General features: G+C 36.6%; 86 protein-coding genes, 1 tRNA gene and 4 pseudogenes. 38 read left to right on the plus strand and 53 right to left on the minus strand.

What is annotated here, in order from left to right; genetic code table 11:
• Nucleotides 1-222: 222 nt before the first annotated feature.
• Nucleotides 223-2,331 (plus strand): aminodeoxychorismate synthase, encoded by a 2,109-nt coding sequence (pabB, locus tag IGQ45_04505; protein MBF2056489.1) that lies wholly within the window; start codon nt 223-225, stop codon nt 2,329-2,331.
• 113 nt (nt 2,332-2,444) lie between these two features.
• On the opposite strand, the gene IGQ45_04510 is transcribed toward pabB, so the two are convergent.
• Entirely contained in the window at nt 2,445-2,993 is a 549-nt protein-coding gene (locus IGQ45_04510; GenBank protein ID MBF2056490.1) for a spore maturation protein, read from the minus strand.
• A 403-nt stretch (nt 2,994-3,396) separates the two neighbouring features.
• Between IGQ45_04510 and IGQ45_04515 the strand changes: the two genes are divergently transcribed.
• The 3 genes from IGQ45_04515 to IGQ45_04525 all read left to right on the plus strand — a co-directional run bounded on the left by IGQ45_04515 (nt 3,397) and on the right by IGQ45_04525 (nt 6,041).
• A complete protein-coding gene (locus IGQ45_04515; GenBank protein ID MBF2056491.1) occupies nt 3,397-4,419 on the plus strand; it encodes a 30S ribosomal protein S1 in 1,023 nt (340 codons plus the stop codon).
• Nucleotides 4,420-4,592: 173 nt separating this feature from the next.
• Entirely contained in the window at nt 4,593-5,213 is a 621-nt protein-coding gene (locus IGQ45_04520; GenBank protein ID MBF2056492.1) for an alpha/beta hydrolase, read from the plus strand.
• 420 nt (nt 5,214-5,633) lie between these two features.
• Nucleotides 5,634-6,041, plus strand: a complete 408-nt coding sequence (locus tag IGQ45_04525; GenBank protein ID MBF2056493.1) for a DUF4278 domain-containing protein — start codon at nt 5,634-5,636, stop codon at nt 6,039-6,041.
• Here the strand turns inward: IGQ45_04525 and IGQ45_04530 are convergent.
• The 4 genes and pseudogenes from IGQ45_04530 to IGQ45_04545 all read right to left on the minus strand — a co-directional run bounded on the left by IGQ45_04530 (nt 6,038) and on the right by IGQ45_04545 (nt 8,518).
• Nucleotides 6,038-6,640: a GerMN domain-containing protein gene (locus tag IGQ45_04530; protein ID MBF2056494.1), complete on the minus strand. Its 603-nt coding sequence runs from the start codon at nt 6,638-6,640 to the stop codon at nt 6,038-6,040. The two genes, IGQ45_04525 and IGQ45_04530, sit on opposite strands and share 4 nt — an antisense overlap.
• A gap of 38 nt (nt 6,641-6,678) precedes the next feature.
• Nucleotides 6,679-7,452 carry a DUF2993 domain-containing protein gene (locus tag IGQ45_04535; protein MBF2056495.1) on the minus strand — a complete coding sequence of 258 codons (774 nt, stop codon included), beginning with the start codon at nt 7,450-7,452 and terminating at the stop codon, nt 6,679-6,681.
• 269 nt (nt 7,453-7,721) lie between these two features.
• Nucleotides 7,722-7,904: pseudogene (locus IGQ45_04540) on the minus strand (hypothetical protein).
• 1 nt (nt 7,905) lies between these two features.
• Nucleotides 7,906-8,518, minus strand: a pseudogene (locus IGQ45_04545) (PIN domain-containing protein).
• Nucleotides 8,519-8,574: 56 nt separating this feature from the next.
• Between IGQ45_04545 and IGQ45_04550 the strand changes: the two are divergent.
• Nucleotides 8,575-10,581 carry an NAD(P)H-quinone oxidoreductase subunit 5 gene (locus tag IGQ45_04550; protein MBF2056496.1) on the plus strand — a complete coding sequence of 669 codons (2,007 nt, stop codon included), beginning with the start codon at nt 8,575-8,577 and terminating at the stop codon, nt 10,579-10,581.
• 279 nt (nt 10,582-10,860) lie between these two features.
• On the opposite strand, the gene IGQ45_04555 is transcribed toward IGQ45_04550, so the two are convergent.
• Together IGQ45_04555 and IGQ45_04560 are read right to left on the minus strand one after the other, a co-directional pair.
• The gene (locus IGQ45_04555; protein ID MBF2056497.1) at nt 10,861-11,289 is read right to left on the minus strand and encodes a PIN domain-containing protein; all 429 of its coding nucleotides are present in this window, start codon (nt 11,287-11,289) and stop codon (nt 10,861-10,863) included.
• Nucleotides 11,286-11,525: a hypothetical protein gene (locus IGQ45_04560; protein MBF2056498.1), complete on the minus strand. Its 240-nt coding sequence runs from the start codon at nt 11,523-11,525 to the stop codon at nt 11,286-11,288. Before IGQ45_04560 ends, IGQ45_04555 begins: the two co-directional genes overlap by 4 nt.
• A 75-nt stretch (nt 11,526-11,600) precedes the next feature.
• Between IGQ45_04560 and IGQ45_04565 the strand changes: the two genes are divergently transcribed.
• The gene (locus tag IGQ45_04565; protein MBF2056499.1) at nt 11,601-11,798 is read left to right on the plus strand and encodes a hypothetical protein; all 198 of its coding nucleotides are present in this window, start codon (nt 11,601-11,603) and stop codon (nt 11,796-11,798) included.
• 24 nt (nt 11,799-11,822) lie between these two features.
• Here the strand turns inward: IGQ45_04565 and IGQ45_04570 are convergent, their stop codons facing one another.
• The 3 genes from IGQ45_04570 to IGQ45_04580 form a co-directional block, all read right to left on the minus strand.
• A complete protein-coding gene (locus IGQ45_04570; GenBank protein ID MBF2056500.1) occupies nt 11,823-12,278 on the minus strand; it encodes a peroxiredoxin in 456 nt (151 codons plus the stop codon).
• A 41-nt stretch (nt 12,279-12,319) separates the two neighbouring features.
• On the minus strand, nt 12,320-13,561 hold the full coding sequence (locus IGQ45_04575; protein ID MBF2056501.1) for an FGGY-family carbohydrate kinase: 1,242 nt from the start codon (nt 13,559-13,561) through the stop codon (nt 12,320-12,322).
• A 353-nt stretch (nt 13,562-13,914) separates the two neighbouring features.
• Nucleotides 13,915-14,613, minus strand: a complete 699-nt coding sequence (locus IGQ45_04580; protein MBF2056502.1) for a magnesium protoporphyrin IX methyltransferase — start codon at nt 14,611-14,613, stop codon at nt 13,915-13,917.
• A 289-nt stretch (nt 14,614-14,902) separates the two neighbouring features.
• On the opposite strand from IGQ45_04580, the gene msrB reads away from it, so the two are divergent.
• Together msrB and IGQ45_04590 are read left to right on the plus strand one after the other, a co-directional pair.
• Nucleotides 14,903-15,304, plus strand: coding sequence for a peptide-methionine (R)-S-oxide reductase MsrB (msrB, locus tag IGQ45_04585; GenBank protein MBF2056503.1), 402 nt, complete (start codon nt 14,903-14,905; stop codon nt 15,302-15,304).
• Nucleotides 15,305-15,611: 307 nt separating this feature from the next.
• Nucleotides 15,612-15,806: a hypothetical protein gene (locus IGQ45_04590; protein ID MBF2056504.1), complete on the plus strand. Its 195-nt coding sequence runs from the start codon at nt 15,612-15,614 to the stop codon at nt 15,804-15,806.
• A 225-nt stretch (nt 15,807-16,031) separates the two neighbouring features.
• Here IGQ45_04590 and ftsH read toward each other — a convergent pair whose 3' ends face one another.
• The 4 genes from ftsH to IGQ45_04610 all read right to left on the minus strand — a co-directional run bounded on the left by ftsH (nt 16,032) and on the right by IGQ45_04610 (nt 20,032).
• Entirely contained in the window at nt 16,032-17,879 is a 1,848-nt protein-coding gene (gene ftsH / locus IGQ45_04595) for an ATP-dependent zinc metalloprotease FtsH (GenBank protein MBF2056505.1), read from the minus strand.
• A gap of 86 nt (nt 17,880-17,965) precedes the next feature.
• A complete protein-coding gene (gene mdh, locus IGQ45_04600) occupies nt 17,966-18,925 on the minus strand; it encodes a malate dehydrogenase (protein ID MBF2056506.1) in 960 nt (319 codons plus the stop codon).
• Nucleotides 18,926-18,988: 63 nt separating this feature from the next.
• Nucleotides 18,989-19,210 carry an NAD(P)H-quinone oxidoreductase subunit O gene (locus IGQ45_04605; protein ID MBF2056507.1) on the minus strand — a complete coding sequence of 74 codons (222 nt, stop codon included), beginning with the start codon at nt 19,208-19,210 and terminating at the stop codon, nt 18,989-18,991.
• A gap of 186 nt (nt 19,211-19,396) precedes the next feature.
• Complete coding sequence (locus IGQ45_04610; GenBank protein ID MBF2056508.1) at nt 19,397-20,032, minus strand: peroxiredoxin; 636 nt, start codon at nt 20,030-20,032, stop codon at nt 19,397-19,399.
• Nucleotides 20,033-20,261: 229 nt separating this feature from the next.
• On the opposite strand from IGQ45_04610, the gene psbU reads away from it, so the two are divergent.
• The gene (gene psbU, locus IGQ45_04615; GenBank protein MBF2056509.1) at nt 20,262-20,690 is read left to right on the plus strand and encodes a photosystem II complex extrinsic protein PsbU; all 429 of its coding nucleotides are present in this window, start codon (nt 20,262-20,264) and stop codon (nt 20,688-20,690) included.
• Between the two features lie 254 nt (nt 20,691-20,944).
• Here psbU and pstB read toward each other — a convergent pair whose 3' ends face one another.
• The 4 genes from pstB to pstS all read right to left on the minus strand — a co-directional run bounded on the left by pstB (nt 20,945) and on the right by pstS (nt 25,029).
• Nucleotides 20,945-21,763: a phosphate ABC transporter ATP-binding protein gene (pstB, locus tag IGQ45_04620; protein MBF2056510.1), complete on the minus strand. Its 819-nt coding sequence runs from the start codon at nt 21,761-21,763 to the stop codon at nt 20,945-20,947.
• 41 nt (nt 21,764-21,804) lie between these two features.
• On the minus strand, nt 21,805-22,692 hold the full coding sequence (gene pstA, locus IGQ45_04625) for a phosphate ABC transporter permease PstA (GenBank protein ID MBF2056511.1): 888 nt from the start codon (nt 22,690-22,692) through the stop codon (nt 21,805-21,807).
• 24 nt (nt 22,693-22,716) lie between these two features.
• On the minus strand, nt 22,717-23,679 hold the full coding sequence (pstC, locus tag IGQ45_04630) for a phosphate ABC transporter permease subunit PstC (GenBank protein MBF2056512.1): 963 nt from the start codon (nt 23,677-23,679) through the stop codon (nt 22,717-22,719).
• Between the two features lie 195 nt (nt 23,680-23,874).
• Nucleotides 23,875-25,029 carry a phosphate ABC transporter substrate-binding protein PstS gene (gene pstS, locus IGQ45_04635; GenBank protein ID MBF2056513.1) on the minus strand — a complete coding sequence of 385 codons (1,155 nt, stop codon included), beginning with the start codon at nt 25,027-25,029 and terminating at the stop codon, nt 23,875-23,877.
• A gap of 329 nt (nt 25,030-25,358) precedes the next feature.
• On the opposite strand from pstS, the gene IGQ45_04640 reads away from it, so the two are divergent.
• Together IGQ45_04640 and IGQ45_04645 are read left to right on the plus strand one after the other, a co-directional pair.
• Nucleotides 25,359-26,225, plus strand: a complete 867-nt coding sequence (locus tag IGQ45_04640) for a hypothetical protein (protein ID MBF2056514.1) — start codon at nt 25,359-25,361, stop codon at nt 26,223-26,225.
• 353 nt (nt 26,226-26,578) lie between these two features.
• Nucleotides 26,579-27,307, plus strand: a complete 729-nt coding sequence (locus IGQ45_04645) for a US12 family protein (protein ID MBF2056515.1) — start codon at nt 26,579-26,581, stop codon at nt 27,305-27,307.
• Between the two features lie 71 nt (nt 27,308-27,378).
• On the opposite strand, the gene IGQ45_04650 is transcribed toward IGQ45_04645, so the two are convergent.
• Complete coding sequence (locus tag IGQ45_04650) at nt 27,379-27,990, minus strand: bifunctional 4-hydroxy-2-oxoglutarate aldolase/2-dehydro-3-deoxy-phosphogluconate aldolase (protein MBF2056516.1); 612 nt, start codon at nt 27,988-27,990, stop codon at nt 27,379-27,381.
• A gap of 590 nt (nt 27,991-28,580) precedes the next feature.
• On the opposite strand from IGQ45_04650, the gene IGQ45_04655 reads away from it, so the two are divergent.
• Entirely contained in the window at nt 28,581-29,177 is a 597-nt protein-coding gene (locus IGQ45_04655) for a chromophore lyase CpcT/CpeT (GenBank protein MBF2056517.1), read from the plus strand.
• A gap of 277 nt (nt 29,178-29,454) precedes the next feature.
• Here IGQ45_04655 and IGQ45_04660 read toward each other — a convergent pair whose 3' ends face one another.
• Nucleotides 29,455-30,603, minus strand: a complete 1,149-nt coding sequence (locus tag IGQ45_04660; GenBank protein ID MBF2056518.1) for an aminotransferase class V-fold PLP-dependent enzyme — start codon at nt 30,601-30,603, stop codon at nt 29,455-29,457.
• A gap of 227 nt (nt 30,604-30,830) precedes the next feature.
• Between IGQ45_04660 and IGQ45_04665 the strand changes: the two genes are divergently transcribed.
• From IGQ45_04665 to IGQ45_04685, 5 genes and pseudogenes are all read left to right on the plus strand, one after another.
• Complete coding sequence (locus tag IGQ45_04665; protein ID MBF2056519.1) at nt 30,831-31,073, plus strand: DUF2281 domain-containing protein; 243 nt, start codon at nt 30,831-30,833, stop codon at nt 31,071-31,073.
• A pseudogene (locus tag IGQ45_04670) lies at nt 31,070-31,456 on the plus strand (type II toxin-antitoxin system VapC family toxin). The gene IGQ45_04665 and the pseudogene IGQ45_04670 overlap by 4 nt, the downstream one beginning before the upstream one ends.
• A 204-nt stretch (nt 31,457-31,660) precedes the next feature.
• Nucleotides 31,661-32,158, plus strand: a complete 498-nt coding sequence (locus IGQ45_04675; protein MBF2056520.1) for a CGLD27 family protein — start codon at nt 31,661-31,663, stop codon at nt 32,156-32,158.
• Nucleotides 32,159-32,308: 150 nt separating this feature from the next.
• Nucleotides 32,309-33,190: a fatty acid desaturase gene (locus IGQ45_04680; GenBank protein ID MBF2056521.1), complete on the plus strand. Its 882-nt coding sequence runs from the start codon at nt 32,309-32,311 to the stop codon at nt 33,188-33,190.
• Between the two features lie 65 nt (nt 33,191-33,255).
• On the plus strand, nt 33,256-34,533 hold the full coding sequence (locus tag IGQ45_04685) for an ABC transporter substrate-binding protein (protein ID MBF2056522.1): 1,278 nt from the start codon (nt 33,256-33,258) through the stop codon (nt 34,531-34,533).
• A 166-nt stretch (nt 34,534-34,699) separates the two neighbouring features.
• Here IGQ45_04685 and IGQ45_04690 read toward each other — a convergent pair whose 3' ends face one another.
• The 3 genes from IGQ45_04690 to IGQ45_04700 are packed head-to-tail and all read right to left on the minus strand — an operon-like array spanning nt 34,700 to nt 35,820.
• Nucleotides 34,700-35,035: a nucleotidyltransferase domain-containing protein gene (locus tag IGQ45_04690; GenBank protein ID MBF2056523.1), complete on the minus strand. Its 336-nt coding sequence runs from the start codon at nt 35,033-35,035 to the stop codon at nt 34,700-34,702.
• 36 nt (nt 35,036-35,071) lie between these two features.
• Nucleotides 35,072-35,413: a XisI protein gene (locus IGQ45_04695; GenBank protein MBF2056524.1), complete on the minus strand. Its 342-nt coding sequence runs from the start codon at nt 35,411-35,413 to the stop codon at nt 35,072-35,074.
• Nucleotides 35,383-35,820 carry a XisH family protein gene (locus tag IGQ45_04700; GenBank protein MBF2056525.1) on the minus strand — a complete coding sequence of 146 codons (438 nt, stop codon included), beginning with the start codon at nt 35,818-35,820 and terminating at the stop codon, nt 35,383-35,385. The genes IGQ45_04695 and IGQ45_04700 overlap by 31 nt, the downstream gene beginning before the upstream one ends.
• Before the next feature lie 141 nt (nt 35,821-35,961).
• Between IGQ45_04700 and IGQ45_04705 the strand changes: the two genes are divergently transcribed.
• From IGQ45_04705 to IGQ45_04715, 3 genes are read left to right on the plus strand one after another with little or no spacing between them, the layout of a single operon-like run.
• Nucleotides 35,962-36,087: a photosystem II protein Y gene (locus IGQ45_04705; GenBank protein MBF2056526.1), complete on the plus strand. Its 126-nt coding sequence runs from the start codon at nt 35,962-35,964 to the stop codon at nt 36,085-36,087.
• Between the two features lie 40 nt (nt 36,088-36,127).
• Nucleotides 36,128-37,507, plus strand: coding sequence for a tRNA uridine-5-carboxymethylaminomethyl(34) synthesis GTPase MnmE (gene mnmE / locus IGQ45_04710; GenBank protein ID MBF2056527.1), 1,380 nt, complete (start codon nt 36,128-36,130; stop codon nt 37,505-37,507).
• Between the two features lie 57 nt (nt 37,508-37,564).
• A complete protein-coding gene (locus IGQ45_04715) occupies nt 37,565-38,191 on the plus strand; it encodes a phosphoribosylglycinamide formyltransferase (protein ID MBF2056528.1) in 627 nt (208 codons plus the stop codon).
• On the opposite strand, the gene IGQ45_04720 is transcribed toward IGQ45_04715, so the two are convergent.
• Nucleotides 38,148-38,339, minus strand: coding sequence for a hypothetical protein (locus IGQ45_04720; protein MBF2056529.1), 192 nt, complete (start codon nt 38,337-38,339; stop codon nt 38,148-38,150). The two genes, IGQ45_04715 and IGQ45_04720, sit on opposite strands and share 44 nt — an antisense overlap.
• A 237-nt stretch (nt 38,340-38,576) precedes the next feature.
• Between IGQ45_04720 and IGQ45_04725 the strand changes: the two genes are divergently transcribed.
• The 4 genes from IGQ45_04725 to IGQ45_04740 all read left to right on the plus strand — a co-directional run bounded on the left by IGQ45_04725 (nt 38,577) and on the right by IGQ45_04740 (nt 45,535).
• Nucleotides 38,577-40,094: a serine/threonine protein kinase gene (locus IGQ45_04725; GenBank protein MBF2056530.1), complete on the plus strand. Its 1,518-nt coding sequence runs from the start codon at nt 38,577-38,579 to the stop codon at nt 40,092-40,094.
• A 269-nt stretch (nt 40,095-40,363) separates the two neighbouring features.
• The gene (locus IGQ45_04730) at nt 40,364-41,470 is read left to right on the plus strand and encodes a response regulator (GenBank protein ID MBF2056531.1); all 1,107 of its coding nucleotides are present in this window, start codon (nt 40,364-40,366) and stop codon (nt 41,468-41,470) included.
• Nucleotides 41,471-41,706: 236 nt separating this feature from the next.
• Complete coding sequence (locus IGQ45_04735) at nt 41,707-43,668, plus strand: GAF domain-containing protein (GenBank protein ID MBF2056532.1); 1,962 nt, start codon at nt 41,707-41,709, stop codon at nt 43,666-43,668.
• 112 nt (nt 43,669-43,780) lie between these two features.
• Nucleotides 43,781-45,535, plus strand: a complete 1,755-nt coding sequence (locus tag IGQ45_04740) for an RtcB family protein (GenBank protein ID MBF2056533.1) — start codon at nt 43,781-43,783, stop codon at nt 45,533-45,535.
• 204 nt (nt 45,536-45,739) lie between these two features.
• Here the strand turns inward: IGQ45_04740 and dndE are convergent, their stop codons facing one another.
• Complete coding sequence (dndE, locus tag IGQ45_04745; GenBank protein ID MBF2056534.1) at nt 45,740-46,114, minus strand: DNA sulfur modification protein DndE; 375 nt, start codon at nt 46,112-46,114, stop codon at nt 45,740-45,742.
• Nucleotides 46,115-46,264: 150 nt separating this feature from the next.
• Nucleotides 46,265-47,191 carry an SGNH/GDSL hydrolase family protein gene (locus IGQ45_04750; protein ID MBF2056535.1) on the minus strand — a complete coding sequence of 309 codons (927 nt, stop codon included), beginning with the start codon at nt 47,189-47,191 and terminating at the stop codon, nt 46,265-46,267.
• A 182-nt stretch (nt 47,192-47,373) separates the two neighbouring features.
• On the opposite strand from IGQ45_04750, the gene IGQ45_04755 reads away from it, so the two are divergent.
• Nucleotides 47,374-48,105 (plus strand): DUF3153 domain-containing protein, encoded by a 732-nt coding sequence (locus IGQ45_04755; GenBank protein ID MBF2056536.1) that lies wholly within the window; start codon nt 47,374-47,376, stop codon nt 48,103-48,105.
• A gap of 149 nt (nt 48,106-48,254) precedes the next feature.
• On the opposite strand, the gene IGQ45_04760 is transcribed toward IGQ45_04755, so the two are convergent.
• Nucleotides 48,255-48,653, minus strand: a complete 399-nt coding sequence (locus IGQ45_04760) for a hypothetical protein (protein ID MBF2056537.1) — start codon at nt 48,651-48,653, stop codon at nt 48,255-48,257.
• A gap of 154 nt (nt 48,654-48,807) precedes the next feature.
• Here IGQ45_04760 and IGQ45_04765 point away from each other — a divergent pair, with 154 nt between their 5' ends.
• The gene (locus IGQ45_04765; GenBank protein ID MBF2056538.1) at nt 48,808-49,917 is read left to right on the plus strand and encodes a tetratricopeptide repeat protein; all 1,110 of its coding nucleotides are present in this window, start codon (nt 48,808-48,810) and stop codon (nt 49,915-49,917) included.
• Nucleotides 49,918-49,933: 16 nt separating this feature from the next.
• Here the strand turns inward: IGQ45_04765 and IGQ45_04770 are convergent, their stop codons facing one another.
• From IGQ45_04770 to ffh, 3 genes are all read right to left on the minus strand, one after another.
• Nucleotides 49,934-50,500, minus strand: a complete 567-nt coding sequence (locus IGQ45_04770) for a hypothetical protein (protein ID MBF2056539.1) — start codon at nt 50,498-50,500, stop codon at nt 49,934-49,936.
• Between the two features lie 64 nt (nt 50,501-50,564).
• Nucleotides 50,565-51,200: a class I SAM-dependent methyltransferase gene (locus IGQ45_04775; GenBank protein MBF2056540.1), complete on the minus strand. Its 636-nt coding sequence runs from the start codon at nt 51,198-51,200 to the stop codon at nt 50,565-50,567.
• A gap of 60 nt (nt 51,201-51,260) precedes the next feature.
• Nucleotides 51,261-52,703 carry a signal recognition particle protein gene (ffh, locus tag IGQ45_04780; protein ID MBF2056541.1) on the minus strand — a complete coding sequence of 481 codons (1,443 nt, stop codon included), beginning with the start codon at nt 52,701-52,703 and terminating at the stop codon, nt 51,261-51,263.
• A 167-nt stretch (nt 52,704-52,870) separates the two neighbouring features.
• Here ffh and IGQ45_04785 point away from each other — a divergent pair, with 167 nt between their 5' ends.
• Nucleotides 52,871-53,128 (plus strand): hypothetical protein, encoded by a 258-nt coding sequence (locus tag IGQ45_04785; protein ID MBF2056542.1) that lies wholly within the window; start codon nt 52,871-52,873, stop codon nt 53,126-53,128.
• A gap of 18 nt (nt 53,129-53,146) precedes the next feature.
• Here IGQ45_04785 and IGQ45_04790 read toward each other — a convergent pair whose 3' ends face one another.
• Together IGQ45_04790 and IGQ45_04795 are read right to left on the minus strand one after the other, a co-directional pair.
• Nucleotides 53,147-53,569, minus strand: a complete 423-nt coding sequence (locus tag IGQ45_04790; protein ID MBF2056543.1) for a putative toxin-antitoxin system toxin component, PIN family — start codon at nt 53,567-53,569, stop codon at nt 53,147-53,149.
• Nucleotides 53,562-53,810 (minus strand): type II toxin-antitoxin system Phd/YefM family antitoxin, encoded by a 249-nt coding sequence (locus tag IGQ45_04795; GenBank protein ID MBF2056544.1) that lies wholly within the window; start codon nt 53,808-53,810, stop codon nt 53,562-53,564. Before IGQ45_04795 ends, IGQ45_04790 begins: the two co-directional genes overlap by 8 nt.
• 156 nt (nt 53,811-53,966) lie before the next feature.
• Between IGQ45_04795 and ubiE the strand changes: the two genes are divergently transcribed.
• Entirely contained in the window at nt 53,967-54,668 is a 702-nt protein-coding gene (gene ubiE / locus IGQ45_04800) for a bifunctional demethylmenaquinone methyltransferase/2-methoxy-6-polyprenyl-1,4-benzoquinol methylase UbiE (GenBank protein ID MBF2056545.1), read from the plus strand.
• An 88-nt stretch (nt 54,669-54,756) separates the two neighbouring features.
• Nucleotides 54,757-55,995, plus strand: coding sequence for a DUF445 domain-containing protein (locus tag IGQ45_04805; GenBank protein MBF2056546.1), 1,239 nt, complete (start codon nt 54,757-54,759; stop codon nt 55,993-55,995).
• 108 nt (nt 55,996-56,103) lie between these two features.
• Here the strand turns inward: IGQ45_04805 and IGQ45_04810 are convergent, their stop codons facing one another.
• The 3 genes from IGQ45_04810 to IGQ45_04820 all read right to left on the minus strand — a co-directional run bounded on the left by IGQ45_04810 (nt 56,104) and on the right by IGQ45_04820 (nt 59,509).
• The gene (locus IGQ45_04810; protein ID MBF2056547.1) at nt 56,104-57,192 is read right to left on the minus strand and encodes an undecaprenyl/decaprenyl-phosphate alpha-N-acetylglucosaminyl 1-phosphate transferase; all 1,089 of its coding nucleotides are present in this window, start codon (nt 57,190-57,192) and stop codon (nt 56,104-56,106) included.
• 161 nt (nt 57,193-57,353) lie between these two features.
• Nucleotides 57,354-57,785, minus strand: a complete 432-nt coding sequence (locus IGQ45_04815; GenBank protein ID MBF2056548.1) for a molybdenum cofactor biosynthesis protein MoaE — start codon at nt 57,783-57,785, stop codon at nt 57,354-57,356.
• A gap of 239 nt (nt 57,786-58,024) precedes the next feature.
• Complete coding sequence (locus tag IGQ45_04820; protein MBF2056549.1) at nt 58,025-59,509, minus strand: glutamate synthase subunit beta; 1,485 nt, start codon at nt 59,507-59,509, stop codon at nt 58,025-58,027.
• 444 nt (nt 59,510-59,953) lie between these two features.
• Here IGQ45_04820 and IGQ45_04825 point away from each other — a divergent pair, with 444 nt between their 5' ends.
• The 4 genes from IGQ45_04825 to ribD all read left to right on the plus strand — a co-directional run bounded on the left by IGQ45_04825 (nt 59,954) and on the right by ribD (nt 62,651).
• A complete protein-coding gene (locus IGQ45_04825; GenBank protein MBF2056550.1) occupies nt 59,954-60,187 on the plus strand; it encodes a DUF2281 domain-containing protein in 234 nt (77 codons plus the stop codon).
• Complete coding sequence (locus IGQ45_04830) at nt 60,177-60,542, plus strand: type II toxin-antitoxin system RelE/ParE family toxin (GenBank protein MBF2056551.1); 366 nt, start codon at nt 60,177-60,179, stop codon at nt 60,540-60,542. Before IGQ45_04825 ends, IGQ45_04830 begins: the two co-directional genes overlap by 11 nt.
• A gap of 114 nt (nt 60,543-60,656) precedes the next feature.
• Nucleotides 60,657-61,442: a peptidylprolyl isomerase gene (locus IGQ45_04835; protein MBF2056552.1), complete on the plus strand. Its 786-nt coding sequence runs from the start codon at nt 60,657-60,659 to the stop codon at nt 61,440-61,442.
• Nucleotides 61,443-61,583: 141 nt separating this feature from the next.
• Nucleotides 61,584-62,651: a bifunctional diaminohydroxyphosphoribosylaminopyrimidine deaminase/5-amino-6-(5-phosphoribosylamino)uracil reductase RibD gene (ribD, locus tag IGQ45_04840; protein ID MBF2056553.1), complete on the plus strand. Its 1,068-nt coding sequence runs from the start codon at nt 61,584-61,586 to the stop codon at nt 62,649-62,651.
• 405 nt (nt 62,652-63,056) lie between these two features.
• On the opposite strand, the gene clpB is transcribed toward ribD, so the two are convergent.
• Together clpB and IGQ45_04850 are read right to left on the minus strand one after the other, a co-directional pair.
• The gene (clpB, locus tag IGQ45_04845; protein ID MBF2056554.1) at nt 63,057-65,654 is read right to left on the minus strand and encodes an ATP-dependent chaperone ClpB; all 2,598 of its coding nucleotides are present in this window, start codon (nt 65,652-65,654) and stop codon (nt 63,057-63,059) included.
• 200 nt (nt 65,655-65,854) lie between these two features.
• Complete coding sequence (locus tag IGQ45_04850) at nt 65,855-67,333, minus strand: CPBP family intramembrane metalloprotease (GenBank protein ID MBF2056555.1); 1,479 nt, start codon at nt 67,331-67,333, stop codon at nt 65,855-65,857.
• A gap of 379 nt (nt 67,334-67,712) precedes the next feature.
• Between IGQ45_04850 and IGQ45_04855 the strand changes: the two genes are divergently transcribed.
• Together IGQ45_04855 and IGQ45_04860 are read left to right on the plus strand one after the other, a co-directional pair.
• Nucleotides 67,713-67,985: a hypothetical protein gene (locus tag IGQ45_04855; GenBank protein MBF2056556.1), complete on the plus strand. Its 273-nt coding sequence runs from the start codon at nt 67,713-67,715 to the stop codon at nt 67,983-67,985.
• A 143-nt stretch (nt 67,986-68,128) separates the two neighbouring features.
• The gene (locus tag IGQ45_04860) at nt 68,129-69,133 is read left to right on the plus strand and encodes an aldo/keto reductase (protein MBF2056557.1); all 1,005 of its coding nucleotides are present in this window, start codon (nt 68,129-68,131) and stop codon (nt 69,131-69,133) included.
• Nucleotides 69,134-69,393: 260 nt separating this feature from the next.
• Here IGQ45_04860 and IGQ45_04865 read toward each other — a convergent pair whose 3' ends face one another.
• The 10 genes and pseudogenes from IGQ45_04865 to acnB all read right to left on the minus strand — a co-directional run bounded on the left by IGQ45_04865 (nt 69,394) and on the right by acnB (nt 79,941).
• Complete coding sequence (locus IGQ45_04865; GenBank protein ID MBF2056558.1) at nt 69,394-69,651, minus strand: chlororespiratory reduction protein 7; 258 nt, start codon at nt 69,649-69,651, stop codon at nt 69,394-69,396.
• A gap of 197 nt (nt 69,652-69,848) precedes the next feature.
• A complete protein-coding gene (locus IGQ45_04870; GenBank protein MBF2056559.1) occupies nt 69,849-71,036 on the minus strand; it encodes a homocysteine biosynthesis protein in 1,188 nt (395 codons plus the stop codon).
• A 232-nt stretch (nt 71,037-71,268) separates the two neighbouring features.
• Nucleotides 71,269-71,541 carry a hypothetical protein gene (locus IGQ45_04875; GenBank protein ID MBF2056560.1) on the minus strand — a complete coding sequence of 91 codons (273 nt, stop codon included), beginning with the start codon at nt 71,539-71,541 and terminating at the stop codon, nt 71,269-71,271.
• A 148-nt stretch (nt 71,542-71,689) separates the two neighbouring features.
• The gene (locus tag IGQ45_04880) at nt 71,690-72,190 is read right to left on the minus strand and encodes a YchJ family protein (GenBank protein MBF2056561.1); all 501 of its coding nucleotides are present in this window, start codon (nt 72,188-72,190) and stop codon (nt 71,690-71,692) included.
• 248 nt (nt 72,191-72,438) lie between these two features.
• Nucleotides 72,439-72,806, minus strand: a pseudogene (locus IGQ45_04885) (type II toxin-antitoxin system VapC family toxin).
• A 3-nt stretch (nt 72,807-72,809) separates the two neighbouring features.
• Nucleotides 72,810-73,070 carry a hypothetical protein gene (locus tag IGQ45_04890; protein ID MBF2056562.1) on the minus strand — a complete coding sequence of 87 codons (261 nt, stop codon included), beginning with the start codon at nt 73,068-73,070 and terminating at the stop codon, nt 72,810-72,812.
• 172 nt (nt 73,071-73,242) lie between these two features.
• A complete protein-coding gene (locus IGQ45_04895) occupies nt 73,243-74,115 on the minus strand; it encodes a Bpu10I family restriction endonuclease (GenBank protein MBF2056563.1) in 873 nt (290 codons plus the stop codon).
• An 18-nt stretch (nt 74,116-74,133) separates the two neighbouring features.
• Nucleotides 74,134-75,327 carry a DNA cytosine methyltransferase gene (locus tag IGQ45_04900; GenBank protein MBF2056564.1) on the minus strand — a complete coding sequence of 398 codons (1,194 nt, stop codon included), beginning with the start codon at nt 75,325-75,327 and terminating at the stop codon, nt 74,134-74,136.
• 61 nt (nt 75,328-75,388) lie between these two features.
• The gene (locus IGQ45_04905) at nt 75,389-77,017 is read right to left on the minus strand and encodes an ATP-binding protein (protein ID MBF2056565.1); all 1,629 of its coding nucleotides are present in this window, start codon (nt 77,015-77,017) and stop codon (nt 75,389-75,391) included.
• Between the two features lie 311 nt (nt 77,018-77,328).
• Entirely contained in the window at nt 77,329-79,941 is a 2,613-nt protein-coding gene (gene acnB, locus IGQ45_04910) for a bifunctional aconitate hydratase 2/2-methylisocitrate dehydratase (protein ID MBF2056566.1), read from the minus strand.
• A 266-nt stretch (nt 79,942-80,207) separates the two neighbouring features.
• On the opposite strand from acnB, the gene IGQ45_04915 reads away from it, so the two are divergent.
• Both IGQ45_04915 and IGQ45_04920 read left to right on the plus strand, forming a co-directional pair.
• The gene (locus tag IGQ45_04915; GenBank protein ID MBF2056567.1) at nt 80,208-80,543 is read left to right on the plus strand and encodes a transposase; all 336 of its coding nucleotides are present in this window, start codon (nt 80,208-80,210) and stop codon (nt 80,541-80,543) included.
• A gap of 138 nt (nt 80,544-80,681) precedes the next feature.
• Nucleotides 80,682-81,581, plus strand: coding sequence for an FkbM family methyltransferase (locus IGQ45_04920; protein MBF2056568.1), 900 nt, complete (start codon nt 80,682-80,684; stop codon nt 81,579-81,581).
• Nucleotides 81,582-81,781: 200 nt separating this feature from the next.
• Here the strand turns inward: IGQ45_04920 and pcrA are convergent, their stop codons facing one another.
• The 6 genes from pcrA to IGQ45_04950 all read right to left on the minus strand — a co-directional run bounded on the left by pcrA (nt 81,782) and on the right by IGQ45_04950 (nt 89,993).
• Entirely contained in the window at nt 81,782-84,106 is a 2,325-nt protein-coding gene (gene pcrA, locus IGQ45_04925; protein MBF2056569.1) for a DNA helicase PcrA, read from the minus strand.
• 322 nt (nt 84,107-84,428) lie between these two features.
• Complete coding sequence (locus IGQ45_04930; protein MBF2056570.1) at nt 84,429-85,619, minus strand: glycosyltransferase family 4 protein; 1,191 nt, start codon at nt 85,617-85,619, stop codon at nt 84,429-84,431.
• Between the two features lie 148 nt (nt 85,620-85,767).
• On the minus strand, nt 85,768-86,868 hold the full coding sequence (locus IGQ45_04935) for a trypsin-like peptidase domain-containing protein (GenBank protein ID MBF2056571.1): 1,101 nt from the start codon (nt 86,866-86,868) through the stop codon (nt 85,768-85,770).
• A gap of 55 nt (nt 86,869-86,923) precedes the next feature.
• Nucleotides 86,924-86,997: transfer RNA gene (locus IGQ45_04940), tRNA-Arg, on the minus strand.
• 157 nt (nt 86,998-87,154) lie between these two features.
• Nucleotides 87,155-87,832, minus strand: coding sequence for a hypothetical protein (locus tag IGQ45_04945; protein MBF2056572.1), 678 nt, complete (start codon nt 87,830-87,832; stop codon nt 87,155-87,157).
• 514 nt (nt 87,833-88,346) lie between these two features.
• Nucleotides 88,347-89,993 carry an NAD(P)H-quinone oxidoreductase subunit 4 gene (locus IGQ45_04950; protein ID MBF2056573.1) on the minus strand — a complete coding sequence of 549 codons (1,647 nt, stop codon included), beginning with the start codon at nt 89,991-89,993 and terminating at the stop codon, nt 88,347-88,349.
• Nucleotides 89,994-90,195: 202 nt separating this feature from the next.
• On the opposite strand from IGQ45_04950, the gene IGQ45_04955 reads away from it, so the two are divergent.
• Complete coding sequence (locus tag IGQ45_04955) at nt 90,196-91,290, plus strand: alanine--glyoxylate aminotransferase family protein (protein ID MBF2056574.1); 1,095 nt, start codon at nt 90,196-90,198, stop codon at nt 91,288-91,290.
• Nucleotides 91,291-91,598 lie beyond the last annotated feature (308 nt).

The following is a 91,598-nucleotide window of genomic DNA, read 5'->3' on the forward strand; positions in this document are numbered from 1 at the left end:
AAGTTTATGAGAGATTGTCACTTATTTTAAAAAGGTCATCGCCTTTAATATTACAATTGTTTCAACCTATCAGAAAATTGCATATCATCCCGCAATAATGCAACGCCAAGCTCAAATACTGCAGTTAACTTCACAATTTATTATACTATAAATATGAGCATTTAAAAATATTTTTAAATGTATTTTGATTGAATCATTTTATTAAACTTAGACAGCAAAATAATGAATAGCCTAATAATTGATAACTACGATTCTTTTACTTATAATATCTATCAATTATTAGCTCAAGTCAATAATCAACTTCCCACTATTATCACTAATAACCAATGGTCTTGGGAAGAAATAAGAGCAAAAAATTTTCAACAAATTATTATTTCTCCCGGTCCGGGAAATCCTGAAAGAATAGAAGATTTTGGAGTATGTAGGGAAATTTTAATTAATAGTAATATTCCCATTTTAGGCATATGTTTAGGTCATCAAGGTATTGGTTACTATAACCAAGCGCCCGTCACCCTAGCACCTCAACCTATGCACGGCAGAATGAGTAAAATATACCATCATAACCATGATTTATTTAAAGATATTCCCTCTGGCTTTTCTGTTGTGCGTTATCATTCTTTAATCATCGAAAAAGTTAGCCCACAATTAGAATGTATTGCCACCACAAAAGATAAGTTAATTATGGCAATTGCTCATAAAAATAAACCTTTTTGGGGAGTACAATTTCACCCCGAATCTATTTGTTCTCAGTATGGCTATCAGCTACTAAAAAACTTTCAAAATTTAACTAAAAATTTTTGGGAAAAACAACTATCAATTAATTTATCTGATTTCAAGAAAAAACAACCATCAATTAATCTCCCCCATTTCAAGGAGGAAATAAAAGGGGTTAAATCTCGCCAATTACATCAACTTTATACTAAAAAATTAGATATTTGGCAAGATACAGAAATAGTTTTTAAAGAAATCTATGGTAATTCAGAATATAGTTTTTGGCTTGATAGTAGTATGGTAGCCAAAGGCTTATCTCGTTTTTCTTTCATGGGAGATTCTCAAGGAGAAAATAGCTTCACTCTTGACTATAATGTCAATGATAATCAACTAAAAATTATCAAAAATAAAATAATTCAAAATATCAATGAAAATATTTTTACTTATTTAAAAGAGTATTTAACTAATAATTATGTTCATAATAATTCTGATTTGCCTTTTAATTTTAATACTGGTTTTGTTGGCTATTTCGGCTACGAATTAAAATCTCTTTGTGGTTATGACAATATTCATCAATCAAAATTACCCGATAGCTTTTTAATTAAAAGTGATCGTTTAATTGCCTTTGATCACCAAGAACAAAAAACTTATCTCCTTTACTATGGCAAAAAAAGTAAAGAAAATTTAGCCAATCAATGGTTTAATGAAATTATTTTAAAATTAGAGAATATATCTAAAAAAAATAATTATTTTAAGATTAAGAATAAATTAGTAAATGAAAATAAAACAGGATTTACTAGAAATAAAGAACATTATTTAAAAGACATAAAAATTTGCTTTGAAAAAATAAAACAAGGAGAAAGTTATGAAATATGTTTAACCAATCAAATTAATTTACCTCCTATGGAAAATACTTTTAAATATTATCAAATTTTAAGAAGACAAAATCCAGCGCCCTTCAGCGCCTACTTAAAGTTAGGAGATATGACCATAATTTCTTCATCTCCAGAGCGTTTTTTACAATTAGATCAAAACAAATGGCTTGAATCAAAACCGATTAAAGGTACCACAAAAAGAAGTCAAAATAAGCAAGAAGATCAACAATTAAAAAAGCAATTAACACTCAGCGAAAAAGAAAGAGCAGAAAACTTAATGATTGTGGATTTACTGCGCAATGATTTAGGTAAAATATGTGAAATTGGTACAGTTTCAGTGCCAAAATTAATGGCTATTGAAAGTTATGAAACATTACATCAAATGGTTTCTACTGTCAAGGGTAAATTAAACGATGATTTGGGTAGTATTGATGCTATTTTAGCCACTTTTCCCGGTGGATCTATGACGGGCGCCCCAAAAAAAAGAACCCTTGAAATTATCGACCAACTAGAAACCGAAGCACGAGGTATTTACTCTGGCAGTATCGGGTTTTTGGGTCTTAATGGTACGCTTGATCTTAATATTGTAATTCGTACGGCAGTGATTACTCCCGAAAAAACTACCATTGGGGTGGGGGGCGCTATTACTGCTTTATCAGATGATATAGCTGAGTGGGAGGAGATTAAGTTGAAGGGGAGGGCGCTACTTCAAGCCTATTTTACGGCTATACTAAATGATAGTTAATAACGTTTCAAATCAGAGAATATTGAGTTTTTTTAACCCAATAATCCATCATTAATTATGTGTTGTTTTCTAACCGTGCGGTGTAGGACTAAGATATTGTAATAAATAACTACTTAGCCAAAAAAGAAACGACAGATATAAACAGCGCTAAAAATACCCACCACATCAGCGATTAATCCAGCTAACAGCGCGTGCCGCACTTTTTTGACACCTACTGAACCAAAATACACCGCTAACACATAAAATGTAGTCTCCGTTGAGCCATACATGGTAGCTGCTATTTTCCCGATTAAAGAATCAGCGCCCTGGGTCTCGATAATATCACTCAGTAGCCCAAATGAGCCACCCCCCGAAAGAGGGCGCATGATAGCTAAAAGTATATTTTCAGGGGGAAAACCAATAAATCCCAACACAGGAGATAAAATAGTCAGCATGACATCCAATGCACCACTAGCACGAAACATCCCAATAGCCACTAAAATTGCTACAAGATAGGGAATAATCATAATGGCAATGTTAAAACCCTCCTTTGCACCATCAGTAAAAACTTCATAGACTTTAACTTTTTTAAAAACAAGGGCATAAAAAGGAATCCCCATTAAAAGCAAAGGAATAATATATTTAGCTGTGGTATTAAAAATGTCAGTTATTGATTCAACCATAGATAATGAATTATGAATTATGAATTATGAATTATGAATTATGAATTATTATCTCCTCTGCCTCCCCTGCTTCCCTTTCCTCTCCAAATTTTAACGGTTAAATAGCAAATTCAGTATAATATGGTTTAGAATAATAATTTGACCCTTTTTTGATGCTATCCTAGATAGTCGTGGTCAAGGTTTAAAGGATTAAAGCCTTGAAAGACTAAATCTAATACTAATAGCCCTCGCTTTTAGTGTGGATTTTGTTGGTATTTTTGTCAACCAATCAGAGAAAAAATCAATCCTAAATTAATCTCTATGTTTATTTTTCTGGACGCTTGTAATTTTAATTATAGGTTTTTAGGAAATATTTGTAATTATCACCTTAGTAAGTAATTTGAAAACTTTTGTAAATATGCCTATGGTCAGTCAAACAGAAACCGTTAAAAATGATGTTGGTTTTACCCATGAAGATTTTGCTGCCCTTCTGGATGAGTATGACTATCATTTTAGTCCGGGAGATGTGGTAGCCGGTACTGTTTTTAGTATGGAACAGAGAGGCGCTTTAATTGATATTGGCGCAAAAACTGCCGCTTATATTCCCGTGCAAGAATTATCTATCAATCGTGTAGATAATCCTGATGAGGTTTTACAACCGAATGAAACCAGAGAATTTTTCATTCTCACCGATGAAAATGAAGATGGACAGTTAACTTTATCTATTCGTCGCATTGAATATATGCGCGCTTGGGAGCGAGTTCGTCAATTACAACAAGAAGACGCTACGGTTTATTCTAATGTTTTTGCTACTAACCGAGGAGGCGCGCTGGTTAGAGTAGAAGGCTTGAGAGGTTTTATCCCCGGTTCTCACATTAGTGCCAAGGATGCTAAAGAAGATTTACTCGGTCAAGATTTACCGTTAAAATTTTTAGAAGTGGATGAAGAACGCAATCGCCTCGTTTTAAGTCACCGACGGGCGCTGGTTGAACGTAAGATGAATGGTTTAGAAGTGGCTCAAGTGGTGATTGGTTCTGTGCGTGGTATCAAGCCTTACGGTGCGTTTATTGACATCGGCGGTGTTAGCGGTTTGCTACACATTTCCGAAATTTCTCATGATCATATCGATACTCCCCACAGTGTCTTTAATGTTAATGATGAACTCAAAGTAATGATCATTGATTTAGATGCAGAAAGAGGACGTATTTCCCTTTCTACGAAGCAATTAGAACCCGAACCGGGAGATATGCTCAAAAATCGTGATTTAGTGTTTGAAAAGGCTGAAGAAATGGCGGAAAAATATCGTCAAAAACTTTTGGCTGGAGATGAAGCACCGGCGGAAAATGAAATGGAAATTCCTACGGCGACAGATGAGGTAACAGAAGAAGTTGTTAATCAAACGGAAGATGTTACTACCGAAGAATTAGTGGCTAGTAGTGATGAATAATTTTAGATAATTTAGTTTTCGGTTTTATTATTTTAACCCATCTAAATCTCCCCTTGAGAAGGGGAGACTTTTTTTGGCAATTTAGGTATTAGAAACTCTTCACTTAACATCTTCCTGCTTCCTTTTACGATAAGATAAACTTCACCACAAAGATCAGATCGCCATTTCATAAAATGACCTTAGAAATTATTACTCAAACTCCCCTCAGAGGAGAAGAAACAAATTTTATTTTTGTACTTTTACACGGCTGGGGCGCTAATCATCATGATTTAACTTCATTACCTCCTTTACTGGATTTACCCGGCTGTGAATATATCTTTCCTAATGCGCCCTTCCCCCATTATCAAGTGCCAAAAGGTAGGGCTTGGTACGCTTTAGAAAATAATAATCAAGGTATCGAAGAAAGTGTTTCGACTTTTTATCATTGGTTATTAACCCTTGAAGATAGAACAAATATACCATTAACTAGAACTATTGTGGGCGGTTTTTCTCAGGGGGGCGCTATGAGTTTGGATGTTGGTTTACAATTACCTGTAGCTGGGGTATGTAGTCTCAGTGGTTATCTTCATTTTGAGCCTAAAAGTGACCGCAATCCTTTTCCCCCTACTCTTATGTGTCATGGTACGAATGATCCTGTTGTTCCCATTGCTTCGGCTAGGGATGCCCAGCAAAAGTTAACGGCAGTGGGGGTTGAAGTGCAGTATCAGGAGTACAATATGGCTCATGAAATTATCCCTTCCGAAATTAATTTGCTTCGTGATTTTGTTTTAAATATCGTTGGAGGTCAAAGTTAAAGGCGCAAAGGTTAAAAAAGGGAAAAGTTGAAAGGGCAAGGGGCAAAGGTTTTGAGTACAATAAAATCTTAAAAAAGTGCCAAAAATAGCCTTTTTTCTCTAAAAATACTGTATTTTTGCCATCCCAATCAAAAATTATTAATTCTAAATTCGACATTCTAAATTCGACATTCTAAATTCGACATTCCCCTCACCAAAATACTCTTTCATCAAGTTCTACTAAAATTGTAACGATTGATACAGAAAGTAGAAAAACTTAGAAAAAAGTGATAAATTAAAAATAAGGACAAAGCCAGTTACGTTGCAAAGGTGAAATAGATAGCAAAGACTGGGAACTTTTTGATTTTAAGTAAGAAAAAGTCAAAAATAGTCTCTTAAATAGCAATTAAATTAATTTACGATTCCCTAAAGGTGAAAATTATGAAAATGTCTTATCGAGGAAATAGTTACCAACCTAGCGCTACATCATTGATGGAAGTAAGAGAAGGGGATATTATTGGTAAATATAGGGGGTGTGAAGTGCGCACTTTCCTTCCCCGTCACATACCCCAACTACAGCCGAAAATCTATCTACAATATCGAGGTATTGCTTATAGTAGTAATCCTAATGCACAACCTTATTTCGTTGCTCATAATTCTTCCACAGAGAATAAAAGTGAGTCTCTAGCTATAGTTACCAGTCACGAAACTCAAGAAAATTTAGCTCAAGTTCATTTGGCTAATTTACGCCGTAATTTAGAGCGTCGCATGGCAGTGGCACAGAGTCAGGAAAATTATTCTTTGTTAGGAATGTTGAAAAAAGAGTGTGAGGCTCTCAAAACTGCTTAATTTTGGGGAAAACTGAGGGAATATAACTCTCTGGTGATGGGTTGATCTACTAATAAACCTTCACCACCTAGGGTTTCTAGGGGTTTCCCTTCTACACTTAACCAAAGTAAGCTATCGGGATTATCACTGGTGGCAGTATAAACTATTTGACCTAAACGAGCAATCATGGAGGCACTACCGCCACCTTCAGTAAATTCTGCTGATAAGTCTAGGTAAATTCCTTCTTCTCTGATTTCTAATGATAGTAGTTCTGTATTATCAGGAATAGCGGTGCTAAATTGTGTATCAGGGTTGTTTAATAAACGGTGGAGGGCGCCCTTCACCAATTCCTCTTCATTGTCAGTAAAGGGCAATTTTTGAGGTAAGCTAACCATTGCCAAGTCATCATCAAGCAAGTAAATACCAACTTCCTTTGTTTCTTCCCCTTGAGGAATATCCGGTGTAACAATAGTTTTTTTGTCATCAGGATTTTGATTAACTTGCTTTTCTAGGGAATTGTAAGCAAACCAAGCCGTTACCGTGCCAAGGGCTAAAATAGCCGTAGCACCGATAATAATAGTTTTAGGAGTGGCAAAACGCTTTTGGTTTTGATCTGACATAATCTTTTTAGAAACCTCTGATGATTCAACTATTAATTTTAACGTTTTGGGATATTGATTAAGCTAACAACGGTTAAATTATTTTCCTTAACCTCAAATTGTAGCAATCGGGCGACAATACCGCTATTTTCCAATCTTTTCAAGTCCAACTGTTGATTAAAATTATCCACGAAACCTTGTAGCAGTGGTGGAGATAAAGGTTGCCCATTAAAAGTACCTTTTGGCTCAATTATCCTTAGTTTATGCCCTTGTTGCACTTCTAAGGCAAATTCTAAACTAATATTTAACACCTCTCCCGGCGCCCCTCGTGATTCAGCTTCCGTATTAATGATAATTTTACCATTTTGAAATTCAAAACGAGTTTGATCTAAATCAATATCAAAGGGGATATTAGTGGGGATTCTCTCAGCGATAATACTTTTAACATTGGGAGATTGTAAAAAACCGTTAAAATCAGCTTCAGTAACTACTGTGCGAATCCCTAAATTAATCGGACTTTGGACGATTTCTCGCCAATTTTCGGCATTTAAAGAGCGAATACGCTTAAAATCAAACTTTAATGAGTCACTTTCTAACTCAAACACTTCTAAACGTAGATTTTCTCTTAATACCCAGCCTCTGGTGGCTATTTTTACCCCGTCAATTTTTCCCTTAACGAAATTATGAGTTGGTACATTTTCGACTCTCACTTGGATTTCTTCCACAGCGTGGGAATTTTTGATGATGGCATTGGTGAAGGTTTTATCCACCACTAAACCAATGGGGGAAAGCAAGGAGTTGAATATTGTTAGTAAAGTGATTAAAAATTCCATAATTTGATTTTATAATTATTTCAATTAAGATTGAAACAAATTGAAAAAATTTGTAGGGCAATGCACCGCCCACCACTTGACACTTTGCGACCACTTTTATTACTTTTAAACAAAGTTTCTCATTGTTAATTTAAAACAACTGTATCTCTCGCAAAGGCGCGAAGGTGCAAAGGTAATTAATTTGTATCTAAGTTTACTGGTAAAGATGAGTAAGAGGCAATAGTTGTGTAATCAGGGTTTGATGATTGATCATTTTTTTTGTCTAATTCTTGTTTTTGCTTGACAAAATTACGAAAATCATCAACGGTTAATTTATCCATGTGTTGATCTCTTTCTTCTGTATAATTGCCATAACATACTTCTAATTGCTGTAAAAATTTTAATGTTCCTGCTACTCCTAAAGCATTAATCAGTGCAGAATAACCTTGTTTTTTTATATCAGTTAATTTCATTTTATTCTCCTTCTATTTGCAAGATATTCCTTAACCAAATCACAGGATTATCAACTTTTATTTTTAATATCTTTTGATAATTTTGAGCTTTATTTAAAAGTCGCTTATCCGTTGTTAAAAATATATCAACTTTTCCTGCTTCTGCAAAAGCTAAATGTAATGCATCATGATATTTAAAGTTTAATCGCATTAATTCTTGCACCCTGAAATCAATTTCTTCATTTGATGAAAGATAAATTTGGGTCTTCACTAGATAGTATGCTGCCGAGACTGTAAGCCTTACTCTCTCGTTCTCAAAATGCAATTTGCATACCAAGTAATGAAGAGCCATAAATTTTTGCTATTTTTAAAATATCATTAATTCTTTGTCGCTTGAATGAGTCAGAATGTTGACTCACTTCAAATTCAATTATGTCACTATTACTTAATTTCCATCTTTGATTTTCACAATTTTGAATAATCTCCGTTATTGCTTCTGCCTCAAGTCGTACCATAGTTTGTTGTAAGTCGTCTAAAGGGCGATTTAAACAACAAACATCAAGATAAATTAAATATTTTTTATTTAATTTAATACCTATAGCAATTAAAACATTTTTCCAGCGCCCGATGATCATTAACAGTGATCCTGTGTAACAATAATAGCGTTATTAGTAGATCGCCAAAATTTTGCATGGAAAGTTTAAAATTATACGAATATGCTTGGTTAATACCAACTTTACCCCTCCTCTCAGCGATGGTAGTTGGTATCGGTTTAATTTCTTTTAACCAAGCCACCAACAAGTTAAGACAAGTTAACTCTATCTTTATTATCTCAGTTTTAGGAATTTGTCTAGCGCACTCCGCCGCGCTATTTTGGAGTCAGTGGACGGGCGCTGAACCTTATACTATGATGATTGAATGGGCAAAAGCTGGAGATTTTTCCCTCAGTATGGGTTATACCATCGACCATCTTAGCTCATTAATGTTAGTTATCGTTACCACCGTTGCTCTATTGGTGATGATCTATACTGATGGCTATATGGCGCATGATGACGGTTACGTGCGCTTTTATGCTTACCTCAGTATCTTTAGCGCCTCCATGCTTGGCTTAGTAGTCAGCCCTAACTTAGTACAAGTGTATATCTTTTGGGAATTGGTGGGGATGTGTTCCTATTTACTGATCGGCTTTTGGTACGATCGCACCGCCGCCGCCAATGCCTGTCAAAAAGCCTTCGTTACGAATAGGGTAGGAGATTTTGGCTTATTGTTAGGGATGTTAGGATTATATTGGGCAACAGGGAGTTTTGACTTCGGTATCATGGGTGAAAAACTTCATGAATTGGTCATTTCTGGACAGTTAGCAGGGTGGTTAGCTGCTTTACTAGCGATTTTGGTCTTTCTAGGTCCTGTGGCTAAATCCGCTCAATTCCCCCTTCATGTGTGGCTACCAGATGCCATGGAAGGTCCTACTCCTATTTCTGCGTTAATTCATGCGGCTACCATGGTAGCGGCTGGAGTTTTTTTAGTAGCGAGAATGTATCCTGTATTTGAGCCTATTCCTGTGGCAATGGATTTAATTGCTTGGGTGGGATGTTTTACGGCGTTGTTGGGCGCTACCATTGCTTTAACCCAAAATGATATTAAAAAAGGTTTAGCTTACTCCACCATTTCTCAGTTAGGTTACATGGTGATGGCGATGGGAATTGGTGCTTATAGTGCCGGTTTATTCCATTTAATGACCCATGCTTATTTTAAGGCAATGTTGTTCCTTTGTTCTGGTTCTGTGATTCATGGTATGGAAGAAGTGGTAGGGCATGAACCAGTTTTGGCACAAGATATGCGTTTAATGGGTAGTCTGCGCAAATATATGCCCATTACTTCTAGTTGTTTTTTAATCGGCACTTTAGCTATTTGTGGGATTCCTCCTTTTGCTGGTTTTTGGTCAAAGGATGAAATTTTAGGTTTAGCTTTTGAAGCCAATCCTGTTTTATGGTTAATCGGTTGGTTAACGGCTGGTTTGACTGCTTTTTATATGTTTAGAATGTATTTTATGACTTTTGAAGGGGATTTTCGTGGCAAGGATCATGAAATTCAAGAGCAGTTATTACAAAGTGCTAATATTACCCCTAGTGGTGAATCTCATCATGGTGATAAACCCCACGAATCACCTTTAACTATGACTTTCCCTCTCATGATGTTGGCGATTCCTTCTATGTTTATCGGTTTGTTAGGTTTACCTTGGCAAAATCGTTTTGAGGAATTTATCGCTTCCCCTAATGAGGAAGTGATGGAAGTAGCGCATCATTTTGATTTAACGGAATTTCTCGTTATGGGTGGTAATTCTGTTGGTATTGCGTTAATTGGTATTACCCTTGCTTCTTTGATGTATCGCACTAAACAAATTAATCCTCAAGCCATCGCTGAAAAATTCCCTACTCTTTATCAATTTTCCCTCAATAAGTGGTATTTTGACGAATTTTATGACCGTGTTTTCGTGAAAGGTAGTCGCCGTTTGGCGCGCGCCATCATGGAAGTAGATTATAAAGTGGTGGATGGCGCTGTTAATTTGACGGGTTTATTTACTATCGTCAGTGGCGAAGGTTTGAAGTATCTGGAAAATGGGAGGGCGCAGTTTTACGCCTTAATCGTTTTTGGTGCTGTGTTAGGGTTTGTGGTAGCTTTTAGCGTTATTGGCTAATTACTCTCATTATTAGCGTTTGTTTTCAGTATATCGGGCTTCTAGCCCGAATCTAATAGAATTATTAATTTGTAGGGTGGGTAATGCCCACCATTTAATATTTACATAACCGAGCGCCCTCCACCATAACCCAGCGCCCTAATAACTAATATCAAGTCCGCTTGATCGCTTACAAATCAATTAAAAACAATCTTAGTTCAATTTATTGAACGAGATACCATTGGTTCCGTGTAATTCATTACACAGTGGGTAAATTACGAAGATATAATCTATTTGTAACTAATTATCCGAACTTGATATAAATGACATTAATAATTGTTTAGGTGTCAAAATAGTGATGGTGGTATTTAGTGGATAATCCGTCGGATTACGAGTAACGATAGCATCTAAATTATTTGAGAGTGCAGTATGATACTGTACATCATCCTCAAAATCTTTGTAATGTTTTAACAAGGCTTGTTTGATAATTCCTTCATCTACGGCACTAATTTGGCAAATAGTTAGTAATTGTTGTAGAAAAATTAGTGTCCATTCCTTTCCTCTGGGTTTTTTCAGAATGTAAAATATATCTGTAAAAGTTGTAGCACTAACATAAGCCTCTAATTTTTTTTGTTCTATCAAGCTAAAAACAACATCCGCATCATCATAAAATGGCTGACGTATTAAAGCATAATCAATAATAATATTAGTATCTATTTGAATTTTCACAGGTTATATTTTTCTTTGAAGTAGTCTGCTTTAGCTTTATCAATGTCAAAACTTTCCGCAACAGGTTTAACTTGTTGTAATAGGCTTTGAAAAGTTTTAGTACGATATTTGATATTGCTTTGTGTCTCTTGTGCTATGGTTTGACTTAGTTTGATTTGTTCTAATGTGGGTAATTTTCTGACAAGACTTAATATATCCTCAAAAGTAAGCTCAGATTCCGTTATTTTCGATTTCATACTATTTAATTATTTGATGACTAATTATATTTTATATCAAGTTCGGATAATCACTTATAAAACAAAGTCTGTATTTTGAGTCTTCAGCAGATATTTAATTGTAACTGTTTAAGCGAACCTGATATTACTTCTATCTTCACCATAACCAGCGCCCTCCATCCCATCACAAAAACCTCTTACTTTTTACTTTTTACTTCTTACTTGGCGTTGAATTTTTATGGGATGATTTATAATGAAGGAAAAAGTTTTATGACAGGAGCTGGGTTACTTTAGCTAACCCAACCTACACATTCAAGGCTAAATTGATTGAATGGTTTCAATAGCCTCATTTACATGAGCTTTAAAATCTAACATGGAATCAAAAATATGTCTAACAATACCTTCTTTATCAATAACATAAGTAACTCTGCCGGGTAAGATAAATAAAGTTGCTGGTACACCAAATAATGTCCTCACTTTATCCCCCTCATCACTGAGTAGAATAAAGGGTAAATTATATTTTTGGGCGAACTTTTGATGAGACTCCACAGAATCGCCACTAATGCCGATAACTTCAGCCCCAGCGCCCTTAAACACTTCATAACTATCACGAAAAGCACAAGATTCCGCCGTGCAACCGGGAGTATCATCTTTAGGATAAAAATACACTACCACACTTTTTTGACCCTTAAAATCGCTCAAACTAACTTTTTCTCCTTGGGTGGATGTCAATGTAAAGTTGGGGGCGCTGTCGCCTACTTTTAAACTTGCCATAATTAATTAAACTTATTTATTTTTAACATTACTTTACAATTTTACCTGCCTAGAGCCAATAGCGCCCCCCCATAAGCAGATTCCGTTTGATGTGCCGTCATGATTGGTAACTTTAACTTACCTTGACGAATAGTTGTCCAAACCGCATTTTTTGCACCTCCTCCAGCCGTATAAACTTGAGTCACAGGAGTAGCGCCCATAGTTTCTAATAATTGATAACCTCGATTTTCAATGTCAGCAATCCCCTCCAATAAACCTTGTAAAAATAGGACTTTATTATCTGGTTTAGGTGTTAATTTTGGCTCTAAATTAACATCATTAATGGGGAAACGTTCCCCTTTTTTCAACAGTGGATAATAATTAAAGTTAGTAAATTGAGAAGGATTTATTTGCAAACTTAATTCCTGTAATTCTTGATCAGAAAAATAATATTTTAATACTGCCCCTCCACTATTAGAAGCGCCCCCCACCAACCACAAATCACCAAAGCGATGACTATAAATCCCTGAAGGAAAATGATCTATTTTTGTAGTGCTTAAAAGTTTAATAACCAAAGTTGAACCAAGGGAAGTTACTCCTATTCCAGCTTGACTAGCTCCACTGGCAATAAAAGCACCAATACTATCAGTTGTACCAGTTTTAACCACACATTGAGGATTAATTTGATAATTCTTAGCAATATTTGGGCTAATTAAATCTACTACTTCTCCCGGTGATTTTACTTGGGGAAATAAATCAAAAAAAGGTAAATTTTGTAACCAATTAGGATAGATTAAATTTTCCACATCATAACCTAACTTTAAGATATTATGATAATCACTGATACCTAATTGATTATGTAATAAAAATCCTAACCAATCAGCTTGATTAAGAACATATTTAGCATTATTTGTCAACCCTTTTTTATACCACCAATAGACTTTACTAAGGCTAGAAGTAGCACTTAAAACTAGATGATTTTTGGGAACAAAATGACGCAATTCATCAAGATAAATTTGCCCTCGATTATCGTTATACCAGAGAGGAGAATCAAGGGGATTACCCCACTGATCACATAATATCATGGTGCTAGAAGTGCCATTAATAGCGATAGCTCCTAAATGTTGTTTAATCATCAAAGGAATATCATTAAGTAATGAAAATAACACTTCTTGCCAATGGTGAGGGGCGCTGTAGTTAACAGGATTGACCTTTTTTTGATAAACAATCCCCAAACTTTCATCAATTACCAGCGCCCTTGCCCCAGACGTGCCGAAATCCATTCCCAAATAAAAATCTGACATAGCATTAATCAAAAATTAATTGACCTCCTTCCCTTTTGCTTACCTCAACTCGCAAAAACCGAGCTTAAAATAATCAAAATTTGCAAAAAATAACATTTTATCATCGTATTTCTGATATGCAAATCAAAAATATAGCGTTTTTCATGATAATGAGGTATGTTCATTATTCTCAAGTCCCCCTTTTTAAGGGGGATTTAGGGGGATCATCTTGTACCTCAAAAGGGTGGAAATTGCTATAATTGATACAAAATAGCAATTTATGGAAAATAACTATGATGGCAAAGTCTTTGATTTATAGGCATTTCACCTGATACCTGACACCTCTCCTCACCACTCCACTTTTTCCGCAGACTTTATCTAACCGCTTCAAGAAGACGAGAATAATAAAAACTTGTGCTAGTCATGGCAGTACGCTTAATTTGAAAACCATTATCCTTTAAAATTCTTATAATATCTTCTTCCCGATGTTGATAAGCACGAGTTGCCTTACTCGGGCCTGGAAAAAACTCCCCGATTTTTTTCAATACCGTCAAAAAGGGAGTTTTTGGAGCAAAACTGATAATTAAACGAGATTTAGCAAGGGATGCCAAATGACTAATCATTGTACTAGCATCCTCAGTGGGATAATGAATCAACACATCTAAACAAATAACAGTATCATATTCTCCTCGAATAGATTCCAAATCTTGCACCGCTACCCTAACATTGATGGGATTTTTTACCGTTTCTTTGATTCTTTCAGCGGCTTCTCCTACCATTTTCGCAGAAATATCACTGGCAAAAACCTTTGCCCCTGCTTGAGCAAGGGGAATGGTTAAACTACCAACCCCACACCCGGCATCACAAATGACTAACTCTGACAAGTTGCCATCATCCTGAAGCCATGCCACAACTTTATCAATAGTTTGTTGATGTCCTTGTCTAATATCTAATTGTACCTTATTAACGCTACCATCACCGTAAATATTACGCCAGCGCTCGAAGCCAGTGGCATTAAAATATTCTTTTACTACTTTTTTATCGTCAATTTTATTTTTAACGCTTGTGGTCATAAGAGGGTAAAGTTTTAAATTATTTGTATTACAATCCTTTACTTTATCAAATAATCAAGGGTTTAAAACCTTCCCTTTTAAGGGATTAGTAATTTTAAGGATAGTCAAAATTAAATTTACGATTACTTCTCATTAATTGGTGGTTTTCTTGATGAATATAGATTAGAAAACTCGAAAAATTGAAATTGATTTGTCAAGCATCAGCGCCCTTCACCCTTGACTCGATCTGACACTTTTTGATAGGATAAAAGCATAATGCCATTAAAACTTATCAAGTAATCTTAAAACAATGACAGCTAAAGTGGTAAAAACTGACACAGAATGGAAAGAAATTCTGACACCAGAACAATTTCAAGTAACCAGAAAACACGGTACAGAAAGGGCTTTCACTGGAAAATATCACGATAACAAAGAAAAAGGAATCTATAAATGTGTTTGTTGTGGCAGTGAGTTATTTTCTTCCGAGACTAAATATGATTCTGGCACGGGGTGGCCAAGTTTTTGGCAACCGGCGGAAGAGAAAAATATTGCCTATAAAACTGATGTTAGCTTCTTCATGAGACGTACAGAGGTTTTATGTGCCAATTGTGATGCTCATTTAGGTCATGTTTTTGAAGATGGTCCTCAACCCACTGGAAAGCGTTATTGCATGAATTCTGCTGCGCTAGATTTTACTAAAATTGATAGCTAAAATCATCAAATTTAGGCAAGGATCAAAATTGATTTGTTTTTGACAAGAAGACAATATAAGGATGATCCCCCCCAACCCCCCTTAAAAAGGGGGGAGATTCAGGGAGACAGGAGGATTTTTTACTATTAATTGATTTATTAGTAGTTAAAAACCTCTGAACTTTATACTCGTAGATAGTTTGAGAAAGTGACATTTTTTAGCATGAAACAGCCCTGCCCTTGAGAAGGAGAGACTTTCCTTATTTCACCTTTTATCATCCTTCTCTAAAAGTGACAAAAGAAGGATAATTATTCATTATCAATTATCTATGACTGATAAAATCAATAAGATTGAGCATTTAATACAAAATGCCATTACCGATGGTAGGATAACCCCAGCCGAAAGCGAAATAATTCGCCATGCTGTTTACTTTGATCCTCCTGTCACCACTGAAAAAATACATCTTTGGTGCGAATTACAAATTAAGATTACCAATGCGGAGATTTTATTAGATCATGGATAATAAATTTGGTTATTTTTGAGAAAAAATATTTTATTAGAATTTTTAAATAATAACTAAAATGTCAATAATCAAAATTTTTCTGATATTAATAGGTTAAATTAATTTAGTATTTATCACTTAATCTATTTTTTCAGATTGTAGTAGAGACTTTGTCTGCAAGGTCTCTACATTAACAATTAAATAGCCAATTAATTTTGTTTATTTACTTATTAAGTATCAATTTAATTAACTAACTTTTTGCAAACGAAAATCCTGCAAAACTTGCTCAAAAGTAGCGTTATCTAAAGTTTCTCTTTCGATTAACATATCTACTAATAAATCAATAACAGGACGATAGTTTTTGATAATATTTTTAGCATTTTCGTGACACTGATTAACAATATTTCTGACTTGAAGATCAATTTTTACTGCTACTTCTTGGGAATATTCTGTGCGACTCATGGAGTCACCACCTAAAAACAACGGTTGAGTATCTTCTTCTAAAGCAAAAGCACCTAAATCCGACATCCCAAATTTAGTCACGATTTGCCTCGCCAAATTAGTGATTCTTTCGATGTCATTACTAGCGCCCGTCGTCACTTCATCTTCCCCAAAAACTACCTCCTCGGCTGCCCTTCCGCCTAATAACCCTGTAATCCTTGCGTATAGCTGACTACGAGAAATTAAACCCTGTTCTTCAGACGGAGTAAACCAAGTTAAACCCTGCGCCCTTCCCCGTGGTATGAGAGTGATTTTCTCCACTGGATCATGACCGGGTGTTAAAGTACCTACTAAAGCGTGTCCCACTTCATGATAGGCGATCAACCGCTTACTTTTACTATCCACTAAAGGTGTGCCTTCCATCCCTGCAATAACTCGATCAATGGCTTGATCAATTTCTTCCATGGTGATGGCTTCTTTGCGTTTTCGTGCCGTCAAAATTGCTGCTTCATTAAGTAAATTTGCTAAATCAGCGCCCGAAAAACCCGGAGTGCGCCTGGCAATAGTTTGTAAGTCCACTTCGGGATCAAGTTTTTTGTTACTAGCATGAACATCTAGCACCCCTAACCTACCCTGTAAATCAGGATAGTCCACAATCACTTGACGATCAAATCGACCCGGACGCATGAGGGCACTATCTAGTACATCTGGTCTATTGGTAGCGGCGATAACGATAATACCTGAGTTGCCTTCAAAACCATCCATTTCCGTTAACAGTTGATTTAAAGTTTGTTCTCTTTCGTCATTACCTCCCCCGATACCGCTTCCTCTTTGTCTGCCCACAGCGTCAATTTCATCAATAAAAACTAAACAAGGGGCATTTTCTTTGGCGCGACGAAACAAATCTCGCACTCGGGAAGCACCCACCCCCACAAACATTTCTACAAATTCAGAGCCAGAGATACTAAAAAATGGCACTTCGGCTTCTCCTGCAATGGCTTTGGCTAAAAGGGTTTTACCCGTGCCGGGAGGTCCTACTAATAATACTCCTCTAGGGATTCGGGCGCCCACCGCCGTAAATTTATCGGGGGTTTTGAGGAAAGTTACCACCTCTTGTAATTCTTCTTTGGCTTCTTCAATTCCTGCCACATCATTAAAACCAACGCCCGTTTTTGATTCCATCTGAAATTTAGCGCGAGATTTGCCAAAATTCATCGCTCCACCTGCAGAGTTAGCGGATTTGCGAATTAACAGAAATAAACCGATAATCAAAAATAGTAATAAAGCTAGTTGCATTCCACTAATTACCGCAGTAGCAGAAGCGCCCCTCGTCTCCACCGTAAATTCAATGTCATTTTCCCTAATTTTGCTGATCAATTCTTGATTATTGTTGAATAATCGGACTATTTCCGGTTCATCTTCAGGGGTATTTTGTAGATAGACTGTGGCGTAATTAGTTTCAGGATCAATTTGGATTCTAGTAACTTCCCCCGTCTCAATTTTATTTAGTAAGTCACTATAACTAAATTCCTTTTGCTCATTTTGGGCAATACTAGCACCACCGATGATCATTTGACCAGTGAGGAGGGCGCTGGTAATTAGGGTAATTAAACGATGATTTTTTTTTCTTTGACGGGATTTTTTCACAATCATATCTATTAAATATATTCCATTTTTATCTAATTCTTATTATAGATAGAACAAATAGAGGTTAACATTTCTGATCTATTTTTTTGACCTTAAAAATCAATTTTATTAATACTTTCTCGTACAGATTGAGCAGAATTATGTAAAACCTTTAACTCATCATCTGTTAATTTCAACTCAAGAATTTCCTCAACTCCATGACTACCCAGACGACAAGGCACACCTAAAAATAAATCATTTAAGCCATATTGACCATTCAAATATACTGCGGCGGTTAAAAGACGAGATTGATTAAATAGAATCGACTGAATCATATAACAAGCGGAAGAAGCTGGGGCATAGTAGGCGCTACCAGTTTTTAACAATTTAACAATTTCAGAGCCCCCCACCCTCGTACGTTGTATAATTTGCTCAATTTTATCTGCTGACATCAATTCAGTGATAGGAATACCGCTAACGGTACAATAACGAGGTATAGGTAACATTAAATCACCATGCCCCCCCAAAACCATGCCTTGCACATCGTGAATAGAGACTCCCAACTCAAGCGCAATAAAAGTTTGTAACCGTGCCGAATCTAATACCCCAGCCATACCCATCACTTGCTTAGGGTGGAGGGCGCTGGTTTTCCACACCAAATAACTCATCACATCCAAAGGATTAGTAATAACCAAATAAATTGCATTGGGAGAATATACTAAAGATTTTTCTGTGGCTTCTGTGACAATTTTAGCGTTAATTTTGAGTAAATCATCCCGACTCATACCCGGTTTACGAGCGATACCAGCCGTAATCACCACAATATCAGCATTAGCAGTATCTTGATAATCATTGGTGCCAGTAATTTCACAATGATGAGATTCCAACCCCTGCGCTTCCATCAGATCAAGGGCAATACCTTGGGGTAAACCTTCCACTATATCCAATAAGCAGACATCCGCAAGATTACCCTCAATAAGACGCTGAGAGAGAGTGCGCCCTACATTACCAGCGCCCACCACCGCCACTTTTGCCAACTTGTTAGAAGAAGAAAGATAAGTCGATTCAGTCATAGTAGGGAAGAAAGGGAGAAGGGAGAAGATGTAGGGGTTGAACAATGTTCAACCCATTATCAATTAATTATCAATTACTTCCAAATGGTCTAAACGAAACCATACGCTAGGGGTGGGAGTGTAAAATTTAACTAAAGCATACTCATCATTCAAATCTAAAACCTCTCCCTTACTCTCAAAAATATAGCTAGGGAAACGACTATCACTTGCTTTAGCTTCCAAACTACCTGCTAACTTTTCTCTAATTGCCTTGACAAAAGAACCTTTTTTCAGTTTACCAGCCATATCATTAATCAATAGAATTACAATTTCGTTTTATCTTACCCTGTCTCGGCTAATTATTTTCACGATCTTTAGTTTTTAACTGCGAATTAATCAATTAGATAAATAGCAAAAAATTGTTTCCCTCTCCTATGGGAGAGGGGTAGGGGTGAGGGTAAAAGAATTTATAACGTAACAACCTGATTATGATTATTTATTGGGTTGAGGAGTCATGCGTAAATAAGGCTTGATTTCCGTTACTCCTTTGGGAAACTTCTCTTTGGCTTCTGCGGTGGGAATAGAAGGCACAACCACGCAATCATCGCCATCTTGCCAGTTGGCAGGAGTAGCTACTTGGTGATAATCAGTTAACTGTAAGGAATCAATTACTCTCAAAATTTCGTCAAAATTTCTACCCGTACTAGCAGGATAAGTAATGGTTAATCTAAGTTTTTTGTTAGGATCGATAATAAACACACTCCTAACCGTAAGATTATTTAAAGAATTGGGGTGAATCATGCCGTATAAATCAGCAACGGTACGATCTCCGTCAGCTAGAATGGGATAGTTAACGGTGGTATTTTGAGTTTCGTTAATATCGCTAATCCAACCTTTATGAGATTCTACGTCATCAACACTGAGGGCGATGGTTTTGACGTTACGTTTTTGAAATTCGGACTGCAAACTGGCAACTGTGCCTAATTCGGTGGTACATACGGGAGTATAATCCGCAGGGTGTGAGAAAAGCACTACCCAACTATCCCCAGCCCAATCATAAAAATTAATTTCGCCTTCACTGGAGGCTTGAGTAAAGTTAGGAACAATGTCACCTAATTGTAATGTCATATATTTTAAAATGTCTAATCACGTTTGACCCTTAAATTGTCTCATATTTAACAAATTTTTCTCAAGGGGAAAAGAGATTCTCTTTCGTATCTTTACAAATCGTTACGAATTTATTAAGATTGAGGGTAGTTTCCCTGATAAAATTGTTAGGAAATATACCTAGACCGACCAAATTCAAAAAATATAAAATAAATTTTAAAGTTATCTTAATTGTGGAGGTTGATTTTTGATGAAAATTTGGCAAAGGGTAACGGCATTTTTGAGCTTATTGCTAGTGATGGGGGCGCTATTTGTGGCAACACCTGTTCAAGCACTAGGATTTGACTCTATGTTGGTTAGTAATACAGCTATTTTGGCAGTAGAAAATGAGCGTCGTAATGCTGCTGATGATTTGCTTACCACTGAATTTGGACAAAAAATCGATGTTAATAACAGCGATATTCGTGATTTTAGAGAGTTAAGGGGTTTTTACCCTAAGTTAGCTAGTTTAGTTATCCAAAATGCTCCCTACGAAGCTGTAGAGGATGTTTTAAATATCCCGGGTTTGAGTGAGAAACAAAAGGATAGATTACAAGCTAATCTTGATAATTTTACGGCCACTCCCATGGCTGATGTCTTTAATGAAGGGGATGAGCGCTATAACGCTGGTGTTTATTAATTTTTAGTTAGTTTCAAAGGAGAAGGGCGCTTGTCCTTCTCTTTTTTTCCCTACTTAGGGTTTGCTGATGGGAGGTGTCAGGTATCAGGTTTCAACCTCAGTTCGAGGCAAGAATGCCTGATAAGGGCAGGTTTCAGGTATAATTTTCAGACGATGATCTGATTCGAGCTAAAAATTGAACCGAAAAAATCAATTAAGATATATTTTTTGTCAATTCTTTCACCTAATACCTGACACCTGACACCTATTAAAACTTAACCAAATTTACCGCTAACATAATCTTTGGTCATTTGATCTTCCGGATCTTTAAAAATTTTATCGGTTTCGTCATATTCCACTAAATAACCGACTTTATTACCCTTGTTTCCTACGGCTTCAGCATTGAAGAAAGCGGTTCTATCGGCTACCCTCGTGGCTTGTTGCATATTGTGAGTCACGATAACAATGGTATAATTTTCTTTTAATTCGTGCATCAATTCTTCTATCTTGAGGGTAGAAATAGGGTCTAATGCAGAACAGGGTTCATCCATTAGTACTACTTCGGGTTGGGCAGCGATGGTGCGCGCTATACATAATCGCTGTTGTTGTCCACCAGATAGGGAAAAACCGCTTTCTTTTAGTTTATCTTTCACTTCATCCCATAACACGGCACGACGCAAAGAAGTTTCTACCAACTCATCCATATCACCTTTATAGTCATTAACTCTTGCACCATAGGCTACGTTATCGTAGATAGTTTTGGGAAAGGGATTCGGGCGCTGGAATACCATGCCGATATGTTTGCGCACTTCAATGGGATCAATTTCTTTATCGTAAAGGTCCTGTCCATGATAAGTTACTTTACCAGTGAGGCGAAAAATTTTAATTAGGTCATTAAGACGGTTCAAACATCTTAAAATGGTACTTTTACCACAACCGGAAGGACCAATAAAAGCGGTAATTTTATTTTTGGGGATTTGCAAATTTACTTGTCTGACGGCTTTAAATTTTCCATAGTAAATATCCACATTTTCTAGTGCCATTAGCCCTTGATTAAGATTCGGAGAATCTATATAACTATTTTCTGTATTCATAGTTTTAACAATAAAATTTGGTATTTGATAAAGATATGGTTTTAATAAACTTGCTTACGGGTGGCAAGACGAGCAATAATACTGGTAATTAATACTAGAACTACCAAAATTAGTGAACCAGCCCAAGCCAACTCATTTTGAGCCTCAAATGGTACGATGGCAAAGTTATAAACCAATACTGACAGGGTAGCAATGGGTTCTAGTAGTCCTTGAGGGGATACGTTAGGCCAAAAATTTGAGTATAAAGTTGTAAAGATGAGGGGCGCTGTTTCTCCGGCAGCGCGCGCAATAGACAGAGTTACACCAGTAATAATACCGGGTAAAGCTGCGGGTAAAACGATTTTTAGTACCGTTTGGTAATTATAAGCGCCCACCCCCAAGGCAGCCCAACGAATGTCTTGAGGCACAATTTTTAAGGCTTCATCGCTGGTACGAATAATGGTAGGTAACATTAATACTGCTAACGCTACACCCCCAGCCACAGAGGAAAAACCAACGATTCCTGTTGCTACTAATAAACCATAGGAAAATACCCCCGCAATAATTGAAGGTACACCACTGAGTACGTTAGTAGCAAAACGAATGGCTAAAGCTGTTTTGCCATTATTACTAAATTCAGAAAGATATACCGCAGTTAATACTCCGATAGGTACAGCAATGGCAGTGGCAATACCCACCACCACTAATGTACCGATAATGGCATTGGCTAAACCACCCTCCTCCAAACCGGGAGGCGGTGGTAACTCGGTAAATAAATCAAAACGAAGGCGACTAAAACCTTGCAATAGCACAAAGTACATTACTGCTGCCAACGGCACTAAGGTGACTAACACGCATAGAGTAGCCAAAGAAGTCATAATTTTACCCACGATAGCCCTAGTGCCACCGGGTTTTCTCTTTAAATCAATTACATTACTAGAGTTAGTCATAACAAGTTACTTCCTCTCAAAACTTTATTCGTATTTAGCTTTAATTTGATTAACGATTAATTCAGCGAAGATGTTAACAATGAGAGTAAGAAACATCAGCACTAACCCGGCATACATCAAAGCCGAAACTTGTAAACCACTAGCTTCCGCAAACTGGTTAGCAATCAAAGAGGCGATAGTGTTAGCTGGTTCAAGGATAGAAATGCTCAAACGGTTAGAGTTACCAATAATCATAGTAGCAGCCATGGTTTCTCCCATAGCGCGCCCCAACCCCAACATGACGCCACCGACAATACCAGAAATAGCAGCAGGGATTAAAACTCGGAAAATAGTTTCCCAGCGCGTGGCGCCCAAACCTAAAGAGGCTTGACGTAAATCAGGGGGCAAAGAAGCTAAGGAATCCCGTGAAATGGCGATGACAATAGGTAAAATCATGATAGATAAGACAATACCAGATGGTAACATACCCGGACCAGCCGGAGGACGACTGAAAATAGGAATCCAACCGAGATTTTCAAATAGCCACACCCCCAGAGTTTTACTGATAGGGATAAGAACAAAAATCCCCCATAAGCCATAAACCACACTGGGAATAGCAGCTAATATTTCCACCAAGAAAACTAGAACGGTGCGCAGATTTTCAGGAATAAAGTCCTCACTGAGAAAAATAGCCGCACCTATCCCTAAAGGAATGGCAATGACTAAACCAATGAAGGAACTCATTAAAGTACCGTAGATTACGGCAATAGTACCGTATTCATCAGTAACGGGATTCCAATTACTGTTGTTAAAAAAACTGAAGTTGTACTCCACAATAGCGGGCCAAGCGGCCACCGCAATGACCAAAGCAATACTGAGTAGAATTAAGCCGATTAAAAGAGCGAAAATGTAGGTTAACCAACGAAAACCTGCATCCAGATTTTTCTCCACACTTGATCTCGACTCTATTACTCCCGTGGACTGTTGAGGATAACCAGAAACACTCATTATTCTAATATTTAGTAGTAGTGTGTGACGCTTTTTGAAGTTCTCTTTTAAAAAAGAACTTTAACTTTATACTTATATACGGTCAAGGTTAAGAAGAGTTTAAAACTTCACGGCATATTTTAAGTATTGAACAGAATGAATGCTCCTCCTACTCCAATGTTTCATGGAATAAGAGGACTCAATTTAACTCAATGATTAATTAACTTTGATGGTGTAATCAGGAGAAATTTGATCGGCAACTTCAGCAACTTTAGCCACCACATTAGGAGGTAAAGGAATATAACCCAAAGCAGGAGCTACCTCTTGACCAGTAGTCAACACATACTGAATCGTTGCCTCTAAAGCGGCTGCTTTATCAGGGTCACTGTACTCTTTATAAGCCATGATCCAACTATAAGTAACGATAGGATAAGAGTCTGTACCTTCGGGATCAGTAATAAAGGCTCTTAAATTTTCAGGTAATTCTACGTTAGCAAGAGTTCTTGAGGCTGCTTCATCACTAGGAACAATAAATTCACCAGACCCGTTTGCTATAGCTGCCATTTTAATATTCTTATTGTTTTTAGCATAACCATATTCTACATAACCAATAGCGCCCTCCGTCTGTTGAATGGTGGCGGCTACACCTTCATTACCTTTACCACCTACAAAAGTACCGCCAATAGGTCCCCATTGCACTGTTTTGCCTTCCCCTACTTTCTCAGCCCATTCTGGACTAATAGCAGTTAAATGCTTGGTGAAAAATCCTGTTGTACCACTACCATCAGAACGATGTACAAAAGTAATAGGCTCATCAGGCAATGTTAAATCTGGGTTACTCTCAGTAATGGCAGGATCATTCCATCTAGTGATTTTACCTAAAGTAATGTCCACATAGGCTTGTCTCGTTAGTTTTAAACCTTCTATGCCTTCTAAGTTATAAGCATAAACAATAGCACCAGCGGTCACAGGTAGTAGTAAAGTTCCTCTTTCTACCCTTTCCATCTCTTCATCGGTCATAGCTACGTCACTAGCACCAAAATCCACTGTACCTGCGCTAAATTGTTCTACTCCAGCACCACTACCAACGGATTGATAGTTAACCTGTAATTGAGGTACTTCTTTGTTGAGAGACACAAACCAGTTTTGGTAAAGGGCGGCGGGGAAGGTTGCCCCAGCGCCCGTCAAACTAACAGTGCCATCAAAAGGAAGGTCATAGGCTGATTCTTGCGTTGCTGTGTCTCCACCACCACTCGTTGTAGTGGTATCTGTACCGCCACCGCCACAAGCTACTAAAGCAAAAGCGAGAAAGGCGCTGGAGACTGGTAACAATACTCTATTTTTGATACTTTTTCTGTTTAGTTCTAACATTTAACTATTTATATACATTAACTGAACGGTTCAAGTTCTAATGATAGAACAGCCTAGGTAATTTGTTGGTAAAGGATAGGTTAAGAAAATAATTGATAATTGATAATGGACAATTGATAATGAAAAACTACTAATTATCTCCCCTCTGCTTCCTCTGCTTCCTCTGCTTCCCCTTCTCCCTGTCATGTTTATGGTGGAGGGCGCTGGGGGTAATTTCCTTCCTGACTAATTACTTATTTTGAGTTACATTAAAAAAATGGTTAGATTGTGAATAATGACACAATAAATCTCTGCCAAATTTTCAGCTTTACAATAAATTTAGAAAAAATATGTTATCAAAAAAAATATTAGCGGTGTTATTGACGATAGTCTTAGGATTTACTACCGTTGCTTGTGGTTCTAGTAACGTTAATGCCGATTCTGCAAACAATAGCATTGCACAAGTTAAGAATAATATTCCCGATGGACAATATCCTGTACAACAAGCAACTTTTAATGATCTAGATGGAGAATACCGTCTCATGTTGCTAAATACTCCAACGGGGGTTAAACCGACTTTTGCCACTACTGAGTTAAGAATGGCAAGGTTAACGGAAGAAGAAATTAAAAATGGACAACAAACCTATGTTGACATAAACGGTAATGATGCCGTAATGCACTTAACGGAAGATTTTCGTATTGAATATATCCACAGTGAAACGGAAACTGTGACTAATGCTAATACAGGCAGACAGGAAACGGTGGTTATTCGTCAACAGTCTAGTTTTTGGACTCCGTTTGCGGGCGCTTTGGCTGGTCAAGCTATCGGTAGTATGTTATTCACTCCTCAGTATTATCTCCCCCCTGTTTATTCTGGTGGTACCATGAGGGGTTTTGGTGGATACGGTAATAGTTATAATGATGCAGTACAAAGTTATCGTTCTAATTATAACAGCGCCCCTCCCGTGGAAAAAAATCGTCAAACTTTGCGTACTTCAGGCAGTGTCCGCAATACTAATACCAGTGCGGTAAGGTCGAATAACCCGAATAATAGTAAAGCGACGGGCGCTGGGGTTGGTTCAACTAATTTAAAAACTAATGGCTCATCTACTAAAGTAAAACAACCTAGTAGCAACAGTTTTGGTAGTAACAACAGTTACCGCCGTACTACCCCTCGTCGTAGTAGTGGTTTTGGTAGTAGTCGCCGTCGTCGTTAAATTGGTGCGGAGGGCGCTTTTGAAGCAGGGTGTTTTCAAAGTCGGCATCAAAATGGATTTGTTTAGCAGGGGAAGCAGAGGAAGCAAGGGTGAAAGGGAGAGGGGAGTAATATTTTCTATTATTTGATTAATTATTAGTTAAAAATATCTGGAGGAGTCTTTTTTCATCAAAAAGAATCAAAACTTTTTACTTTTTACTTTTTACTTGTTACTTATTACTTTGTCTCAACTAAAAATTTTAGAATGCAAAAACCCAGTGTAAAAAAAGTGGGGGAATTATCACCATCCAAATTTTGATTTGAGAATTATCATATAAATAGATAAACAAAATTTACTAATTAAAAAATAAATATATGGCTACAAGTAGTAACTTTCGTCAGGCAATCAAAAAAAGTCGCAATAGTGCCATCGTTGGACCTAATGTCATTCCCAATGCCTTACCCTATTTAGGTGGTGGCTTAGTTTTAACTGCTGTAGGTACTTACGGCGGTTTAGGTATAATTCGTTCTAGCCCCGGCATTTTTATGCCAACTTTTATCGTTGCATTAATTGCCGAATTAGTTCTCTTTTTTGTGGTAAGAGGTATCGCCGAAAAAGCTAATAATGCCCTTGCTTTACCCCTTCTTGCGGTTTATAGCCTTTTATCTGGTTATACTCTCAGTGGTTTAGTGTATGTCGCCCTCGGCACTCAAGGAGTAGGCATTAATGGAGTTGCCATCGCTGCGCTAGGTTGTGGCGTTACTTTCATTGTCGGTAGAAATATTGGCTCAAATTTATCAGAGGAAGATGGTTTAGCTTTAACCAAAACTATTTCCATTGCCATGATTGGTTTATTGGTGGTTTTGGTTGGTCAATTATTATTTAGTATCTTTGGGGTTTATACTCCTAGTTGGTTAGAAGTTGGTATTTCTGGTTTTGGAGTGCTTCTTTTTGCTGGTGTTTCTGTGGTTGATTTCTTTATCCTACCTCGCAGTTACCGTGATGAGCAGTATTTATCGGCTGCGCTTTCCATGTATCTTACTTATATCAATTTATTTGTCTTTATTCTTCGTCTTTTAATTGCTATTAATAGCCGTGACTAAAGGGCAAAGGGAAGGAAGTTTAGAATTTAGAATTTAGAAAACAATTACTTCTTCATTCTTCATCCCTTCTCTTATCCATTAATTTTAGCGAGATTTTCGGCAATAACAGCGCCCATCACCGTCCATTTTTCCTCTAAAACAAGATGAGGGGGAAAAAGATCGGAAGCCAAACCCACGGCAAGGGCGCCGGCATCTAAAAATGCTTTAGTTTGTGCCATAGTTACTCCTCCGGTGGGAATGAGGGGATATTGTGCCATAGGACCTTGTAAGGCTTTGATGTAGTTTACCCCTCCTAAACATTGAATGGGAAAAACTTTCACCACCAGCGCCCCTCCCCGAAAAGCGTTAATGATTTCACTGGGGGAAAAAGTACCGGGGATCAAGGGAATTTGACGATTGTGGGCAAAGTTAAGTAAATCTAGGTCAAAATGGGGGCAAAACACGAATTGAGCGCCCGCATCAAGAGCGGTTTTTAAATCAGCTAAATTGATAATTGTACCGACACCAATATAACAATGGGGATATTTTTGGCGTAAATAAGCGGTGAAGGGCGCTGGGTTAATACTATTCCAAGTCACTTCAATTAACCTAATACCAGCATTAATAGCAGTTTCTGCCATTTTCTCGGCAATGTACCAACTATCGGCACGAATTACAGCGATAATACGATGTCTCCTTAATATAGATAGGCAATTTTCCCACATTTCATCTTTAGCCATATATAAATCAATTTACTACAACATTATATTTTTTCACAGTATCTTCGGCTTTTAGCCCGAAACGAATCAACAGACTAAGTATTTTTAAAGTAAAGTAAGTCTCAAAAGATTTTGCCCTCACCCCAACCCCTCTCCCACAGCAGGGTGTTTTCAAAGTCAGGATCAAAATTGATTTGTTTTTGACAAGAAGACAATATAAGGATGATCCCCCCCAACCCCCCTTAAAAAGGGGGGAGATTCAGGGAGACAGGAGGATTTTTTACTATTAATTGATTTATTAGTAGTTAAAAACCTCTGAATTTCAGATTATTGGCTAGTTTGAGAAACTAACATTTTTGAGAATGAAAACGCCCTGCTCCCACAGGAGAGGGGCTATCAAAATTATTGGTAATCAGTAGGTGAGCAAAATTAATTGGATATTTCATTCTCGATGTAGAGAGGTTGGGTGCAACGTCTCTGCTGAAATGTCAGAAACTAATAACCATGTAGTTTGTGACAGGGTAGGGAAACTAAAAAAGATATAATTTCTTTATAACAAATTATTTTATTTAAACATGACTAATTCTCAAAATATAAAAGCCTTAGCACAATTAATGGCAGCAGATTTTAGTAATCAACAACAAGCATGGGATAATCCGCCTTTTTTTGCTCACATTCGAGTATGTATGCGCCCTCTACCCTTATCATTACTCGGTGAAGTGAGCTTTTTTTTAGAACAGGCGTACGATTTTTTGTTGACGCAACCCTATCGTTTACGGGTGTTTACCATTCAAAGTGTCGAAAATCATTTAGAGTTAGTACATTATAAACTCAAAGAGGAAGAAAAATTTTATGGTGCTTCCCGTGATTTACCTCGACTACAACAATTAACCCTCAATCATCTGGAAAAAATGAACGGTTGTGATATGATTGCCCACAATGATGGCAACGGGTTTAAAGGTTTTGTTAAACCGGGCAAAGCCTGTATTGTCGTGCGCAAAGGTAAAGAATCTTATTTAGATAATAGTTTTGAAATTGACCAACAAAAATTGATTAGTTTTGATCGAGGGCGCGATTTAGTAACCGATGAGTTACTATGGGGATCGGTAGCTGGACCTTTTCATTTTACTAGGGTACAGAGTTTTGCCCATGAAGTTGAAAATAATGGATAATGGATAATTGATAATGGACAATTGAAAGTTGGATTCTGCTGAATAAATCAAAACCCTTTTAAAACAAAGGTTTTAAGCATAATTAAACTCTAAAAAAGTGCCAAAAATAATCTTTTTTCTCCAAAAAATCTGTATTTCTGGTATGGGAATCGAAAATAATTGACACAAAATAGCAATTTATGAAAAATAACTATTTGGCTAAAGTCTTTAATTTATAAACATTTAACCTAACACCTGACCCCCGAAACCTGACACCTCCTCTCACTAAAATACTTTTTCAGCAACCCCTAAGTGTTTTGATTAATGTTTCGATTTCTGATTCGAGGGTAAAATAATGAACACAGGCGCGCACACAACTAGGATAAGCCAGAGTGCGGAGGAAAAAGCGCCCTCCCTCCAAGTTATTAACGATATGTTGAGGTTGCTCAACGTAAAAAGATACTAAACCAGATTGAGGAGGTTTCATGGTGACACATTGTATGCCATCGATTTTGTCTAATTCTGTCCAGAGATATTCACTTAATTGACAAATACGCTCATAACGGCGCTGATTATCGCCCCATTGCTGATGAAACTCCAGCGCCCTCCGCAGCCCCATATATAATGGATAAGCCGAAGTTGCCACCTCATAAATTCTTCCGTCATCATAAAAAGGTAGATCAGGATTGGCAAAATCTAAACCGCGCCAACCGATAAAAGTAGGCAGTAAAGGAGGGTTTAAATTCGGTTTAACATACAAAAATCCTACCCCAGCAGGACCACAAAGCCATTTATGCCCCGTGCAACCGTAAAAATCAGCGCCCGTCGCCGGTAAATCGAGGGCTAACAACCCGGCGGATTGCGCTCCATCTACCAATACTTGTAACGGTTTTGCACCACGGTAATTATGACATAAATCACAAATTTCCTTTAATGGCAACACTTCCCCCGTATTCCACAACACATGACTAATAACTAATAAACGGGTACGACTTGATAAATTATTACTGATAATTTCAAGTATGTTACTTGTTTGATTGGTAATAGCACAAGTTTTGAGAATTACTCCAAATCGTTTCGCTATTTCCTGACAGGAAGCAATCACCCCCGGATGTTCGGCATCCGTTAATAAAATTTCATCCCCCGATTGCCATGGAATGCCCCACAAAGCGATATTACAGCTACCTGTGACATTTTCTGTTAAAGTAATATTTTCCTTTTCACACTGGGTGAGGTGCGCTAAAACTTCTCTCGTGGCTTCCATTTCGGTATTAATCCAACTATTGATTGCCATGCCGAAAGGACCTATTTTATCGATGTATTGATAACCGTCGATGATGGCTGTTAAAGCTGGTTGCGGTAAAATTCCTTGACCGCCATAATTGAAGTAATACTTATCTTGTAAACCGGTGAAGGGCGCTCTAATTTTGGCGATATTATCAATCATTATATCAAGTCCGTTTAATCACTCACAAATTACTAATATCAATATCTTAGTTCAATTTACTAGACATCTCCAACAATTAGAATTTTTGCACCGTGAAACAGGCATCTTGCCTGTGTTTCGGGAGAAGTCTAATCCTCCTATAGCTTCAACCTAATCAAACAATAAATATAAAGTTCCTGATAATTTTTTGTAGAATAAAGAATATTAATCATCAATAACTTTAAAATATGACTACGCAGACCATCGATTTAGCTGAAACAATTTTAACAAAGATTAAAGACTTATCACCAGAGCAACAGCAAGAAATTTTAGATTTTACCGAATTTATCAGCCATAAATACAATAATAATTCAGAGAAAAAAACTACAACTCCTCAAAAAAGAGTCGCTGGTTTATATGAAGGCAAGGGTTGGGTAAGTGATGACTTTAATGATCCTTTACCTCCAGCCGTGTTAGGAGAAATTGTATGAAAATATTATTAGATACCCATGCTTTTATTTGGTGGAGTTTAACTCCTGAGAAATTATCATTATCTGGTTTAAATTTGATAGAAAACCAAGAAAATAATTTATATCTAAGTATTGCTAGTGTTTGGGAAATGCAAATCAAAATATCCATTAATAAATTACACTTTGATAATCTCTTATCAGATATAATCATTCATCAAAAAAATATTAATAATTTGGAAATTTTACCCATAGAGTTAGAACATATTTGGCAGTTAAAAAACTTACCTTTACACCATAAAGACCCTTTTGATAGAATGTTAATTGCTTAAGGAATAACAGAAAAGATGCCTATTTTAAGTATTGACTCCGTTTTTGAAAATTATTCCATTGATGTTATTTGGTAAACTAATTTTACAGTATTTTTATAGCTCTTCTACAGTAATTATGATAAACTAAAAAAAATAACCTTTACCCAATAGCATTTATAGAAAAATAAAAGCTAAAAGTTTATAAATTCTTCCTTAATAATTCTCTTTTCCTTTTTCCCTAGCTAAACTAATAATTTATCATACTCAAAGTAATAGAGCCATTTTTTATAGCTATTATCTATGAATAAATCATCAACTTTTTGCCCAGTACCAGAAGAACAACAACCAGTAAATGAGTATCAAGAATTGAGTCAATCGGGGTTTTTTCGGTGGGTAGCATTACCAAAGTGGCAATTTTTGCGTAAATTAACCAAAGTTTGGGCATTAAGTTTATTCCTCACAGCGCCCATCGCCGCCGCCAGTTTTCCTCCCGATGAAGAATTAATACGTTTTGTGATTGCCAGTGCCATGGGGGGAGGTTTTTTTGTAGCCTTAGCATTAATTAGACTGTATCTCGGTTGGCAACATATCGGTAGTCGTCTGCTCAAAACTAAAATTGTTTACGAGGAGTCTAGTTGGTATGATGGACAAGTGTGGGAAAAACCCCTTGAAATTTATAATCGAGATCGCTTAATTTTTAATTATCAAGTGGAGCCACTCTTGAAAAGATTACAAAAAAGTAGTTTACTATTACTCGGTTTAATGGTGACGGGCGCTGGGATATTCCTCATATTTTAACATCTGGGAGAGTTGAACTTAGTTAAACCCATTCTCAATATAAGTGATTTCTTGATGAGAGATTATTTACAAAACTTTACTTAGATAACGAAAATATTGTAAACTACCACAAGAAAACAAAATAATTAGAGGAAGGAGCAAAAAACAGCAATGCAGTCGTCCGCATCTGTATTGAAAACAATACCCAAAGAATATCTTAAAGCGCCCGATGGTTTAAACCCCAATGTAATCATGTTTATCACCGCAATTTTACTAATCACATTATCTACCTGTGGTTACTTCTTGTGGGGTTGGGCAGATTGGATTTGCTTTAGTGCAAATGTTCTTGCCTTGCACTTATCGGGTACAGTCATTCATGATGCCTCTCACAATAGTGGTCATCGTAACCGTATTATTAACGCTATTTTAGGACATGGTAGCGCCCTCATGCTGGGTTTTGCCTTTCCTGTCTTTACAAGAGTACATTTACAACACCATGCCCATGTTAACGATCCTGACAACGATCCGGATCACTTTGTTTCCACGGGTGGTCCATTGTGGATGATTGCCGCCCGATTTTTCTATCACGAAATCTTTTTCTTCAAACGCCAGTTATGGCGTAAATATGAACTACTGGAATGGTTTTTAAGCCGTCTCTTTTTAGTTACAGTGGTATTTCTGGGCATTCATTACGGTTTTATTGGCTATATCATGAATTTTTGGTTTGTACCAGCCTTAGTGGTAGGTATTGCCCTAGGATTATTCTTTGATTATTTGCCCCATCGACCCTTTCAAGAGCGTGACCGTTGGAAAAATGCTAGAGTATATCCCAGCGCCCTCCTCAATGTGCTAATTTTAGGTCAAAACTATCACTTAGTACATCATTTATGGCCTTCCATTCCTTGGTATAAATATCAATCGGCTTACTACGAAGCAAAGCCGATTTTAGATGCCAAAGGATGTGAGCAATCTTTGGGCTTAATGAATGGTCAAAATTTTGGGAGTTTTCTTTACGATCTTTTTCTCGGTATTCGTTTTCACGGCAAACATTAATAATTTGTAGGTTGGGTTGAGGATACGAAACCCAACAAAATCTCGCCCTTTTTGAATCTTTGATAATGAAAATCAAACGTTACCTAATTACTCTTTTTTGTTTAATAATTACTTTCACTCCCATAATATCAGCTTGTCAAAATAATAATTCAACCACTGAAAATGGCGTAACAAAAATCACCTTTTGGCATGGCATTAATCCACCAGAAAATCGAGAAATTTTTAACGAACTTTTAGTTGATTTTAACAACAATAATCCTGACATAGAGGTAGAAGCATTATACATTGGGCAACCAGACGAGCAACTACCTAAAATTATCGCCTCAGTGGTGGGCAATCAACCGCCAGATATGCTTTGGTATGTGCCACAACTAACAGGAAAATTAGTAGAATTACAAGCCATTAAACCTCTACAAGAATGGTTTAATAATTCCCCGCTCAAAGAAGAAATCGAACCAGCAATGTTAGCTACTATGGAATTAGATAATAACATCTGGTCAGCGCCCTTCGCCACTAATAATACTGCTGTATTTTATCGACCAAGTCTATTTCAAGAAGCCGGAATAAATGAGTTACCCACTACTTGGGAAGAATTTGCTAATATTGCTCGAACTTTAACTAAAGATACTAATAATGATGGCAGAATTGACCAACACGGGGCATTATTAGCCCTAGGAAAAGGAGAATTTACCGTTTTTGTTTGGTTGCCATTTATTTATAGTGCCAATGGTTCAATTATGACTAATAATCAAGTTAATTTAGTTAATTCAGGAGCAGAAAAAGCATTACAATTAGGTACAGAATTAACTAAAAATAATAGTGCTATTTTATCAGCGCCCGACAGGGGATATGAATTAGATCAATTTATTCAAGGTAAAGTAGCTATGCAGATTACAGGACCTTGGACATTAGCTCAACTTAATCAAAGTGGCATTGATTTTGATGTTTTTCCTTTGCCAATTATCGAGCAACCTGCCACAGTTTTAGGAGGAGAAAATATCTTTGTTTTTAATACTAATCCTCAACGGGAAGAAGCATCACTAAAATTTTTAGAATATATTTTAAGCAGTGAATTTCAAACTGAATGGGCTTTAAAAACTGGCTATATTCCCATTAATAAAAAAGTGAAAGATAGCCCAGAATATCAACAATTTTTAGCAGAAAATCCTACCATTAAAGTATTTTTAGAACAAATGCAGTACGCCAAATCTCGACCGATTATCGCTGATTATCCCAATATTTCTGAGAATTTGGGGAGGGCGCTGGAATCTTCTTTGCTACAGCAAAAATCCCCTCAAGATGCTTTAAAAGAAGCACAAAAACGTTTAGAAATAAAAAAATAGCTGAGACTAAATCTTGAATAAAAACAGTTAATTTTTGTTGAGAGAAATCTAAAAATTCTTTGGCTCTATTAATTTGGCTTTGTGCTTCTTCTGTTGAAATTGTTTCCATTTCATCATAGTCTCCTAATAATCGTAAATCTTGAGCTTTTATTAGTAATTTTTATATTCAAAGTAATAAACCCTCTTTTTTGATATTATTAATAAATAAACTATCTTCATTTAATCTACTTTCTGAAATATAAAAACAATTAATTACAGCATCATAGTCGAGACATAAGTTACTGATAAGATTGCTATTACTTTTTATTTCTTCAACACAATTAACATTACCTTTCAAAACTACTAATATATCAATATCTGAATATTGTTGAGCATCTCCTCTTGCCTGTGAACCAAATAAAATCAAATGTGTTAATCTGTGATTATAGATTTGGATAAATTGGTTTTTTAGTGTTTTTATAATGGGTTCTAATGAATGATTTTTAACTGTTGTGGTGGTCATATTTCTTGAAAATGTTAGAGTAAATAATAACTATAATTAAGCTGTAGCAAAATCTGTATATTTACGAGTTTCAGGATCATAAAAAGCCAAAACAATTTCAGAATTTGGCACCCCTTCCCTCAATAACTCATGGGCAATTCCTTCTTGAGTCCAATCTTCTTCAATATAAATTTTACTATTTTTAATACGGATATGGACATGGATAGATTTTAAACGTTTATCTTCTCTCCAATCAACGGTTAGCCACAAATAATGATGATGATTTTCGTCAAAAACGAGACAAGTTTCATTTTTATAGTCAGGTGATTTATGTACTAATTCATCATATTCTGTTAATATTTTTTCAATTATTTTTTGATATTTTTTGATTTTATCCATGAAGTAATTTCCTCCTTTTTATCATTAAAAATAATTAAGTTTAGCTCATGATGTTGAATGACCATTTGAATAGATTTTTTTTGAAAGAAAGTATCAAAGATAGAACTTTTAATGGCTAAATAAAGTTCATAATTTTGATGAGAAAAGTTCAAAAAAGCACGATAAAGAAGATATTGCCCTAAAGCATTCTGAAAATCATTCATGGGAGAAGGACTAATGAAACTTTTAATTTCTACTACTATGATACGTTTAATACTTTCTTGATTATCAGTAATTTTTTCTGCTAGTAAATCAGCATATAGGTTATCATTTTCAAACTCAACAGTATAAGGATCGGCTATGATTAGCCAACCATCTTTTATTAAAGCATTCTTACAAACATCATGGTAAATATCTTTTTTCGGCATCAATTCAATTTTTCAATATCAATTAATTAAATCATAGACAAAAATTAATCATTGTGAGATGATAATAAGTAATAATCTGTCGTGCTTCACGGCGATAATATCAATTTAATACAGATATAAGAAAACTAAGAGGTTTAAAAAATGGATTGGAGAATTGTCGTTGTCTTGTTACCCTTGGGTGTGGCTGCTAGTTGGGCAGTTTTTAATATTGGTGCGGTGGCACTTTCTCAGTTACAGACTTTTTTAGAAAAGCGAAATCAAGGTTAGTTTTGCTTGAGGAAAATTTGTTAATAATTTGAGTGGTGAAGTGAAAAAAGTCATTCAACTGGAAACCATTGGTGCTATTGCTTCGGCTGTAGTACCAAATCAAGGTAGTATTGGTATTGTCAGACTAAGCGGTAATACTGCTTTAGCCATCGCTCAAAAAATTTTTTGTCCTTTGGGGAAGGCTTCTTGGCAATCCCATCAAGTTATCTATGGTTACGTTATCAACCCCGTTACAAATCAAACTGTTGACGAAGCCTTGCTAATATATATGCAGTCGCCACGCTCTTTTACTCGGGAAGATGTAATCGAGTTTCACTGTCATGGCGGTATTATGCCCGTACAAGAAGTGTTAGATTTATGTCTGGAAGCCGGCGCACGCCTTGCTAATGCTGGAGAATTTACCCTAAGAGCTTTTTTAAATGGTAGGATTGATTTAACTCAGGCGGAGAGTATCGCTGAGATGGTGGGCGCTAAATCCAGTCAAGCGGCGCACATCGCCTTAGCAGGAATTAGGGGTAAGTTAGCCCAACCTATTAAAAAAATTCGTCATGATTTATTAGATATTTTGGCGGAAGTGGAAGCGAGAATCGATTTTGAAGACGATTTACCACCGCTGGATGAAGAAAAAATCACCACAGATTTACAGAGTAGTTTAACTGAAGTACAACATATTTTAGCCACCAAAGAGCAAGGGGAATTATTACGCAGTGGTGTAAAAGTGGCCATTGTCGGGCGCCCGAATGTAGGTAAATCTAGTTTACTTAATGCTTGGAGTCAGTCAGATCGGGCCATAGTTACGGATTTACCCGGTACAACGAGGGATGTGGTAGAATCCCAGTTGGTGGTTAAAGGTATTCCCATTCAAGTTTTAGATACCGCAGGAATCCGAGAAACCGATGATAAAGTAGAACAAATTGGCGTTAAACGCTCTCGTTTAGCCGTTAGTGAAGCAGATTTGGTGTTATTTACCATTTCAGCGCCCGACGGTTGGACCAAAGAAGACGAACAAATATACCAAGATATTAAGGATTTGAATGTGATTTTGGTGGTAAATAAAACGGATTTAGCGCCCCTCACCGCCGTTAATTATCCTGATGGTATCAAAGCAATAGTTGCTACCGCCGTAATTAACAATGAAGGGATAAGGGCGCTGGAAACTGCTATTTTGAATAGTATTGAAACAGGAATAACACAAGCGCAAGATTTAGACATCGCTATCAATCAACGACAGGCAAGCGCCCTCACCCGTGCAAAAGTAGCCCTGACGCAGGTAAAAGAAACCATCGATAATCAATTACCCCTTGATTTTTGGACTATTGATTTACGTAGCGCCATTTCCGCTTTAGGAGAAATAACTGGGGAAGAAGTGACAGAATCAGTATTGGATCGTATTTTTAGCCGTTTTTGTATTGGTAAATAGAGCTAAAAATACCAAAGTATTATAATAATAGATTGTGTTAAAAATAGATTAAAAATAATGACGGCTATAATTTCCCCTGACTTTATTCCCCCAGTTGATCAAAATCCAGCGCCCCTCAAACTAGCCATCATGGCATCAGGAAGTGGCAGTAATTTTGAAGCTATCGCCAGTAGTATTGCCAAAGGGGAATTAAACGCCACCATTGAAGTGCTGATTTATAACAACCCCCATGCCAAAGTAAAACAACGCGCTCAAAACTATGGAGTTAAAACCGTTTTACTCAATCATCGTGATTTCCCTAGCCGTGAAAGCCTCGATCAAGCTATCGTAAAAATCTGCCAACAACATAACATTCAATGGGTAGTTATGGCTGGTTGGATGCGGATTATTACTAATGTATTACTAGAAGCATACCCACAAAAAGTAATTAATATTCATCCTAGCTTACTCCCTAGTTTTAAGGGTATTAATGCGGTAGAACAGGCTTTGACCGCAGGAGTCAAAATTACTGGTTGCACCGTTCATTTGGTCGATTTAGCGGTGGATAGTGGCAGAATTTTGATCCAGTCTGCCGTGCCAATTTTACCAGATGATACCTCCGAAACTCTCCATCATCGTATTCAAGTGCAAGAACATTTGATCATGGTACGGGCGCTACAATTAATCCAGTATTTACCGAATTAATAATTAATATTCCTCCTGTCTCCTTTTCTCCTCCTGTCTCCCTTTCTCCTCCTGTCTCCCTTTCTCCTTCTGCTTCCCTTTCTCCTCCTGCTTCCCTTTCTCCTCCTGCTTCCCTTTCTCCTTCTGCTTCCCTTTCTCCCCGTGCCAAAATCCAGCGCCCTCCACCGAAAATATTAGGGTGATTGGAAAGATTAGCACCAAGTCAACTACAATAGAGGATAATATTTAAAAGTAAAAATCTTAAAAAATATTGAGTTATGATTAACCTTGAGATCGTTTGACTGGGAAAGTCAAAAGATTAAATGGGTGCAGTAAATCCTATTATTTCATCCGTAGGATATTGATTGAGATAAAACATACACCAGATTTGATGAGTCGTTAAGCCATGAGTTCAGGGAAGCGAGAAAACCGCATATTAGCAGAACGTTATCAGTTAGTAGAGTTGATCGGCACGGGCGCTATGGGGCAAGTATATCGTGCTGAAGATACTCTCTTAGGAGGTGTGGTGGTAGCTGTGAAATTTTTGGCTCAAACTCTTCTTAACGACAAAATGCGCCACCGTTTTGAACGGGAAGCCACTATTAGCGCCCTCCTAGGGGAAAAAAGCATCCACATTATCCGAGTTAGAGATTATGGTGTGGATGATAATGAAGTGCCTTACTATGTCATGGAGTTTTTAGAAGGACAAAGTTTAAGCGAGGTTATTAAATTTCAACCTTTGCCCCTCAAACGTTTTCTTTATCTCAGTCGGCAAATGTGTGTTGGCATGGATGCCGCCCACAGTGGTATTATGCTCAAAAAAGAACTTTGTCAGGTAGTACACCGAGATATTAAACCAAGTAATGTATTAGTAATGCAAGACCCCACTCTAGGGGAATTAGTCAAAATTCTTGATTTTGGTATCGCCAAATTAGTACAAGCTAACGCTACTCAAACCCATTCTTTTATGGGAACATTGGCTTATTGTTCTCCTGAGCAAATGGAAGGTAAAGAATTAGATAATCGTTCCGATATTTACAGTTTGGGGGTGATGATGTATGAAATGCTTACCCTCGAAATGCCCATTCTCCCTGAAGCCTCATCTTTTGGGGCATGGTATAAAGCCCATCATGATTTTCCGCCACGCCCTTTTGAATCTCATCTCAAAATTCCCAAAGAATTAAAAGATGTCATTATGAAGTGTATGGAAAAATCACGGGATAATCGCCCTCAAACTGTGGCGGAAATTCTGCGAGTCATTGAAAAATTAGAAAAAGAATCTCAACCTAACTACAACAATCAGGCTACCAGCTATAGCAGTCAACAAACGGTGGTAGCTAATGGCAGAGATACCGATCAAACCGAGTTTGCCAAAACTACTCATAATCGTACGACTATTTCTAAAAGCCTAACTTGGCCCAAAAATAAACCTATCCAAAAAATTGTTTTTCCGAAAGTCGTTACCACTAGCACCAAAAATTTTCCTAGCTTGTGGGTAATGTTGGAGAAAAAAGATATTCTCAATCGCATGACGAGTATTCGTTATAATCAATTTCTTTATCTTAATTCTCCCCATCCCATGATTCTGTGGATTACGGTGATTTATAATCCTACTTACGGCGCGCGCTGGTTGCCTTGTTATCTCGATTTAAAAACGGAAACCGGGCGCCAAGTAACTAATTCTTTGGCAGAATCGGGCAACTATAAAATTCTCTTTTTTGCCCTCGAAGAACCTGAAAAGTGCCAACATAGTATGATTTCTACCATTGCCTCAAATCAGTGTCGGATTATGATCGATTGGTTAAGTACCAGTGCTAAACTTCCTAATAGTAACAACTCTAAAGACAGTAAAAAAAGGTTACGAGATGAGTTTGAAAAGCTCAAACCTCGAATTTTAGGTAAACTTAAAGAAAGCTATAAATAAATAATGGACAATGAATAATGGATAGTAAATAATTAGGGTTTGCTTAATAAATCAAAACCCTTTTCAAATAAAGGTTTTAAGCATAGCTGTAAAGGTGTCGGGTATCAGGTGTTAGGTATTAGGTTTGAAAATTACCCCTGAAACCTGCAACCTGAAGCCTGAAACCTAGTCATCTTTTAACCTTTGCCCGTTGCCCGTTGCCCTTTTCCCTTTTCCCTTCACCTCACCATTGCATTTTTTCCGCAGACTCTATTTAAAAGTAATGCCTCATGACGACTATTTTAGTTATTGACGATGATATTGCTATTAGAAACTATCTTCAAGACGTTTTGACTACAGTAGATTTTAACGTAGTGACAGCAGAAAACGCTGAAGAGGGGTTAAATATTATTCGTTATCATCGCCCTGATTTAATTCTTTGTGATGTAGCAATGCCAGAAATGACAGGTTATGATTTACTAGAATATTTACAGGATGAAATTGACCTAACTTACATTCCTTTTATCTTTTTAACTGGTAATTCTGATCCCCAAGAAATGCGCCGAGGTATGGAGATGGGCGCTGATGATTACCTATTTAAGCCTTTTAGTGTTGAATATTTACTTAAAGCTATCAATACTCGCTTAGAAAAAAGTTTAAAACTAAAGCAAAAATCTACTGAAACTCTCAAACAACTACGTCAAAGCATTAGTTTAGCCCTTCCCCACGAAGTCAACACCCCTTTGAATGGTATTGGTGCTAGTGCGCAATTACTAAAAGACTATCATGATAGTTTGAGTCAAGAAGACATTGCCGAAATTGCTGGGGTTATTTTAGAAAGCACTCAAAGATTAACTCGCTTAGTACAAAATTTCTTACTTTACGCTGAATTAGAATTAATTAGTAATGATGATGAAAAAATGCAAGTCTTACTGCAAGGTGAAAATGAATGTAGCTTGTTGAATTTAGTTCAACCTCTTGCTGTGGATATTGCATCCAAATACCAGCGCCCTTCAGACTTACAATTAAACTGTCGTGATGTTACCGTGAGAATGTCAGAAACTAACCTACAAAAAGCGTTAATGGAATTAATAGATAATGCTTTTAAATACTCCCAAGCAAAACAAAAAGTAAAAATTAATACTGACACCAGCAACTCAGTAGTCAAACTAATCATCTTCAATGAAGGAAAAGGAATGACACCAGCAGAAATCGAAAAAATAGGAGCTTATATGCAATTTCAGCGAAAAAAATATGAGCAACAAGGCTCAGGATTAGGTTTTTCCATTGCCCGTAAATTGCTGGAAATTCACGGCGGAAAAGTAACAATTAATAGTCTTGAAAGAAAATATACCCAAGTAGAAATACTTTTACCAACCGTAAACTATAAGTCATAGTAATAGAGGACGCAAGAAATCTACTACTACGCTGGTTTCTGGGTAGGAAGCCTACACCATAATCTTTGATTTGGTGTATGGTAGTTCACTTTAAAAAACTTAACATTGACAGACCATCAAGACATAACCAAGTAATAGTACCATAAGAATTAGTGCGATTACCAATTCTCAACCAAGCCCATAGAGATTTACTGGTCATCTCAAAAGCCAAGCCGACTAAAAATTAAGCAGATTCCATGAGCAATCCTAATTCTGTCGTTACAGATTTACTCAAAGTATTTCCGCAGTGGCGAACTCAAATCTATTTTAAATCTTCTCTAACAGCCTTATCCCACGCCATGGAAGATCAGGTTTTAGCCAACACCGAAGAAGCCCTAATTATTGCCTGTTTCCAACAAGAAAAATTTTATCGCCAAGAAGCGCACCGCTACCGCCGTATCGGCAGAATATCGCCCCATGTTTATGTTTTAGCAGCGCCCGAAACCGAATTTAGTAACGTTTCCGATGTGTACGAAAAAGTGGCTTTTACCCCCGAAGATGCCCTCAGTAAAGAGTGGCATTTAGTGGTTATTGCCGAAAATTACGCCAACTGCTTAATTTGTCGAGAAAAAACCCACCTTCCCAAAAGTGAATCTGCGGAATTTTCCATGGATAACAGTCGCCGTTTTGAAGGTATTTGGACATTTGATCGAGATGTCACCATCGAATCCGCCTCTATCTTATTACAGCGCATCGCTGAATATCGACCAGAATTAGCAACAAAAACTAATGAGGCTTTAAAAAAATATTGTCAAAAACCATCTCCTAAAAAAGGCAAATCCCAAAAGACTAAGGAATTTGAATCCCCTAATATTAACCCCGATCCTTTCGTACAGCGTCTGATCACCTATTTACAATCAGGACAGTACAAACTTATTAAAGCTAACCGTTTTCTTAGCAGTAAAGAGAAAAAAGAACGACTCCTTAATTCCGTCATTGACTCCATACGGCGCTCTCTCAATCCCGAAGAAATTATGCAAGTAGCCGTAGAAAAGTTGGGAGAAGGTTTAGGAGTTTGTCGTTGTGTGATTTATCGTTGCCAAGAAAGTGATCATAGTGCCGAAATTAATCACGAATTTTTAAATGACGGCATTACTTCCATCAAAGGGCAAATGTGGCCTCTGAGAAATAATCCTTTATTTAAGGAAGTATCAACCCTAGGAGAATCTATCAGTATTGATGATGTTAAACTTGACCAGCGCCCTTCTCGTAGCAAAACTTTGCAAAATTTAATTAAAACCTGTTCGATCACTTCTTGGTTAGTGGTGCCAATTCTCTATCAGGGTAAACTATTGGGCATGATGGAGTTACATCACTGTGAAGATAAACCCATTAACTGGAAAAGTGAAGATATTTCCCTCGTGAATGCCATCGCCACTCAAGTGGCTGTAGCCTTGATTCAAGCAGAATCTTACACCAATTTAGAGGACTTAAATGAACAATTAGAGGCGCTAGATCGCACTCGCTCTAATTTAGTGGCGATCACCGGTCATGAATTGCGCACTCCCCTTTCTACCATTCAAATCTGCTTAGAAAGTTTAGCCCATGAATCTGATATGCCAGAAGATTTAAGGAATATCATGTTAGATACTGCCCTCAAAGATGCGGAAAGAATGCGCAAATTAGTGCAAGATTTTATCACCCTTTCCCAACTAGAAAGCGGTAGAGTGGAATGGAATCCCGAACCATTATCCCTTGAAGAATGTATCGAATTATCTTTGTCTCATATTCGCTCCCGTCAAAGCGAGGGGAAAACTCCACTAATTAGTAATCTTGTACCAAGACAGATGCCTTTAGTACAAGGGGATGGAGAATGGTTGGTAGAGGTGTTAAGTAAACTGTTAGATAATGCCTGTAAATTTACCAATGGTGACGGTAAAATAACCATCAGTGTTGCCAATCAAACCGCTCAAAGCCTCAAAGTGACAGTATCGGATAATGGGCGAGGTATTGAACCAGAGCGCCTTGATCAAGTATTCGACCGTTTTTATCAAGAGGAAGGGGCGCTGAGGCGCTCTGCTGGTGGTACAGGTTTAGGTTTGGCAATTTGTCGGCAAATTGTGAATAATTGGGGTGGTAAAATTTGGGCAGAATCTTTAGGGAAAAATCAAGGTTGTGATTTTCATTTTACAATCCCTATTTTTGATGAAGAAACATGATTAATTAACAATTGTTAATGGATAATGGACAATGGACAATGGACAATTGATAATTAATTATTCACCTACCTATTAATTCATAATTCATAATTCATAATTCATAATTTCCTTTATGCCCTACGAAGAATTAAAAATACAAACTCCAAATCCTGTTTTATCTTGGGCTAGTCATGAGTTAGGTTGGCATGAAACCCAGATGGCTAAAAATGTCGCTTCTTTGCCTTTTGTTTACAAACACGTTGCCCTCATGCCAGATGTCCATTTGGGGAAAGGGGCGCTGGTGGGCTCAGTTATCGCTACGAAAGACGCTATCATCCCGGCAGCGGTGGGAGTTGATATTGGTTGTTTTACGGAAGATACTTTAATTCCATTGGTGGATGGTAAATCTTATCCTCTCGGAGAGTTAGCTAAAAAAGGTAGTCCTATTCATGTTTATTCTTGTACACCTAGTGGCAAAATAGTCGCCACGAAAGCGTTAGCTCGATTAACTCGCACTCAAGCGCCCCTCGTCAAGGTTGTTCTTGATAACGGTGAAGAAATTAAATGTACTCCAGATCACTCATTTATGTTGAGAAATGGGGAATATCAAGAAGCTCAAAATTTATTACCGAATACTTCTTTGATGCCGTTTTACTCTAAAGTTGATTGGGATGGATATACTTTAATTCAACAAAATTACTCAGGGCGATGGCAAAAAGCTCATTGGATAGTAGCACGATCTGGACTTTTAGGGGAAGTGCCTAAATTTGAAGGTCAGAAAACTGTTATTCATCATCAAAATTTTGAGGAAAGTAAAAGCACCTATAATCATAAAGTTATCGCAGTTATACCTTTAACGGAAACTCAAGACGTTTATTGTTTAAGTGTGCCTGAATATCATAATTTTGCACTTAAAGCAGGGGTTTTTGTGCATAATTGCGGAATGAGCGCCCTCCAAACGCCCTTTAAAGCGGATCAATTAGAAGGAAAATTAAAAAAAATTCGTCAAGATATTGAAGCTCAAATTCCTGTGGGTTTTAATGACAATAAAGATGTAGAAACTACCGTGAGTAATTGGCAGGGATGGCAAGGATTTCAGCATCTCCATGAAGGGGTGCAACGGTTAGAAGGTAAAGCATTAAAGCAAGTTGGCTCATTGGGCGGTGGTAATCACTTTATTGAGCTTTGCATCGATACGGAAAATCAAGTTTGGTTGATGTTACATTCTGGTTCTCGTCATATTGGCAATCAGTTGGCAGACTGTCACATTAGAACCGGTAAGCAGTTGGCGCGATTAGCTAATCTGAAGTTAGCTGACCCTGATTTAGCTTATTTTATCAAAGGTACGGCAGAATTTGAGGCTTATTGGCGTGATTTGCAGTGGGCGCAAAATTATGCTCGTTTTAACCGTGATGTGATGATGAGTCGTTTTAAAGCCATTGTGGAAAAACATTTGGTGGGCGGAAAAGCAACTAAACCTCTTTTAACAGTGAATTGTCATCATAATTATGCGGAGATGGAAAGTCATTTCGGTGAGGATGTCTATGTGACGAGGAAGGGCGCTGTTAGGGCGGATGTGGGTGATTATGGTATTATTCCCGGTTCCATGGGCGCTAAGTCTTTTATCGTTAAGGGTAAAGGTAATCATGATAGTTTTTGCTCATGCAGTCACGGTGCGGGGCGCGCTATGTCTCGCTCTCAGGCTAAAAAGCGTTACACTGTAGAGGATTTGATCACTCAAACCGATGGCATTGAATGCCGTAAGGATAGTGGGGTTATTGATGAAATTCCCAGCGCCTACAAGTCTATCGAGGAAGTGATGAATCAACAAACTGATTTGGTGGAAATAGTTGCCACTCTGAAACAGGTGGTTTGTGTGAAGGGTTAAGGCAAATTGATAATGGATAATGGATAATTGATAATGAGTAACAGCTTTTAAAAACTAAGACTTAATATCGAGTTAGTTTAATCAATTAAAAATAATCTTAGTTCAATTTATTGAACGAGATACTGTTGGTTCCGTGTAATTCATTACACGGTGGGAAAATTCCCAACATAGCATCTATCTGTATCAGATTATCCAAACTTGATATTAGGTTTCGACATTTAAAATAACTAAATCTTCTATACCTTTAATACTCAAATCTCCAGCTAGATAACCGATACCTCGATGAAGATGTAAGCGAAATTGGTGATTCAGGGTTTCTTCATCTAGGGGTAAGCCTTGTTCATGGCATTTTTGTTTTAATAGCAGTAATAATATATCCGCCATTTCTCCCCCAAATACCTGCCATGTCATTTCTAGGTTACTATCTGCTGGAATGGCGAAGGGCGCTGGGTTGGTTTTTTCTGCTAAAGATCGACAAAATGCCCAACGGCATAATACATTCCAATGCTCTATTTTAGTAATTCTTTTTAATTTTATTAGTTGATCTTTGGCTCTTTTTGATACTTTTATTCTTTCCATTTTATTTTTTTTACATAGGGGGTGCTGAAAAAGTATTTTAGTGAAGGTAGGGAAGAGGGAAGGGGGAAAAGTCCGAAATATTTATAAATCAAAGACTTTAGCAAAGCCGTTATTTTTAATCAGGGATACCAAAAATAGCCTTAAATAACATTATATTATATTATTTTCATTTAACATCGCTAATATTTTTTCAGCAATAAATTGATTTCCCTCTGTATTAAAATGAATGTGATCATGATATAGTTTATCTAAATTTTTATTATCTTTTAACACAGGTAAAAAATCTAAATATTTAATATTTTCTGTCATCACTAAATCTTCTAATCTTGCTCTTGCTTTTAGTTCATATTCTTTAGAATAAGGGAAAACTGTTTCCCTTTTTAAAGGGGTTAAAACTAAGAAAAATTTACAGTTATTTTTAATAGTAAAATCTTGAATACTTTTAACAGCATCTAAATTAAATTGAACTATATCTCCTTTTTCAATAAAATTATAATGAGGAGGAAAAAACTTTTCATATATTTTTTGGTAAAGTTCTTGTAATGCTAATAGCGGTTTATATTCAAAATAATTGGCTGTTTTTCCTACCTTTTCACTAGAAGGCTTAAAAGCAAATAAATCATCAGTATTCAGAACTAATACCAATATATTTGAGTTAAAAATACCGTATTTGTGTAAGTAAGCTAACTCATTTCTAGCGCCCCACGAATTAGCAGAGACGTTAAGCACTTCCACAGTATTAAAAAAAGTTTTTTGGGCAATAAATAATGTTTGTAGTAAACTGGAAATAGTTTGATTTTGGTCAGTCCACCAACCGCCATTAACGATAGAATCTCCTAATAATAATATTCTTAAATTATCTTCATTTTTATCTTTTAATTCATTACTACGCATGGAAAAACTGTTGATTTTGATTAAGTTACCATTTCTTTTAACCGTTTGATTTGGGGCAAGAAGATAACCTATTTCTTTATCCCTAATATAAATTAAAGGATTGCCAAAACCCCAAATTAATCTTAAAGTTATTTCAACGGTAATGAATACCAATATTAATCCTGTTAAGATAAGTTTAATCATAATTTGGCTCTCTTAATTTGAATATGTAAATTATTAGTTTAGGTAGAGAAAAGGGAAAAAGAAAAAGGGGATTATCAAGTAACAATTTATCAACTATAGATCGTTAATTATCTGAATGGATAAGTTCGTGTCACATTGAGGTAGAATAGAAATTTAAAAAGTATATTATATTAATTAATCCCATGAAGAAAATAATTTTATTGTTATGCTTACTAATTAGTTTGAGCGGTTGTGTGCGCTATGACGTGGGCATTAATTTCAATCAGGCTCACAATGGTGCAATAATTCAGCATATCAAATTAGGGGAACAAATTACCAGTTTTAGCCAAGCAGAGGGTAGCGCTTGGCTTAATGGTATTCAAAAACAAGCTATTAAATTAGGCGGAAAAAGTCAAAGAATTTCTAAAGAAGAATTAATAGTGACGATTCCTTTTTATAATGCTGAAGAATTGGCAGAAAAATTTAATGATTTCTTCTTATCAGAATTGAATACAAAAGTTAGTAAAAAAAATACTGATAATCTACTCGATTTGGATACAAAACTGAATATTAAACAAAATAATTTATTATTTGTGGAGCGCCAAATCTTAGATTTTTCTGCTGATTTAACTCCTTTAGGTATTATTTCTAGTGAAGGAGATATTATCATCTCTTCAGGAGATTTAATCAACTTACAATTACAGTTTAATTTTCCTTGGGGTGCAAAATTTACTACTAATGATTATCCTACTTTAACTAAAGATGATCATGGGCAATATAATCTTAGTTTAAAAGCAGGGCAAATTAATCAAGTCCAAGTTATTTTTTGGCTACCTAATTATATCGGTTTAGGTACCAGCGCCCTCCTCCTTTTCATTTTCTTGGGCTTCTTTCTTAAATATCCCCAAAAATTTAGAAGCCAACAGGGGGTTTAAACCCTTACCTTTTATCCATTGCTTACCTTGATGAGAAAAAAAAAAGAGATGTTAGTGCAAAAACCTGACAGAATTTGATATAATTTGAAAAGGGAAAGAGAGGTAACAGGTTGTAGGGGTGTATGTCTCATACGCCCCTACTCTCTTTTTTATTCTGTTTGTGAGGGAAACCACCGCCTTAGCCAGTGTTTATCACCTTGAGAGCGAATTTTTAACACCTCTTGATGGAAATAATACTTTTCCTTGTCGGATAAACCGCCACGAATAATATGCGCACTCTGCCACACTAACACAGAAGTGAGAAATCCCAGACAAAATGTAATGGCTAAAGTCGCCCAAGGATTAAACTCCATTCCCGCACGAATGGTTGCCCAAGTGCAATACTCAAGACAAAGGGAAATAGTTTCTTCCATACGCCACAACCCCCACGGCATCAAAGTTAGCCAAGAAATAATCACCAATAACCAGCGCCCTTGCAATTTTAATAAATAGAGACGGTTAATATCTTTTTCCTGTGGATGGGTATATTGATTTTGATTGTCTGTCATACTAAGAAAATTTTACTCTATGGTGGAGGGCGCCCTTCGCCAATCCCTAATATCGAATATACCATTACGATGAAATAATTTTTGCTCAAAATTATTTCCCCCAATGATTTAAAATTGAAATATAACCATCGCCTCAAAACATTGGGAGGTATAAATGTTTGTGGAAATTGAATTAGCTATCGAGACAAAAAATTTTGACCAAGCTAAAATTTTGATTGAAAAAATACCTCCCCAAGAAGAAAAACATCTTTGGCAAAACTATTATTATGGTTTGATTGCCGAAGAAAATAACAACATAATTGAAGCCGAAGAAAAATATCGTCAAGTCTTAAAAGACAGCATTTTTCCCAACCCTAATATTATCAAAAGAATTAGAGAAGGATTAGGAAGAATACAAAATATTAAAAATTTGCAAAAAGCACAAGAAAAACAGAGTTTACAGCAACAAAAAGCAGATATTTTTAACAAATTAAAAGACCATCATAACCAAGATGAATTAGCAGTTTTAATATTAAAACCAGTTAGTGTGGATGACAAAAATAATCTAGCAAAAAATTTTGCGGAAATATTAGAATTAGATATATACACAGCTAAACTACAAATACCAACTCGTCATTGGCGTTTATTGAAAACAGGAAAATGGCAAGAATTACAATCCTATTATTTAATGTTTGAGCGATTTTCTATACCCTCTTTTTGTTATCCCATTCAAGCTATCAATACCATTCAAGTTTATCAAGTTAATTATTTAGAAAGTTTCAATGATAAAATTTCTGTAATCTGTGAAAATAAAGCACAGCAAGTAATTAATTTTACTGTGGATATTAACGAAGTTAGTAGTCAAGTAGAAGCAATGTTACCTATTTTTGAAATGTCATTACATACTGATACTAAAGGTAAATTAGTGAGGAAAAAAACTACTTTAGACTATATAAATTTTTATGATTTACACATTAAAAATCAAAACTTAATTATCAGATTTAATGATAACCGTTATCAATTTGAACAGGGCAACAAAAACTTTTTAGAAGCAAAAACATCTAGGGAAAAATGGCTTAGTTTAACTAAATTTATACAGAATAATTTGAGTAATATTACTCTCTATTCAGACTATACCCCCTTTGCAGAAAGTGTCGTACAATTTCCTAAAATGTTAAAACAAATTGATGCTAAAGTACAATTATTTCGTAAAGAAGAAACTCTTTGGGATGAAGCATTTCAATTATACAGTGGCGTAGTTTTTTTAGGAGTTGATGGAAATTGACAATTATGAACTGACGTTACGCAGCTTTGAGTAATCGTAGCTTATTCATAGCTTCTTGAAGCGCTTTAATGTAGATATGACTTCTCAGGGCAAAATGATTTATTTTGTGTTTAATTTTTAAGCATTCTAATTGAAATGCTGCATATATCGACATAAAAATATGGTTACACTGAGTGCGAACACATTTGGTCTGTGAATTTGCCAAACCCGTATTAGATTTTAGGGTTTTGTGAAAAACTTCTACTTTCCACCGTTTTTGGTAGATTGTTTCTATTTCAGTTTCATTGCAGTCTAAATCACTACAGGCTAGATAAAGAATCCCGACGCTATCATCTTTGTTTGTAAAGATTTGTCGATGAAGTAAAATCGGAAATTCTACTCCATCCTCTTCCTCTTCTCTCCTTATTACCGGCTTTACCAATTGCCAGAGTTGCTTTGAATCAAAGTCCGACTCTGATAGAAACCTTGTTACTTTATCATGACTTATATTTCCTTTTAATGCTTTTGATAAACCCGTGGCTGTCACTTCATGAAAAGAGCTGATTAAATAATCGCTATAAAGTTCCATCAGTTGTTTGTTCATTTTTTTATCATACCTCTTCTATTACTCCCCTGCGTAACATCAGTTATTCATTATTAATTATTAATTATTCATTATCAATTTTGACGGCTTGGATAACTTGTAAACTGCCTCCAGCATAAAGCCTTTTTGCCTTCACATCGAAACCTTGTGCTGATAACATGGAGACTAAATCAGTTTTAATTAACCGCCATGCCGTTTGCGTTTCAAATAACCACATAAACAGCGCTAAACCCGGCAAAAAAATTAAATTTTTCGGTTGATGTAAGTCAATAAAAGTAAAAACTCCCCGCACCGACAAAACTCGGTAAACTTCTGCAAAAATTTGCCGTAACTCATCAGTGGTCATCTCATGAAGTGCCACGCTAGTATGAACAAGATTAAAACTTTCATCCTCAAAAGGTAAATTTTGAGCAAATCCTTCCACATATTTAGCTTGGGGAACATTTTTACTAGCTTCTTGGATTGCCAAAGGAGAAATATCTAATCCCGTCACATCATCGGAATATTTCACTAAAAACTGAGTAGTTTGCCCTTTACCACAACATAAATCAAGAATTTTAGTTTTTTTATGGATGTCAAGATTTTGTAAGGCGAGATTTCTAAAGCGTTTTTCACCTCCCACCGCTAAAGCCAGAGTTTTAGAAATAGTGTCGTATAACCATTGATATTTATAGCTCAAAGGACGTAAAAAAGTAGCCATAGTTAATAATTATGAATTATGAATTATGAATTATGAGTTATGAATTATTATTCAATTGATTTATAAATCAGCAAAACCGCGCTTTTTCTTTTTCTTCTTCTGTTTTTTCATGCCCTGATTACGAGAACCGGGGACGGGCGCCCCTCCCCCCAACAAACCACCTAAACCCCCCATATTAGGCATACCCGGCATACTAGGCATACCGCCTCCCATACTCATTTGTTGCATCATGGTGCGCATCCGAGTAAAATCGCTGATTAAACGAGAAACCTCTTTTTCTTGATGACCTGAACCTTTGGCAATACGGCGACGACGATTGGGAGACTTTGCTAATAACTCAGGATTTGCCCTTTCTTCCTTCGTCATGGAATTAATCATGGATTCAGTGATTTTTAACTGAGCTTCCCCCTGCTCCAGCGCCCCTGCCCCCAGTTTATTCATACCGGGTATAAGTTTCATTACCCCAGCGAAAGACCCCATATTTTTGAGCAGACGCATTTGTTTGAGGAAGTCATTAAAATCAAACTTCGCCTCCATCATTTTGCGCTGCATTTTTTCCACATCACCGATGTCTAACTCCTCTTGAGCTTTTTCCACTAAGGTGACAATATCGCCCATATTGAGGATGCGAGAAGCCATACGCTCAGGATAAAAAGGCTCTAAGGCTTCCACCTTTTCCCCTACCCCAATAAACTTAATAGGTTGCCCCGAAATCGTGCGCACCGATAAAGCAGCGCCCCCCCGACTATCCCCATCCATCTTGGTGAGAATAGCGCCCGTAATGCCGATTTCTTCATGGAAAGTACGGGTCAAATTGGCCGCTTCCTGCCCCGTCATGGAGTCCACCACTAATAAAGTTTCATGGGGCTTGACATTTTCCTTGATTTGTGCTAGTTCAGCCATCATGGCTTGATCAATTTGTAAGCGCCCGGCGGTGTCAATAATGACGGTGTCGATGCCATCTTGTTGTGCTTGGGCGACTCCTTGTCGAGCAATTTCTACGGGGTTAGCGTCACTACCTAACTGAAAAACGGGGATTTTGATTTGATTCCCTAAAGTGATTAACTGATCGATAGCGGCGGGGCGATATACGTCTGTCGCCACCAGTAAGCAAGAGCGTTTTTGTTTTTGGAGATACAAAGCTAATTTGGCGGTAGCGGTGGTTTTTCCTGTACCTTGCAAACCTGCCATGAGGATGATGGTGGGCGCTTTTTCTGCTTGGGCGAGGGGCGCATTGCTTTCCCCCATCACTTTAACTAATTCATCGTAAACGATTTTAATAAATTGCTGTTGGGGATTGACTCCTGAAATAACTTCAGCGCCCATCGCCTTTTTTTCTACTTCAGTGACAAAACTTTTGACTACCTGAAAATTAACATCTGCTTCTAATAATGCCCGTCTTACTTCTTGGAGTGCGTCTTGGATATTGGCTGAAGATATTTTACCTTGACCGCGCAAATTTTTCCATGTATCTTCTAAACGCTCTGCTAGTGCATCAAACATAGTTAATTTATTAAGTTATCGTAGTCTTTTACTGTGAATATTCTATTATAACGAGGATGACTTGAAAAGTAGTGCTATAACGAATTATGAATTATCGGGACTTAAACAAAAAATAAGGTAAACTCAAGTATCATAAAAATAATAAGACACAAAATTATTATATTGTTATGGCACAAATCAAGACAATTGGTAGCAATAGACAAATTTTTTTTGGGAAAGAGTCTGCAGGTGAAAATGTTTTAATTGATAATCCCGAATATGGTGTTTGGACTATTAAAATTGGTAAGTTTATTCTCCATAATGAACAGTGGTTATTAGACAAAGATAATGCCTTCAAACTTGATGAGGCTTTGGATTGGGCTAATAATAATAAACCTACTCAAACTGATTTAACAGAGTTAGAAAATTCTCTATTATCAAGATAAAATAAAATATCGAAATATTTATTTGTTATTAATTAAATCCCAAAAATCACGAGGGTTAAGAATAGAAATATCTCCCAGAGGATGTAAAACTAATAAATCATTATCCCCAGTAATAAGATAAGAAGCCCTACCATTTAAAGCCAAATCAATAAACTTATTATCTTTTTCATCTCGACATAAATTAACTCTTTGCATAATTGAGATACAATACCAATTTATCTTAATCCTTTCTGATAATCCATTGATCTCTTTTGGTTCGATATATTTAGAAAATTTATCTCTACTTAAAACCGATAATAATTCCGTTAAAGTATCAGTTGAATATAAGATAATTCCTTCATTCTCTCCCCTTAAAACTTGAGCAGGAATAGAATTGGGGAAAAGAATAGAACTAATGAGAATATTGGTATCTAAAACTAGGCGAAGAGAAGAATTAATCATCTGCTAATAAATCTTGTAGTTTATCTTCTGTTAAACCTTTTTCCGAAGCTCGATTTCCAATATTTGCTCTAAATTGTTGAAATTCTTGAATATTAATTCTGGTAATTCTTTGATAATTTTCTATAGACATAATAACTGCAACATCACGATTTTTTTTCTGTATAGTAATAGGTTCATATTGTGCTTGACTAATTACATTACCAAAAGTTTGTTTCGCCTCCCTAGCAGAAATAAATCGCATAACTTAATTTAACTTTTACTAATTTTGATCATAATTACAGTATAGACAAAATGGACAGAATAAATTGCACTTCAATTTTAAGGGGCGAAGGGCGCTGGTTGCTTTTTATTGATCTCAAAGGGTAAACTGAAATTTAATCCTCGTCTATTTATCATAATGTCAGCGCCCCCCACCGCCCAAGAAATCCAAAGTTTATTTAACAGTATCGCCCCTATTTACGATCAAATGAATGACTGGCTTAGTTTTGGCATTCATCGAGTCTGGAAAAAAATGACCGTGAATTGGTGTCAACCCCAAAGCGATTCTCTCGCCCTTGATCTTTGTTGTGGTACAGGCGATCTAACTTTTTTACTAGCAAAACAAATCACACAAGGTAGGGTTATTGGGGTGGATTTTTCCTCGCAACTGTTGGCGGTGGCAAGGGAAAAACAACAAAATTCCTCTCAATATCAAAATATAGAATGGTTAGAAAGTGATGTTTTAACGTTACCTTTTGCCGATAATTACTGTGATTGCGTCACGATGGGTTATGGAATGCGTAATGTGGTGGATATTCCTGCTTGTTTGCAGGAGATTAAACGGGTATTAAAACCTAGTAAAAAAGTTGCCATTCTCGACTTTCAGCGCCCTTCAAACCAGTTAATAGCTCAGACTCAACAATGGTATATTGATAATATTGTGGTCAATGTGGCGCAATTTTTTGGCTCAACTGCCCAATATGCCTATATTAACCCCAGTTTAGACCGTTTTCCCAGTGGCGACGAACAAATCAAAATTGCTCAAATAATTGGCTTTAGAGAGTCTAAATATTACCCTCTCTATGGTGGTATAATGGGAGTTTTAGTCTTAACTAAATAAATCTAGGTACTAAGTATTTGTAATAGATTGGTTAGAGACAAGGGGTGAGGGTAGATGTCTTTTTTATGTTGTATTAAGCCGATAAAAAATGTTTTTAGAAATAAACAACTGGTGGCAATTTATCCTTCCTCCCGTTGCTGGTAGTGTCATAGGTTATTTTACGAATGATTTAGCAATTAATATGCTATTTCGACCTTATAAACCTATTTATATTTTTCAAACAAGACTACCTTTTACACCCGGTTTAATTCCTCGTAATCAAGAAAGATTAGCTCAAAGGGTTTCCGATACCATTATGGGTTCTCTTTTGACTCCTGAAGAATTACAAAAACTCGCTAAAAGACTATTAGAAACGGAAAGGGTGGAGGGCGCTATCCTTTGGTTATTACAATTATCATTAAAACAAATAAAAGAGGACAAGCAACAAAAAACAGCTAAGATTTTAGCGGATATTTTAAAAGATTTATTTGGGGAATCTTTACCAAAATTATTGAAAGTTTTAGCAAGAAAAGATGATTTTTTACAAGTTCAAATTAATCAAATTTTTGATCGTATTTTATTAGAGTTTAAATTAACAACAGTTCAAGCAAGGCAATTATCAGACTGGTTATTGAAAATAGTTTTTCCTGCGGATGTATTGCGAGGGGCGCTGGTTAATTTTCTTACAGATAAAAATATCACTGTTATTGACGAAGGGTTTAGAGAAAAAACAAGCGGAACTTATTGGGTTGTAGCTAATTTATTTGGTGTTAAAAATAGTTTAAATAGATTAAGGACTTTTTGTTTAGATGAAAAAGAATTGGCTAATCAAAGAATTAAAGAGTTATTACTATCTCTAGAAGTTAATACTCGTTTACAAGAGTTTTTCTTAGGCTTATCTTTGCAAAATTTACCCGTTGCTACAGTAAAACAATTAAGAGAAACAACAGGTAAAATTATTCGTAATTATGTTCAAGAAAAAGGACTAGGATTCTTACAAGATTTTAGTACTTCTATGGACTGGCATCAAATCTCGGTCTTAATTATTAATCGTCTGCAATCTTCCCCAGTCGTTAACTCTTCTTTGGAGTTAGTAAGTAAAGAATTAGCATTAATTTTAGAGCGTTATTTAGAAGAAGATTTAGAAAAAATTGTCGCTCAAGTTATTCCTATTTTATCCATCGATCAAGTAATTATTGAACGCATTAAACAAACCTCCCCTGAAAACTTAGAAAATGCAACTCAATCCATTGTTAAAAATGAGTTACAAGCCATAGTCAATTTAGGAGGATTTTTAGGGTTTTTTATTGGTATTCTGCAAAGTTTAATTTTATTTTTCAACAGTTAGCAGTTACTAAATAGTTGATGTCGCTGAAGTTACAAAGATAGTAAAAGTGAGATGGGAAGACTTGGCAAAATTATAATTCATAACTCATAACTCATAACTTTTTAATTGTTATTCTCCCTTAACCTCTGAATCGTTACGGCGATTGCGCCATACCTGCCAAGAAGTGTAAATTAATAATAAACTCGAACCAATCACATAAACACCGCCACTGGGAAAACCAGAAAAAACAAGAGCAAAACTACCTACCCATAAGGTTAAAGAATAGATAAATAAAACCGTTAAGCGTTGAGAAATTCCTGCGGATAAAAGACGATGGTGTAAATGACTTTTATCAGCCAAAAAGGGTGATTTGCCCTGTAAAACTCGACTTAAAATCACCACGGACATATCAACGATAGGCACTGCTAAAATAATGTATGGTAAAATCACCGCTGTTACTGCTGCTGTTTTTGCCAAACCAATTACGCCAACTCCAGCAAGGAGAAAGCCGATAAAATATGAACCACCATCTCCCATGAAAATTTGTGCTGGATTGAAATTGTAACGTAAAAAACCCAGCGCCCCTCCCGCCAACGCCGCCGCAATCAAGGCTGCCGCCGGTTGATCCATAAATAAACTAACAATCAACATTACTACGGCGGCAATACCACAAACACCAGCAGCTAAACCATCTAAACCATCAATCCAGTTGATAGCATTTACCATACCCACCAGCCAAATGATGGTAACAGGTAAACTTAACCACCATTGATCGATTTGCGTTAAACCTAAGACGGGTATGGAAAGAAAATCAATGCGCACTCCTTGCCACCAAGCAAAACTAGACACTACCGACTGCACAATGAGGCGAAAACTAGGAGACAGGGTAAATAAATCATCAGTTAAACCAATTAAAAAGAAAAGACAAGCACCGATAGTAACTCCCCAAATTTCGGCATCTTTTTCTGGAGATAAAATGCCGAATCCACCCATCCACCAAACTATTAATAGGGCGGTGGTAACACCTGAGAAAATGGCTACACCTCCTATTCTAACAATTGGTGCACGGTGAACTTTCCGAGGGTCTGGTTTGTCCACATGACCACTTTTTAAACCGATGGTTTTCACGAAAGGAGTTAACCACAGTACCACATTCATGGACACGAGAAAGGCGATGAAGTGATAAGTTTCTTGGTTTGGATAGGTTTGGGGATTCATGGTCAGTTTTAAAAGTGCAGTAATGATTTATTTTTACTTTTGTCCATAATTTTAGTCGAAAAAGACAATATCTTCACTGCTATGTCCATGAGACATTAAAACTTGTGCATTAACAATGGAAATTGGTTAGTAGCGCCCTTCATCCTACACAGGAAACTAGCTTAATGATGATGACTGCAATATACCCACTCGGAAGGATAATCAACATAATATTCTTTTTTCCAAATAGGGAGACGATGTTTAATTTCATCAATGATGTAGCGCGTGGCTTGAAAGGCAGTATCACGATGGCGCGCGGTAGTAGCCACCCATACAGCCGTATCACCTAAGTATAAATGTCCACTACGATGAATCGCCACAGCGCCCATCACCTCATATTTTCCATAGACTTCTTGAATAATTTTTTCCCCTTCCTTGATGGCTAAAGCGGGATAAATTTGATATTCAAGGGATGTTACCGTTTTTCCTTCATTATTGTTTCTTACCCAACCTTCAAAAACGTTAATGGCACCGGCTTCAGTATTTTTTAATTTTTCGAGCAGTGGCTGGGAGTGAATCGGGCGCTGGGTGATACTGAATGACATAATTTTAATTAGAGGTGACAGGGAGAAGGGGAGGCAGAGGGAGAAGGGGAGAAAGGGAGAAAGGGAGGCAGAGGAGGATAATTAATTATTCACTGACGTTACGTACAATCAACATTGAAATACTAATTTTTCGTTCCCATTTAACCTCTGAAACTATTTATTAATATCTCGTTTGATGCGTAATATCAGTTAATAATAAAATTATATTAAGTTTAGTTGGGTTTCGTTGCCTTAACCCAACTCAGATATTAACGAGGTAAATCACTATAACCCATTAAAAATTCATCGCATTTTTGCGCCACCCCGCGCCCTTCATTGAATGCCCAAACCACTAAACTTTGTCCCCGACGACAATCCCCAGCCGTAAACACATTAGGAATACTGGTTTGATAATCGTCATAATCAGCTTTAATATTACTACGTTGATCTTTTTCTAAGTTCATTTGTTCTAGTAAAAATTGCTCAGGTCCTAAGAAACCCATTGCTAATAAGACTAAGTGGGCAGAAACTACTTTTTCTGTGCCGGGGATAGGATTAGGGATAAAGCGCCCGTCACCGTTGCGTTGCCATTCTACCTCTACCGTATGCACTGCTTTAACTTGACCATTTTCATCGCCCTCAAACTTAGTGGCAGTGGTAGTATAAAAACGAGGATCAGCACCAAATTTGGCGGCTGCCTCCTCTTGCCCATAATCAAGGCGATAAATTTTTGGATATTCAGGCCAAGGGTTATTTTTTGCCCTCATTTCAGGGGGTTGAGGCATAATCTCTAATTGTACCACCGCATTACAACCATGACGGATGGAAGTGCCTACGCAGTCTGTGCCAGTATCACCACCACCAATTATCACAACATCTTTATTTTGAGCGGAAATAATCCCCTCTGGGTTGCCATCTAATAACGCTTTGGTGTTAGCGGTTAAAAAATCCATGGCAAAATGGATTCCTTGCAATTCTCGCCCTTCAATGGTCAAATCTCTAGGTTTTCCAGCACCAATACACAAAATTACCGCATCAAAATTATTAACCAATTCTTCCGCTTTTAAATCCTTGCCGATTTCGGTATTGCAAACAAATTTTACTCCTTCTTCCTCCAATAAATGGATACGGCGCATCACCACTTTTTCCTTATCCAACTTCATATTGGGAATACCATACATGAGTAAACCACCGGGTCGATCGGCTTTTTCATAAACAGTTACTTGATGCCCTGCTTGATTTAATTGGGCGGCGGCGGTTAACCCAGCAGGACCAGAACCGATGATAGCAACAGTTTTTCCCGTGCGCTGTGTAGGAGGTTGTGCTTTTACCCAACCTTGCTCCCAACCATGATCAATGATGCTACATTCAATATTTTTGATGGTCACGGGAGGGTTATTAATCCCTAGTACGCATGAACCTTCGCAGGGCGCCGGACAAACTCTCCCCGTAAATTCGGGAAAATTATTAGTTTTGTGTAAACGCTCTAAGGCTTCTTCCCACAAGCCACGATAAATTAAGTCATTCCATTCAGGAATAAGGTTATTGATAGGGCAACCACTAGCCATACCACTGATTAACTCTCCCGTGTGGCAAAACGGCGTACCACAATCCATACATCTCGCCCCTTGATTTTTGAGATTTTCTTCGGGCAAATGAAGATGAAATTCGTCCCAATTTTTTATACGGTCGAGGGGCGCTTTATCTACTGGTAACTCTCTGGTATATTCTAAAAATCCTGTTGGTTTTCCCATATTTTTATTTAATTTTAATACTGTTATTTTACTGACTAATTAATTTGTTAAATCTTGAAAATATCTACTCTTCTTGACTATTATATGTCAATTATCCCTGATAATAGCTTGTTATTTTTAATTTTATATGATAAGGAAATAATGTTTTTGATATTTTTTTAACAAAAATATTAGTTTATTTTTAGTGTAGGATGAATTTTAAATTTATGTTAGATTGTAAAGATTGATTTAACTTTTTATTTACTATTCTTAATAAGTTCTTGTACAAGATTGTATATTGGTAACTTAATTCAGTTTTTGACATTTCAGTAAAACTTAGGGCTAACAACGATATGATGTCTCAATAAAACGATAGAGAAGAATCTCAAACTATTGATTATTGGTAAAATTGTGTAAGTCTTGATAAACTAAAAATCATAGCTAGGCTCACTAAATTTAAAAATAATGATCAATATTCAGACTAAAATATTAGAAACCTTAGACAAAATGCCCTTATCTCTACAAGAAGAATTATTGCATTATGCACAGTACCTTCAGGATAAATATAGTCAAGCTAGTATGACTTACGCTCATGACGGTGATGTTGTCAACGATTTCCGTATTTCTTGGCATGAAGCAATGACAGGGCAAACAATTCCCCTTACTGAAGTTTGGGAAAGTTTAGAAAATGAAGAATAACCCAAAAGTTATCGTTGAGGTAACTCTTACATTTAAACGTAATTTGAGTAATCTCAAGAAAAAATATCGCAGTATTGTTAAAGACATAAAGCCCATAATAGACCAATTAGAAATGGGAGAATTATTAGGAAATAGAATCACAGGCACTAACTATAAGGTATTTAAAGTACGGATAAAAAATAGTGATATTCAGAAAGGAAAAAGTGGTGGATACCGTCTGATTTACTATGTGAAAACACAAAAAATGGTTGTGTTATTAAATGTTTATACAAAATCAGAACAAGCTAACATTACCAATCAGCAAATTATAAGTATCATCAAAGATAATCAAGCCAGTGATGTGACGGAAAATTAGAAATTTTGCTACCTAGTTTTTTAATTTTGTCGTTTCAAAAGCTGTAAACTGCAATATTAACATTGACAATAAAGTTATGATTAGTTAATAATAACAAGGTCAATCATCGAAATTATGATTAATTTAGTGAACAAATCTCATTCTCTCCAATGGTTGGTAATTGTCTGTTTAATGGCTTTGGTGACTCTGTCAGGATGTCAACAAGTGGCAACGGAAGCCCCTGTTAATGGGGAGATAGAAAATCCTATTATGGCTGATAATATTTCGGAAAACGTACCTACACAAGAAAATAATTACATGAATTTACCTAGATTAGAAGGAAAAGCGACGGTTGTGATGAAGGTTAAGGGTGAATCTATCACCATTGAATTAGATGGTAATAATGCGCCCGTCACCGCAGGAAATTTCGTTGATTTGGTGCAGAAAGGAGTTTATGATGGTTTAGTATTTCATCGGGTGGTAAAAGAGCCTCAACCCTTTGTAGTGCAAGGGGGAGACCCTCAAGGAAAAGACCCTAATTTTCCAGCTAGTGGACTTGGCACGGGAGGTTATACTGATCCTAAGACAAATTCTCAGCGTTATATTCCCCTAGAAATTCGCCCGGCTTACGATGAAACGAAAGAAGGGGTTACTCCTCCTGACATCATTTACGGTAAAACCATTACCACTACTCCTCAATTACGTCATGAGTATGGCACCATCGCTATGGCGCGCTCACAAATGCCTGATTCTGCTTCTTCTCAGTTTTATTTTACCCTCGCTGATTTATCTTTTCTGGATGGTAATTATGCGGTTTTCGGTAAGGTGACTTCTGGTATGGAAGTGGTGGAAAATATCTCTCAGGGCGATCGCATTGAGTCGGCTGAAGTGGTGACGGGCGCTGAAAATCTCAAGTTGTAATTTTTGCACTGAGAGAGGGGAAGTAATAATTATGAATTATGAATTATGAAATAATAATTTCCTTTGCCCTTTGCCCCTTGCCCTTTGCCCTTTTAACCAATTATCAATTATTTTGTGACTACTGATTTTGACCGTGAAATAATGCAGAGATGCCTCGATTTGGCACGAAGGGCGCGAGGGAAAACTTCTCCTAATCCCCTCGTGGGTGCGGTGGTGGTAAGGGATGGGGAGGTTGTGGGGGAGGGCTTCCATCCTCAAGCGGGAATGCCCCATGCGGAGGTATTTGCTTTACGAGAAGCTGGAGAAAAGGCAAAAGGAGCAACAATTTACGTTAATCTTGAGCCTTGTAATCATTACGGCAAAACTCCCCCTTGCACTGAAGCGATTATTCAAGCTGGTATCAAGCAAGTTATCATTGGTACAATTGATCCTGATAGTCGGGTTTCTGGGGGCGGTATTAAGCGGTTGATGGGCGCTGGAATTGATGTTAGGGTAGGGATTGAGGAAAAAGATTGTCTATTGTTGAATGAGGCTTTTATTTTTCGGGTGACTCACCAGCGCCCGTTCGGCATCCTGAAATATGCTATGACTTTAGATGGTAAAATCGCTACCATGACGGGAGATAGTAAATGGGTGACGTGCGCTATGGCTCGAAATTATGTCCATCATTTACGTTCTACTTGTGACATTGTGGTAGTTGGTGGTAATACAGTTAGGAAGGATAATCCTCGTTTAACGAGTCACGGTGTCTCCAGTCATAATCCTTGTCGTGGGGTGATTTCTCCTAGTTTTAATTTACCCCGTGATGCTCATTTATGGAATACCCAAGAGGCAAAAACGATTATTTTTACAACTCCTCACCCTAATTCACCTCTGAAAAGTCATTTACTTAATCAAGGAGTTGAGATTGTTGAGTTAACAGATTTTTCTATTTCTCTCATCATGGATAATTTTTATCAACGGGGTTTTAACTCCGTTTTGTGGGAGTGTGGCGGTAATCTCTCGGCTAGGGTGATGGGCGCTGGGGGTATTCAGAAGGTATTAGCTTTCATCGCACCGAAAATTATTGGTAGTAACAACAGTTATCATCCCATGGGTGATTTAGGTATTCAAAACATGGCGGATGCTTTTAATTTGCATGATTTAAGTATTCAATCTTTAGGTCATGATTTTCTCATTCAAGGATATTTAAGGGTAATGGATAATTGACTTGACAATGGATAAGGGGAAGAATGTAGAATGCAAAAGTAATTAATTCTTTTCTTAATTAGGGTTTGCTGAATAAATCAAAAATCTTGTCAAATAAAGATTTTTAGCATCATAAAAACCCAAAAAAGTGCCAAAAATAGGGTTTTTTAGAGAAAATGCAGTATTTTCTTGTCACTAATCGACAATTTTTAATAAAAGCTCAGAATTTGTCACAGTATTCAGTTATGCGAAAGTCTTTAATTGATAAGCCTTTCCACTCCCCTAACGACACCACTTTTTCTGCAAACCCTAATTATGTTGTGCCATGAGAAGCACCTCTCTCCCCTGATAATTTACTAGGGGAGAAGACTAAAACTATATCGACTAAAGCCTCTTTATCGGAAAGTAATAGATCAAGGATGTTAATTATTTTGATTGTAAACTTAACCTTTCATCTTTGACATTTACCCCAATAGTTTCCCCACTCTTAAACTCTCCCTTCAAAATTGCTTTAGCAATGGTGGTTTCTAAATACTTTTGTACTGCTCTTTTTAAAGGTCTTGCACCATAGACTGGATCGTAGCCAATGTCGGCGAGAAAATCGAGGGCTTCTTCTGCCATGTCTAAGAATAATTTTTGTTCAGCTAATCTTTCCTCAAGGCGATTCACTTGTAACTTGACAATATGGCGCAGTTGTGATTTATCAAGGCTATGGAAGATGATAATTTCATCAATACGGTTAAGAAATTCAGGGCGGAATTTATCACGCATGGCATCCATTACCCTAGCGCGCATCACCTCATATTGAGCGTCATCACCCCCCAAATCTAGGATATACTGCGATCCAATATTACTGGTCATAATAATAATGGTATTTTTAAAATCCACCGTGCGCCCTTGGGAATCCGTCAAGCGCCCGTCGTCCAAAATTTGCAACATAATGTTAAATACGTCGGGGTGCGCTTTTTCAATTTCATCAAATAAAATGACAGAGTAGGGGCGCCGTCTCACCGCTTCCGTTAATTGCCCCCCTTCCTCATAACCCACATAGCCGGGAGGGGCACCCACCAAACGAGAAACAGTATGTTTTTCCATGTATTCGGACATATCAATGCGAATCATCGCTTCATCGCTATCAAAGAGAAGGAAAGCTAAGGCTTTGGCTAGTTCGGTTTTTCCTACCCCTGTAGGACCTAGAAAGATGAAACTAGCGGTAGGACGATTAGGATCAGCTAAACCAGCGCGAGAACGCTGTATGGCTTCAGAAACAGCCGTTACAGCTTCATCTTGACCGACTACCCTTTCATGAAGTTGATCTTCAAGGTGTAATAATTTCTCTTTTTCTGACTCTACTAATTTACTGATGGGAATACCAGACCATTTAGAGATGATTTCCGCAATATCTGCTTCTAATACTTCTTCTCTTAATAGTGATTTACCGCTTGTTTGTTTTTCTGCTAAAAGGGTTTCTTTTTCTTTAATTTGTCTTTGTATATCGGTTAATTTTCCATAGCGCAATTCAGCAGATTTATTGTAGTCATAATTGCGCTCTGCTTGTTGAATTTCTACGTTAATTTGTTCTAAAGACTCTCTCAGGGTGCGGATTTGATCGATAATGTCTTTTTCGCTTTGCCATTGGGCATTAAAAGCGCTTTGTTGCTCTTTTAAATTGGCTAATTCTTGCTCTAATTTTGCTCGTCTTTCAATAGAGGCTTGATCTTGCTCTTTTTTCAGCGATAAACGCTCCATTTCTAGCTGTAAAATTTTGCGATCAACCTCATCTAATTCCTCTGGTTTTGAGGTAATTTCCATCTTTAATTTAGCCGCAGATTCATCCACTAAATCAATGGCTTTATCTGGTAAAAAACGCTCTGTAATATAGCGATTCGATAATACTGCGGCTGCGACAAGGGCGCTATCGGCAATTTTTACCCCGTGATGGACTTCATAACGCTCTTTCAAACCGCGCAAAATTGAGATAGTATCAATAACATTAGGTTCATCCACAAATACCGATTGAAAACGTCTTTCTAGCGCGGCATCTTTTTCGATATATTTGCGGTATTCATCCAACGTAGTCGCCCCAATACAGCGCAGTTCACCGCGCGCTAACATAGGTTTGAGGAGATTTCCTGCATCCATAGCGCCCTGAGTCGCCCCAGCGCCCACCACCGTATGAATTTCATCAATAAAGAGGATAATATTACCTTCCGATTCCGTCACCTCTTTTAACACTGCTTTGAGTCTTTCTTCAAATTCCCCCCGATATTTCGCCCCTGCAATCAATGACCCCATATCCAAACTAATTAGGGTACGATCTAGCAAGGATTCTGGTACATCTCGGTTAATGATACGTTGGGCTAACCCTTCCACAATAGCAGTTTTGCCCACTCCCGGCTCACCGATTAACACGGGATTGTTTTTCGTGCGCCGTGATAGTATCTGAATAGTACGGCGCACTTCATCATCTCTACCGATAACTGGATCAAGTTTACCACGCCTTGCCAAGTCGGTTAAATCACGCCCATATTTTTCTAAAGATTCGTATTTTCCTTCGGGGTTTTTATCGGTCACTTTTTGACTACCTCTAATATTTTTAATAATAGTTTTTAGTTGTTTTTCTGTTAAGTTGAAATCTTTAAATAAATTTTTCCCAAAACGGTCATCTTTAGCATAGCTTAATAATATATGTTCCACTGAAATAAAATCATCATTAAATTCTTGACGATATTTTTCAGCATTATCTAAAAGTCTATCTAATGCCTTTCCTAAATAGACGGAATCTCCAACATTTTTAACTTTTGGTTGACTAGCTATAAATTGGTTTGTTTTAGTTTGTAATTTACTGATACTAATATCAGCTTTATTAAAGATACTGGTAGCTAATCCTTGTTGTTCTAATAGTGCTTGAAACAGATGTTCTGTTTCTATTTGTTGATGATTATTTTCTTTAGCAATTTGGGGAGTTTTGGTAATAGCTTCCCATGCTTTTTCGGTAAATTGTTCGGGATTTGTTGGTTGCATAATTAGTTAGGTAGTGCTGAAAAAGTATTTTGGTGAAGAAATGTAGAATTTAGAATGTAGAATTTAGAATTAATAATTTTTGATTGGGATAGAAAAAATACAGTTTTTTAGAGGAAAAAGGCTATCTTTGGCACTTTTTTAAGATTTTATTGTACTCAAAACCTTTGCCCTTTGCCCTTTCAACTTTGCCCTTTTTTAACTTAACTTAAATTACTGCCCAAAGTAAATAAACTAAATAACGTGCCACTATTCCATAAACTATGAACTAAAATGGAGGCTAACAAGCTACGAGAGCGAGTATAAACGACTCCTAAAAGTATGCCTAATATAGTCAGAGGTAACACTTCAGCTAAACTTAAATGCGCCAAGGCAAAAATTAAACTACTAATTATAATAGCGCCCGTCACCGATACATAACGAGTCAGAGAAGGTAGTAAAAACCCCCTAAACATTATTTCTTCGTAGAGGGGCGCTAAAATTGAAGCGGTGACAAAGAAAATTAACAAGGTAATTTTATCTTGGGATTCTAATGCCAGTAATAGTAATGGGTTACTTCCTCCTTTTCCCTGCCATAACTGTTGATTGATGAGAGACACTAAAAACACGAGGGGAATTGCGACAACGTAACCACCTAATCCCCACCATAACCAATTTTTGTTTACCCATTTAAACCAACCTTCGGGAAGGGGAAAAAAGGATTTGATGGAAAAATATAGAACAAGTAAACCACTTCCTGCCATCATTGCGTAACTGAGTAAGACATAAAAGGCTTTGCCTCGAATATCTAAACCAAGAGGAGAAATGCCGGAGACACTAAACAATATAGGTAAAACGAATTGAGAAATAAAGAAAAAACCCACTACTAACACTTGTAAAATGATTTCGCTATCCCATGTCAATTCCCAAGATGTTTCGCTATTAGTTGCCAAAATACCTTGATCTTTTTTCAGTAACCATTGAATAATTAAATATATCAGTAATCCAGCGCCCGTCACCCCCCCGACAAAGGGTATAACACTGAGAAATAATAGCCGAATCATGGCTTTTTGGGCTAATTCCTGCTGTTGTTGTGCCACCATAGATAATTCTCTTTGATTATCTGTTACTGTATAGAGTTGTTTTAAAGCAGTTAATTTAAACCAATCTTTAAGATTATTTTCGATTATTTCTTGACTATTTTCTTCAATTAATTCTGGTTTTAACCACAGATTATTAATGGTAGTTTGGAGGGCGCTGGGAGGAATTTCTTGCCATAATTGAGAGGCTTTATTTATATTATTTTCTACGGCTTTAATAATGCCTAATTTTAGCTTAATTTCATTAGCAATTTGACTATTTTCTTGATTGCTCTGAGCTAAATTTTCTCTAGGGTTATCAACTAAATTAGCTACATTTTCGCTAGAATAATTATCCAAACCATTGAGAGCTTTAATATATTGTTTTTCTGCGGTTTGATAAGGATTTATACCGACTAAACTATCAGCTAAACTCTGAAGATTATTGCCGATCTGCTCATCTTTATCTCCTTTAAATTCTGCCACATTAAGGAGTAGATTAGTTTGATATAATTCTAATTGGTATTGTACTTGTGATTGGGATACACTTTGACTAAGGGCAAAAATTACACTAAATAGGGAAAATATACTAAGTAAGCCAATAATAAATTTTTTAAATGTCATTATCGATGTTGGCATTTTAAATAATTGTTAATCACTTAGATTATATAGTAATCGTAAGCCAAAAGGGCAAAAAGCACATGGCAAAGGCAATTTTGCCCCGACTTGTGAAAACACTCTGTTTTGAAAATCCTCTCCTTGAAAGTAGAGAATTAACTGACAAAGGTGTAAAATTGTATGAGCTAGTTTGTCTCACTCTAATAATTAATTAAGTGAAACTTAGCTGAATCAGTCTTGATAAATATTAGACATCGACCGAATTTATTTTTTGTGGTTTCGTAGGGGTTGAATAATATTCAACCCTTACAGGCTTCAACTCTGAAAATAGCTATTGTGGGAGAAGTCTATTGATTAATACTAAATAATACATTAATTAAATAATATGAGTGAAAAAAATAGTTTTGGTAATGGCTTCTTATTCGGTACAGTTATCGGTGGGTTAATTGGTGGTGTTATTGGTGTAATTGTCACTAAAAAAACAACTGAATTAAATGAAGATAGGGAAGAAAAAAAACAAGCTAATAACTATACAGTAAATAATAACAATATTGAAAATTCTCGCCTCAGTTTAGAGGAAAAAATTAATCAGCTTAATCACGCTATCGATGATGTCAGGGTAACATTACAAAAAAATACTGATTTAATTGATAATTGATCAAAGGGGCAAAGGGCAAAGGGCAAAGGTAAACTTACAAATAAATTAGATTACCATTAAATTTATTTACATCTTGAAAAGATAAATTTATAAACCCTCTATTTTTTGATCATTAAAGTTTAGGTATTAAAAATTATTAAAACATGGATAACTTCATTGAATCTACCATAAACGTTGCTGAGGGAGTTAATTTATCACCCATGGGGTGCGGAACGTGGGCATGGGGAAATCAGTTTCTATGGGGCTACAAACCCTCAATGGATGAAGAATTACAACGGGTGTTCAATGACAATGTATCCCATGGTGTAACTTGGTTCGATACCGGAGACTCTTACGGCACCGGGCGCTATGGAGGGCGCAGTGAGTTATTATTAGGAAAATTCGCTCAAGAATATGCAGGGAAAAACAAGGAAAATTTAGTTATTGCTACCAAATTGGCTGTATATCCTTGGCGCTTAACACCCCAATCCATGGTGAAAGCCTGTGAAAAATCCGCCCAACGTCTCGGCAGACCAGTGAACTTAGTACAAATGCACTGGTCTCCTGCTAAATATTTACCTTGGCAAGAGAAGCCGTTATTAAGAGGTTTAGCACAGTTATATCACGAAAAAAAGGTGAAAGCCATCGGTTTATCTAATTATGGACCTGATAATTTAATGAAGGCTTATGAATTTTTACGGAGGGAAGGGGTAAAAATTAGCACTCTACAAATACAGTATTCTCTTTTATCAACTTATGCTATTTCTGAGTTAGGATTGAAAGATTTATGTCGAGAATTAAATATACAAATTATTGCCTATAGTCCTTTAACTTTGGGTTTATTAACAGGTAAATATCAGGAAAATACTCCTTTACCAAAAGGCACTAGAAAATGGTTATTTAAACAGTTATTACCTAAAATAAAACCTTTATTAATGAGATTAAATGATTTTGCTTTAATTCATCAAAAAAGTATGGCACAAGTTGCTCTTAATTGGTGTATTTGTCAAGGCACAATTCCCATACCCGGTGCAAAAAATACCAGTCAAGCTGAAGAAAATCGAGGGGCGCTGGGGTGGCGTTTATCGACTGATGAGGTGCAAGAGTTAGAAGATATTGCCCTTAATTTGGATAAAAAAATGATCCAAAATATTTTTCAAACTACTTAGGTGGTGCTGAATAAATCAAAGCCCTTGTTAAGTAAAGGCTTCCAGCATAATAAAACCCATAAAAGCTACCTCAACTCCTCTTTTTTCTCTAAAAATTACCTCTTTCCTCTACCCCAGTCAAAAATTATTGATACAAATGAGCAATTTATGAAAAATAACTATTGGGCTTAACTCTTTAATTTATAAGCATTTTACCTGAAACCTGACACCCGAAATCTGACACCTCCCCTCACTAAAATACTTTTTTAGCAACCCCTATTTTAAGTTTTTTCCCAGCGCACGACATACCATTGTAAATAGCTATTCTCATCCAGATTAAACTCGCAATAATTATCTAATAAATAATCGGCTTGTGCTTCAATGGTGGGATATTTTTGCACATCACGGGGTAAATCTGTAGCTAATTTTAAGATGTTTTTAAGTTTAGTAGATAGTTCTTTTTTTGTTAATAATTGTTCGGGTTGGTTAGTCTCTAAAACCACATAACCATCCTCTTGATACATAATAGAATCTGCCATATCTTTCGGTATTATAAAATGTTTAAATAAGTTGTGGCAATTAAGTTATATCAGGTTCAGAAATTGGTTACAAAAAGACTCTATGTCTTCGTAATTTACCCACCGTGTAATGAATTACACGGAACCAACGAGATTACGTTCAATAAATTGAACTAAGATTATTTTTAATTGATTCATAATTCATAATTCATTAGCCTTTAAAAACTACCATCTTGAGCAACAAAAGAGCTATGCTTAGGCAAGGGCGCTACAGCTTCAGTAAGGGTAAATTCGCCATCTAAAATGCGTTGTTTCAAGGCTTGGCTAACTTGTCTTGACAGGTATAAACTAGCCACAGAAGCAACTCGCACTGTTTGCCCCTCAATTTTAATTTTACCACTTTTAAGATGGGCATAACTAGCTAAACCAAAACTAGGGCGCACACGCCGGGGAATGGAAAAATCCATGACGGGCGCTACAATATCCTTATCCTCTACAGCGCACCTCGCCACAACTTCTTCACTCAAGAGAGGAATAGGAATCCCCACCCCCAACATCAAAGATGAACCATAATTCTTAAAATAACAACCCCGCACCCATTGACGAGTCATTTTCTTGGCATCTCCCACCAATGCCACCGTAGCCGCCGGACCAATAGGCGTATGATTTGCTAATCTTTTTTGTAAGGGGAAATGCTGTGTTCCTTCCCAAGCGATAAAACCCTCAGCGCCCCCCAAAAATATCTTTGTACCGATGCCTAGCACATCCAAATCGGGGTCATTTAATAGGGGGGAGTGCGCCCCCACGCTAGAGTAAACAGCGTTGCCTAAACGGGGTAAAAGTGGTCCTAAATAAGTATACAGAGTTCGATCTCCTCCATTTACCCCCACTATAAAATTTTGATACAAATTACGAGGATTATATAAGTAAAACTGATTAATACTATCTTTAGTAATAGTGGATTCAAAGGAAGCACGGGGATAACAGTCGGTAACTTGCCCAACGGCTTTAATATTAACGGCTTTACCCGATATTAAATCTTCGATGACGTGCGCCCCTCCCCTTTCAGGTAAATTAGCTGGTATATTTTCTCCTAACTCATGACTAGAGCCGTATTCAGAGGGAATAGTTGCCCCTAAACAAAGATCAACAGCCCCAAATCCTGCATAAGCAGGGACACCATCCAGCCAACATTGACGGATTTTGATAGGTGGATCGGTATGCCCTAGATTAATAATAGCTCCGGATGATTCCATCGGTTCAAAGGTACCAGTACAAACTACATCAATTTCTTGATAAGTTTTACTTATGCCTTGCTTTTTGACTTTCGCCTTTAATTCTTCAATGGTACAGACGTTTATTTTTCCTTGGCTGATTTTGTGGTTAATTTCCGAAATGGTGCGCATAAATGTAGTAACAGTTGAATTTTACCCAAATCCCATCTTCCCCCTCAAAATTGTGTTGAAAATGCCTTGTTTTTCAATACTTACCTCGACAAATTATCAGTTTACAGCAGTTTTCATTTCCTTAAACCACACTTTAGATTATTAGGAGGATTCTCTTTGCGTCTTCGCGCCTTTGCGAGAAACAAAAAACGTGGTTAATTAATCAGAAATGAACTCTATAAAAACAAGTGTATTACTTATCACTAAGAGCAGCAAAAAAACCGGGTACTTTAGAACCCATGTTAGCGCCATCTTTTTGAGAAATGATCACTCCTGTAATTTGATCGCTCAAAATAGCAATTTTTTTATCAGTTTGTTTATCGCAGGTTAACTCAATGATTTCAGGAGTAGGGCTTTTAATTGTCTCAAGGATATGTTGATATAGTTGTTGTGCTTCGCTTTCTTCATTTTTTTGCACTGATAAGGGCATGGGAATGTATCTAACTAATAAGTCAATGGTAAACATAGATTGTTGTGATAATTTCTTGATTTTTCCCTCTTTATTTTAGTGGAAAAAGAGTCAAAGAGTTTAAAAAGACAAGATAACATCCTATCAAATCACGAGGGAAAGCGCCCTCCACCTCACAAAAGCTGGATTTAACAGGGATATTTTTTTAGCCAAGTTTACCGTGACACTGTTTAAACTTTTTGCCGCTGTTGCACCAACAAGGTTCATTTTTCTTGGGTTGAATGGGCGGTAAAATTTCTCCATCAGTGTAAAACCATTTACCTTTTTCTTTAATAAAATTAGATCGTTCGTGCAGTTGAGCAAGAGATTCTCCTTCTTGATATACTGCCATAAACTCAACAATCCCTGCTTCATCCCCAGATTTGCCTCCTTCGGTATTAAGTACGGTTAAACTGCGCCAGATAAGACTATTAGCAGTAGCCGTAATCATTGCTCTACTATTGGGTTTGCGGTACTTAGGATGTTCTGTGTTGAATAGGTAATCTATATTTTTAAGACAGTAAGCAGTATAGCGCGATCTCATCAGTTTTTCGGCGGAGGGCGCTGGTAATTGTCCTTGTAGATAGACATCACAACATTGATTTAATGGTTTTTGACTTCCACAGGGACAAGGCTGAGAAGAAAGACTATGATTAGAAATAAGCATAATTAAATGTCGATATAGAATTCAAGTTTAAATAGCGGTATAAATCACTATTAAAAGGATCGATTTTTTCATTAACCATCGCCATATATTCCTCCATAGTGGAAATTTTACCAAGCAAAGCGCCCTCCACCCCAACTCAATACCACAGAGATAAAAACCAGCGCCCACCACCTTAACTCAACACCACTGAGATAAACTCCAGCGCCCTTCTCCGTAAATTATGTTAGAGATGTGTGATAACTATACACTTAAAAACTATCAAAAGGATTCAATACTTTTAATTCACTAATCCAACTAAAATCATCAATATTTCTAGTTATGAGTGTTAAATTATAAACCTTTGCTGTACTTGCAATAATCGCATCGCCTAAAGACATTTTTTTATTTGTTTTAGTTTTACAGCTTGATCAATTATAGGTTGAGAAATTTGTAAAATTTCAGAAGCCTTAAAAAACTCCTCAAAATGAGCTTTATCATTATCAGTTAATTTATGATAACCCAGTACTTCAACATAAGAAAGAGCAGAAACATAGGGAGAATTTTTGCTAATAAATTCCCTTAAAAACTCATTTTCTAGTTGTGCGGCATAAATGATGATATTACTGTCAATTAACATAATTTAATCACGATAGGGAAGGTTTCGATCTTGTCGATTTTCCAGTTGCCACTTTTGGGGATCAATATCAGCAAAATTGCCATTTTTAGCTATTTTGTTAAGTGCTTCCGTCATTTTTTGACCGTTAGACTTGTTTTGATTTGTGGCTGTTTCTTCTAAGAAAGTAACATGAATTTTAACAGAAGTATCTAATTCCATAATCGGATTTTCTTCAAGCCATTCAATATAATTATTTTTCAAAATAGCCCTAAAAGTTTTTAACATAATTTTATGTGTGTGAACAGAGTAAATTACACGATACTGATTATCAATTTCAGAAAGTTTTAGGTATTTACAATTATACAGTCATAAGCTAAGACGCATTTAATCTTCCTTTTTTTAGTTCTGAATCCCTTGCTGTAAAAGGTTTGATCTTGCCAAATAGGTGCGTCTTAGCTTATAAGATTAAATATCCTCTATCTAAACCCTGTTCTAATCCTTTTTCCCAATCAGTAGTTAAATGTTTTCTAACTATTTCAAACAAATGAATGACAACATCATCGTAAATTGGATTTTTCAGATAAGTTTCCAGATAACGAAATTCTCGATCTGTATTTTTTTGTTTTCTGAGAACATAAATTTGATCAACTTTAAATTTTTGTAAGTTAATCGAATCTGTTAATTTAAGCCATTCAGCAACAATAATATAAATAGCATTAGGATTCCGTAATTTTAGCTGTTCTGCTGCATTGGAAGCACCTTCTAACATAGTTTTATCTAAGTAAGTTTTACATTCGATTGCAACTGCGGGTATTTGAAAATGATGGGTTTCTACTTGTTGACTTCCAAAACAAATCAAATCAGCTTTAATATCTATGCCAATCACAAAATCATGATCCTTTGTTTCTAATCTTACGTTAGGTTTTGTTACCATTTCTTGATAAGAACTAGGACGAAAAAATATATCTTTAAATGTATTTGCTTTCCCTAATAAAGTGGATGGAGAAATATCATAAACTAAATCTTTAAATAAGTAAAAAGTAAATTCTTCTAACACTGAAGAATGCAAATTTGAACGAGAATCAAATTTTTCAGCATACTTTTGTTGATCTAAAAAATTTTTATATATATTAAGTAATTTAACTCTACGTTTAATAATTTTAATATCTTGATCTGTTGATTGTGAAAAAGCTCCTTTTAATTTTTCATTAATTCTTTTCCATTTATCATATTGAATACGAATTTCTTGAAGAAATTGTCGAGATTCAGGATCAGTATATTTAGTTTTGTGTGTTTCTTTTTGTTTTAAATTATGACCATGAACATACATAATTAGTACCTCTTAAATTTAGATTTGTTGTAATAAATTCTCGGCAATCGCTTTGGCTAATAGTGGAGGAACAGCATTACCAATTTGATTATATTGACAGAGATATTTTTCATCAAATCTTCCTTCTCTTTGTAATAATTTTTGACTAACAACTGTGGGTTTTCCTTTAAAAATATACCAATCGGGAAAAGATTGGATTCTCGCTCCTTCTCTCGCCGTAAAATTTCGATGTTGATAGGGATGAACAAAATTAGCATAAAAAGAAGCAGGTATAGTATGACATGGTTTATCGGGGTGCATTCTTCGACTATTTTGGTCATAAACTTTATCAGAAATTACCCCTTGATTATTTCTTTTAAATGGTTTTAAATGTTCAGGAATATTAGCTAAAGAATCACCATGAGACATTAAAGAAAAACGCTCAACCGTACGTTTAGAATGCTTCATTGCTACATGATTATAAACCTTTGGTGAACCCAAACGCTTTTGTATTTGATATTCGTGATTAGCAGATTTTGTGTAATCCATTTCTTCTGCACCCTCTCTAGCAGAAATTTCGGGTAAATCGGCGATCGCATCCCATAATGTAGGGCATTTTTTTAGCATAGTTTGAAAAATAGGTAATATTTCATAATCAAGATAATGAGTAGGTTTAGGAAATGGCTGTTTTAGAGGATGAATTGAACCAATAATGAATAGTCTTTTTCTAATTTGAGGAATACCGAAATTTGTTGCTTCTAAAATATCATAATATACGTTGTAGCCTAATTCTCGTAAATTTTGAAAAATCAGATCGATAATTAATTGTTTATCGTGATTCTCGGCTTTTAATAAGTTAGGTACATTTTCAATTATTAAATATTCTGGTTTAAATAGTTTTATCACTCTGATAAATTCAGAAAATAAAGAATTACGATGATCATTAGGATCACCCGCATTTTTAGTGCAAATAGAAAAACCTTGACAGGGAAGCCCACCCAAAATAATATTAGGTGATTCAGAATCAAATATTTCTAATAAATTAGCATCAGTAATATTTTCTATTTTCTCAGTGATTACTTTAGCCATTGTATGATTATATGCAAAAGTTTCTGAAGCCCATTTGTCTTGTTCAATTGCTCCTACAATATCAGATCCTGCTAGTTTAAATCCCAAACTAAAGCCTCCAGCACCAGCAAATAAATCTAAAACTTTAAGGTTTTTATTATTCATTTATAATCAACTAATACTATATCCATTTTTATTAAAATTATGATTTTTACTGTTTTATTATTTACCAAGAAAAATCATCAGGAAGCCCGAAATTATCTTCAATTTGTTTCATATACTTATCTAGTTTTCTTAAAACATAATCCGCAACATATCCAGGAGTATTATTATTTGTATAACAAAACTCTAAACAAATAAGTTTTCTCTCACTTTCTATCAATATATCTGGCTTAATATTGCGTAAAAATGGATGTGGAACTTCGTGTTTAAATGTTAATTGTAAATCATCTTTAAATGCGTCTTTTAACGCTAAACAAATAGCATGATTAAAGCGTTGATCACTTATTTTTTTACTAGAAATATCTTTATTGAATTGTTCAAAGGGTTGTTGAGCATTTGTCAATGCAGTAGGTACTGCTCCACTTGAGCGAAAACCGGGTCTGGTTGGAATATTAGATAGTTGCAAAAACAGAGGAGTTGTTTTCAGAGTGTTTTCAACTCTTTTTTTCCCAAACCAGCTAGGATGAATACGATAATTTCCACATTTATCAATTAATTCTGGTCTTTCTATGGGTATATTTGCTTCTTGAAAATAACCTGCAATACAGCTAACGAAAGCATTTGTGGGTAAATACATTATCTTCGTTGTAAGTAAATAAGTACTCAATGCAAGTGTGAGACGCTGAGGTTTCCAAGTAGCTTCCCTTTGATTATTCCCAATATAAGCAAAAAGTGATTTATAATCAGCATTCCACATTTCTTCTATTATTTCTGGAGTTTGTTTAGCAAAACGGGCAATAACATCTTCCGCTTTTGGATAAGAAAAAATAAACCATACTTCTGTCGGTTTTGGTATCGATTTAATTAATTCAGAAACATATCTTGTTCTTTCTTCCCATAAATTTTTTATATCTTTTAAATAATCTCTAATCAGACGTTTTTCGGTTGGTTTATTTTCATAATCATTTTTTAATTTTTCAAAATCAGAATCATTTAACTGAAATTCATAACAACTTTTACCATCATTCAATAACATAATTGTTTTTTTTGCTATATTAGCATATTCATTAAGGGGTGGTCCAGTAAAATTGATATACGGTAGTCTTCTATGAAATATAGTACTAGAGTAATTTTTAGCCAAATTTTGCATATTGTCTAAATCTTTTTGAACTGTTACAGGCCAAATAATTAAAACAGAAGATTTACGAAGTAAACTATTTAAATCTCGAAAAAATGCTCTGACATTATTTTGATCCTCATCTGATAAATTTTCTAAATAGTCAATAACAATACATAATTGACCATCATCACCATTATGCTCAGAAAAAAATTTATTTATTTCCGATTTTATAGCTTTTATTAATTCTTGTAACTTTAAAGGTGAATTTATCTCTGCCACTAATTTACTTGCATCAATCGGAGCTATTTGTGATATTGGAATATGTCTTTGAAATTGTAAAGAACTAATAAAAGTTGATTTTCCAACACCAGAAACACCATACAGAAAGAGTAAATAACCATTATATTTCATATCGGCTAAGACTTGAATTATTTGTTCTTCAAATTCAGTAACAGGAACGATTAAATCAGGAAGTCTTGATTTTTTTTCACCTATTTTTTTGATAATATCTTCATAAGTAAAGGGTAAAAATAAACCTATGTTTTCTTTATTAGATTTTTTTTCTTCAATTATTTCTTTTTGCTGAGGTATATTTTCTTCTATAACATTTTGATATTTAGATGTATTCTTATTTTTTTTCTTCTTAGTTGAATTTGGTTGAGAAACATCAGTTTTTTCCTCTTCTTTTTGAGATTGGGAAAACAAGTCAGAAAATAATGTTAATTGATCTGGATTATTTTTTTGAGGCATATTCTATCTTATGGGATTTTTAAAAATTTAAGCACAGTTAAATAGCTGATTATTTTTTCAAAGTTTTCTTAAAAAAATATTATATTGTAGTAATACACGTTGCAATTGGTGGGCAGTGCCCACCTAAAAATTAATTATTTAGCACCGACTGGCATACCTAAAATGTCCTCAATTTTCGGCATATCTTCTAAGGCAATAACGCGCCCTTCATCCTCAAAATTATCGATTTCATTGAAGTTTAAATAACGGTATAAATCACCCTTAAATGGATCGATTTTTTCATTAACAATCGCCATATATTCTTCCACAGTGGGAATTTTACCAAGCAAAGCGCACACCGCCGCCAACTCAGCGCTACCGAGATAAACCCTAGCGCCCTTGCCCATGCGATTATTAAAATTGCGAGTAGAAGTAGAAAACACCGTAGCGCCATCCTCCACACGGGCTTGATTACCCATACAGAGAGAACATCCCGGCATTTCCGTGCGCGCGCCAGCACTGGCAAACACACCGTAAACCCCCTCATTGCGTAACTGTGTTTCATCCATACGGGTGGGAGGACAAATCCATAAACGCCCCTTCACAGTACCAGCGCCCTCCAGAATTTTCGCAGCTGCCCGATAATGACCAATATTAGTCATACAAGAACCGATAAACACCTCATCGATTTTATCCCCAGCGCACTCACTCATTAATTTAACATTATCAGGATCATTAGGCGCTGCCACAATCGGCTCTTTAATTTCATCGAGATTAACCGTGATAGTATCCACATATTCCGCATTCTCATCCGCAGACATCAAAGCAGGATTAGCCAACCACTCCTCCATCTTGGCAATACGGCGCAACAAAGTGCGCGCATCAGCGTAACCCCTTGCAATCATATTTTTCAATAAGCTGACATTAGAGCGCAGATATTCCCCTACCGTTTCCTCACTTAGTTTAATTGTACTACCAGAACAAGAACGCTCCGCCGTAGCATCCGTTAACTCGAAAGCCTGTTCTACCTTCAAATCTGGTAAACCTTCCATCTCCATAATGCGCCCGTTAAAGACATTGATTTTGTCGCCTTGCCCGTAGGTTAACTTGCCTTCCTGCATTGCCACCCAAGGAATCGCATTAACGATGTCGCGCAAAGTAACACCCGGTTGTAATTCCCCCGTAAATTTCACCAAAACCGATTCAGGCATATCCAAAGGCATAGCGCCCAACGCCGCCGCGAAAGCCACTAAACCAGAACCAGCAGGGAAAGAGATACCGAGGGGGAAACGAGTGTGGGAATCGCCCCCAGTGCCGACTGTATCAGGCAATAACATTCTATTTAACCAAGAGTGAATGATACCATCCCCCGGACGTAAGGCAACGCCACCACGATTGGAGAAGAAATCAGGCAAATCTTTATGGGTTTTGATGTCCACAGGTTTGGGATAGGCGGCGGTATGGCAGAAGGTTTGCAGGGTTAAATCAGCATTGAAACCTAAACAAGCCAATTCTTTTAACTCATCTCTGGTCATAGGTCCTGTAGTATCCTGAGAACCTACCGTAGTCATCATTGGTTCGCAAGAAGTGCCGGGGCGGATGCCTTCCACGCCACAGGCTTTACCGACCATTTTTTGAGCTAAAGTAAACCCTTTACCCGTATCAGCAGGGGCGCTGGGGCGTACAAAAAGGGTACTAGGTGCTAATCCTAAAGCCTGACGGGTTTTATCGGTTAAAGCGCGCCCGATTAACAGGGGTATTCTGCCACCTGCTCTCACTTCATCTAAAATGGTTTCAGGTTTGAGGGTAAAAGTAGTTAAGGTGTCGCCGTTTTCGTTGGTGATTTTGCCTTCGTAGGGGTAAATGGTGATAACATCCCCTGTGTTAAATTGGTTAACGTCACATTCGATGGGGAGGGCGCCGGAATCTTCGGCAGTATTAAAGAAAATGGGTGCAATTTTACCTCCTAAGATATAACCGCCAGATTTTTTATTGGGTACAAAGGGAATTTCTTCGCCCAAGTGCCATAATACGGAGTTAATGGCGGATTTACGAGATGAGCCTGTACCAACTACATCACCGACATAAGCGACAGGATGCCCTTTTTCTTTCAATGTAGCGATAGTTTTTAACCCGTCGGGCATTCTTGATTCTAACATCACCAGTGCGTGTAAAGGAATATCTGGTCTGGTGGTGGCGGAGGGCGCTGGGGATAGATCATCTGTATTGGTTTCTCCCTCAACTTTAAACACTGTCACGGTGATGGATTCAGGCACTTTCGGCTTACTGATAAACCATGCACCATTTGCCCATGCGTCAATTACTTGTTTAGCATAGGGATTAGTTTCCGATAATTCTAAGACATCGTTAAAGGCATCGAATACTAACAGGGTTTTGCTTAAAGCATTTGCTGATTCTGAGGCGACATTAGTATCTTTGGATTTTAATAAATTGATCAGGGATTGCACGTTATAACCGCCCATCATTGTGCCTAATAAACTCACAGCGCCTTGTTTAGAGATGACGGGGGAGGTTAATTCACCTTTAGCGATAGCGGTTAAAAATCCAGCTTTAACGTAGGATGCTTCGTCAACTCCGGGGGGGATTCTGTCACGCAGTAGCATTAATAATTCTTCTTTTAATCCCTCTGGGGGATTCTGCAACATTTCACATAGTTGTGAGGTTTGAGGGGCATTTAAGGGTAACGGAGGAATACCTAATTTACTTCTTTCTTCTGCGTGTTGATGGTATGTTTCTAACCAAGTCATAGTATTTATGCTTATTTTTTTCTATAATTTACTATTTTAAGCATATCAAGGTCATGAACAAGGGTTTTGTATCAAGTCTATCAAGGTTTGATTGATTTATAGATTTTCGTTTGAGTCAAAAATTGCATTCTATTAACGTTATGCTCTAATATTTAAGTATTAGCGTAATAAAAAAAGGTGATAATATCAATCATGCTTATTGAATTTCAAGTGGGTAACTTTCTATCTTTTTTAGACAATGGCCAGGGCTAAAAACATTAATAAAAGTGGAATCAGAACGAATAGAGATTTATTCAGATATGTTAGTGGTAACGGAAGAGACAAGATATTATATAACGTCATTAGAGGAAGGTGCCCAAAATTTGGCAAGGAGAATTCGTGGCTATTGGGGGGTGGAGAACAAGGTTCATTATGTAAGAGATGTAACTCAGGGAGAAGATGCATCAAGAATTAGAACCAGTCCGTTAGTAGGATTATTCGTACAAGCACGAAATATGGCACTAAATCTTTATAGAGAATATGGTTGGACTAATATGGCTCAGGCACAACGGCTTTGTTCTCAATCATTAGATAAACTTATAGAAGTTTTTAGAATGAAATAGCCCTGACATAAAGCAATAGTTTCCGCTTTTTTAGTTATTTACAACTTAACAGATAAAACCAAAATTAACGACAAAATTTATTATTAAAATAACTTAGATTTAAATCTAAAAATTAATTAACCAAAGTCAAAAATCACTATGGAAATAGTATCAAAGCTAAAGGAAAAAGGTTATTTACAAGGCTTAGAATTTACTATTTTTATTGTCGGTTCTCGTAAAATGAGAATAGAAGATGATTTTGGTAGCGGAAAGTGGCAGATATTAGCTCCAAATTTGAAAATTTATGGTTTTGATGCTGACGAAGATGCTTGTTTAATTGCCAATGAAAATCTCAAACAAAGAAACATTAATTGGTGGGAAAAACATTTCCCTTTAGCACTAAGTGAATCACCTACAGAAAAAACATTATATGTGACAAAAGGCATTGACTGCACCTCTTTATATGAGCCTAATCATGAGTATTTACAAAGGTTTGCTGGATTTGGAGAACATTTTGAACTTGATTTTTCTGTAGAAATAGAAACTACCACATTAGATATTTTTTGTCAGCAGGAAAATATCACAGAAATTGATTTTTTATCTATTGATGTACAAGGGGCAGAATTGGATGTGGTGAAGGGCGCCCTCCATCTTTTAAGCAAAACTATTTTAGCTTTAGAATTAGAAGTAGAATTTACAAAAATGTATAAAAATCAACCCTTATTTAGTGATATTGATATATTTTTACAGCCTTATGACTTTAGCTTATTTGATTTAATTATGGAACATCCCATGTGTCGGCGCCCTCGATCCGTTTCTGAGATATATTCTAAAGAAAAAACAGGTCAACTTTTGTGGGCAGATGCGTTATATTTGCGAGATATTTTTTTATCTCCTTCTTCAATATTTAAAACTCAACCTCAGCAATTATTAAAATTAGCTTGTATCTCTGATATTCTTGGTTATCCTGATTATGCAGTGGAAATTTTACTATTTTTAACAAAGCAACATGGCAATAATCCAGCCTATAACTTTTCTGAATTAACCAAATTTTATTGAATAATATCAAGTTCGGATAATTAGTTACAAATAGATTATATCTTCGCACTTTACCCACCGTGTAATGAATTACACGGCTAATAGCCCGATCTTTCAATAAATTGAACTAAGACATTGATATTACTAATTTGTAAGTGTTCAAACAAACTTGAAATAACTCAAAACGAAATAATTAATTATCAATTATCAATTATCAATTGTCAATTATCCATTACCTTAACAATCTTGCTGTGATTAGGATTAATAATCTTTTTCCCCACCTCAAAATTAACCACAATAGTAGTCTTTTTTCCTAAACTTAAAATACTGATTACCACCCCATAACCCAAAGTAGGATGGTACAATCGATCTCCCTCTTGCCAATCAAAAGGAGTATCATCCACCTTTTCCTCAACTTCTTTCACCATTACAGGAGAATGAGATTTCACATTAGTGCAGAGTAAATCCTTCGGTAACTCGCTTAAAAATTGAGAAGGGGCGCAGGAATCCACATTTCCCCAAGTATAACGCTCTCTGGCATGGGTTAAAAATAACTGCTCCTGCGCCCTTGTAATACCAACATAACATAAACGTCTTTCTTCCTCCAAGCTAAGAGGATCATTTAAACTACGATTATGGGGTAATAAACCTTGCTCAAATCCCACTAAAAAGACGATGGGAAACTCTAAACCTTTAGCAGAGTGTAACGTCATTAACGATACCATTTCCTGCCCTTCGTCTAAGTTATCCAAATCTGAAGAAAGAGACGCACTACTCAAAAATCCTTCGAGGCTATTATCTTCATTATCTTCCTGAAACTGCAACATGGCATTAAGCAACTCATTGAGGTTATCTCGCCTATTATCCGCTTCATCTGTGCCTTGTTGTTGTAAATCTTGTAAATAACCAGAAGTGTCTAAAATTTCCTGTAAAATAGCATCTGCTGAAGTTTCTTTTAAGTTTTCTTGACAACTTTTAATAATCTCGGCAAACTCAGTAATTTTTTTTGATGCTCTACCAGCTATAGTATTAACGGTGGTTTGATCGTTAATGATTTCCCATAAAGGCATATTCAACTCCTGAGAAGCAGTAACCAAATTATCAATGGTAGTTTTACCGATACCCCTTTTTGGAGTATTAATAATCCGTAATAAACTAACCGTATCAGCAGGATTAACAATTAGTCTTAGATAACTTAAAGCGTCTTTGATTTCTTTCCTTTCATAGAACTTAAAACCCCCCACAATATTGTATGGTATATTACGTCTAATTAATTCATCTTCAAAAGCTCTTGATTGAGAATTAATACGATATAAAATTGCAAATTTGCCCCAACTTAATTCAGGATTTTCTCTGACTAAAGTTTCAATATTTCTAACTACAAAGGAGGCTTCTTCCCTTTCATTATCACCCCGATAACAGTAGATACTATCCCCTGTATCACGGGTAGCTTTTAATACTTTATCAATTCTTTGACTATTATTTTCAATTAAATGATTAGCGGCTTGTAAAATGTTTTCTCTGGAGCGATAATTTTCCTCTAATTTTACCATACTTTCTGTTTCATCATCCCTTAAACCATCGCCAAAATCATCTTGGAAATTTAACAAAATAGTAAAATCTGCCATGCGAAAAGAGTAGATAGATTGATCGGCATCTCCTACCACAAAAATAGAACGATTTTGCCAATTCCATTCTTTTTTATTAGGTTCATTATTAGTAGCTAAAAGTTGAATTAAGCGATACTGAATTTGGTTAGTATCTTGGTATTCGTCTACTAAAATATGTCTAAATTGTTGATGCCAATAACCTAATATTGATTCATTTTGCTCAAAAATTCGCACAGGAATTAATAATAAATCATCAAAATCAAGGGCGTTATTTTTAGCTAATTCGTTTTGATATTCTTCATAAATTTCTGTTAATACTCGACCTTTATAGTCATTATTTTCTAAGGCAAATTGTTTGGGAGAAAAACCTAAATTTTTAGCATTACTAATACCATAACGCATTTTTTTAGGGTCAAATTTTTTGTCATCAAGGTTTAATTTTTTGGTGACAATTTGCTTAATGATGCTTTGTACGTCTGATTCATCAAGGATAGTAAAATTACGCTCCCATTTTCTACCTCTTTCATCTTGATATTTATTGATGTCAAAGCGTAAAATTCTGGCACACAAACTGTGAAAAGTGCCTACCCAAAGGGGTTTAATGACACTTCGATAAACTTTTGATTTGATATTTTTTTGTTCTAATTCGCTTAATGATTCGAGGGGTTGTTGATGTCTTTCCAGCGCCCTCCCCTGAGCAAAAATTAACTCGATTCTATCCTTCATTTCTCGCGCGGCTTTGTTGGTAAATGTCACCGCTAAAATATTATCGGGCGCTACTTGGTGAGTTTTAATTAAATTAGCGATACGATAGGTTAAAGCCCTTGTTTTTCCTGAACCAGCGCCCGCCACCACTAATAAAGGTCCAGTAAAATGTTCGACGGCACGGCGTTGGGCGCTGTTAAGATGTTGAAGAAAATCAGGGGTAGTAGTCATCAAATTACCAGAAATCAAAGGTTTTTACATTCATTATAACCATTATCCTGACCATGCAACTTGTCATCAAACCTCAATATTGATAGACATTAACAGTTGAAAGGGCAGGTTTCAGGTTGCAGGTTGCAGGTTTCAGGTGTAATTTTCAGACGATGATATAATTGGAATAAAAAATTGAACCGAAAAAATCAATTAAGATATTTTTTTGTCAATTCTTTCACCTAATACCTAACACCCGATACCTGACACCTCCCCTCACCAAAATACTTTTTCAGCAACCCCTATTTAAACCTTTGCCCCTTGCCCTTTTCCCTTTGCCCTTTTAATGCCAAGTGGTAGTGCGCCGTTGTTGTAGAATAAGACTATAAACCATAACAGTTTGTTGGGCAAGTTTAGACCAGTGAAAACGATGTTTAACATCATCATAGGCATTTTGTACTAACATTTGAGCATACTCAGGATTATTTAACACCTCTAAAATGCCCCAAGCGAGGGAATGACAGTCATTAGCATAGGTAGTAATGCCGGTTTTGCCATGTTGCACCACCTCTGGTAATCCCCCCGTGTCAGACACCACCACAGGCACTTTTGAGGCAAAACTTTCCAGCACCACAATGCCAAAAGGCTCATAAAGACTGGGAAACACGGCGCAATCCGCCACGGTTTGAAACTTATCGAGGTCATCATCGGACATGAATCCAGTAAAATAACATCGATCCCAAATACCTAATCTTCCCGCTTGGGCTTTCATAGTATCAGTATTACCACCACCGATGATGATAAATTTTACCTTGCCATGGGTTTGATGAAGGATGGAGGGCGCTGCATTTAATAACACCTGTACCCCTTTTTCATAGGTCATTCTACCGACATAATAGACAATTTTTTCTTCATCATTAGCGAATCGACGGCGAAAAGTTTGATGGTCAAAATAGGGGGGATGTTTTTTCTTTTCCGCACGAATGCCATTATAAACTACGTCTATTTTATTTTCTGGACAGTTGAAAACTCGACGGATTTCCCCTCGCATATAGTTGCTACAGACAATCACGCGCCAAGCATTATAAATCAAATGATTTTCTTCTTGAAAAATATAGGCTTGACTTTCGTTGTGAATACCATTATTTCTGCCATATTCCGTAGCGTGAATGGTTGCCACTAAAGGTATTTTGTAGCGAAATTTTAAGTTAATGGCGCTTTGTGCCACCAGCCAATCATGGGCATGAATTAAATCAAATGTACCAATTTTATCAATGAGTTTTTCCCCCTGTCGATACATACTATCATTCATGTTTTTGACCCACTGAAAAAAGTGGTCATGGGGGGTGACGGGCGCTCGATAAACCCTAATACCCTCCACGGTTTCAGTGCGAGGGGCGCTACCAAATTCTACTGTAATCAAGTGGATTTGATGATTGAGACGAACAATTTCAGGGTATAATTCTGCTACATGACGAGCGATACCTCCTACGATTCTTGGCGGAAATTCCCATGCCAGTACCAGTATTTTCACGTTATCCTTTCCTTGTCGATTGACTGTTCCCTATTATTATCGATTGTTTTATAATAATCAATTTTATTGAGAAGAACAAAAATTTTTATTATGCTTAAATCTTTGGCAAGGGGTTTAAACCCCTTGTTAGACAATTATTGTGAATTATTTAAGAATTTAATTGCGCGGTTTTGACTTTAACATTTAGAGAATTTTCTCCCCTCAGTAAAGATAAACCAAGATCATGATTAATTCCCACTTTTTCTACCAACTGTTGTAACTCCCCAGCGCCCTTCAACGGCAAATTGTTAACTTTAGTGATCACATCTCCCCGCCTAATACCAGCTTTCTGCGCCGGAGTATTATTAAACACTTGTACCACTAAAACCCCTTGTACTTCAGGAAGAAGAAAAGCAGAATTAGGGTCTTCATTATTGAGGCGCGCCAAATCGGGGGTAATATCCACCATCTGAATGCCAATGTAAGGATGAGGCACTTCCCGCCCTAATGCCAACACGGGTTGTAATTCCTTCGCCCTATTAATAGGAATGGCAAAACCGATACCCATCGCATCCGCACGAATAGCGGTATTAATACCAATTACCTCCCCATCAGCATTCAGTAATGGGCCTCCTGAGTTACCGGGATTAATGGCCGCATCAGTTTGTAAAAAATCAATTCTTTTATCGCTAATACCCACCTCTGCCGCCGAACGATGTAAGGTGCTAATAATACCCAAAGTAACAGTATTGTCTAATCCCACAGGATTTCCCACCGCAATAGCCCAGTCTCCTACCCTAACTTGGTCAGAATCACCGAGGGGCGCTGTAGGCAATAAATTACCGTCTGAATCAATTTTTACCACCGCCAAATCAGTAATTTGATCCGTGCCAGTAACTTGCCCTGTAAACCTTCTCCCATCCTTCAGAGTAACCGTTACCTTATCTGCACCACTTACCACATGAGCATTAGTAAGAATATAACCATCACTATCTACAATAAAACCAGAACCTTGTCCCGCAATTTTTTTTGGTGGTGACATTCCACCCCCAAAGGGATCATCAAAAAATGGGTTAAAAAAGGGGTCTAGTTCACGATTAACAGTTTTTTCTGTGTCAATGCGCACCACCGCCGAACCAGTTTTATCAATAGCTTGAGCCACAAAACTATCTTTGCCTAATTCCAGCGCCCCCACTCCGGTAGGAAAGAGAATAAGGATAGCTAATAAAAAGCTGAACAAACTATAAGTAAATTTTTTGATGTGATTCATATACAAATAATTAACAATTATTCAAAAGCTCGAATCCCTGAGAGATTCAAAAACACAGGACTGGGCGGAATCGAACCACCGGCCCGTCGCTTAGGAGGCGACTGCTCTATCCTACTGAGCTACAGCCCCAAAACTTAATATATTTTAACAATTTTTATCAAACATGGAAACAAAAACTACTTCCTTCCTAAAGGAAAAGGGCAAGGGACAAAGGTAAATTTAAAAATAGCTTGAGTTACCGTGTTTCTTTGCTCACGTTTTAAAAGACGGGGTTTTAAAACCTTTATTATTCGATTAAAAAAACCTTTTCAGCAACAATCAAAGAATGATCATGATCATTTTTTGATTGGGGTAAAATCATATCCCAATGCCCTTCCGCAAAAATGAATAAATTACTCATCATGACAATACCAGTAAATAAAAATTGCCATGGAGAAACCACAGAAAGAAAGAAAATTGCACCCAGATGAATAAAACAAGCAAGAAAGAAAGCCCTTGAATGTAAAGCAAAACCCGTTAAAAGATAACCAATACTACTTAAAATTAACCAAAAACTACACAAATTTAATAGTAACCATCCCCAATGAAGCAGAATGGCAAAATCCGTAGCGCACACCCCCCCCACCATTAAAATAAGCCAAGCACACAACAACCACCGTAAGCCTTCCACCTTACTCCAACCGTAAGTTAAAACTAAGGTAATTCCAGCGCCCACCACCGTTAAAATAGTCCAAATAATCGCTTGATTCAGCCAACTAAGAGGAAAGAGATGGGCGCTGACAAAAATAACGCCACAAATAACCCCCCAAACCACCATACTTTGATCAATACAAGTATAAAGTCCACAGAGAGGCAAAAACCATGGAGATTTGAACTGCCGACACTTCATTAACTGTAACTGTTCATCACTCAATGATAAACGTTTTAGTTGTAAAATCGGCTGTTGCGGTTTAAAAAATGACATTATGAATAAAAAGAAATAGTTTTGTGAAAAATCGTTAACAAAAGTTAATACTATTTTAAAACAAAAATCACTCCATTAATCAACAATTAAAAAAGCCCTCCCCTGTAACAAGGAAAGGCAAAACCAATAATTAGGGGTTGCTGAAAAAGTATTTTGGTGAGGGGAGGTGTCAGGCTTTGGGTGTCAGGTTTCAGGTGAAATGCTTATACATTAAAGAGTTAAGCCAAATCTTTATTTTTCATAAATTGCTTATTTGTATCAAAAATTTTTGATTAGGGGATCAGAAATACAGATTCTTTGGCGAAAAAAGATTATTTTTGGCACTTTTTTTGAGTTTTATTGTGCTTAAACCTTTATTTGACAAGGGTTTTGATTTATTCAGCAAACCCTAATTAAAACTCGTAGGTTGGGTTAGCGAAGCGTAACCCAACATTAAACATTTTCCACAATTTCACCAAATTACCGAGCTTCCAGCCCAAAACACGTTTCACAAAAGCCCCATAATTATCAATTGTTAATTACTCTCAGCAAAATCAGCTACAAAACGAGTATTAGTGACAGCGATTTGTTCATAAGACTGACGAATTTCCGTATTAATAGCCACGGTTTTCACGTCATAAAGCTGAGTTGCCAACTTGGGATATAAACCAATACCGATAATCAGAATTAAAAAAGAAACAGCGATAAAAATTTCTCTCGGTTTCGCATCCTCATATTTAGCAAACATAGGTAAAACGCAATTAGTACCAAAACACACCGCTTCATCATTATCTGCATTAAAAGCATCCATAGATACATCCACATTACACATCAGAGTTTGATCCGAACTGTAAAACAACTGACGTAACATAGATAAAAGATAAATGGGAGTAAGAATTAAACCCACGGCACTTAAAATTACTGTTATCGTGCGGAAATTGCTACCGTAAACATCACTATTACTATAACCTACGAATACAGCCAACTCACTGACAAAACCACTCATCCCGGGTAAAGCCAGAGAAGCCATAGCGCCCATCGTGAATAAAGCAAAAACTTTTGGCATCACCTTACCAATATTACCCATTTCATCGAAAAACATAGTACGAGTACGATCGTAAGTCACCCCAGCAAGGAAGAATAGCAAACCAGCAATCAAACCATGGGAAAGCATTTGTAACATCGCCCCACTGATACCCAAATCAGAAAAAGAAGCAATACCAATTAGCACAAAACCCATGTGAGACACGGAAGAATAAGCCAAACGACGCTTCATATTAGTTTGCCCAAAAGAAGCAAAACCGCCATAAATAATATTAACTACCCCTAAAATCACTAATAGAGGAGCAAAATAAGCATGGGCATCAGGTAATAAACCCAAATTGAGACGAATTAAACCATAACCGCCCATTTTCAGCAATACACCTGCCAAAACCATTGATACGGGAGAAGATGCTTCCCCATGGGCATCAGGTAGCCAAGTATGAAGGGGAAAAACCGCTAGTTTGACACCAAAAGCTACCAACAAACCACCATAGAGTAACAATTCTAAACCTAAAGGATAATCCCTTAAGCCCAACTCCACCATATCAAAAGTAATATCTCCAGCGCCCGTCAACGCCATACCTAAACCAGCGATGAGAATAAAAATAGAAGCTAAAGCAGTATATAAAAGAAACTTAGTGGCAGCATAACGACGTTTTTGCCCACCCCAAATAGAAATTAATAAATAAACAGGAACTAACTCAAGTTCCCACATAATAAATAATAAAAGAACATCTTGGGCAACAAATACACCAATTTGCGCCGCATATAACCATAACATTAAAAAATAAAATAATTTCGGTTTACGATCCACCTGCCAAGCCGAAAGAATGGACAAAGTAGTCACAAAACCTGCTAATAACACCAAGGGCATGGATAAACCATCCACTGATACCGCCCAACTCAAACCAATTTCAGGAATCCAACTATATTTTTCTACTAACTGTAAATCGGCATTGTTGATGTCGTAGTGTTGCCAAAATACATAACACATCAAGACAAAATCAGCGATGCCTACCCCTAACGCATACCATCTCAAAGTTTTGCCGTCTTTATCTGGAAAGAAAGGGATAAGTAAACTCGCCACCAGAGGGAGTGCGATCATTGCGGTGAGCCAAGGAAATTGAGCCGCTATCATATATTTACTATCATTATTTTTTTATTAGTGAGTATATTTTACTATGACTAGGTAAAGTTTTGTTAATTTGTGTGAATAAGTATTTTTTGTGAAAGTGATTAAGATTACTGAAGGAATGGACGATGGATAATTGACAATGGACAATGGACAATGGATAATTGACGGTGACGAGGCTTTAGAGTTATGTTAAATAGAAAATGATATGCAAGATAAATTAATGTTAATGATCCCGGGACCTACTCCAGTTCCGGAAAGAGTATTATTAGCGATGGCGCAACACCCCATCGGGCATCGTAGCGGTGACTTTAGTAAAATTATTGCCGAATTGAACGACAATTTAAAATGGTTACATCAAACCAGCAATGAGGTTTTAACCCTGTGTGTTTCAGGTACAGGGGCCATGGAAGCTGGTATTATTAATTTCCTCAGCGCCCGTGACTGTGTTTTAGTAGGGAATAATGGTAAGTTTGGAGAGCGCTGGGTAAAAATGAGCCGTAAATTTGGCTTAGAAGTAGAAGAAATTACCGCCGAATGGGGACAACCTTTAAACCCAGAAGACTTCAAAACAAGACTAGAAGCGGATACTGAGAAAAAAATCAAAGCTGTTATTATTACCCACTCGGAAACCTCCACGGGAGTATTAAATGACTTAGAAACCATTAATAAATACGTTAAAGCGCACGGCGAAGCATTGATTATAGTTGATGCTGTCACCAGTTTAGGAGCGGTAAATGTTCCTATTGATGATTGGGGCTTAGATGTGGTGGCTTCTGGTTCCCAAAAAGGCTATATGATTCCTCCCGGTTTAGGTTTTATTGCTGTGAGTGACAAAGCATGGAAGGCTTATGAAACCGCCACTTTACCAAAATTCTACCTTGATTTAGCTTCTTATAAAAAAGCTAATGCTGAAAATAGTTCTCCTTTTACTCCTCCCATCAATTTAATGTTTGCCCTCCAAGCATCTTTACAGATGATGAAAGAGGAAGGATTAAGCAATATTTTTGCCCGTCATCAAGCCTTAACAACTCTCACCAGAACCAAAGTTAAAGAATTAGGATTACCTTTATTTGCTGAGGATGAGTGCGCTAGTTTAGCCATTACAGCCGTAGCGCCCGTCACCTATCAAGCGGAGGACATTCGCAAAGTTATGGCGAAAAAATATGACATTGCTTTAGCTGGTGGTCAAGATCATCTTAAAGGTAAAATCTTCCGTATTGGTCACTTAGGCTTTGTCAGTGAAAGGGATGTTTTAACTGCTTTATCTTCTTTAGAAGCCACTTTAAAAGAATTAGCTTAGTTTTATTAGACATTAGGTGAAGGGCAAGGGGCAAAGGTGAGTAGGTTTCAGGCTTCAGGTTGCAGGTTTCAGGTGTAATTTTCCAACCTAATACCCTATACCTGACACCTTTACAGCTATGCTTAAAACTTTTGTTTTAAGATGGTTTTGATTTATTCAGCGAACCCTAATTAAAAATTGGTCATAACAACCTCAAAAATTAATAATTTTATCTTGAAATGTGAGTGAAAGACCCCCGTTGAATTTCTCAACAAAAAAAATACCCACTGAAATCAACGGGGGATGTAAACGAACCAACAAAAAAATCG

It is taken from the genome of Cyanobacterium sp. T60_A2020_053, assembly GCA_015272165.1.
In the GTDB taxonomy this organism is placed as follows: Bacteria; Cyanobacteriota; Cyanobacteriia; order Cyanobacteriales; family Cyanobacteriaceae; genus Cyanobacterium.

Excerpts from the sequence above, each read along its gene's own strand:
- pstC (MBF2056512.1), bottom strand. The coding sequence starts at position 23,679 with ATGAGTGTTTCTGGTTATCCTCAACAGTCCACGGGAGTAATAGAGTCG.
- IGQ45_04535 (MBF2056495.1), bottom strand. The coding sequence starts at position 7,452 with ATGGAATTTTTAATCACTTTACTAACAATATTCAACTCCTTGCTTTCC.
- clpB (MBF2056554.1), bottom strand. The coding sequence starts at position 65,654 with ATGCAACCAACAAATCCCGAACAATTTACCGAAAAAGCATGGGAAGCT.
- IGQ45_04775 (MBF2056540.1), bottom strand. The coding sequence starts at position 51,200 with ATGGCTACTTTTTTACGTCCTTTGAGCTATAAATATCAATGGTTATAC.
- IGQ45_04850 (MBF2056555.1), bottom strand. The coding sequence starts at position 67,333 with ATGACATTTAAAAAATTTATTATTGGCTTACTTAGTATATTTTCCCTA.
- IGQ45_04700 (MBF2056525.1), bottom strand. The coding sequence starts at position 35,820 with ATGCCGAAAAAAGATATTTACCATGATGTTTGTAAGAATGCTTTAATA.
- IGQ45_04510 (MBF2056490.1), bottom strand. The coding sequence starts at position 2,993 with ATGGTTGAATCAATAACTGACATTTTTAATACCACAGCTAAATATATT.
- IGQ45_04525 (MBF2056493.1), top strand. The coding sequence starts at position 5,634 with ATGAAAATGTCTTATCGAGGAAATAGTTACCAACCTAGCGCTACATCA.
- IGQ45_04795 (MBF2056544.1), bottom strand. The coding sequence starts at position 53,810 with ATGCGATTTATTTCTGCTAGGGAGGCGAAACAAACTTTTGGTAATGTA.
- pstS (MBF2056513.1), bottom strand. The coding sequence starts at position 25,029 with ATGTTAGAACTAAACAGAAAAAGTATCAAAAATAGAGTATTGTTACCA.
- IGQ45_04900 (MBF2056564.1), bottom strand. The coding sequence starts at position 75,327 with ATGAATAATAAAAACCTTAAAGTTTTAGATTTATTTGCTGGTGCTGGA.
- msrB (MBF2056503.1), top strand. The coding sequence starts at position 14,903 with ATGACAGCTAAAGTGGTAAAAACTGACACAGAATGGAAAGAAATTCTG.
- acnB (MBF2056566.1), bottom strand. The coding sequence starts at position 79,941 with ATGACTTGGTTAGAAACATACCATCAACACGCAGAAGAAAGAAGTAAA.
- IGQ45_04770 (MBF2056539.1), bottom strand. The coding sequence starts at position 50,500 with ATGAACAAACAACTGATGGAACTTTATAGCGATTATTTAATCAGCTCT.
- IGQ45_04830 (MBF2056551.1), top strand. The coding sequence starts at position 60,177 with ATGAAGAATAACCCAAAAGTTATCGTTGAGGTAACTCTTACATTTAAA.
- IGQ45_04890 (MBF2056562.1), bottom strand. The coding sequence starts at position 73,070 with ATGTTAAAAACTTTTAGGGCTATTTTGAAAAATAATTATATTGAATGG.
- psbU (MBF2056509.1), top strand. The coding sequence starts at position 20,262 with ATGAAAATTTGGCAAAGGGTAACGGCATTTTTGAGCTTATTGCTAGTG.
- IGQ45_04765 (MBF2056538.1), top strand. The coding sequence starts at position 48,808 with ATGTTTGTGGAAATTGAATTAGCTATCGAGACAAAAAATTTTGACCAA.
- ffh (MBF2056541.1), bottom strand. The coding sequence starts at position 52,703 with ATGTTTGATGCACTAGCAGAGCGTTTAGAAGATACATGGAAAAATTTG.
- IGQ45_04945 (MBF2056572.1), bottom strand. The coding sequence starts at position 87,832 with ATGTCATTTTTTAAACCGCAACAGCCGATTTTACAACTAAAACGTTTA.
- IGQ45_04950 (MBF2056573.1), bottom strand. The coding sequence starts at position 89,993 with ATGATAGCGGCTCAATTTCCTTGGCTCACCGCAATGATCGCACTCCCT.
- IGQ45_04865 (MBF2056558.1), bottom strand. The coding sequence starts at position 69,651 with ATGGCAGATTCTATTATGTATCAAGAGGATGGTTATGTGGTTTTAGAG.
- ubiE (MBF2056545.1), top strand. The coding sequence starts at position 53,967 with ATGTCAGCGCCCCCCACCGCCCAAGAAATCCAAAGTTTATTTAACAGT.
- IGQ45_04660 (MBF2056518.1), bottom strand. The coding sequence starts at position 30,603 with ATGATTGATAATATCGCCAAAATTAGAGCGCCCTTCACCGGTTTACAA.
- ftsH (MBF2056505.1), bottom strand. The coding sequence starts at position 17,879 with ATGATTGTGAAAAAATCCCGTCAAAGAAAAAAAAATCATCGTTTAATT.
- IGQ45_04675 (MBF2056520.1), top strand. The coding sequence starts at position 31,661 with ATGAATAAATCATCAACTTTTTGCCCAGTACCAGAAGAACAACAACCA.
- IGQ45_04920 (MBF2056568.1), top strand. The coding sequence starts at position 80,682 with ATGGAAATAGTATCAAAGCTAAAGGAAAAAGGTTATTTACAAGGCTTA.
- IGQ45_04605 (MBF2056507.1), bottom strand. The coding sequence starts at position 19,210 with ATGGCTGGTAAACTGAAAAAAGGTTCTTTTGTCAAGGCAATTAGAGAA.
- IGQ45_04955 (MBF2056574.1), top strand. The coding sequence starts at position 90,196 with ATGCAAGATAAATTAATGTTAATGATCCCGGGACCTACTCCAGTTCCG.
- IGQ45_04610 (MBF2056508.1), bottom strand. The coding sequence starts at position 20,032 with ATGACATTACAATTAGGTGACATTGTTCCTAACTTTACTCAAGCCTCC.
- IGQ45_04575 (MBF2056501.1), bottom strand. The coding sequence starts at position 13,561 with ATGTCAGATTTTTATTTGGGAATGGATTTCGGCACGTCTGGGGCAAGG.
- IGQ45_04740 (MBF2056533.1), top strand. The coding sequence starts at position 43,781 with ATGCCCTACGAAGAATTAAAAATACAAACTCCAAATCCTGTTTTATCT.
- IGQ45_04735 (MBF2056532.1), top strand. The coding sequence starts at position 41,707 with ATGAGCAATCCTAATTCTGTCGTTACAGATTTACTCAAAGTATTTCCG.
- IGQ45_04895 (MBF2056563.1), bottom strand. The coding sequence starts at position 74,115 with ATGTATGTTCATGGTCATAATTTAAAACAAAAAGAAACACACAAAACT.
- IGQ45_04570 (MBF2056500.1), bottom strand. The coding sequence starts at position 12,278 with ATGGCAAGTTTAAAAGTAGGCGACAGCGCCCCCAACTTTACATTGACA.
- IGQ45_04580 (MBF2056502.1), bottom strand. The coding sequence starts at position 14,613 with ATGACCACAAGCGTTAAAAATAAAATTGACGATAAAAAAGTAGTAAAA.
- pstB (MBF2056510.1), bottom strand. The coding sequence starts at position 21,763 with ATGAATACAGAAAATAGTTATATAGATTCTCCGAATCTTAATCAAGGG.
- IGQ45_04790 (MBF2056543.1), bottom strand. The coding sequence starts at position 53,569 with ATGATTAATTCTTCTCTTCGCCTAGTTTTAGATACCAATATTCTCATT.
- IGQ45_04530 (MBF2056494.1), bottom strand. The coding sequence starts at position 6,640 with ATGTCAGATCAAAACCAAAAGCGTTTTGCCACTCCTAAAACTATTATT.
- IGQ45_04685 (MBF2056522.1), top strand. The coding sequence starts at position 33,256 with ATGAAAATCAAACGTTACCTAATTACTCTTTTTTGTTTAATAATTACT.
- IGQ45_04705 (MBF2056526.1), top strand. The coding sequence starts at position 35,962 with ATGGATTGGAGAATTGTCGTTGTCTTGTTACCCTTGGGTGTGGCTGCT.
- IGQ45_04880 (MBF2056561.1), bottom strand. The coding sequence starts at position 72,190 with ATGCTTATTTCTAATCATAGTCTTTCTTCTCAGCCTTGTCCCTGTGGA.
- pabB (MBF2056489.1), top strand. The coding sequence starts at position 223 with ATGAATAGCCTAATAATTGATAACTACGATTCTTTTACTTATAATATC.
- IGQ45_04665 (MBF2056519.1), top strand. The coding sequence starts at position 30,831 with ATGACTACGCAGACCATCGATTTAGCTGAAACAATTTTAACAAAGATT.
- IGQ45_04680 (MBF2056521.1), top strand. The coding sequence starts at position 32,309 with ATGCAGTCGTCCGCATCTGTATTGAAAACAATACCCAAAGAATATCTT.
- IGQ45_04810 (MBF2056547.1), bottom strand. The coding sequence starts at position 57,192 with ATGAATCCCCAAACCTATCCAAACCAAGAAACTTATCACTTCATCGCC.
- pstA (MBF2056511.1), bottom strand. The coding sequence starts at position 22,692 with ATGACTAACTCTAGTAATGTAATTGATTTAAAGAGAAAACCCGGTGGC.
- IGQ45_04750 (MBF2056535.1), bottom strand. The coding sequence starts at position 47,191 with ATGATTAAACTTATCTTAACAGGATTAATATTGGTATTCATTACCGTT.
- IGQ45_04730 (MBF2056531.1), top strand. The coding sequence starts at position 40,364 with ATGACGACTATTTTAGTTATTGACGATGATATTGCTATTAGAAACTAT.
- IGQ45_04590 (MBF2056504.1), top strand. The coding sequence starts at position 15,612 with ATGACTGATAAAATCAATAAGATTGAGCATTTAATACAAAATGCCATT.
- IGQ45_04715 (MBF2056528.1), top strand. The coding sequence starts at position 37,565 with ATGACGGCTATAATTTCCCCTGACTTTATTCCCCCAGTTGATCAAAAT.
- dndE (MBF2056534.1), bottom strand. The coding sequence starts at position 46,114 with ATGGAAAGAATAAAAGTATCAAAAAGAGCCAAAGATCAACTAATAAAA.
- IGQ45_04870 (MBF2056559.1), bottom strand. The coding sequence starts at position 71,036 with ATGCGCACCATTTCGGAAATTAACCACAAAATCAGCCAAGGAAAAATA.
- IGQ45_04835 (MBF2056552.1), top strand. The coding sequence starts at position 60,657 with ATGATTAATTTAGTGAACAAATCTCATTCTCTCCAATGGTTGGTAATT.
- pcrA (MBF2056569.1), bottom strand. The coding sequence starts at position 84,106 with ATGACTACTACCCCTGATTTTCTTCAACATCTTAACAGCGCCCAACGC.
- IGQ45_04655 (MBF2056517.1), top strand. The coding sequence starts at position 28,581 with ATGACTAATTCTCAAAATATAAAAGCCTTAGCACAATTAATGGCAGCA.
- IGQ45_04515 (MBF2056491.1), top strand. The coding sequence starts at position 3,397 with ATGGTCAGTCAAACAGAAACCGTTAAAAATGATGTTGGTTTTACCCAT.
- IGQ45_04805 (MBF2056546.1), top strand. The coding sequence starts at position 54,757 with ATGTTTTTAGAAATAAACAACTGGTGGCAATTTATCCTTCCTCCCGTT.
- mdh (MBF2056506.1), bottom strand. The coding sequence starts at position 18,925 with ATGACTGAATCGACTTATCTTTCTTCTTCTAACAAGTTGGCAAAAGTG.
- IGQ45_04695 (MBF2056524.1), bottom strand. The coding sequence starts at position 35,413 with ATGGATAAAATCAAAAAATATCAAAAAATAATTGAAAAAATATTAACA.
- IGQ45_04860 (MBF2056557.1), top strand. The coding sequence starts at position 68,129 with ATGGATAACTTCATTGAATCTACCATAAACGTTGCTGAGGGAGTTAAT.
- IGQ45_04690 (MBF2056523.1), bottom strand. The coding sequence starts at position 35,035 with ATGACCACCACAACAGTTAAAAATCATTCATTAGAACCCATTATAAAA.
- IGQ45_04825 (MBF2056550.1), top strand. The coding sequence starts at position 59,954 with ATGATCAATATTCAGACTAAAATATTAGAAACCTTAGACAAAATGCCC.
- IGQ45_04935 (MBF2056571.1), bottom strand. The coding sequence starts at position 86,868 with ATGAATCACATCAAAAAATTTACTTATAGTTTGTTCAGCTTTTTATTA.
- ribD (MBF2056553.1), top strand. The coding sequence starts at position 61,584 with ATGCAGAGATGCCTCGATTTGGCACGAAGGGCGCGAGGGAAAACTTCT.
- IGQ45_04785 (MBF2056542.1), top strand. The coding sequence starts at position 52,871 with ATGGCACAAATCAAGACAATTGGTAGCAATAGACAAATTTTTTTTGGG.
- IGQ45_04520 (MBF2056492.1), top strand. The coding sequence starts at position 4,593 with ATGACCTTAGAAATTATTACTCAAACTCCCCTCAGAGGAGAAGAAACA.
- IGQ45_04560 (MBF2056498.1), bottom strand. The coding sequence starts at position 11,525 with ATGAAATCGAAAATAACGGAATCTGAGCTTACTTTTGAGGATATATTA.
- IGQ45_04760 (MBF2056537.1), bottom strand. The coding sequence starts at position 48,653 with ATGACAGACAATCAAAATCAATATACCCATCCACAGGAAAAAGATATT.
- IGQ45_04820 (MBF2056549.1), bottom strand. The coding sequence starts at position 59,509 with ATGGGAAAACCAACAGGATTTTTAGAATATACCAGAGAGTTACCAGTA.
- IGQ45_04755 (MBF2056536.1), top strand. The coding sequence starts at position 47,374 with ATGAAGAAAATAATTTTATTGTTATGCTTACTAATTAGTTTGAGCGGT.
- IGQ45_04640 (MBF2056514.1), top strand. The coding sequence starts at position 25,359 with ATGTTATCAAAAAAAATATTAGCGGTGTTATTGACGATAGTCTTAGGA.
- IGQ45_04875 (MBF2056560.1), bottom strand. The coding sequence starts at position 71,541 with ATGTTTACCATTGACTTATTAGTTAGATACATTCCCATGCCCTTATCA.
- IGQ45_04550 (MBF2056496.1), top strand. The coding sequence starts at position 8,575 with ATGGAAAGTTTAAAATTATACGAATATGCTTGGTTAATACCAACTTTA.
- IGQ45_04645 (MBF2056515.1), top strand. The coding sequence starts at position 26,579 with ATGGCTACAAGTAGTAACTTTCGTCAGGCAATCAAAAAAAGTCGCAAT.
- IGQ45_04855 (MBF2056556.1), top strand. The coding sequence starts at position 67,713 with ATGAGTGAAAAAAATAGTTTTGGTAATGGCTTCTTATTCGGTACAGTT.
- IGQ45_04725 (MBF2056530.1), top strand. The coding sequence starts at position 38,577 with ATGAGTTCAGGGAAGCGAGAAAACCGCATATTAGCAGAACGTTATCAG.